The 112954-nt window shown below is 72.7% G+C and carries 109 protein-coding genes and 1 rRNA gene; 69 read left to right on the forward strand and 41 right to left on the reverse strand.

Annotation, left to right across the window (positions count from 1 at the left end):
- A 5S ribosomal RNA gene (gene rrf, locus ACIGO6_RS28875) occupies positions 1–92 on the forward strand; the annotation flags it as partial.
- 120 nt (positions 93–212) lie between these two features.
- Here rrf and ACIGO6_RS28880 read toward each other — a convergent pair.
- Positions 213–1262 (reverse strand): hypothetical protein, encoded by a 1050-nt coding sequence (locus ACIGO6_RS28880; RefSeq protein ID WP_399881898.1) that lies wholly within the window; start codon positions 1260–1262, stop codon positions 213–215.
- Between the two features lie 63 nt (positions 1263–1325).
- Here ACIGO6_RS28880 and ACIGO6_RS28885 point away from each other — a divergent pair, with 63 nt between their 5' ends.
- Entirely contained in the window at positions 1326–2081 is a 756-nt protein-coding gene (locus ACIGO6_RS28885) for a hypothetical protein (protein ID WP_399881863.1), read from the forward strand.
- Positions 2082–2155: 74 nt separating this feature from the next.
- Here ACIGO6_RS28885 and ACIGO6_RS28890 read toward each other — a convergent pair whose 3' ends face one another.
- Positions 2156–3448 (reverse strand): DUF1015 domain-containing protein, encoded by a 1293-nt coding sequence (locus ACIGO6_RS28890; RefSeq protein WP_399881386.1) that lies wholly within the window; start codon positions 3446–3448, stop codon positions 2156–2158.
- A gap of 71 nt (positions 3449–3519) precedes the next feature.
- Between ACIGO6_RS28890 and ACIGO6_RS28895 the strand changes: the two genes are divergently transcribed.
- From ACIGO6_RS28895 to ACIGO6_RS28910, 4 genes are all read left to right on the forward strand, one after another.
- Positions 3520–4551 carry an HAD-IIA family hydrolase gene (locus ACIGO6_RS28895; protein ID WP_399881388.1) on the forward strand — a complete coding sequence of 344 codons (1032 nt, stop codon included), beginning with the start codon at positions 3520–3522 and terminating at the stop codon, positions 4549–4551.
- A gap of 92 nt (positions 4552–4643) precedes the next feature.
- Complete coding sequence (locus ACIGO6_RS28900) at positions 4644–5690, forward strand: FecCD family ABC transporter permease (RefSeq protein ID WP_399881390.1); 1047 nt, start codon at positions 4644–4646, stop codon at positions 5688–5690.
- 26 nt (positions 5691–5716) lie between these two features.
- Entirely contained in the window at positions 5717–6751 is a 1035-nt protein-coding gene (locus ACIGO6_RS28905; RefSeq protein ID WP_399881392.1) for a FecCD family ABC transporter permease, read from the forward strand.
- Complete coding sequence (locus tag ACIGO6_RS28910) at positions 6748–7635, forward strand: ABC transporter ATP-binding protein (RefSeq protein WP_399881394.1); 888 nt, start codon at positions 6748–6750, stop codon at positions 7633–7635. Before ACIGO6_RS28905 ends, ACIGO6_RS28910 begins: the two co-directional genes overlap by 4 nt.
- On the opposite strand, the gene ACIGO6_RS28915 is transcribed toward ACIGO6_RS28910, so the two are convergent.
- Positions 7619–7966: an SCP2 sterol-binding domain-containing protein gene (locus ACIGO6_RS28915; protein WP_399881396.1), complete on the reverse strand. Its 348-nt coding sequence runs from the start codon at positions 7964–7966 to the stop codon at positions 7619–7621. The two genes, ACIGO6_RS28910 and ACIGO6_RS28915, sit on opposite strands and share 17 nt — an antisense overlap.
- 41 nt (positions 7967–8007) lie before the next feature.
- Here ACIGO6_RS28915 and ACIGO6_RS28920 point away from each other — a divergent pair, with 41 nt between their 5' ends.
- From ACIGO6_RS28920 to ACIGO6_RS28945, 6 genes are all read left to right on the forward strand, one after another.
- Positions 8008–8343, forward strand: a complete 336-nt coding sequence (locus tag ACIGO6_RS28920; RefSeq protein ID WP_399881398.1) for a hypothetical protein — start codon at positions 8008–8010, stop codon at positions 8341–8343.
- 7 nt (positions 8344–8350) lie between these two features.
- On the forward strand, positions 8351–9166 hold the full coding sequence (locus ACIGO6_RS28925) for a hemolysin (protein ID WP_399881400.1): 816 nt from the start codon (positions 8351–8353) through the stop codon (positions 9164–9166).
- Positions 9163–10068 (forward strand): NAD kinase, encoded by a 906-nt coding sequence (locus tag ACIGO6_RS28930; RefSeq protein ID WP_311585013.1) that lies wholly within the window; start codon positions 9163–9165, stop codon positions 10066–10068. Before ACIGO6_RS28925 ends, ACIGO6_RS28930 begins: the two co-directional genes overlap by 4 nt.
- 222 nt (positions 10069–10290) lie before the next feature.
- Positions 10291–12009, forward strand: coding sequence for a DNA repair protein RecN (recN, locus tag ACIGO6_RS28935; RefSeq protein WP_399881865.1), 1719 nt, complete (start codon positions 10291–10293; stop codon positions 12007–12009).
- 20 nt (positions 12010–12029) lie between these two features.
- Positions 12030–12791 (forward strand): hypothetical protein, encoded by a 762-nt coding sequence (locus tag ACIGO6_RS28940; protein WP_399881402.1) that lies wholly within the window; start codon positions 12030–12032, stop codon positions 12789–12791.
- Positions 12792–12978: 187 nt separating this feature from the next.
- On the forward strand, positions 12979–14124 hold the full coding sequence (locus ACIGO6_RS28945) for a glycosyltransferase family 4 protein (RefSeq protein WP_399881404.1): 1146 nt from the start codon (positions 12979–12981) through the stop codon (positions 14122–14124).
- A 186-nt stretch (positions 14125–14310) separates the two neighbouring features.
- Here ACIGO6_RS28945 and ACIGO6_RS28950 read toward each other — a convergent pair whose 3' ends face one another.
- Positions 14311–15945 carry a PucR family transcriptional regulator gene (locus ACIGO6_RS28950; RefSeq protein WP_399881406.1) on the reverse strand — a complete coding sequence of 545 codons (1635 nt, stop codon included), beginning with the start codon at positions 15943–15945 and terminating at the stop codon, positions 14311–14313.
- A 272-nt stretch (positions 15946–16217) separates the two neighbouring features.
- Positions 16218–18020, reverse strand: coding sequence for a glycoside hydrolase family 15 protein (locus ACIGO6_RS28955; protein ID WP_399881867.1), 1803 nt, complete (start codon positions 18018–18020; stop codon positions 16218–16220).
- Positions 18021–18577: 557 nt separating this feature from the next.
- Between ACIGO6_RS28955 and ACIGO6_RS28960 the strand changes: the two genes are divergently transcribed.
- From ACIGO6_RS28960 to ACIGO6_RS29015, 12 genes are all read left to right on the forward strand, one after another.
- The gene (locus tag ACIGO6_RS28960; RefSeq protein ID WP_399881869.1) at positions 18578–20254 is read left to right on the forward strand and encodes a CTP synthase; all 1677 of its coding nucleotides are present in this window, start codon (positions 18578–18580) and stop codon (positions 20252–20254) included.
- 86 nt (positions 20255–20340) lie between these two features.
- On the forward strand, positions 20341–20976 hold the full coding sequence (locus tag ACIGO6_RS28965; RefSeq protein ID WP_399881408.1) for an NUDIX domain-containing protein: 636 nt from the start codon (positions 20341–20343) through the stop codon (positions 20974–20976).
- Between the two features lie 180 nt (positions 20977–21156).
- Entirely contained in the window at positions 21157–23184 is a 2028-nt protein-coding gene (locus ACIGO6_RS28970) for a tetratricopeptide repeat protein (protein ID WP_399881410.1), read from the forward strand.
- Positions 23185–23325: 141 nt separating this feature from the next.
- The gene (gene ald, locus ACIGO6_RS28975; RefSeq protein WP_399881412.1) at positions 23326–24450 is read left to right on the forward strand and encodes an alanine dehydrogenase; all 1125 of its coding nucleotides are present in this window, start codon (positions 23326–23328) and stop codon (positions 24448–24450) included.
- 411 nt (positions 24451–24861) lie between these two features.
- Positions 24862–25992, forward strand: a complete 1131-nt coding sequence (locus ACIGO6_RS28980; protein ID WP_399881414.1) for a ParA family protein — start codon at positions 24862–24864, stop codon at positions 25990–25992.
- Positions 25993–26033: 41 nt separating this feature from the next.
- Positions 26034–26549: a hypothetical protein gene (locus ACIGO6_RS28985; RefSeq protein WP_399881871.1), complete on the forward strand. Its 516-nt coding sequence runs from the start codon at positions 26034–26036 to the stop codon at positions 26547–26549.
- A gap of 18 nt (positions 26550–26567) precedes the next feature.
- The gene (locus tag ACIGO6_RS28990) at positions 26568–27608 is read left to right on the forward strand and encodes a segregation and condensation protein A (RefSeq protein WP_399881416.1); all 1041 of its coding nucleotides are present in this window, start codon (positions 26568–26570) and stop codon (positions 27606–27608) included.
- Positions 27605–28264 (forward strand): SMC-Scp complex subunit ScpB, encoded by a 660-nt coding sequence (scpB, locus tag ACIGO6_RS28995; protein ID WP_399881418.1) that lies wholly within the window; start codon positions 27605–27607, stop codon positions 28262–28264. The genes ACIGO6_RS28990 and scpB overlap by 4 nt, the downstream gene beginning before the upstream one ends.
- Positions 28264–29379 carry a pseudouridine synthase gene (locus ACIGO6_RS29000; RefSeq protein ID WP_399881420.1) on the forward strand — a complete coding sequence of 372 codons (1116 nt, stop codon included), beginning with the start codon at positions 28264–28266 and terminating at the stop codon, positions 29377–29379. The genes scpB and ACIGO6_RS29000 overlap by 1 nt, the downstream gene beginning before the upstream one ends.
- Before the next feature lie 94 nt (positions 29380–29473).
- The gene (locus ACIGO6_RS29005) at positions 29474–30193 is read left to right on the forward strand and encodes an NUDIX hydrolase (RefSeq protein ID WP_399881422.1); all 720 of its coding nucleotides are present in this window, start codon (positions 29474–29476) and stop codon (positions 30191–30193) included.
- Positions 30190–31212 carry an ADP-ribosylglycohydrolase family protein gene (locus tag ACIGO6_RS29010; protein WP_399881424.1) on the forward strand — a complete coding sequence of 341 codons (1023 nt, stop codon included), beginning with the start codon at positions 30190–30192 and terminating at the stop codon, positions 31210–31212. The genes ACIGO6_RS29005 and ACIGO6_RS29010 overlap by 4 nt, the downstream gene beginning before the upstream one ends.
- Before the next feature lie 3 nt (positions 31213–31215).
- Entirely contained in the window at positions 31216–31968 is a 753-nt protein-coding gene (locus ACIGO6_RS29015) for a DNA polymerase beta superfamily protein (RefSeq protein WP_399881426.1), read from the forward strand.
- Here ACIGO6_RS29015 and ACIGO6_RS29020 read toward each other — a convergent pair.
- Entirely contained in the window at positions 31894–32637 is a 744-nt protein-coding gene (locus tag ACIGO6_RS29020; protein ID WP_399881428.1) for a DNA polymerase beta superfamily protein, read from the reverse strand. The genes ACIGO6_RS29015 and ACIGO6_RS29020 overlap by 75 nt on opposite strands.
- Positions 32638–32660: 23 nt before the next feature.
- The gene (locus tag ACIGO6_RS29025; RefSeq protein WP_399881430.1) at positions 32661–33059 is read right to left on the reverse strand and encodes a Rieske (2Fe-2S) protein; all 399 of its coding nucleotides are present in this window, start codon (positions 33057–33059) and stop codon (positions 32661–32663) included.
- 153 nt (positions 33060–33212) lie between these two features.
- Here ACIGO6_RS29025 and aroH point away from each other — a divergent pair, with 153 nt between their 5' ends.
- The 5 genes from aroH (at position 33213) to der (ending at position 37663) form a co-directional block, all read left to right on the forward strand.
- On the forward strand, positions 33213–33575 hold the full coding sequence (gene aroH / locus ACIGO6_RS29030) for a chorismate mutase (RefSeq protein WP_399881432.1): 363 nt from the start codon (positions 33213–33215) through the stop codon (positions 33573–33575).
- The gene (locus ACIGO6_RS29035) at positions 33572–34657 is read left to right on the forward strand and encodes a prephenate dehydrogenase (RefSeq protein WP_399881434.1); all 1086 of its coding nucleotides are present in this window, start codon (positions 33572–33574) and stop codon (positions 34655–34657) included. The genes aroH and ACIGO6_RS29035 overlap by 4 nt, the downstream gene beginning before the upstream one ends.
- A gap of 113 nt (positions 34658–34770) precedes the next feature.
- Positions 34771–35466 (forward strand): (d)CMP kinase, encoded by a 696-nt coding sequence (gene cmk, locus ACIGO6_RS29040; protein ID WP_399881436.1) that lies wholly within the window; start codon positions 34771–34773, stop codon positions 35464–35466.
- Entirely contained in the window at positions 35463–36110 is a 648-nt protein-coding gene (locus tag ACIGO6_RS29045) for a lysophospholipid acyltransferase family protein (RefSeq protein ID WP_399881438.1), read from the forward strand. The genes cmk and ACIGO6_RS29045 overlap by 4 nt, the downstream gene beginning before the upstream one ends.
- Positions 36111–36184: 74 nt before the next feature.
- Entirely contained in the window at positions 36185–37663 is a 1479-nt protein-coding gene (gene der, locus ACIGO6_RS29050; protein ID WP_399881440.1) for a ribosome biogenesis GTPase Der, read from the forward strand.
- A 104-nt stretch (positions 37664–37767) separates the two neighbouring features.
- Here the strand turns inward: der and ACIGO6_RS29055 are convergent, their stop codons facing one another.
- Together ACIGO6_RS29055 and ACIGO6_RS29060 are read right to left on the reverse strand one after the other, a co-directional pair.
- A complete protein-coding gene (locus tag ACIGO6_RS29055) occupies positions 37768–38046 on the reverse strand; it encodes a hypothetical protein (RefSeq protein WP_399881442.1) in 279 nt (92 codons plus the stop codon).
- 74 nt (positions 38047–38120) lie between these two features.
- Positions 38121–38918, reverse strand: coding sequence for a hypothetical protein (locus ACIGO6_RS29060; protein ID WP_399881444.1), 798 nt, complete (start codon positions 38916–38918; stop codon positions 38121–38123).
- A gap of 378 nt (positions 38919–39296) precedes the next feature.
- On the opposite strand from ACIGO6_RS29060, the gene ACIGO6_RS29065 reads away from it, so the two are divergent.
- From ACIGO6_RS29065 to ACIGO6_RS29075, 3 genes are all read left to right on the forward strand, one after another.
- Positions 39297–40106 (forward strand): hypothetical protein, encoded by an 810-nt coding sequence (locus ACIGO6_RS29065; protein ID WP_399881446.1) that lies wholly within the window; start codon positions 39297–39299, stop codon positions 40104–40106.
- A 54-nt stretch (positions 40107–40160) separates the two neighbouring features.
- Positions 40161–41156, forward strand: coding sequence for a helix-turn-helix transcriptional regulator (locus ACIGO6_RS29070; RefSeq protein ID WP_399881448.1), 996 nt, complete (start codon positions 40161–40163; stop codon positions 41154–41156).
- A gap of 313 nt (positions 41157–41469) precedes the next feature.
- Entirely contained in the window at positions 41470–41685 is a 216-nt protein-coding gene (locus tag ACIGO6_RS29075; RefSeq protein WP_399881450.1) for an I78 family peptidase inhibitor, read from the forward strand.
- 12 nt (positions 41686–41697) lie between these two features.
- Here the strand turns inward: ACIGO6_RS29075 and ACIGO6_RS29080 are convergent, their stop codons facing one another.
- Entirely contained in the window at positions 41698–42714 is a 1017-nt protein-coding gene (locus tag ACIGO6_RS29080) for a phosphatase PAP2 family protein (protein WP_399881452.1), read from the reverse strand.
- Positions 42715–42976: 262 nt separating this feature from the next.
- A complete protein-coding gene (locus tag ACIGO6_RS29085; RefSeq protein ID WP_399881454.1) occupies positions 42977–44164 on the reverse strand; it encodes a glycosyltransferase family 39 protein in 1188 nt (395 codons plus the stop codon).
- A 259-nt stretch (positions 44165–44423) separates the two neighbouring features.
- On the opposite strand from ACIGO6_RS29085, the gene ACIGO6_RS29090 reads away from it, so the two are divergent.
- On the forward strand, positions 44424–46028 hold the full coding sequence (locus ACIGO6_RS29090) for an MFS transporter (RefSeq protein WP_399881456.1): 1605 nt from the start codon (positions 44424–44426) through the stop codon (positions 46026–46028).
- A 451-nt stretch (positions 46029–46479) separates the two neighbouring features.
- Positions 46480–47673 carry an acyl-CoA dehydrogenase family protein gene (locus ACIGO6_RS29095; protein ID WP_399881458.1) on the forward strand — a complete coding sequence of 398 codons (1194 nt, stop codon included), beginning with the start codon at positions 46480–46482 and terminating at the stop codon, positions 47671–47673.
- Between the two features lie 53 nt (positions 47674–47726).
- Here ACIGO6_RS29095 and ACIGO6_RS29100 read toward each other — a convergent pair whose 3' ends face one another.
- On the reverse strand, positions 47727–48164 hold the full coding sequence (locus tag ACIGO6_RS29100) for a cell division protein SepF (RefSeq protein ID WP_399881460.1): 438 nt from the start codon (positions 48162–48164) through the stop codon (positions 47727–47729).
- A gap of 288 nt (positions 48165–48452) precedes the next feature.
- Between ACIGO6_RS29100 and ACIGO6_RS29105 the strand changes: the two genes are divergently transcribed.
- The 4 genes from ACIGO6_RS29105 to ACIGO6_RS29120 all read left to right on the forward strand — a co-directional run bounded on the left by ACIGO6_RS29105 (position 48453) and on the right by ACIGO6_RS29120 (position 52960).
- Positions 48453–49646, forward strand: a complete 1194-nt coding sequence (locus ACIGO6_RS29105; RefSeq protein WP_399881462.1) for a DUF5685 family protein — start codon at positions 48453–48455, stop codon at positions 49644–49646.
- Positions 49647–49693: 47 nt separating this feature from the next.
- Positions 49694–50479 carry a DUF1684 domain-containing protein gene (locus ACIGO6_RS29110; RefSeq protein ID WP_399881464.1) on the forward strand — a complete coding sequence of 262 codons (786 nt, stop codon included), beginning with the start codon at positions 49694–49696 and terminating at the stop codon, positions 50477–50479.
- A 205-nt stretch (positions 50480–50684) separates the two neighbouring features.
- The gene (locus ACIGO6_RS29115; RefSeq protein WP_399881466.1) at positions 50685–51590 is read left to right on the forward strand and encodes a S1 family peptidase; all 906 of its coding nucleotides are present in this window, start codon (positions 50685–50687) and stop codon (positions 51588–51590) included.
- Positions 51591–51877: 287 nt separating this feature from the next.
- The gene (locus ACIGO6_RS29120; protein WP_399881468.1) at positions 51878–52960 is read left to right on the forward strand and encodes a S1 family peptidase; all 1083 of its coding nucleotides are present in this window, start codon (positions 51878–51880) and stop codon (positions 52958–52960) included.
- A gap of 118 nt (positions 52961–53078) precedes the next feature.
- Here the strand turns inward: ACIGO6_RS29120 and ACIGO6_RS29125 are convergent, their stop codons facing one another.
- Positions 53079–54137: a DUF3533 domain-containing protein gene (locus ACIGO6_RS29125; protein WP_399881470.1), complete on the reverse strand. Its 1059-nt coding sequence runs from the start codon at positions 54135–54137 to the stop codon at positions 53079–53081.
- Positions 54138–54299: 162 nt separating this feature from the next.
- On the opposite strand from ACIGO6_RS29125, the gene ACIGO6_RS29130 reads away from it, so the two are divergent.
- Positions 54300–57830: a DNA polymerase III subunit alpha gene (locus tag ACIGO6_RS29130; RefSeq protein ID WP_399881472.1), complete on the forward strand. Its 3531-nt coding sequence runs from the start codon at positions 54300–54302 to the stop codon at positions 57828–57830.
- Complete coding sequence (locus ACIGO6_RS29135) at positions 57827–58795, forward strand: DNA polymerase thumb domain-containing protein (RefSeq protein WP_399881474.1); 969 nt, start codon at positions 57827–57829, stop codon at positions 58793–58795. Before ACIGO6_RS29130 ends, ACIGO6_RS29135 begins: the two co-directional genes overlap by 4 nt.
- Before the next feature lie 12 nt (positions 58796–58807).
- On the opposite strand, the gene ACIGO6_RS29140 is transcribed toward ACIGO6_RS29135, so the two are convergent.
- On the reverse strand, positions 58808–59182 hold the full coding sequence (locus tag ACIGO6_RS29140) for a cupin domain-containing protein (protein ID WP_399881476.1): 375 nt from the start codon (positions 59180–59182) through the stop codon (positions 58808–58810).
- 97 nt (positions 59183–59279) lie between these two features.
- Here ACIGO6_RS29140 and ACIGO6_RS29145 point away from each other — a divergent pair, with 97 nt between their 5' ends.
- Both ACIGO6_RS29145 and ACIGO6_RS29150 read left to right on the forward strand, forming a co-directional pair.
- Complete coding sequence (locus tag ACIGO6_RS29145; RefSeq protein ID WP_399881478.1) at positions 59280–59726, forward strand: MarR family winged helix-turn-helix transcriptional regulator; 447 nt, start codon at positions 59280–59282, stop codon at positions 59724–59726.
- Positions 59727–59874: 148 nt separating this feature from the next.
- Positions 59875–60738, forward strand: coding sequence for an esterase/lipase family protein (locus ACIGO6_RS29150; RefSeq protein ID WP_399881480.1), 864 nt, complete (start codon positions 59875–59877; stop codon positions 60736–60738).
- An 86-nt stretch (positions 60739–60824) separates the two neighbouring features.
- Here the strand turns inward: ACIGO6_RS29150 and ACIGO6_RS29155 are convergent, their stop codons facing one another.
- A complete protein-coding gene (locus ACIGO6_RS29155; RefSeq protein WP_399881482.1) occupies positions 60825–61877 on the reverse strand; it encodes a lytic polysaccharide monooxygenase in 1053 nt (350 codons plus the stop codon).
- A gap of 181 nt (positions 61878–62058) precedes the next feature.
- On the opposite strand from ACIGO6_RS29155, the gene ACIGO6_RS29160 reads away from it, so the two are divergent.
- On the forward strand, positions 62059–62508 hold the full coding sequence (locus ACIGO6_RS29160) for a GNAT family N-acetyltransferase (protein ID WP_399881484.1): 450 nt from the start codon (positions 62059–62061) through the stop codon (positions 62506–62508).
- Between the two features lie 24 nt (positions 62509–62532).
- Here ACIGO6_RS29160 and ACIGO6_RS29165 read toward each other — a convergent pair whose 3' ends face one another.
- Complete coding sequence (locus ACIGO6_RS29165) at positions 62533–62667, reverse strand: hypothetical protein (RefSeq protein WP_386287304.1); 135 nt, start codon at positions 62665–62667, stop codon at positions 62533–62535.
- Positions 62668–62779: 112 nt separating this feature from the next.
- Between ACIGO6_RS29165 and ACIGO6_RS29170 the strand changes: the two genes are divergently transcribed.
- Positions 62780–63397, forward strand: coding sequence for a class I SAM-dependent methyltransferase (locus ACIGO6_RS29170; RefSeq protein WP_399881486.1), 618 nt, complete (start codon positions 62780–62782; stop codon positions 63395–63397).
- Here ACIGO6_RS29170 and ACIGO6_RS29175 read toward each other — a convergent pair.
- Together ACIGO6_RS29175 and ACIGO6_RS29180 are read right to left on the reverse strand one after the other, a co-directional pair.
- Complete coding sequence (locus tag ACIGO6_RS29175) at positions 63394–63894, reverse strand: DUF402 domain-containing protein (protein WP_399881488.1); 501 nt, start codon at positions 63892–63894, stop codon at positions 63394–63396. The genes ACIGO6_RS29170 and ACIGO6_RS29175 overlap by 4 nt on opposite strands.
- Positions 63875–64801, reverse strand: coding sequence for a GNAT family N-acetyltransferase (locus ACIGO6_RS29180; RefSeq protein WP_399881490.1), 927 nt, complete (start codon positions 64799–64801; stop codon positions 63875–63877). Before ACIGO6_RS29180 ends, ACIGO6_RS29175 begins: the two co-directional genes overlap by 20 nt.
- A 70-nt stretch (positions 64802–64871) precedes the next feature.
- Between ACIGO6_RS29180 and ACIGO6_RS29185 the strand changes: the two genes are divergently transcribed.
- On the forward strand, positions 64872–65240 hold the full coding sequence (locus tag ACIGO6_RS29185; RefSeq protein WP_399881492.1) for a GntR family transcriptional regulator: 369 nt from the start codon (positions 64872–64874) through the stop codon (positions 65238–65240).
- A gap of 81 nt (positions 65241–65321) precedes the next feature.
- On the opposite strand, the gene ACIGO6_RS29190 is transcribed toward ACIGO6_RS29185, so the two are convergent.
- The 5 genes from ACIGO6_RS29190 to ACIGO6_RS29210 all read right to left on the reverse strand — a co-directional run bounded on the left by ACIGO6_RS29190 (position 65322) and on the right by ACIGO6_RS29210 (position 70041).
- Positions 65322–66089, reverse strand: coding sequence for a DUF72 domain-containing protein (locus ACIGO6_RS29190; protein ID WP_399881494.1), 768 nt, complete (start codon positions 66087–66089; stop codon positions 65322–65324).
- A 36-nt stretch (positions 66090–66125) separates the two neighbouring features.
- Entirely contained in the window at positions 66126–67235 is a 1110-nt protein-coding gene (locus tag ACIGO6_RS29195) for a DUF5925 domain-containing protein (RefSeq protein ID WP_399881496.1), read from the reverse strand.
- Between the two features lie 109 nt (positions 67236–67344).
- Positions 67345–68181, reverse strand: coding sequence for a polysaccharide deacetylase family protein (locus ACIGO6_RS29200; protein WP_399881498.1), 837 nt, complete (start codon positions 68179–68181; stop codon positions 67345–67347).
- Positions 68174–69175 (reverse strand): glycosyltransferase family 2 protein, encoded by a 1002-nt coding sequence (locus ACIGO6_RS29205; protein ID WP_399881500.1) that lies wholly within the window; start codon positions 69173–69175, stop codon positions 68174–68176. Before ACIGO6_RS29205 ends, ACIGO6_RS29200 begins: the two co-directional genes overlap by 8 nt.
- On the reverse strand, positions 69172–70041 hold the full coding sequence (locus ACIGO6_RS29210; RefSeq protein ID WP_399881502.1) for a glycosyltransferase family 2 protein: 870 nt from the start codon (positions 70039–70041) through the stop codon (positions 69172–69174). Before ACIGO6_RS29210 ends, ACIGO6_RS29205 begins: the two co-directional genes overlap by 4 nt.
- Before the next feature lie 619 nt (positions 70042–70660).
- On the opposite strand from ACIGO6_RS29210, the gene ACIGO6_RS29215 reads away from it, so the two are divergent.
- Entirely contained in the window at positions 70661–71467 is an 807-nt protein-coding gene (locus ACIGO6_RS29215; RefSeq protein WP_399881504.1) for an SGNH/GDSL hydrolase family protein, read from the forward strand.
- On the opposite strand, the gene ACIGO6_RS29220 is transcribed toward ACIGO6_RS29215, so the two are convergent.
- Positions 71437–73092 carry a protein kinase gene (locus ACIGO6_RS29220; protein ID WP_399881506.1) on the reverse strand — a complete coding sequence of 552 codons (1656 nt, stop codon included), beginning with the start codon at positions 73090–73092 and terminating at the stop codon, positions 71437–71439. The two genes, ACIGO6_RS29215 and ACIGO6_RS29220, sit on opposite strands and share 31 nt — an antisense overlap.
- Positions 73093–73331: 239 nt before the next feature.
- Between ACIGO6_RS29220 and ACIGO6_RS29225 the strand changes: the two genes are divergently transcribed.
- The 3 genes from ACIGO6_RS29225 to ACIGO6_RS29235 all read left to right on the forward strand — a co-directional run bounded on the left by ACIGO6_RS29225 (position 73332) and on the right by ACIGO6_RS29235 (position 75071).
- Positions 73332–73874: a sigma-70 family RNA polymerase sigma factor gene (locus ACIGO6_RS29225; RefSeq protein WP_399881508.1), complete on the forward strand. Its 543-nt coding sequence runs from the start codon at positions 73332–73334 to the stop codon at positions 73872–73874.
- On the forward strand, positions 73871–74686 hold the full coding sequence (locus ACIGO6_RS29230; protein WP_399881510.1) for an anti-sigma factor domain-containing protein: 816 nt from the start codon (positions 73871–73873) through the stop codon (positions 74684–74686). Before ACIGO6_RS29225 ends, ACIGO6_RS29230 begins: the two co-directional genes overlap by 4 nt.
- 115 nt (positions 74687–74801) lie before the next feature.
- Positions 74802–75071, forward strand: coding sequence for a hypothetical protein (locus ACIGO6_RS29235; protein ID WP_055416136.1), 270 nt, complete (start codon positions 74802–74804; stop codon positions 75069–75071).
- Positions 75072–75281: 210 nt separating this feature from the next.
- Here the strand turns inward: ACIGO6_RS29235 and ACIGO6_RS29240 are convergent, their stop codons facing one another.
- A complete protein-coding gene (locus ACIGO6_RS29240; protein WP_399881512.1) occupies positions 75282–76076 on the reverse strand; it encodes an ABC transporter permease in 795 nt (264 codons plus the stop codon).
- Positions 76073–77020, reverse strand: coding sequence for an ATP-binding cassette domain-containing protein (locus ACIGO6_RS29245; protein ID WP_399881514.1), 948 nt, complete (start codon positions 77018–77020; stop codon positions 76073–76075). Before ACIGO6_RS29245 ends, ACIGO6_RS29240 begins: the two co-directional genes overlap by 4 nt.
- 62 nt (positions 77021–77082) lie before the next feature.
- Between ACIGO6_RS29245 and ACIGO6_RS29250 the strand changes: the two genes are divergently transcribed.
- Positions 77083–77787 carry a TetR/AcrR family transcriptional regulator C-terminal domain-containing protein gene (locus ACIGO6_RS29250; protein WP_399881516.1) on the forward strand — a complete coding sequence of 235 codons (705 nt, stop codon included), beginning with the start codon at positions 77083–77085 and terminating at the stop codon, positions 77785–77787.
- 41 nt (positions 77788–77828) lie between these two features.
- On the opposite strand, the gene ACIGO6_RS29255 is transcribed toward ACIGO6_RS29250, so the two are convergent.
- The 3 genes from ACIGO6_RS29255 to hmgA are packed head-to-tail and all read right to left on the reverse strand — an operon-like array spanning position 77829 to position 81114.
- On the reverse strand, positions 77829–78998 hold the full coding sequence (locus ACIGO6_RS29255) for a type ISP restriction/modification enzyme (protein ID WP_399881518.1): 1170 nt from the start codon (positions 78996–78998) through the stop codon (positions 77829–77831).
- Positions 78999–79020: 22 nt separating this feature from the next.
- Positions 79021–79770: a GntR family transcriptional regulator gene (locus ACIGO6_RS29260; protein WP_399881520.1), complete on the reverse strand. Its 750-nt coding sequence runs from the start codon at positions 79768–79770 to the stop codon at positions 79021–79023.
- 27 nt (positions 79771–79797) lie between these two features.
- Positions 79798–81114: a homogentisate 1,2-dioxygenase gene (gene hmgA, locus ACIGO6_RS29265; protein WP_399881522.1), complete on the reverse strand. Its 1317-nt coding sequence runs from the start codon at positions 81112–81114 to the stop codon at positions 79798–79800.
- A 158-nt stretch (positions 81115–81272) separates the two neighbouring features.
- On the opposite strand from hmgA, the gene ACIGO6_RS29270 reads away from it, so the two are divergent.
- The 9 genes from ACIGO6_RS29270 to ACIGO6_RS29310 all read left to right on the forward strand — a co-directional run bounded on the left by ACIGO6_RS29270 (position 81273) and on the right by ACIGO6_RS29310 (position 92287).
- Positions 81273–81833, forward strand: a complete 561-nt coding sequence (locus tag ACIGO6_RS29270; RefSeq protein ID WP_399881524.1) for a hypothetical protein — start codon at positions 81273–81275, stop codon at positions 81831–81833.
- Between the two features lie 109 nt (positions 81834–81942).
- Complete coding sequence (locus ACIGO6_RS29275) at positions 81943–82560, forward strand: TetR family transcriptional regulator (protein WP_399881526.1); 618 nt, start codon at positions 81943–81945, stop codon at positions 82558–82560.
- 129 nt (positions 82561–82689) lie between these two features.
- Positions 82690–84933 carry a molybdopterin oxidoreductase family protein gene (locus ACIGO6_RS29280; protein WP_399881528.1) on the forward strand — a complete coding sequence of 748 codons (2244 nt, stop codon included), beginning with the start codon at positions 82690–82692 and terminating at the stop codon, positions 84931–84933.
- 122 nt (positions 84934–85055) lie between these two features.
- Positions 85056–86513: a CitMHS family transporter gene (locus ACIGO6_RS29285; protein ID WP_399881530.1), complete on the forward strand. Its 1458-nt coding sequence runs from the start codon at positions 85056–85058 to the stop codon at positions 86511–86513.
- A gap of 21 nt (positions 86514–86534) precedes the next feature.
- On the forward strand, positions 86535–87773 hold the full coding sequence (locus ACIGO6_RS29290; protein WP_399881532.1) for an MFS transporter: 1239 nt from the start codon (positions 86535–86537) through the stop codon (positions 87771–87773).
- Between the two features lie 125 nt (positions 87774–87898).
- Positions 87899–88093 carry a hypothetical protein gene (locus tag ACIGO6_RS29295; RefSeq protein WP_399881534.1) on the forward strand — a complete coding sequence of 65 codons (195 nt, stop codon included), beginning with the start codon at positions 87899–87901 and terminating at the stop codon, positions 88091–88093.
- Positions 88094–88310: 217 nt separating this feature from the next.
- On the forward strand, positions 88311–89651 hold the full coding sequence (locus ACIGO6_RS29300) for an ABC transporter ATP-binding protein (RefSeq protein ID WP_399881536.1): 1341 nt from the start codon (positions 88311–88313) through the stop codon (positions 89649–89651).
- A gap of 125 nt (positions 89652–89776) precedes the next feature.
- Positions 89777–91165, forward strand: coding sequence for an aldehyde dehydrogenase family protein (locus ACIGO6_RS29305; RefSeq protein WP_399881538.1), 1389 nt, complete (start codon positions 89777–89779; stop codon positions 91163–91165).
- Between the two features lie 21 nt (positions 91166–91186).
- Positions 91187–92287: a Zn-dependent alcohol dehydrogenase gene (locus ACIGO6_RS29310; protein ID WP_399881540.1), complete on the forward strand. Its 1101-nt coding sequence runs from the start codon at positions 91187–91189 to the stop codon at positions 92285–92287.
- A gap of 8 nt (positions 92288–92295) precedes the next feature.
- Here the strand turns inward: ACIGO6_RS29310 and ACIGO6_RS29315 are convergent, their stop codons facing one another.
- From ACIGO6_RS29315 to ACIGO6_RS29325, 3 genes are all read right to left on the reverse strand, one after another.
- Positions 92296–93285 carry a DMT family transporter gene (locus ACIGO6_RS29315; RefSeq protein ID WP_399881542.1) on the reverse strand — a complete coding sequence of 330 codons (990 nt, stop codon included), beginning with the start codon at positions 93283–93285 and terminating at the stop codon, positions 92296–92298.
- 71 nt (positions 93286–93356) lie between these two features.
- Positions 93357–94070 (reverse strand): ArsR/SmtB family transcription factor, encoded by a 714-nt coding sequence (locus tag ACIGO6_RS29320; RefSeq protein ID WP_399881544.1) that lies wholly within the window; start codon positions 94068–94070, stop codon positions 93357–93359.
- A 61-nt stretch (positions 94071–94131) separates the two neighbouring features.
- Positions 94132–94773, reverse strand: coding sequence for a TetR/AcrR family transcriptional regulator (locus ACIGO6_RS29325; RefSeq protein WP_399881546.1), 642 nt, complete (start codon positions 94771–94773; stop codon positions 94132–94134).
- A 116-nt stretch (positions 94774–94889) separates the two neighbouring features.
- Here ACIGO6_RS29325 and ACIGO6_RS29330 point away from each other — a divergent pair, with 116 nt between their 5' ends.
- The 3 genes from ACIGO6_RS29330 (at position 94890) to ACIGO6_RS29340 (ending at position 97165) form a co-directional block, all read left to right on the forward strand.
- Positions 94890–96041 (forward strand): acyl-CoA dehydrogenase family protein, encoded by a 1152-nt coding sequence (locus ACIGO6_RS29330; RefSeq protein ID WP_399881548.1) that lies wholly within the window; start codon positions 94890–94892, stop codon positions 96039–96041.
- A gap of 82 nt (positions 96042–96123) precedes the next feature.
- Positions 96124–96414, forward strand: a complete 291-nt coding sequence (locus ACIGO6_RS29335) for a YiaA/YiaB family inner membrane protein (protein WP_395576213.1) — start codon at positions 96124–96126, stop codon at positions 96412–96414.
- 85 nt (positions 96415–96499) lie between these two features.
- Positions 96500–97165, forward strand: coding sequence for a TetR/AcrR family transcriptional regulator (locus tag ACIGO6_RS29340; RefSeq protein WP_399881551.1), 666 nt, complete (start codon positions 96500–96502; stop codon positions 97163–97165).
- On the opposite strand, the gene ACIGO6_RS29345 is transcribed toward ACIGO6_RS29340, so the two are convergent.
- Positions 97156–97617 (reverse strand): MaoC family dehydratase, encoded by a 462-nt coding sequence (locus ACIGO6_RS29345; protein WP_399881553.1) that lies wholly within the window; start codon positions 97615–97617, stop codon positions 97156–97158. The two genes, ACIGO6_RS29340 and ACIGO6_RS29345, sit on opposite strands and share 10 nt — an antisense overlap.
- Before the next feature lie 104 nt (positions 97618–97721).
- Here ACIGO6_RS29345 and soxR point away from each other — a divergent pair, with 104 nt between their 5' ends.
- Positions 97722–98234, forward strand: coding sequence for a redox-sensitive transcriptional activator SoxR (gene soxR / locus ACIGO6_RS29350; protein WP_399881555.1), 513 nt, complete (start codon positions 97722–97724; stop codon positions 98232–98234).
- Between the two features lie 130 nt (positions 98235–98364).
- On the opposite strand, the gene ACIGO6_RS29355 is transcribed toward soxR, so the two are convergent.
- Positions 98365–98970, reverse strand: coding sequence for a hypothetical protein (locus ACIGO6_RS29355; RefSeq protein ID WP_399881557.1), 606 nt, complete (start codon positions 98968–98970; stop codon positions 98365–98367).
- 220 nt (positions 98971–99190) lie between these two features.
- Between ACIGO6_RS29355 and ACIGO6_RS29360 the strand changes: the two genes are divergently transcribed.
- Positions 99191–102013 carry a penicillin acylase family protein gene (locus tag ACIGO6_RS29360; RefSeq protein ID WP_399881559.1) on the forward strand — a complete coding sequence of 941 codons (2823 nt, stop codon included), beginning with the start codon at positions 99191–99193 and terminating at the stop codon, positions 102011–102013.
- Between the two features lie 12 nt (positions 102014–102025).
- Here ACIGO6_RS29360 and ACIGO6_RS29365 read toward each other — a convergent pair whose 3' ends face one another.
- Positions 102026–103282, reverse strand: coding sequence for an exo-beta-N-acetylmuramidase NamZ domain-containing protein (locus tag ACIGO6_RS29365; RefSeq protein WP_399881561.1), 1257 nt, complete (start codon positions 103280–103282; stop codon positions 102026–102028).
- A gap of 186 nt (positions 103283–103468) precedes the next feature.
- Here ACIGO6_RS29365 and ACIGO6_RS29370 point away from each other — a divergent pair, with 186 nt between their 5' ends.
- The 4 genes from ACIGO6_RS29370 (at position 103469) to ACIGO6_RS29385 (ending at position 107656) form a co-directional block, all read left to right on the forward strand.
- A complete protein-coding gene (locus tag ACIGO6_RS29370) occupies positions 103469–104239 on the forward strand; it encodes an SDR family oxidoreductase (protein ID WP_399881563.1) in 771 nt (256 codons plus the stop codon).
- On the forward strand, positions 104236–105927 hold the full coding sequence (locus tag ACIGO6_RS29375) for a class I adenylate-forming enzyme family protein (RefSeq protein WP_399881565.1): 1692 nt from the start codon (positions 104236–104238) through the stop codon (positions 105925–105927). Before ACIGO6_RS29370 ends, ACIGO6_RS29375 begins: the two co-directional genes overlap by 4 nt.
- Before the next feature lie 22 nt (positions 105928–105949).
- Entirely contained in the window at positions 105950–106543 is a 594-nt protein-coding gene (locus ACIGO6_RS29380; protein ID WP_311572847.1) for a TetR/AcrR family transcriptional regulator, read from the forward strand.
- Positions 106544–106711: 168 nt separating this feature from the next.
- Complete coding sequence (locus tag ACIGO6_RS29385; protein ID WP_399881567.1) at positions 106712–107656, forward strand: FG-GAP repeat domain-containing protein; 945 nt, start codon at positions 106712–106714, stop codon at positions 107654–107656.
- 80 nt (positions 107657–107736) lie between these two features.
- On the opposite strand, the gene ACIGO6_RS29390 is transcribed toward ACIGO6_RS29385, so the two are convergent.
- The 3 genes from ACIGO6_RS29390 to ACIGO6_RS29400 all read right to left on the reverse strand — a co-directional run bounded on the left by ACIGO6_RS29390 (position 107737) and on the right by ACIGO6_RS29400 (position 110503).
- On the reverse strand, positions 107737–108951 hold the full coding sequence (locus ACIGO6_RS29390; protein ID WP_399881569.1) for an acyl-CoA dehydrogenase: 1215 nt from the start codon (positions 108949–108951) through the stop codon (positions 107737–107739).
- 6 nt (positions 108952–108957) lie between these two features.
- Positions 108958–109983, reverse strand: coding sequence for a phosphotransferase family protein (locus ACIGO6_RS29395; protein WP_399881571.1), 1026 nt, complete (start codon positions 109981–109983; stop codon positions 108958–108960).
- A 223-nt stretch (positions 109984–110206) separates the two neighbouring features.
- On the reverse strand, positions 110207–110503 hold the full coding sequence (locus ACIGO6_RS29400; protein ID WP_399881573.1) for a hypothetical protein: 297 nt from the start codon (positions 110501–110503) through the stop codon (positions 110207–110209).
- 73 nt (positions 110504–110576) lie between these two features.
- Here ACIGO6_RS29400 and ACIGO6_RS29405 point away from each other — a divergent pair, with 73 nt between their 5' ends.
- Positions 110577–111521, forward strand: coding sequence for an NADP-dependent oxidoreductase (locus tag ACIGO6_RS29405; RefSeq protein ID WP_399881575.1), 945 nt, complete (start codon positions 110577–110579; stop codon positions 111519–111521).
- Positions 111522–111527: 6 nt separating this feature from the next.
- Here ACIGO6_RS29405 and ACIGO6_RS29410 read toward each other — a convergent pair whose 3' ends face one another.
- The 3 genes from ACIGO6_RS29410 to ACIGO6_RS29420 form a co-directional block, all read right to left on the reverse strand.
- Positions 111528–111878: a DUF202 domain-containing protein gene (locus ACIGO6_RS29410; RefSeq protein ID WP_399881577.1), complete on the reverse strand. Its 351-nt coding sequence runs from the start codon at positions 111876–111878 to the stop codon at positions 111528–111530.
- Positions 111879–111882: 4 nt separating this feature from the next.
- Positions 111883–112275 (reverse strand): YidH family protein, encoded by a 393-nt coding sequence (locus tag ACIGO6_RS29415; protein ID WP_399881579.1) that lies wholly within the window; start codon positions 112273–112275, stop codon positions 111883–111885.
- 153 nt (positions 112276–112428) lie between these two features.
- Complete coding sequence (locus ACIGO6_RS29420) at positions 112429–112938, reverse strand: NUDIX hydrolase (protein ID WP_399881581.1); 510 nt, start codon at positions 112936–112938, stop codon at positions 112429–112431.
- Positions 112939–112954: the final 16 nt, after the last annotated feature.

Here is a 112954-nt window from a genome sequence, read left to right on the forward strand (position 1 = left end):
CGCCCGGTTACATTCCGAACCCGGAAGCTAAGCCTTTCAGCGCCGATGGTACTGCAGGGGGGACCCTGTGGGAGAGTAGGACGCCGCCGAACAATCTTTGGGAAGGACCCCTGGTCCCCAGCGTTCAGCTGGGACCAGGGGTCCTTTCGTTTTTCCAGGGCGCACCGGGTACCCGGCTGCGCGAGAATGACTTGCGGTACCGAAGACAGGAGTCACCGATGTCCACCAACTCTCCCGACGATCGACCGGAGCGCGACCAGCGGCGACGGGACAGTGGTGACCGCGGTGATCGCGGCGGTCAGCGCGGGGACCGTGGCGGTTTCCGTCGCGACAACGACCGTGACCGTGGCGGCTTCCGCCGTGACGACCGTCGTGGTGATGACCGCGGCGGTCAGCGCGGAGGCTTCCGTAGGGACGACCGTGATCGTGGGCCGCGTCGTGATGACCGTGATCGCGGCGGTGACCGTGGGTTCCGTCGTGATGACCGGGGTGGCGATCGTCCGTCCTTCCGCCGCGACGATCGCGGCGACCGTGGCGATCGTCCGTCCTTCCGTCGTGATGACCGGGGTGACCGCCCCAACTACCGTCGTGACGACCGTGGCGAGCGGGGTGGCTTCGGCCGGCGTGACGACAGCCGTCGCGACGACCGCCGCGATGACCGCGGTGGCCAGCGCGGTGGCTTCCGTCGGGACGACCGGCGTGATGACCGTCGGGACGATCGTCGGGACGACACCCGCGGTGGCGGGTATGGGCGGCGTGACGACCGGGATCGTGGGCCGCGTCGTGATGACCGTGATCGCGGCGGTGACCGTGGGTTCCGTCGTGATGACCGGGGTGGCGATCGTCCGTCCTTCCGCCGCGACGACCGCGACGACCGCGGTGACCGGCCCTCCTACCGTCGTGATGACCGCCGTGATGACCGGCGCGACGACCGCCCGTCCTACCGTCGTGACGACCGCCGTGACGACCGCCCGTCCTTCCGTCGTGATGACCGTCGTGACGACCGCCGTGACGAGCGGGGCGGTGACCGTCCGTCCTACCGCCGCGACGACCGCCGTGATGACCGGGGCGACCGCGGAGACCGTGGTGGCTTCCGTCGGGACGACAACCGCGGGGAGCGCGGTGGGTTCGGTCGGCGTGACGACAGCCGTGGTGGCGACCGCGGTGGGTTCCGTGGCCGGGACGACCGTGGGGGACGTGGACCCCGGCGCGATGACCGGGGTGGGCGGCCCGGCGGTTTCCGCGGGCGGGACGACCGGCACGGCGGCGGTGGCCGTTTCCGCGAGGAGCGGGATCGTGACCGCGACCGTGAGCCGATCAAGCGCCTGCCGATCCCCGAGGACGTCACGGGCGACGAGATCGACAAGGACGTACGGCAGGAACTGCAGAGCCTGCCCAAGACGCTCGCCGAGGACGTCGCCAGGAACCTGGTGATGGTCGCCCGGCTGCTCGACGAGGACCCGGAGGCGGCGTACGGCTACTCCAAGGTGGCCCTGCGCCTGGCGTCCCGCGTCGCCGCCGTACGGGAGGCCGGCGGGTTCGCCGCGTACGCCAACCAGAAGTACGGCGAGGCCCTGGCCGAGTTCCGGGCCGCGCGGCGGATGACCGGGTCCGTGGAGCTGTGGCCGGTCATGGCCGACTGCGAGCGCGGTCTCGGCCGACCCGAGAAGGCGCTCGACATGGCGGGCGCCCCGGAGGTGCACAAGCTGGACAAGGCCGGGCAGGTCGAGATGCGGCTCGTGGCGGCCGGTGCCCGGCGTGACATGGGGCAGCTGGACGCGGCCATCGTGACGCTGCAGAGCCCCGAGCTGGCCTCCAATTCCGTACAGCCCTGGACCGCGCGCCTGCGGTACGCCTACGCCGACGCGCTGCTGGCCGCCGGTCGGGACCGGGAGGCGCGGGAGTGGTTCGCGAAGGCCGTGGAGTCCGACCGGGACGGCAGCACCGACGCCTCCGACCGGCTCGCGGAGCTGGACGGCGTGGAGTTCACGGACGCCCTGGACGAGCGCGAGAGCGACGGAGAGAGCTCCGCCGCAGAGCACGAGGACGAGGACCAGGCCGGGGACGACGAGAAGGCCTGAAGGACGTGGCATGACGACGAAGGGGCGGGACCGGTGTGCGGTCCCGCCCCTTCGTCATGTCGAGTCGTCGTCCGTCACGGGTCCAGCGTGCGCAGCACCAGGCCCGAGGCGGGCTTCGGCCCGAAGGACGTCGACTTGCGGGGCATCGTGACCCCCTGGCGGGCCAGGTCGCGGACGACCTCCTCGCGGACCGGGTGCATGAGGACCGCGGTACCGCCGTCGCGCTCCGCCTTCTCGACCGTGGCCGCCGTGTCGTGGATGTACGAGACATGCGCCGCGGAGTCGTCGGGGACGTGCCAGACCTGGGCGAGCAGCGTGGCGTGCAGGACGGTGGCGTCCAGGGTGCGCCAGGCCTCGGGGCGGTCGGCGGGGACCGTGCGGGCCAGCAGGTCGGGATCCGGACGGTCGACGAGGTGGAAGGAGCCGTCGCCCGCGAGGAGGAAGGCGTTGCCCGCCTCGGCGGCCTTCGCCAGGGCGGCCAGGGACTCCGGCAGGGGCGTTTCCAGGCGGCGGACACGGAAGTGGTTCTCGAGGGCGGCCACGGCGTCGCGCACCGGGAGTCCGTGCAGCAGGCGGTGGATGGCGCGGACCCGGAGCGGGTAGCGGGCCGTGTCGATCAGGAGGACGAGGCCGTGGTCCCAGGGGCTGGGGGAGGGGTGCTCGGCGCGGAGCGTTCGGTAGGTCGCCCAGCGGTGGTGGCCGTCGGCGATGAGGGCCTGGTGCCCGGCCAGTTCGGTCCGGACGCGGGCCAGGTCGTCGGGGTCGGTGACCGACCACAGGCGGTGGCAGAAGCCGTCCTCCGTGGTCGTGGAGAGAAGCGGCGGCTGTTCGGCGGTGCGTTCCACGAGGGTGGTCGTGGCCGTCGTGGGGCCGTCGCCGCGGTAGGTCAGGAGCAGGGGCTCGAGGTTCGCCGAGGTGGCCCGCATGAGTGCCGCCCGGTCGGCGACGATGTGCGGCATGACGTCCTCGTGCGGCAGGACGACCTGCTCGGAGGGGTCCGACACGCGCAGGGCGCCGATGATGCCGCGCTGGAGCATGCCTTCGCCGTCGCGCTGTTCGTAGACGTACAGGCCGGGTTCGGGGTCGGTGGTCAGGATGCCCTCCGCCCTCCAGCGCCGCAGGGTCTGGGCGGCCTGGTCGTTGCGCGCCTCCGGCGTGGCGGCCTGGGGCAGGATCAGGCGGACGATGTTGTGCGGGTCGGCCGACTCGAGGTGGAGCAGGCCGTCGGGGCGGACCACGACGTCGTAGGGCGGGGACGTCACGGCGGCCAGGCTGCCGACCCGGTCGGGGTCGTAGCGGAGGCCTCGGAACGGGGTGAGTTCCAGGCCCCGGCGCGCCGTTGCTTCCGGGTGACCTGCAGGGTTCATCCCGGCATCGTACGTGTGTCAGTGGCATGGGGGATGATCGGGGAAAGGCGTCGAACGAGGAGCGATGTGCAATGAGCCGGAGCGTCAGGACGAGTCCCGAGGGCAGTGGGCGGGGCCTGAGCGAGGCGTACGACACGGCGCTGCTCGATCTGGACGGGGTGGTGTACGCCGGGGGGAACGCGATCGCGCACGCGGTCGAGTCGCTCGCCACGGCCCGTGAGGCAGGCATGCACCTTGCGTACGTCACGAACAACGCGCTGCGGACCCCGGAGGCGGTGGCCGAGCACCTGACCGAGCTGGGGATACCGACGGGGGCGGACGACGTCATCACGTCGGCGCAGGCGGTGGCCCGGCTCATCGCCGAGCAGGTGCCGGCGGGTGCGCGGGTGCTGGTGATCGGCGGCGAGGGGCTGCGGGTGGCGCTGCGCGAGCGCGGTCTCGAGCCGGTGGATTCGGCCGAGGACGATCCGGCGGCCGTGGTGCAGGGGTTCGGGGGGCCAGAGCTGCCCTGGGGGCGGTTCGCGGAGGCCTGTTACGCCATCGCGCGCGGGGTGCCGTGGTTCGCCTCCAACACGGACCTGACGATTCCGGGCGCGCGCGGCATCGCGCCGGGCAACGGCGCGGCGGTGGCGGTGGTGCGGATCGCCACCGGGGCGGAGCCGCAGGTCGCGGGGAAGCCGTTGCCTCCCATGCACCGGGAGACGATCCTGCGGACCGGGGCGCAGCGGCCGTTGGTGGTCGGGGACCGGCTGGACACGGACATCGAGGGCGCGTTCAACGGGGAGGTCGATTCGCTGCTCGTCCTGACCGGTGTGACCGACGGGGCGCAGCTGCTGGCGGCGCCGCCGCAGCATCGGCCGACGTATGTCGACGCCGATCTGCGGGGGCTGCTCACCGGGCAGCCGGATGTCGTCGCGGACGCGGACGGTGGGTTCCGTTGCGGTGGCTGGACGGCGACGGCCGGTGAGGACCGGCTGGAGCTGGAGGGGGACGGTGCGGCGTTGGACGGACTGCGTGCGCTGTGTGCGGCGGCCTGGACCGCGGGCGGGGAGGCGGGGTGCGAGCTGGACCCGGGGAAGGCGTTGGCGCGGCTGGGCTTGTGAGCCGTCGTACGGGGAAGGAGCGCTCTCGAGGGTGCGGCGCGGCCGCGTGACGGGGATCTTGATCGATTGGCAGGGTAGGCTAACCTAACTGCGTGTTGGTCGACAGTCCCCCCGAACAGCGCGCGGAGACCGCCCCCGCGCCGCCCTCCAAACGCCGTGTCCTGCGTGCCGTCGGGCTGCCCGTCGCCGCGGCCGCACTGGTGTTCATCGCCTTGGCGAGTATCGCGGTCGGCGCGAAGGATCTGTCCCTGGCTCAGGTCTGGCACGGTCTGTTCCACGACTCGGGCACGTACGGCGACGTCGTGGTCGGTGAGCGGCTGTCGCGGACCGTGCTCGGTCTGCTGGCCGGCGCCGCCCTCGGGCTCGCCGGAGCGGTGCTGCAGGCGCTGACCCGCAATCCGCTGGCCGATCCGGGGCTGCTCGGCATCAACGCGGGTGCCTCCGCCGCGGTCGTCACGGCCATCACCTTCTTCGGCGTCACCTCGCTGACCGGTTACGTCTGGTTCGCCTTCGCGGGTGCGGCGGGGGTCGGCGCGCTGGTCTGGTTCCTGGGCGGCAGCCGGGGGGCCACGCCGGTGCGGCTGGTGCTGGCCGGCACCGCGATCAGCGCCGCGCTCTTCGGCTACCTCCAGGCCGTGATGATCATGGACGACGCGGCACTGGGCAGGATGCGCTTCTGGACCGTCGGCTCGCTGTCCTCGGCGACGAACGACACCATCCAGGAGGTGCTGCCGTTCTTCGTGGCCGGCACGGTGCTCGCCCTGGCGCTCGCCCGGCCGCTCAACGCCATGGAGATGGGCGACGACACCGCCAAGGCCCTCGGAGCCAACCTGAACCGGACGCGGGCGCTGTCCATGCTCGCCGCGACCGTGCTGTGCGGGGCGGCGACCGCCGCCTGCGGGCCGATCGTGTTCGTCGGGCTGATGGTCCCGCACATCGTGCGCTCCTTCACCGGCCCCGACATGCGCTGGATCCTGCCGTACGCCGCGATCCTGTCGCCCGTGCTGCTGCTCGGCGCGGACGTCCTCGGCCGGATCGTCGCACGGCCCTCGGAGCTCCAGGTCGGCATCGTCACCGCCGTGCTCGGCGGGCCGGTCTTCATCTACCTCGTACGACGGCGGAGGACGGCCCAGCTGTGAAGACCGCGAAGTCCGTGAAATCCGTGATGACCAGTCGCGCCGTGCGGAGCCCGGGCGGGCTCTCCCTCCGCCTCGACGTCCGCGTCGTCGTCGTCGTTGTCCTGCTGCTGGTCGTCGCGCTCGCCGCGAGCGTGGTGCTGATCGGCACCGGCGACTTCGAGATACCGGCCGCCGACGTGCTGAGGACCCTGGTCGGCCAGGGCAACGCGAGCCAGGAGTTCATCGTCAACGAACTGCGGCTGCCGCGGGTCCTGGTCGGACTGCTGGTCGGCGCCGCGCTCGGGCTGGGCGGTGCGCTGTTCCAGGCCATCTCGCGCAACCCGCTGGGCAGTCCGGACGTACTCGGCCTCGGGCAGGGCGCGACGGCCGGTGCCCTCACGATGATCGTCCTGTTCTCCGGCACCTCGGCCCAGGTCACCCTCGGCGCGCTCGTGGGCGGGCTGGTGACCGGCCTCGCCATCTATCTGCTCGCCTGGAAGCGGGGCGTGCACGGCTACCGGCTGGTCCTGGTCGGTATCGGCATGTCCGCGATCGTCACGGCGGTCAACGGCTATCTGCTCACCCGGGCCGACATCGTCGACGCCTCCCGGGCCGTCGTCTGGATGACCGGCTCCCTCAACGGCCGTGACTGGGACCAGGTCTGGCCCCTGCTCGCGCTGTGCGCCGTGCTCGTCCCGCTCGTGCTCACCAACGGACGGGCGCTGCGCATGATGGAGATGGGCGACGACGTCTCGTACGCCCTCGGCGTGCGCGTCGAGCGCGTGCGGGCGCTGCTGATGGTGGCCGCCGTGCTGCTCACCGCGGCCGCCACCGCCGCCGCGGGGCCGGTCAGCTTCGTCGCGCTCACCGCGCCGCAGCTCGCCCGGCGCCTGACCCGTTCGCCGGGCCCCAACCTGCTGCCGTCGCTGTGCATGGGCGCCGCTCTGCTGGTCAGCGCCGACTGGATCTCGCAGCGCGTCTTCGGCGCCGACCAACTGCCCGTGGGTGTGGTCACCGGCGTGCTCGGCGGGGTGTACCTGCTGTGGCTGCTGGTCACCGAGCGCAAGGCGGGCCGGATATGAGCGCCGGCGCCCGTACCCGCAGCGGGCTGAACAACCAAAGGAGCAATGTGAACCGCCTGACCGCCGAGAACGTCACCCTCGCCTACGACCAGCGGGTCATCGCGGAGAAGCTGTCGGTGGAGATACCCGACAACTCCTTCACGGTGATCGTCGGCCCGAACGCGTGCGGCAAGTCCACCCTGCTGCGGGCCCTGTCGCGGATGCTCAAGCCCACCCAGGGCCGGGTGCTCCTCGACGGGTCGGTCATCCAGTCGATGCCCGCCAAGCAGGTGGCGCGCACCCTCGGCCTGCTGCCGCAGTCGTCCATCGCGCCCGACGGCATCACCGTCGGCGACCTCGTCGGCCGGGGCCGCTACCCGCACCAGGGCATCCTGCGCCAGTGGTCGACCGAGGACGAGCGGGTCGTCCAGGAGTCGATGGCCCAGACCGGCATCTCCGAACTCGCCGACCGCTACGTCGACGAGCTCTCCGGCGGCCAGCGCCAGCGGGTGTGGATCGCCATGGCGCTCGCCCAGCAGACCCCGCTGCTGCTGCTCGACGAGCCGACGACGTACCTGGACATCCAGCACCAGATCGACGTCCTCGACCTGTGCGCGGAGCTCCATGAGGAGCAGGGCCGCACGCTCGTGGCCGTCCTGCACGACCTCAACCACGCCGCCCGCTACGCCACCCACCTCATCGCCCTGCGCGGCGGGGAGGTCATCGCCGAGGGCGCGCCGAAGGACATCGTCACGGCCGACCTGGTCGAGCGGGTCTTCGGGCTGCGCTGCCAGGTCATCGACGACCCGGAGACGGGTACGCCGCTGGTGGTGCCGGCCGCGCGCAAGGCCCGCGGCGCCGATGCCCCCAGGCTGGAGAAGGCGGCGGCTACAGAAGCTTCCTGAGCCGGAACAGGTCGCGCAGGCCCGCCTCCAGCTTCACCCGGCCCGAGCCCCAGGCCTTGGCGAAGTTCAGCTCGCCGGAGACCAGGGCGACCAGGTCGTCGCCGGTCATCGCCAGCCTGATCTCGGCCTTCTCGCGCGGCGGCCCCTCAAGGGTCTCGCGCACGTCGATACGGCCGTCCGCCATGCGTCCGGCGAAGGTGACGTCCAGGTCGGTGATGTGGCAGCTCACCGAGCGGTCCAGCTCGGCGGCCGCCCGCACGTTCCCTTCGCTGTTCTGCATGTTGTCCGAGAGCTTGTCGAGTGCGGCGCGGCACTCCTCAGTCGTGGCCATCGGACCGACCGTACCCCAGCGGTTCGCGGTAGCGTCGGGGCATGAGCGACGCAGTACCGGAGCCCCAGGAGGCGCAGGGAGCGCAGGAGGCGTACCCCGCGTACGAGCCCTCCGCGCCCGCCCCCCTGGACGTTCCGCGCGCCCCCACCGGAAACGCCGAGGTGGACGCACGGCTGACGCGGCTGGCCGACGCGGACCACCTGACCACGGACGGCCATGTCGAGGTGTACGAGGATGTACACCGGGGGCTGCGCGACGCGCTCACCGCGCTCGACGCCCGCCCGGGACCTCCGGCTCCCACCCGTCACCCGACCACCACCCCTCAACGGGGCCCTTCGGGCCCCGAGTCCGATTCGCCGTACGACCGCAGGAGCTGAACCGAACGTGGCAGGAGTCGCACGCCGCCGTCTCGACGCGGAGCTGGTCCGCCGCAAGCTGGCGCGCTCGCGCGAGCACGCGAGCCAGCTGATCGCCGCCGGGCGGGTCTCCGTCGGCAAGACCGTCGCGACCAAGCCCGCCACCCAGGTGGAGACCGCTGCCGCGATCGTGGTGACCGCCGACGACAGCGACCCCGACTACGTCTCGCGCGGCGGCCACAAGCTGGCCGGCGCCCTCGCGGCCTTCGTCCCGCAGGGGCTCGTCGTCGAGGGGCGGCGGGCGCTGGACGCCGGCGCGTCCACCGGAGGCTTCACCGACGTCCTGCTGCGGTCGGGCGCCGCGCACGTCGTCGCCGTCGACGTCGGCTACGGACAACTCGCCTGGTCTCTCCAGCAGGATGAACGCGTCACCGTCAAGGACCGTACGAACGTACGCGAGTTGACGCCGGAAGCGATCGATGGGGAGCCCGTGGACCTTGTCGTGGGGGATCTGTCCTTCATCCCGCTCGGACTGGTACTGCCCGCCCTGGTGCGGTGCACCCGGCCGGACGCCGATCTGGTGATGATGGTGAAGCCGCAGTTCGAGGTGGGCAAGGAGCGCCTCGGCAGCGGGGGAGTGGTACGCAGCGCGCAGCTGCGGGCCGAGGCGGTGCGGGGAGTCGCGCAGAAGGCCTGGGAGCTGGGGCTCGGGGTGATGGGGGTCACCGCCAGTCCGCTGCCCGGTCCCTCCGGGAACGTCGAGTACTTTCTGTGGCTGCGGGCCGGTGCCGACGAACTGGACCCGGCCGACGTTGACCGTGCAGTGGCGGAGGGGCCGCGTTGACACAGAACCGAGCGCGTACTGTTTTCCTGCTCGCCCACACCGGGCGTCCCGCGGCCATCCGCAGTGCCGAACTCGTGGTCAAGGGGCTGCTGCGGGCCGGGATCGGGGTGCGGGTCCTGGAGGCCGAGGCGTGCGACCTGCCGCTGCCGGACGAGGTGGAGCTGGTCGGGGAGGCCACCCCGCAGTGCCTCGACGGGTGCGAGCTGCTCATCGTGCTGGGCGGTGACGGGACGCTGCTGCGCGGCGCGGAGTTCGCCCGCGCCTCCGGGGTGCCGATGCTCGGCGTCAACCTCGGCCGGGTCGGCTTCCTCGCCGAGGCCGAGCGGGACGACCTCGACAAGGTCGTCGACCGCGTGGTGAGCCGGGCGTACGAGGTCGAGGAGCGGATGACCGTCGACGTCGTCGTGCACCGCAACGGCGACATCGTGCACACCGACTGGGCGCTGAACGAGGCCGCCGTGCAGAAGGCCGGCGCGGAGAAGCTGCTCGAAGTCGTGCTGGAGATCGACGGGCGGCCGGTGACGGGGTTCGGCTGCGACGGCATCGTGCTGTCCACGCCGACCGGGTCGACGGCGTACGCCTTCTCGGCCGGGGGGCCGGTGGTGTGGCCCGAGGTGGAGGCGCTGCTGATGGTGCCGATCAGTGCGCATGCGCTGTTCGCGAAGCCGTTGGTGACGTCGCCGGACTCCGTGCTCGCGGTGGAGGTGCTGCCTCATATTCCGCCGGGTGTTCTGTGGTGTGACGGGCGGCGGACGGTGGAGTTGCCTCCCGGGGCGCGGGTGGAGGTGCGGCGGGGGGCGGTGCCGGTGCGGTTGGCCCGGTTGCACCATGCTTCGTTCACGGATCGTCTGGTCGCGAAGTTCGCGTTGCCTGTGTCCGGGTGGCGCGGGGCGCCGCACTAGGCCTGACCCGGCGCGGCGCCCGGATCCCCGCGTTTGCGGGGAGCAACGGATCCGGAACTCGTCGAGTACGGATACGACCGGACCATCCCCGCGGCAGCAGGGAGCAATACTCGTGCAACGAGCGACCCGTCCGCAGGTGACGGCCTGCGGCTGCCCCGGTCGGGTGGGGTGGCGTCGCACAGCGCGGGCGAAACCTCGTATGGTCGGTGCGTGCTTGAGGAGATGCGGATACGGTCGCTCGGAGTCATCGATGACGCCGTGGTCGAGCTGTCGCCCGGGTTCACCGCTGTCACCGGTGAGACGGGTGCGGGCAAGACCATGGTGGTCACCAGCCTCGGGCTGCTCCTGGGCGGACGCGCGGACGCGGCGCTGGTGCGGATCGGGGCCAAGAACGCCGTCGTCGAGGGGCGCATCGCCGTGCCCGACGACGCCGCGGCGGCCGTGCGGGCCGAGGAGGCCGGGGCCGAGCTGGACGACGGGGCGCTGCTGATCAGCCGTACCGTTTCCGCCGAGGGCCGCTCACGGGCGCACCTGGGCGGGCGGTCGGTGCCGGTGGGGATGCTCGCCGAGCTGGCCGACGAGCTGGTGGCCGTGCACGGGCAGACCGACCAGCAGGGGCTGCTCAAGCTGTCCCGGCAGCGGCAGGCCCTGGACCGCTACGCGGGCGACGCGGTCGCCGGGCCGCTCGCGAAGTACGCCGAGGCCTACCGGCGGCTGCGGGCCGTCGCCCGTGAGCTGGAGGAGATCACCACGCGCGCGCGTGAGCGTGCCCAGGAGGCCGATCTCCTGCGTTACGGCCTCGAGGAGGTCTCCGCCGTCGAGCCGCGGGCCGGCGAGGACGTGGAGCTGGCCCAGGAGGCGGAGCGGCTGGGGCACGCCGAGGCGCTCGCGTCGGCCGCCACCGTGGCGCACGCCGCGCTGGCCGGCAACCCGGAGGACCCCGAGGGCCTCGACGCGTCCACGCTGGTCGCGGGTGCGCAGCGGGCCCTGGACGCCGTACGGGGGCACGACCCGGCGCTGGCCGCGCTCGCCGAGCGGATCGGCGAGGTCGGGATCCTGCTGCGTGACGTGGCCGGGGAGCTCGCCGGGTACGCCGACGACCTGGACGCCGACCCGCTGCGGCTGGCGGCGGTCGAGGAGCGGCGGGCCGCGCTGACCGCGCTGACCCGGAAGTACGGCGAGGACGTCGCCGCCGTGCTGACCTGGGCCGAGCAGGGCGCCGCGCGGCTGACCGAGCTGGAGGGCGACGACGAGCGGATCGGCGAGCTGACCGCCGAGCGGGACGCGCTGCGAGAGGAGCTGGGCGGGCTGGCGCAGGCGCTGACGGACGCGCGGACGGAGGCCGCCGAGCGGTTCGCCGCCGCGGTGACCGCCGAGCTGGCCTCGCTCGCCATGCCGCACGCGCGCGTGTCGTTCGAGATCCGGCAGACCGAGGACCCCGAGGGCGTGGAGGTCGGCGGGCGCACGGTCGCGTACGGGCCGTCGGGCGCCGACGAGGTCGAGCTGCTGCTCGCCCCGCACCCCGGCGCGCCGCCGCGGCCGATCGCCAAGGGCGCGTCGGGCGGTGAGCTGTCGCGCGTGATGCTGGCCGTGGAGGTCGTCTTCGCGGGCACGGACCCGGTGCCGACGTACCTCTTCGACGAGGTCGACGCCGGTGTCGGCGGCAAGGCGGCGGTGGAGATCGGGCGGCGCCTGGCACGGCTCGCGAAGAGCGCGCAGGTCGTGGTCGTCACGCATCTGCCGCAGGTGGCCGCGTTCGCCGACCGGCAGCTGCTGGTGGAGAAGACCAACGACGGCTCGGTGACCCGGTCCGGCGTGAAGGTGCTGGAAGGTGAGGAGCGCATCCGGGAGCTGTCCCGGATGCTGGCCGGTCAGGAGGACTCGGAGACGGCCCGCGCACACGCCGAGGAACTGCTCGCGACGGCTCGGGCGGACGCGTAGCGGTCCCGTAGGGTGGCCCGGTGATCAACCGCGCTCGCCGGACCGGCTCGTCCTTCGCCCTCGCCGCTGCCCTCACGCGCACCGGTCTGACCGCGCTGCGCGTCACGGCGCCGGGCGGGCGGGAGCGCTGGGAGCGGAAGAACCACGCCGGACGGACCGTGGGCCTGTACGCCGGGCCCACCTGCGCCGTCGCAGCGGCGGTGGGCACCGCGCGGGTGCGGACCGCCGCCGGGCTCGCCGTGCTCGCCGCCGGGGTCTGCGGGGCCTACGACGACGTGGTGGGCGCCCAGGACCCCCGGCGCGGGTTCCGGGCGCATCTGGCGGCGCTGCGGGGCGGCGAGGTCACCAGCGGGGCGGTGAAGCTGCTCGGGGTGTCCGCGGCCGGGCTCGCCGCCGGTGCGGCGATGAAGGAAAGGCCGCTGGACAAGGTGCTCGCGGGTGTCGTCGTCGCCGGGGCCGCGCACTTCGTCAACCTGGTGGACGTACGCCCCGGGCGGGCCGGCGCGGCGGTCCTCGCGCTCGGTGCGCCGGGGCTGGTGCGCAAGGGGCCCGGTGCGCGGACGGCCGCCGTCGCCATGGGAACCGCCGCGGCCGTACTGCCCGACGACCTCGCCGAGCGCACGATGCTCGGCGACACCGGAGCGCACGCGCTGGGCGCGACCCTCGGCATCGCGGTGGTGGCCGGGAACGGCAGGGCGGGGCTCCTCGCGCACGCCGTCGCACTCGTGGCCGCGGCAGTGTGCGGGGAGAAGGTGAGCGAGGCGGCACGTTCACTCGTGTGAGTGAATCGACCCTGTCTCGTTGCCCCGAGGGTCGCCCGCGCACGACGGTCGTCGTTCCCGGAACACCCGTACGGCCTGGCATCCTTGACGGAGCAGGGCCCAGGAAACCGCGGGGTGCACGCTCTCCGCACCATCCTTCTGTACGTTCTTCGTGACCGTCCCCCGCCGAACCAGGAGTCCCGGCCGCGTGACCCCCGTGAGCAGCCCCGCACCGCACGGTCAGTCGCAGCTGCGCACCGTGCAGGTGCTGGGCGGCGGCAACGCCGGCAGCAGCGCGCACGTGCGCTCCCTGGCCGCGGGGCTCGCCGCACGGGGCGTGAAAGTGACGGTGTGCGCCCCCACCGATGCGGAGCACACCTACGACTTCACGGGCGCCGGAGCCGACCACGTGCACGTGCCCCGCAGCAGCGACCCCGTCTCGGTGGCCGCGCTGCGGACGGTGTGCGCGGACGCCGACCTGGTCCACGCGCACGGGCTGCACGCCTCGTTCCGCGCCGCGCTGGCCCTCGGCGGGCGCCGGGTCCGTACTCCGCTCGTCGTCACCTGGCACGACCGGGTCCACGCCGAAGGGGCGCGCGCCCAGCTGCTGCGCGTGCTGGAGCGGCGGGTGATGAAGGCGGCCACCGTGGTCCTCGGCGCCACCTCGGAGCTGGTCGACCGGGCGCGGCGGACGGGCGCGCGGGACGCCCGGCTCGGCCCGGTCGCGCTCCCCGCCCGGGCGTGCCGGCCGGCCGACCCCGAGGACCCCGACCGGCTGCGCCCGAAGGTCCGGGCCGAACTCGGCGCCATCGGCCGCCCGTTGCTGATCGCGGTCGGCTCCCTGGAGCGCCACCGGGGCTACGACGTCCTGCTCGACGCCGCGCGCGTCTGGCGCCGCCTCGACCCCGTGCCGCTGGTCGTCGTCGCCGGAGAGGGCCCGTTGCGTGCGGAGTTGCAGCGTCGGATCGAGGACGAGCGGCTGCCGGTGACGCTCGTCGGCCGCCGCGACGACGTCGGCGACCTGCTGGCGGCGGCCGACCTCGTGCTGCTGCCGAGCCGCCGGGAGGCGCGCTCCCTCCTCGCCCAGGAGGCGCTCCACGCGCGCGTGCCGCTCGTCGCGAGCCGTGTGGGCGGCATCCCCGAACTCGTCGGCGACGCCGCGGAACTGGTCCCGCACGGGGACGCGCAAGCGTTCGCCGACGCCGTCGTCCGGCTGCTCGACGACCCCGCGCGGCGGGAGGTGCTGCGGGACCGGGGCGTACGGCAGGCGGCCACGTGGCCGACCGAGGACGAGACCGTCGCCCAGGTCCTCAGCGTCTACGACGAGTTGACGCAACCCACGCCGCTGCTCTAGGGCCTGTCTGACAATTCCCGCCTGCCCCGCGGCGTCTGGCACGCACGCTCGCCGCGTTGCCGAACCGCCCACGTGGCTCCGCCACGAGGGCGCTCCGGCGCCTTGCGATCGCACGCACCAGACGCCGCGGGGCCCGCCCTCCGGGCGGACGACGGGAATTGTCAGACAGGCCCTAGGGGCCCGGGCCTAGGGCACGTGCCGGCGGGCGCGCAGGGCCAGGCTCAAGGCGAGGACGGTCTGCGGGTCGTCGAGGTCCGTGCCCAGCAACTCGCCGATCCGCGCCAGCCTGTTGTAGAGCGTCTGCCGGTTCAGGTGGAGCTCGCGTGCCGTCTCCGCCTTGCGGCCCGCGTGTGCCAAGTACGTCTGGAGCGTGGGCAGCAGCGGCGGCTTGGAGCGGTTGTCGTGGTCGCGGAGCGGGCCGATCGCCCGGTCCACGAACGCCGCGAGATCCGGATGGTCGCGCAGCCGCCACAGCAGCAGGTCGATGTCCAGGCGCCGGGCGTCGTACCAGGGCCGGTCGATGAGGCCCTGGGCGGCGGTCGCCGTCTCCGCCGCGTGCCTGAGGCCCGCCGACGCCGCCGCCCAGCCGCCGGCCACCCCGACGACCACCACGGGCGGCTGCGACCCCGGCGGCTGCATCCCGGCCCGCTCCACGCCCGCCCGCAGCGCCGCCGCGACCCGGTCCGCGACCGCCGCCCGCTCCGACTCCGAGCGCAGGCCCAGCAGGAGCGGGACCCGGCCCTCCACGGGCCGTACGCCCAGCAGGACCGGCACCCCCACCGACGCCAGCTCCTCGGCGACCGCGCGCGCCAGCACCGCCCAGCCGCCGCCGGCGGGGGACAGGGTGTCGCCGAGCCGCATCACCACCGGGAGCAGCGGGCTGTGGCCCGGCTTGAAGCCCAGGACCCGCGCCTGCGCCGGGGCGTCCGCCGCGGTGATCCGGCCCTCGGCGAGGTCGGTGAGGAAGTCGCCGCGTCCGCGCGCCGCCAGCTCCTCCTCCTGCCGCGCCTGCATCAGCACCACGGCGAGGATGCCGGCCGCCCGCTCCGCCGCCATCCGGTGCACCGGCGCGAGCGGGGACCGTACGGGGAGCAGGACGAGCCGGGCGCGGACCGAACCGGCGCCGGGGCCGCCGCCGGGCACGTCCACCAGGACCGAGCCCGCGGGGGGCGGGGCGTCCTTGTGCGGGCCGCGCAGCCCCTCCCACACCTGGAGCGGGTCGGCGCCCTCGGGGCCGGATCCGGCGGCGTAGAGCAGCCGGCCGTCGGGGGTCTCCAGGAAGACGGGGTTGTCGCCGAAGCCGGCGAGGATGCCGAGCACCTGGGGCACCCCGCCGCCGCCGAGCAGGGCGTCGGTGCAGCGGCGGTGCACCTCCTCGGCCCGCTGGAGCAGCGCGTAGTGGCCGTTGACGATCTCGGTGTGGATCTCCTCGGTGACCGTCACGAACGGCACCTCGCGGTGCAGCTGGACCAGCGGCAGGCCGGCCGTTCGGGCCGTGTCCACGAGGGCGGCGGGGAGTCGCGCGAAGCGCGGGCCGAGTTCCACGACGAGGGCTGCGATGCCGCGTTCGGCGAGGGTGCGGACGAACGCGCGTTGTTCGGCGGGGCGGGTGCCGAGGCCGTAGCCCGTGGTCAGGAGGAGTTCGCCGCCCTTGAGGAGGGAGGCGATGTTGGGGACCTCGCCGGCGTGGACCCAGCGCACGGTGCGGTGCAGGCGGTCGGCGCCGGCGAGGATCTCCGGGAGGCCGCTGCGGAGGCCTGGGAGCTCCAGGGCGCGCTGCACGGTGATCCCCGAGGGTGGGGGTGCGCTGGGGGTGTTCATGCAGCGGACGGTACCTGGGGGTGCCGGGCGGGTACATCTCCGGGCGCCCGGTGCTGCATGGGCGCCCGGGGACGGGGTGGGCCGGAGGTGGGTCGCGCGGCCCGGCGCTGCGGAGTGCCTCCCCCACTCTCGGCTTCGCTCGAGCGGGGAGGACCCCCACTGCCCACCCGTGCCGCCCCTGGGGGTACCTCCCAGGCCGTTCAGGCACTGGGGGAGGCACGACTGCCCGCAGCTGCGCGCGCGACTGCCCGCAGCTGCGGGCAAGGAGTCCGTCAGCCCCCGTAGGCGCCGCTCGCCGTCAGCCTCAGGGCCGTGTCGATCAGGGGGACGTGGCTGAAGGCCTGGGGGAAGTTGCCGACCTGGCGCTGGAGGCGGGGGTCCCACTCCTCGGCCAGGAGACCGAGGTCGTTGCGCAGGGAGAGGAGCTTCTCGAAGAGCTTGCGCGCCTCGTCCACCCGGCCGATCATCGCCAGGTCGTCGGCCATCCAGAACGAGCAGGCCAGGAACGCGCCCTCGTCGCCGGGCAGGCCGTCGACGCCCTCGTCGCCGCCCTCCGTCGGGTAGCGCAGGATGAAGCCGTCCGACGTGGACAGCTCGCGCTGGATCGCCTCGATGGTGCCGATGACCCGCTTGTCGTCCGGCGGCAGGAAGCCCATCTGCGGGATCAGCAGCAGCGAGGCGTCCAGCTCCTGGGAGCCGTAGGACTGCGTGAAGGTGTTGCGTTCCTTGTCGTAGCCCTTCTCGCACACGTCCCGGTGGATGTCGTCGCGCAGCTGCTTCCAGCGCTCCAGCGGGCCGTCGGCGTCGCCGGACTCGATCAGCTTGATGGTGCGGTCGACGGCGACCCAGGCCATCACCTTGGAGTGCACGAAGTGGCGGCGCGGGCCGCGCACCTCCCAGATGCCCTCGTCCGGCTCCTGCCAGTGGTCCTCCAGGTAGCGGATCAGCTTGAGCTGGAGCACGGAGGCGTAGTCGTTGCGGGACAGGCCCGTCATGTGGGCCAGGTGCAGGGCCTCGGTGACCTCGCCGTAGACGTCCAGCTGGAGCTGGTGCGCGGCGCCGTTGCCGACCCGGACCGGCGTCGAGCCCTCGTATCCGGGCAGCCAGTCCAGCTCCGCCTCGCCGAGCTCGCGCTCGCCGGCGATGCCGTACATGATCTGCAGGTTCTCCGGGTCGCCGGCGACCGCGCGCAGCAGCCACTCGCGCCAGGCGCGGGCCTCCTCGCGGTAGCCGGTGCGCAGCAGCGAGGACAGGGTGATCGCCGCGTCGCGCAGCCAGGTGTAGCGGTAGTCCCAGTTGCGGACGCCGCCGATGTCCTCCGGCAGGGAGGTGGTGGGCGCGGCGACGATGCCGCCGGTGGGGGCGTACGTCAGGGCCTTCAGCGTGATCAGGGAGCGGACCACGGCCTCCCGGTACGGGCCGTGGTACGTGCAGTGCTCGACCCACTCGCGCCAGAAGTCCTCCGTCGCCTCCAGCGACTGCTCCGGCTCCGGCAGCCCCGGCGGCTCCTTGTGCGAGGGCTCCCACGAGATGGTGAACGCGATCCGGTCACCCGGAGCGACCGTGAAGTCCGCGTACGTGGTGAGCGCCTTGCCGTAGGTCTCGGCCTCCGTGTCGAACCACACGGAGTCGGGACCGGCGACGGCCACCGTGCGCCCCTCCTGCTTGTGCACCCACGGGACCACCCGGCCGTAGCTGAACCGCATCCGCAGCTCCGAGCGCATCGGCACCCGGCCGGAGACGCCCTCCACGATCCGGATCAGCTGCGGCGCGCCGTCGCGCGGGGGCATGAAGTCGATCACCCGGACCGTGCCGCGCGGGGTGTCCCACTCGGACTCCAGGATCAGCGAGTCGCCGCGATAGGTCCGCCGGGCCGCGGTGGGCGGTTCGGCACCGGGGGCGTAGGCGGGTCCGAGCCGCCAGAAGCCGTGTTCCCCGGTGCCCAGGAGACCGGCGAAGATGGCATGCGAGTCGAAGCGGGGCAGGCACAGCCAGTCGACTGTGCCGTCCCGGCAGACCAGGGCGGCGGTCTGCATGTCTCCGATGAGTGCGTAGTCTTCGATGCGCCCGGCCACGTGCAACTCCAGTCGAACGGCCACGTCACCCCGCGTGGGGGCGGTCGCTAGTGCGGTCAAGGGTGGGATCAGGGATATGTCATGCGTCGTTGAGCCATGAAGCAAAGCAGCCGTCCGGCCGTGAAGCCAAACGCTGTGCCGCAAACGACAATTGTTGCTCAACGAACTGGTGCTCAACGAACTGCCGAGCTCTCGTTGTTCCGGCGGTGACGGACGGGGGGTGGTGCCGTGTCGCCGGGGCCGGCTCGGCAGCGAACGTCCGAGCAGGATACGACGCACGTAGATGATCTGTGTGCTGCTCCGGACAACGCGGGTCCGCCGAACGAGTGAGCGCCGGGTGAGGAAACGGTGAGCCACGCGTCTGCGTGTCCGAACGTGCGCGGAGGGTGGCCGGAAGCCGTCGCCCCGAGGCGCTGATACGCTGGTAGCCCGTGGACCGGTGGGAGGAAAACCCCGGAACCGCAGCGACGGCGCCGCCGCCGACAACCCGGGACGACCGGGTCGGACGACGGACGCACCGCACCCCAGATCGCGACCACGGGAGCCCCCTCTTGGCCATGCCGCCCGCTGCTTTTCGAAACAGCACAGCTTCGACGACCAAGCACATCTTCGTCACCGGGGGTGTCGCCTCCTCGCTGGGCAAGGGGCTGACCGCCTCCAGCCTCGGCATGCTGCTCAAGGCACGGGGTCTGCGCGTCGTGATGCAGAAGCTCGACCCGTACCTCAATGTCGACCCTGGCACGATGAACCCCTTCCAGCACGGTGAGGTCTTCGTCACCAACGACGGCGCCGAGACCGACCTGGACATCGGACACTACGAGCGTTTCCTCGACCGCGACCTGGACGGCTCCGCCAATGTCACTACAGGCCAGGTCTACTCGACGGTGATCGCCAAGGAGCGGCGCGGCGAGTACCTGGGCGACACCGTGCAGGTCATCCCGCACATCACCAACGAGATCAAGCACCGCATCCGCCGCATGGCGACGGACGAGGTGGACGTCGTGATCACCGAGGTCGGCGGCACGGTCGGCGACATCGAGTCGCTGCCGTTCCTGGAGACCGTCCGCCAGGTCCGGCACGAGGTCGGCCGGGACAACGTCTTCGTGGTGCACATCTCGCTCCTGCCGTACATCGGCCCCTCGGGTGAGCTGAAGACGAAGCCGACCCAGCACTCGGTTGCGGCGCTGCGCAACATCGGTATCCAGCCGGACGCGATCGTCCTGCGCTGCGACCGCGAGGTGCCGACCGCGATCAAGCGCAAGATCTCCCTGATGTGCGACGTCGACGAGGCGGCCGTGGTGGCCTGCCCCGACGCCCGCTCGATCTACGACATCCCCAAGGTCGTCCACACCGAGGGCCTGGACGCCTATGTCGTCCGCAAGCTCGACCTGCCCTTCCGCGACGTCGACTGGACGACCTGGGACGACCTGCTCGACCGCGTCCACAACCCCGACCACGAGATCGTCATGGCGCTGGTCGGCAAGTACATCGACCTGCCCGACGCCTACCTGTCGGTCACCGAGGCGCTGCGCGCGGGCGGCTTCGCCAACAAGGCCCGCGTGAAGATCAAGTGGGTCACGTCCGACGACTGCAAGACCCCGGCCGGCGCCAAGGCGCAGCTCGGTGACGTCGACGCCATCTGCATCCCGGGCGGCTTCGGCGACCGTGGTGTGCTCGGCAAGGTCGGCGCGATCAAGTACGCCCGCGAGAACAAGATCCCGCTGCTGGGCCTCTGCCTGGGCCTGCAGTGCATCGTGGTCGAGGCCGCGCGCAACCTGGCCGGCATCACGGACGCCAACTCCACCGAGTTCGACCCGGCCACCGGCCACCCGGTGATCTCCACCATGGCCGAGCAGCTGGACATCGTGGCCGGCGAGGGCGACATGGGCGGCACCATGCGGCTCGGCATGTACCCGGCCAAGCTGGCCGAGGGCTCGATCGTCCGCGAGGTCTACGACGGCAAGGAGTACGTCGAGGAGCGGCACCGCCACCGCTACGAGGTGAACAACGCCTACCGCGCGGAGCTGGAGAAGAAGGCCGGGATCCTCTTCTCGGGCACCTCCCCGGACGGCAAGCTCGTCGAGTACGTCGAATACCCCCGTGACGTCCACCCCTACCTGGTCGCCACGCAGGCGCACCCGGAGCTGCGCTCGCGCCCGACCCGCCCGCACCCGCTCTTCGCCGGGCTGGTCAAGGCCGCGGTCGAGCGGAAGACGGGGAAGACGTCGAAGTAACACACCAGTTGTACGGTGGCCGGGGCGCGCGCATTCAAACGCGCGGGCCCCGGCTTTTCGCGTACGTCTGGAAGGGCAGGTCAGGCATGACGGGCAGCACCATCAAGGACATCCCCGAGGAGTGGGAGGTCCGGGACACCCGGACGCCCTTCCGGGGCAAGAAGACCTCCGTCCGCACGGACGACGTGGTCATGCCCGACGGCTCCGTGGTGACCCGCGACTACCAGGTCCACCCCGGCTCCGTGGCCGTCCTCGCCCTGGACGACGAGGGCCGGGTGCTGGTCATCCGCCAGTACCGGCACCCCGTGCGCGAGAAGCTGTGGGAGATCCCCGCCGGTCTGCTCGACGTCCCCGGCGAGAACCCGCTGCACGCCGCGCAGCGCGAGCTGTACGAGGAGGCGCACGTCAAGGCCGAGGACTGGCGGGTGCTGACCGACGTCTACACCACCCCCGGCGGCTGCGACGAGGCCGTACGGATCTTCCTCGCCCGGGAGCTGTCCGAGGCCGACGGCGACCGCTTCGAGGTCGAGGACGAAGAGGCCGACATGGAGCTCGAGCGGGTGCCCGTCGCCGACCTGGTCCGGGGTGTGCTCGCGGGTGACCTGCACAACAACTGCCTGGTCGTGGGCGTGCTCTCGCTCGTCGCGGCCGAGCAGGGCGACGGGCTCGACGCGCTCCGCCCGGCTCAGGCGCCGTGGCCGGCGCGTCCCTTCGAGGTCTGACACCACTACCTGGCGCCCCTACCTCACGACCCTGTGCGGTGTGACCATCGGCTGATCCGATCGGGGGATGTGCCCGCCGCGCTCCGCCGGGAAGGTCGCAGAGCGTGAACTAGGCTCGGGAAACGCCCGAACCGGGGTTCCGGCGGGCGCCGGCGTGCGGTGGGATCGGGAGTGTGGCCCGTGACGGATCAGGCGGTGGACACGGACGGCGTACGGCTGTCGGACGACCCTGCTGAGAAGAGTCGGTTCCTGGGCCGCACCCGGGAATTGAAAGAGCTGTGCGCCGACATCGAACGGGCGGGTCTGGACACCCTCTCCGGTCGCAAGGCCCCCCGGGCGCGCGTACTGCTCATCGCCGGCCGGCCCGGTTCCGGTCGCACCGCGCTTGCCGAAGAACTGGCCGCCCAGGTCGCCGACCGCTACCCCGACGGCGTGCTGCGGGCCCGGCTGAGCGAGCCGGACGGCACCCGCGTGCCCGTCGCACGCCTGGCCCGGGAGCTGCTCACCGAGCTGGACCGCCCCGCCCCGCCCGGCGCCGACGAGGACGACCTCACCGAGGCCCTGCGCACCGCCCTCGCCGACCGCCGGGTCCTGCTCCTGCTCGACGACGCCGCCGATGCCGAGCAGGTCGACGCGCTGCTGCCGGACACGCCGGGCTGCCTGGTCGTCGCGGTCGCCGAGGGCCCGCTGACCGGCATCGCGGACGTCCGCCCGTGCACACTGGGGGGCCTCGACACCAAGTCGGCCCTGGAACTGCTGTCCCGGCACACGGGCGCGGTCCGCATCACCGTCGACCCCCGGGCCGCCGAGCAGCTGGTCGAGGTCTGCCAGGCCCAGCCCGCCGCCCTGACCCTGGCCGGCGGCTGGCTCGAGGCCCGGCCCCAGTCCGCCGTTGCCGACCTCGCCAAGCACGTGCGCTCCGAGGGTGACGAGGGCACCCCGCTCACCCGGGTCTTCCGCCTCGCCTACGCGTCGCTGCCCGGCACCGCCGCCCGGACACTGCGCCTGCTCTCCCTCGCCCCGGCCGGCCTGGTCGACCCGCACACCGCCTCCGCGCTCGCCGGCTGCTCCGTGACGGGCGCCCGCACCGTCCTGGACGACCTCGTCGCCCTCGGCGTCCTGCACGCGGTCGACTCCCCGCTGCCCGAGTACCAGGTCCCCGGCTGCCTGCACGCCCAGCTGAGGGCCCTCGCCGAGGCCCATGACCGCCCCGCCGAGCTCCAGCTCGCCCGCGCCCGCATGCTGGAGCGGACGGTACGCCTGCTCCAGTCCTGCCGTGCGGTCACCGAGACCGACAGCCCGCAGGCCCGCGAGAAGCTCCTCGCGATGCCGCGCGCCCTGCGCTTCCCCAGCCCGAGGGCCGCCGCCGACTGGCTGCGCGTCCGCCGTCCCGCCCTGCTGGCCGCGGCCCGTCTCGCGGTCGCCGACGGGGAGCTGGACACCCTCGCCCGGAGACTGATGTCCCAGCTGGTCCGGGCCATGGTGGCCCACTTCGGCACCCAGGCGGCGGCGCCCGACCTGTACGGCATCCACCGCCTCGTCCTCGACGTGGCCGAGCGGCGCGAGCTGCCCCGCGAGAAGGCGGCGGCCCTGCTGAACCTGGCCGACCTGGACGCCCGCACCGGCCGTACCGCCGAGGCCCTGGTGCGCTACCGGGCCGCGCTGGACGCCGGACGCGAGGCGAACGACCCGTACGCGACCGCCCGCGCGATGGAATCCGTAGGCGGCGCCCACCTGGAGCTCGGGGACTACGACCGGGCCGCCGACTGGTTCGGCCGGGCCCTCGCCCAGCGGCTCGCCCGGGACGAGCGCGCCGACGCCGCCCGGATCTACGGCCGCGTCGCCACCGCCCACACCTACGCCGGCCGCTACGGCGAGGCGCTGCGCAGCTGGCGCGCGGCGGTCGCCGGGTACCGCAGGACCGGCGATCTCCCGGCCCACGCGCGGGCGTTGAGCGAGCTGGCCCGTGTCCAGGAGTACGCCGGACGCCCCGAGGAGTCGCTGCGCACCTGCCAGGAGGCCGTCGAATGGGCCCGCCGGGCCGAGGACGTCCGGCTCCAGGCGGCGCTGCATCTGCGGCTGGCCGACACCCTCGACCGACTCGGCGACCCCACGGCGGCCGGCCTGCAGCGGAGCGTGGCTGATCAGATGTTGAGGGAAGATCCCGCCGATGCCTGCGAAATCCGCAGCACACTGACTGAAGATTGATGCTTTGAAAGGCTAGACAGCGGGAACACCTTCATTAGACTGGCTCTGCCGCACGTTCTTGCGGTCTCTCCCGGTGTGCCCGCCCCTGGACGGGTATGCCTTGTAATAGCCGTAATAGCCCCATCAACTGAGCCAAGGACCGTGATCCACGTGAAGGTCGGCATTCCCCGCGAGGTCAAGAACAACGAGTTCCGGGTGGCCATCACCCCCGCCGGCGTCCACGAGCTGGTGCGCCACGGTCACCAGGTCGTCGTCGAGCGCGACGCCGGTGTCGGCTCCTCGATCCCCAACGACGAGTACGTGGCCGCCGGCGCGCGGATCCTCGACACCGCCGACGAGGTCTGGGCCGCCGCCGACCTGGTGCTGAAGGTCAAGGAGCCCATCGCGGAGGAGTACCACCGCCTCCGCAAGGACCAGACGCTCTTCACCTACCTGCACCTGGCCGCCTCCAAGGAGTGCACGGACGCGCTCATCGAGTCCGGCACCACCGCGATCGCCTACGAGACGGTCGAGCTGCCGAACCGCGCGCTGCCGCTGCTCGCCCCCATGTCCGAGGTCGCGGGCCGGCTGGCCCCCCAGGTCGGCGCCTACCACCTGATGGCCGCCAACGGTGGCCGCGGTGTGCTGCCGGGCGGCGTCCCCGGCGTGCTGGCCGGCAAGGCCGTCGTCATCGGCGGTGGCGTCTCTGGCTGGAACGCCGCGCAGATCGCCATCGGCATGGGTTTCCACGTGACCCTGCTCGACAAGGACATCAACAAGCTCAAGGAAGCCGACAAGATCTTCGGTACGAAGATCCAGACGGTCGTCTCCAACGCCTTCGAGCTGGAGAAGGCCTGCCTGGAGGCCGACCTCGTGATCGGCGCCGTCCTGATCCCGGGTGCCAAGGCCCCGAAGCTGGTCACCAACGAGCTGGTGTCCCGGATGAAGCCCGGAAGTGTTCTTGTCGACATCGCGATCGACCAGGGCGGCTGCTTCGAGGACTCCCACCCCACCACGCACGCCGAGCCGACCTTCCCGGTCCACAACTCGGTCTTCTACTGCGTCGCCAACATGCCCGGCGCGGTGCCCAACACCTCCACGTACGCGCTGACCAACGCCACGCTGCCGTACATCGTGGAGCTGGCGAACCGCGGCTGGGCCGACGCGCTGCGCCGCGACCCCGCGCTGGCCAAGGGCCTCAACGCGCATGACGGCAAGGTCGTCTACCGCGAGGTCGCCGAGGCGCACGGCCTGGAGCACGTCGAGCTGGACTCGCTGCTCGCCTGAGTCGCTCGCCGGTCACTCGCCCAAGTCATCAAACGGTAAAGGCGATACGTCAACAGACGTCGTCAACGCCACACACCCGGCCGGACCTTGCCCGACAAGGTCCGGCCGGGTGTGTGTATGGTCACTTTGCGATTCTCGGCCAACTCGCCTCGAACGTAACGCTTCAACCGATTCGCGCACCGGTGAAACCTGCTGTGCGACGGCCGTACGCCCTTGACAGGGGGATGTTTCATTGCCGACACATCGGGCCGGGTCCGGCGGATTGTGTTGCTGCGGACGGCCGACACGCCATAGAGTCGCCGAACGTCGGCATGGTGCCACGCTGACCTGTCTAGAAGTTTCCTGGTCACCAAGGAGGTAAGACGACTTGTGAATGAGTCGACATTTACTCCCGGGGGTGGTCAACCAGGAATGCCTGCACGGGCCGAGGGCCCCGGGCGTCTCGAGGCTGTCGGCTCCGTCGCTGTGCGCACCTTCACAGCCGCCCACCAGAGTCCGCAGGCAACTCAGACAGCACACATGAGTATGGATGGCCAACACGTGAACGCCATGGCCGGCGACGGAAGTGGCGCGCCCCGCAACCACTTCGCCGACTACGACGAACTGCCCGAGGGGCACTTCTACGACCCGGACGCGGAGTACGAACCGGATCCCGAGTACGCCGCCACGCTCGCGCCCGACGCGGCCCGCCAGCGCCGTGAGCGCATCGGTCCGACCGGACGCCCGCTGCCGTACTTCCCGATCCCGGGCCCGCTGACCGATCACGGTCCCGCGAAGATCATCGCGATGTGCAACCAGAAGGGCGGCGTGGGCAAGACCACGTCGACCATCAACCTGGGTGCCGCGCTCGCCGAGTACGGGCGCCGGGTGCTGCTCGTCGACTTCGACCCGCAGGGCGCGCTGTCGGTCGGTCTAGGCGTCAACCCGATGGAGCTCGACCTCACCGTCTACAACCTGCTCATGGAGCGGGGCATGGCGGCCGACGAGGTGCTGCTGAAGACCGCGGTCCCCAACATGGACCTGCTGCCCAGCAACATCGACCTGTCGGCGGCCGAGGTCCAGCTGGTGAGCGAGGTCGCGCGCGAGTCCACGCTGCAGCGGGCGCTGAAGCCGCTGATGGACGACTACGACTACATCGTGATCGACTGCCAGCCCTCGCTCGGCCTGCTCACGGTCAACGCGCTGACCGCCGCGCACAAGGTGATCGTGCCGCTGGAGTGCGAGTTCTTCGCGCTGCGCGGTGTGGCGCTGCTGACCGAGACGATCGAGAAGGTCCAGGAGCGGCTCAACCCCGACCTGGAGCTCGACGGCATCCTCGCCACGATGTACGACTCGCGCACGGTGCACAGCCGTGAGGTGCTCGCGCGGGTCGTCGAGGCGTTCGACGACCACGTGTACCACACGGTCATCGGGCGCACGGTCCGCTTCCCGGAGACCACGGTCGCCGGTGAGCCGATCACCACGTACGCGTCCAACTCCGTCGGTGCCGCCGCCTACCGCCAGCTCGCCAGGGAGGTGCTCGCCCGGTGTCACGCCGAGTGAGTCTGCCGGGGGCCGACGAACTCTTCCGTACGACAGGGGGGATGGCGCTCCAGGCGTCCACCCCGCGGCGACCGGCGGGCGGCGAAGCCCGGGTGCCGGCACCGGCGGGGGAGAGCGACCAGGCGGCCGCCGAGGACGCACCGCAGTCCGTGCCCGCGCAGGGCGGTGACGGCGAGGGCGCCGAGCACACCGCGGCGGACGCGGAGCCGGGCTCCGCGGGCGAGCCGCACAGCCGGAGCGCGGAGCGCTCCGCGCGGGGCGCCGGGCCGGGTGCGGGAGCGCAGGAAGGTTCTGCCGCCGCCGGCCAGCCCCGCAAGCGCGGCCGGGCCGCCGCACGCCGCCCCAGCGGCCGTGAGCGCCACGACGAGAAGATCACCGTGTACGTCTCCGCCGAGGAGCTCATGGACCTCGAGCACGCCCGCCTCGTGCTCCGGGGCGAGCACGGGCTGGCCGTCGACCGCGGCCGCATCGTCCGCGAGGCGGTCGCCGTGGTCCTCGCCGACCTGGAGACCCGGGGGGATGCCAGCATCCTCGTACGACGGCTGCGCGGGCGCTAGCGGTAGCCTGCGGGGGCCATGACCTCGAACGACGCCCCCCGCCCCGGCGCCCGCGCCGGCCGTCGGCGTGCGCTGGGGAGAGGGCCGGCAGAGCCGCGGGTGCCCCCACCGGCCCCTCCAGTCCCGCCGGCCCCTCCAGTCCCGCCGGGCTCTCCAGTCCCGTCGGACCCTCCGGTCCCGCCAGTCATCGAGACGCCCGAGGCACGTGAGACGCCCGAGGCGTCCGAGGCGCAGTCCGACGACGGTGGCGGCGGTGTCTTCAAGGTGCGGCTCGCCAACTTCGAGGGGCCCTTCGACCTGCTCCTCCAGTTGATCTCCAAGCACAAGATGGACGTCACCGAGGTCGCCCTGTCCAAGGTGACCGACGAGTTCATGGCGCACATCCGGGCGATGGGGCCGGACTGGGACCTCGACGAGACGACCGAGTTCCTGGTCGTGGCGGCGACCCTGCTCGACCTGAAGGCGGCCCGGTTGCTGCCCGCCGCCGAGATCGAGGACGAGGCCGACCTGGCGCTGCTGGAGGCCCGCGACCTGCTCTTCGCCCGGCTGCTCCAGTACCGCGCGTACAAGCAGATCGCCGAGATCTTCAACGAGCGGCTCGAAGCCGAGGCCCGACGGTACCCCCGTACCGTCGGCCTGGAACCCCACCACGCGGAGCTGCTGCCCGACGTCGTCATCAGCATCGGGCCGGAGGGCTTCGCCAAGCTCGCCGTGAAGGCGATGCAGCCCAGGCCCAAGCCGCAGGTGTACGTCGAGCACATCCACGCGCCCCTGGTCAGCGTGCAGGAGCAGGCGGGCATCGTCGTCGCCCGCCTGAGGGAGCTGGGCGAGGCCAGCTTCCGGGTGCTGGTCGAGGACACCGAGGACACGCTGACCGTCGTGGCCCGCTTCCTCGCCCTGTTGGAGCTGTACCGGGAGAAGGCCGTCGCGCTGGACCAGGAGACCGCGCTGGGTGACCTGCTGGTGCGCTGGACGGGAGGCGACGAGGACACCGAACCGGTGGTGACCGACGAGTTCGACCGGCCGCCCGAGGCGCCGAAGGAGGAGCAGAAGGCGTGAGTGAAGAGACCACGGAGGTTCCGGGCGGGCCCGCTGCCGTCGCCGCCCTCGACCTCAAGCCCGCCCTCGAAGCCGTCCTCATGGTCGTGGACGAGCCCGTGACCGAGGAGCACCTCGCGAAGATACTCCAGCGGCCCCGGCGGCAGATCGCGGACGCCCTGCGCGAGCTGGCCGACGAGTACACCGTCCAGGGCCGCGGCTTCGAGCTGCGCCTGATCGCCGGCGGCTGGCGTTTCTACAGCCGTCCCGAGTACGCCGCCGCCGTCGAGGGCTTCGTCCTGGACGGCCAGCACGCCCGCCTCACCCAGGCCGCGCTGGAGACCCTCGCGGTGGTCGCCTACCGCCAGCCGGTCAGCCGCAGCCGCGTCTCCGCGGTGCGCGGCGTGAACTGCGACGGCGTGATGCGCACCCTCCTGCAGCGGGGTCTGGTGGAGGAGGCGGGCACGGAACCCGAAACAGGTGCGATCCTGTACGTGACGACGAACTACTTCCTGGAGCGGATGGGCCTGCGCGGCCTGGACGAGCTCCCGGAGCTCGCGCCCTTCCTCCCGGAGGCCGCGGCGATCGAGGCCGAGACACTGGAAGCGGTGCCGTCGTTCGATCCGGACGCCCCGGATTCCGATTCCGGGGACGCAGACGACAAGACGGAACTTTGATGCGAAGCAGCAGCGGCAGGAACAGCAGCGGAAACAACGGCGGGAGCCGTGGTGGCAACAGCGGCGGCCGCGGCGGGAGTGGCGGTGGCCGCGGCAACTACCGCGGTGCCGGTAACAACCGCGACGACAAGCAGGGCGGCCGTCCCAAGAAGCCGCGCCCGGAGGAGCGGCGCTACGACGTGGGCCCCGGCGCCACCAAGGACGGTCCGAAGTCGGGCCGCGGCCCCTCGGCCCGCGGCGGCGCGAAGGGCGGTCCGAAGCGGCCCCAGCAGCGCGGGCGCAGCGCCCCGGCCACGTCCCGCGAGTACGAGACGCGGGCCGAGGAGCGCAACCGTGAGCGGTACGCGGGCAAGAAGGACGTCAAGCTGCCCAAGACCTTCCCGGGTGCCGAGCAGGAGGGCGAGCGGCTGCAGAAGGTCCTCGCGCGCGCGGGCTACGGCTCCCGGCGTGCCTGCGAGGAGCTGATCGAGCAGGCCCGGGTCGAGATCAACGGCGAGATCGTGCTGGAGCAGGGCCGCCGCGTCGACCCGGAGAAGGACGAGGTCAAGGTCGACGGCCTGACCGTCGCCACGCAGTCGTACCAGTTCTTCTCGCTCAACAAGCCCGCCGGTGTCGTCTCCACCATGGAGGACCCGGAGGGCCGCCAGTGCCTCGGTGACTACGTCACCAACCGCGAGACCCGCCTCTTCCACGTCGGCCGGCTCGACACCGAGACCGAGGGCGTCATCCTGCTCACCAACCACGGCGAGCTGGCCCACCGCCTGACCCATCCCCGCTACGGCGTGAAGAAGACCTACCTCGCGCACATCGTGGGCCCGATCCCGCGCGACCTCGGCAAGCGCCTCAAGGACGGCATCCAGCTGGAGGACGGGTACGCGCGCGCGGACCACTTCCGGGTCGTGGAGCAGACCGGCAAGAACTACCTGGTCGAGGTGACCCTCCACGAGGGTCGCAAGCACATCGTGCGGCGCATGCTCGCGGAGGCCGGCTTCCCGGTCGACAAGCTGGTGCGCACCGCCTTCGGTCCCATCACCCTGGGCGACCAGAAGTCGGGCTGGTTGCGCCGGCTGTCCAACACGGAGGTCGGGATGCTGATGCAGGAGGTCGAGCTCTAGTCGACCCGTCGTAACGGTTGGCCCCGAGCAAGGGCTTGTTCCGACCGGCCGCCCCCTTTTATAGTCAGAGTGACTATTAAGGGGGTGGCCGGTCGTGCACGGCTACGACAAACACGCCTTCGAGCCCTTCGCCGTCACCGTCGATCTCGCCGTCCTCACGCTCCGCGCGGGCGCGCTGCACGTGCTGCTCGTCGAGCGGGGCCAGGAGCCGTACGCGGGCCGCTGGGCGCTGCCCGGCGGGTTCCTGCTGCCGACCGAGTCGGCGGAGACGGCGGCCCGCAGGGAGCTGGCCGAGGAGACCGGCCTGGCCGATGTGACGGGGCTGCACCTCGAGCAGCTGCGGACCTACAGCGAGCCCGACCGCGACCCCAGGATGCGCGTCGTGTCCGTCGCGTTCGCCGCCCTGCTGCCCGACCCTCCCGAGCCGCACCCGGGCACCGACGCGGCCGAGGCCCGCTGGGTGCCGTACGAGAAGGCCGAAGGCCTCGCCTTCGACCACGACCGGATCCTGGCCGACGCCCGGGACCGCGTCGGCGCCAAGCTGGAGTACACCTGCCTGGCCACCGCCTTCTGCCCGGCCGAGTTCACGCTCGGCGAGCTGCAGCAGGTCTACGAGACGGTGTGGGGCACCGCCCTGGACCGGCCCAACTTCCGCCGCAAGGTCCTCGCCACCCCCGGTTTCGTCGAACCGGTCCCCGGCGCCGCCCGGCTCACCGGCGGCCGCGGCAAACCGGCCGCGCTGTACCGCGCGGGCCCGGCCACCACGCTGCACCCGCCCCTGCTCCGCACCCCTCGGGAAGGACGCCCCGCATGACCACGACCGCCGTCACCAAGCGCGCCGCCACCGGGGCGCTCACCGGACTCGCCCTCGGGGACGCGCTGGGCTTCCCCACCGAGTTCAACGACGTCCCGTCGATCCTCGCCAAGTGCGGCCCGTGGCGGGAGATGGAGCTGCCCCGGCCCGCGATCGTCACCGACGACACGCAGATGACGCTGGCGCTGGGGAAGGGGCTGCGGACGGCCATGGACCGCGGAGTGCTGGCGCCGGAGGGGATGACCGGGCCCGTACGGCAGGAGTTCATTGCCTGGAACCGGTCGCCGGAGAACAACCGGGCCCCGGGCAACACCTGCCTCACGGCCTGCGGCCTCCTGGAGCGACCGGACCGCCGCTGGCAGGACGCCAGCCAGGTCCACTCCAAGGGCTGCGGCGCCAACATGCGCGTCGCGCCCATAGGACTCGTCCCCGGCCTCAGCGACGAACAGCGCGCCGGCGCCGCCCAGTTGCAGTCCGCCCTCACCCACGGGCACCCGACCGCGCTCGCCGCCTCCGACCTCACCGCGCACGCCGTACGGCTGCTCGCCGAGGGCGCCGAGCCGACCGGGCTGGTCGGGCTGCTGCGGTCGTACGCCTACGACAACCGCACCCGCTACCACGAGCGCTGGCTCGGCGACCTGTGGACCCGCGCCCAGGACCCCACACCCGAGCACTTCATCGCGCGCGGCTGGGACGAGTGCCTGGCGATCCTCGAACGGCTCCGGCACGCGGTGCGCACCGTCTCGCCGGAGACCGACCCGTGTCTGGCGGTCGGTGAGGGCTGGATCGCCGAGGAGGCCATGGCGGCCGGGCTGCTCTGCTTCCTGCTCTTCGTCGACGAGCCGCTGACCGCCCTGCGCCGCGGCGCCTGCACCTCGGGCGACTCCGACTCCATCGCCTGCCTTGCCGGTGCCTTCGCGGGCGCGTACCTCGGCGCCGACGCCTGGCCGTCCTCGTGGGCCGACCGCATCGAGTACCGGGCCGACCTGCTGGCCCTCGGGGCGCTCTGGGACGCTTGAGCGATGATCGACGCCCTCGACATCGACCTGGCCCCGGTGGTGGCCGAGCAGCCCTTCCCGGTGCTGTTCGCCACCGTCTCCGGCGCCCACCTCTACGGCTTCCCCTCCCGCGACTCGGACGTCGACCTGCGCGGCGTCCACCTGCTGCCGGCCGCCGACCTGGTCGGGCTGCGCGAGCCGGAGGAGACGCGGTCGCGGATGTGGGACCGGGAGGGCGTCGAGATGGACCTGGTCACGCACGACCTGCGCAAGTTCGTACGGCTGATGCTGCGGCGCAACGGCTATGTGCTGGAGCAGCTGCTGTCGCCGCTGGTCGTGCACACCACCGGGGCGCACCGGGAACTGGCCGCCCTCGCGCCGGGCGTCCTCACCGCCCACCACGCGCACCACTACCGGGGGTTCGCGAACACCCAGTGGCGGCTGTTCGAGAAGAGCGGTGAGCTGAAGCCGCTGCTGTACACCTTCCGGGTGCTGCTCACCGGCATCCACCTGATGCGCGCCGCGGAGCTCCAGCCCCATCTGCCCACGCTCGTCGACGAGGTCGACGCCGCCCCGGGCTACCTGCCCGACCTGATCGCCGCCAAGGCGGAGCGAGAGCACGGGGACGCCGGCGTCGACCACGCGCGCGTGCGTGCCGACGTGGAGGGGCTGCACGGCGTGCTGGACGGGGCGCAGGCGGCGTCAGCCCTGCCCGACGCGCCCACCGCGTACGACGCCCTGCACGACCTCGTCGTACGGACCCGGCTGGAGCGCTGAGGCGCGGCGGGTGCGGATCAGGAAGGCCTCCACCCGGCGCCGGTCCGGCTCCTCGGGGAGCGGGCTGTGCCGGGCCGCCTCCTCGCCCTCCCGGGCCAGGCGCGCCATCCGCGCCTCCACCTCCGGCCACGGCACCTCGCCGCGCTTCACGGCGAGCAGCGACTCCCGCCGGTCGCCGACGTCGATCGTCAGGACTCCGGTGCGCAGCAGGTCGCGGGCGGTCGTCAGCAGCCGCAGCAGGTGCATGGCGTGCTTCCAGCGCGGGGCGCCGTGCGTGCGCACGTCGGCGTCCAGCTTGCGGCGCTGGCCGTACGCGTAGCGGGTGAACGTCTCGTGGACCCGACGGGACAGGAACGCGCCGCGCAGGGCGAGCAGTTCGCGGCCCGTGTCGTCGGCGTACTCCACGAGCGGGGAGTGCAGGCACTCCAGGATGTTCGGGTTCGCGCGCAGCGCCAGCTCGCAGAAGCGCTCCAGCTCCCAGCTGAACTGCTCCTCCGCCGGACCCTCCACGTGCGTCGGCGGCTTCTCGAAGCGCCAGTACAGCTCGGTGGGCGCGAGGAAGACCCCCCGACGGTCCGTGTCGCTGTCCTCCGTCGCCAGACCGAAGGCGCGCGAGCCCATGACACAGGCGTAGACGGTGTGGTCGCGGACCAGGGTCTCGGGTCGCATGCGGGGGAGCGTACGCGGGCGTCTCACGCCAGGCGGACCGAATTTCCCTCCACGGTGATCTGCTTCTCGGGCAGTGGCTCCGTGGCCGGACCCTGCTTCACCGCGCCGTCGGCGACGGTGAACCGGCTGCCGTGGCAGGCGCAGTCGATGGTGCCGTCCCGCACGTCCGACACGATGCAGCCCTGGTGGGTGCAGACCGCCGAGAAGGCCTTGAACTCGCCCTGCTCCGGCTGGGTCACCACGATCTTCTCGGCCGCGAGGATCTTGCCGCCGCCGACCGGGATGTCCTGCGTCGACGCCAGCTCCTGACCGGCGGAGGGCGCGACCTCCGAGGAGCCGTCGTCCCCGCCGCCGCAGCTCACCGCGAGCGCCGCCGCGCCCGTCGTGAGGAGGGCCGTACGGCGCGTCGGGCTGTGGTTCATGGCGTCACTCCGAGAGGGATGAGGGAGGGCAGACATCGGCAACGGCCAGCGTCTCAGGAGGCGGGCGTCGCGCACCGGCCCCGCGCGGGCTGACTACGCTGGACGGACCAAGAGCCGATACGCCGGCACAACACGTCAGCAAGGAGCATCGCCGTGGCGGTACGAGCGGTCCGGGGCGCTGTCCAACTGGAGCGGGACGAGGCCGGACACATGGACGAGCAGGTCGCGGCCCTGCTGACGGCCGTCCTGGAGCGCAACGGTCTCACCAGCGACGACCTCATCAGCATCTGGTTCACGGCCACTCCCGACCTGCACAGCGACTTCCCGGCCGCCGCGGCCCGGGGGCTCGGCATCACCGACGTCCCGCTGATCTGCGCCCAGGAGCTGGACATCGAGGGCGCCATGCCGCGCGTCGTCCGGATCCTCGCCCACATCGAGTCCGACCGGCCCCGCGCCGAGATCGCCCACGTCTACCTCGGCGCCGCCGCGGCCCTGCGCAAGGACATCGCCCAGTGAGAACCGCACTCGTCATCGGCACCGGCCTGATCGGCACCTCCGCCGCCCTCGCCCTCACCCAGCGAGGCGTCACCGTCCACCTCGCCGACCACGACCCCGAGCAGGCCCGCACGGCCGCCGCGCTGGGCGCCGGCACCGACGAGCTCCCGGTGGGGCCGGTCGACCTCGCGATCGTCGCCGCCCCGCCCGCTCTGGTGGCCGACGTGCTCGCCGACGCCATGGGGCGCGGCGTCGCCCGCGGCTACCTCGACGTGGCCAGCGTCAAGGGCGGCCCCCGGCGCGAGCTGGAGGCGCGCGGCCTCGATCTGTCGTCGTACATCGGCACGCACCCCATGTCCGGCCGGGAGAAGTCCGGGCCGCTGGCCGCCACCGGCGACCTCTTCGAGGGCCGCCCCTGGGTGCTGACCCCGACCCGGGACACCGACACCGAGGTGCTGAACCTCGCCCTGGAACTGGTCTCGCACTGCCGCGCGGTGCCGGTGGTGATGGACGCGGACGCCCACGACCGCGCCGTGGCCCTCGTCTCCCACATGCCCCACCTGGTCTCCAGCATGGTCGCCGCGCGCCTGGAGCACGCCGAGGAGGCCGCCGTACGGCTGTGCGGGCAGGGCATCCGCGACGTCACGCGGATCGCCGCCTCCGAACCCCGGATGTGGATCGACATCCTCTCGGCGAACCCGGGACCGGTCGCCGACCTGCTCACCGACGTCGCCGCCGACCTGGAGGAGACGGTGCGGGCCCTGCGCGCCCTGCAGTCCTCCGACGAGGACAAGCGCCGCGAGGGCGGCAACGGCATCGCCGAGGTGCTGCGGCGCGGCAACGCCGGACAGGTGCGGGTCCCGGGCAAGCACGGCTCGGCCCCGCGGGTCTACGAGACCGTGGCCGTCCTCATCGACGACCAGCCCGGGCAGCTGGCCCGCATCTTCGCGGACGCGGGACGGGCCGGGGTCAACGTCGAGGACGTACGGATCGAGCACGCGACCGGGCAGCAGGCCGGTCTGGTGCAGCTCATGGTCGAGCCGAAGGCGGCCGCCGTGCTGACGGCGGCCCTGAAGGAGCGGGGCTGGGCGCTCCGGCAGTGAGGAGCGGTACCCGGGCGACTGTCGGAGGGGTCCCGCGGAGCCAGTAACCTTGTGCGGGACGCCTTCGCGTCCCGCACACCACCCACCGCACCGCACCAGGAAGGTGTCCCCCCGTGGAAAACGGCGCCGCCCCGACCGTCCCGGCCGTGATTGTCGCCATCGACGGCCCCTCCGGCACGGGCAAGTCGAGCACGTCGAAGGCCGTCGCCGCGCAGCTCGGCCTGAGCTACCTGGACACCGGCGCCCAGTACCGGGCGATCACGTGGTGGATGGTGACCAACGGCATCGACATAGCCGACCCGCACGCCGTCGCCGCCGCGGCAGGCAAGCCCGAGATCGTCTCCGGCACCGACCCGGCCGGCCCGACCATCACGGTCGACGGCGTGGACGTGGCCGGCCCGATCCGCACCCAGGAGGTCACCTCCAAGGTCAGCGCGGTCAGCGCCGTCCCCGAGGTGCGGGCCCGGATCACCGAGCTGCAGCGCACCATCGCCGCCTCCGCCCCGCTCGGCATCGTCGTCGAGGGCCGCGACATCGGCACGACCGTGCTGCCGGACGCCGACCTGAAGATCTTCCTCACCGCCTCGGCGGAGGCCCGCGCCGCCCGCCGCAACGGCGAGCTGAAGGGCACCGACGTCAACGCCACCCGAGAGGCCCTGATCAAGCGGGACGCGGCCGACTCCAGCCGCAAGACCTCGCCGCTGGCCAAGGCCGACGACGCGGTCGAGGTGGACACCACCGAGCTCACCCTCCCGCAGGTCATCGAGTGCGTCGTCACCCTCGTCGAGGAGAAGCGGGCGGGGAAGTGACCGACGTCCCGTCGGCGCGGGGCGCCGAGGTCGGACGGCGCATCGGCGTCGGGCTCATGTACGGGCTGTGGAAGCCGCGCGTGCTGGGTGCCTGGCGGGTGCCCGCCACCGGCCCGGTGATCTACGCCGTCAACCACTCGCACAACATCGACGGCCCGATGGTCATGGGCGTGGCGCCCCGGCCGACGCACTTCCTGATCAAGAAGGAGGCGTTCGTCGGCCCGCTCGGACGGTTCCTCACCGGCATCGGACAGCTGAAGGTGGACCGCCACTCCACCGACCGCACCGCCATCGCCCGGGCCCTGGGCGTGCTGACGGACGGTGGCGTGCTGGGCATCTTCCCGGAGGGCACCCGGGGCGAGGGCGACTTCGCCTCGCTGCGCGCCGGGCTCGCCTACTTCGCGGTGCGCAGCGGCGCCCCGATCGTCCCGGTCGCCGTGCTGGGAAGCACGGACCGGCCAGGACGGTTGATAAAGGGGCTGCCGCCGCTGCGCTCCCGCGTGGACGTCGTCTTCGGCGACCCCTTCGACGCGGGCGACGGCAGCGGACGGCGCACCCGCAAGGCCCTGGACGAGGCCACCGAACGTATCCAGAAGCAGCTCACCGCCCACCTGGAAAACGCCAGGCGGCTCACCAACCGCTAGGCGACACTTGAGTAGTGGATCACCCGGTACAGGGGTGTTCCACCGATCACCACGATGAACGAGGTACGGACTTCATGAACGACCACATCCACTCCGAGGGCTCGGGCGAGGAGCACGACCACGGGGCGCTCGGCGACGCCGAGTACGCGCAGTTCATGGAGCTGGCCGCCGAAGAGGGCTTCGACATCGAGGAGGTCGAGGGCGCGATCGAGGAGGCCGGGCACGGCCCGCTGCCCGTCCTCGCCGTCGTCGGCCGCCCCAATGTCGGCAAGTCGACCCTGGTGAACCGGATCATCGGCCGCCGCGAGGCCGTCGTCGAGGACAAGCCCGGCGTCACCCGCGACCGCGTCACCTACGAGGCCGAATGGGCCGGCCGCCGCTTCAAGGTCGTCGACACCGGCGGCTGGGAGCAGGACGTCCTCGGCATCGACGCCTCCGTGGCCGCGCAGGCCGAGTACGCCATCGAGGCCGCCGACGCGGTCGTCTTCGTCGTGGACGCCAAGGTCGGCGCCACCGACACCGACGAGGCCGTCGTACGGCTGCTGCGCAAGGCCGGCAAGCCCGTCGTGCTGTGCGCCAACAAGGTGGACGGTCCCAGCGGCGAGGCCGACGCCGCCTACCTGTGGTCGCTGGGTCTCGGCGAGCCGCACCCGGTCTCCGCGCTGCACGGCCGCGGCACCGGCGACATGCTGGACAAGGTCCTGGAGGCGCTGCCCGAGGCCCCGGCCCAGACCTTCGGCACCGCCGTGGGCGGCCCGCGCCGCATCGCCCTGATCGGCCGCCCGAACGTCGGCAAGTCCTCCCTGCTGAACAAGGTGGCGGGGGAGGAACGCGTCGTCGTCAACGAGCTGGCCGGCACCACCCGTGACCCGGTCGACGAGCTGATCGAACTGGGCGGCGTCACCTGGAAGTTCGTCGACACGGCGGGCATCCGCAAGCGCGTCCACCTCCAGCAGGGCGCCGACTACTACGCCTCGCTGCGCACCGCCGCCGCCGTCGAGAAGGCGGAGGTCGCCGTCATCCTCATCGACGCCTCCGAGTCGATCTCGGTGCAGGACCAGCGGATCGTCACCATGGCCGTCGAGGCGGGCCGCGCGATCGTCGTCGCCTACAACAAGTGGGACACCCTCGACGAGGAGCGCCGCTACTACCTGGAGCGGGAGATCGAGACCGAGCTGGGCCAGGTGGCGTGGGCGCCGCGGGTCAACGTCTCGGCGCAGACCGGCCGCCACATGGAGAAGCTGGTCCCCGCGATCGAGACGGCCCTGGCCGGCTGGGAGACCCGTGTTCCGACGGGCCGGCTGAACGCCTTCCTCGGCGAGCTGGTCGCCGCCCACCCGCACCCGGTGCGGGGCGGCAAGCAGCCGCGCATCCTGTTCGGCACGCAGGCGGGCACCAAGCCCCCGCGGTTCGTGCTCTTCGCCTCGGGCTTCATCGAGGCGGGCTACCGACGCTTCATCGAGCGCCGGCTGCGCGAGGAGTTCGGCTTCGACGGGACGCCGATCCACATCTCGGTCCGGGTGCGCGAGAAGCGCGGCGCGAAGAAGAAGTAGCAGAGGAAGCAGCGGCAACCGCGGCGAGAACGACGTGGGTGATGCGAGAGGGCGACCCCGGCCGGGGTCGCCCTCTCGCATCACCCACGTCGCTCGGGCGACGGTCAGGTACCCGAGCGTGGGGCCGGTGGCAGTGCGGCCGGGACGTGCGTGCCGACGCGCTGCCACACCGACTGCTGGCCGAGACGGGCGCCCGCACTGTACGCGCTGTACGAGCCTCGGCTGCGCGGGATGCTCCGGAAAGCGGTGAACCCCAGCTCCTCCTCGCCGCTGCGATCGCCCGGCAGTGATCGGAAGGACCGGACGTACTCGGCGTAGAGCGCGTCGTAGATCGGCGTGGCCGAGGGGCCGCCATGGCGGTGGAAGGCGTCGTATGCGTGCACGTATGTCCAAACGACCTCGCGCTGGAAGGGATGCGGCCCGGGCAGCCGCCGTTGCGGTCCCGCACCGCCGGCGCTCAGGTGCCCGCGAGCGGGAGCGCCGCCGCGACCAGCTGCCCGTTCGCCGCCGCCATGTCCAGCGCGTCCCGCAGCAGGTCCTCGCGCGGCTGGCGCCCGATGGTCCCGACGGGTGCCGCGTACATCAGTACCTGCTGGTGCTTGTTGGCCGCCGTGCGCCAGCCCTCGGTCACCTGGAGCGGCTGGTGAGCCTGCCACCAGGCGACCGGACGGCCGCCGTCCCCGCCCGGCTGGAGCACCGCGTGCAGCTGCCCCATCGCGAGCAGCACCGACCAGCCGTGCAGCACGGTCGGGGCGGTGGACAGCTCGGTGACCGGCATGAAGCCCTGCTCGATGAGCAGCGGCAGGAAGTCGTCGCCGGCGCCGGCCGTGCCGGGCCGCGCGATGGGGGCGGTCGGTTCCACCACGAGGGCCGGGTGCAGCTCCCCGGCGATCAGGACCAGCCCGCTGGTGACGCCGAGCACGGCCTGCTCGGGCGCGGCCTGCCCCGCGGGGGCCGCCTGGGGCTCCGGGCGGGCGTGGTCGGCGCTGATGGACCGCACGGCGCCCTGGAGCTGTTCCTCGGTGACCTTGACGACCTGCGAGGGCAGGCAGCCGGCGTGGGCGAAGGCGAGGACGGCGGTCTCGTCGCCGATGAAGAGAACGGAGCTGGTGCGCTCCTGCTCGCAGTCGCCCGGCGTGCGGCAGGACGTACAGTCGTAAGTGCCCGGGGCGGACTCCCCGGCGAGCAGGCGGTCGGCTTCTTCGTCGCCGATCTCGGCGCGTACGTCGTCGCTGACGTCGAGCATGCGCGGCACGGGTGGCTCCCTCGGGATGCGGTACGTGGCCGGACCGGGTGGCTCCCGGCCGGTGTCCGGGTGGGTCCCCGGCTCATGAAGAAGACAACGGGCGATCCGCGGCGGGAGTCACGCCCCACGGCCAACCGAATCGAACCGCCCGGCGGGCACGGTCCGCGGTCGGACGCGAACGCCCCGTCACCATCAAGTGGCGTGCAGCACAAGGGTGTTGCCTCGGCGAAGTGACTCACGGATCACTGTGCCGGTAGGTCGACAAATCAGGAAATCGGCGAATGAAATGGGTGGCGTCGTGACCACATCGCAATCGGACACGGACAACCAGAAGACGGGGTTCCGGGTCTAACCGGACGAGAGATGTCCAGGGAGGAACCGCACCGCATGACGCCGCCGACCACATCGGCCGCCCCGCTGCGCGCCGACTGCATCGGTGACTCCGCGGGTGGCCTGACCTTCGACGTCGCCGCGCACGGGGACACCGCGGCGGCCCTGTTGCTACTGCGCCGACGTGACGCGGACGACGAGGTCAGCCTGCCGCTCGCCCCGGCCGCCGAGGGCCGGCTGCGCGCCGCCCTGCCCAGCAGCGTCGCCCTGCCCGAGGGCCGGTGGGACGCCTACGCGCGCGTGTCCGACGGCGAGCCGCGGCGCCTGGTGCCCGGCGTCACCGACCTGCGCTCCCTCGCCACCCGCACCCCCAGTGGCCTGCTCGGCCACGTCGCCGTCCGCATCCCCTACGCCACCCGGCAGGGCAACCTCACTGTCCGCAGCTGGCTGCGTGCCCCGCACGCGGAGACGGGGGAGCTTAGCCTCGGCAAGGACGCGCTGTCCGTGCGCGGGCGGGTGTACGGCACGCAGCTCGCCCCGGAGGCCCACGCGGAGCTGCGCGCCCGGCCCGGCACCGGCGAGGGCGGCGTGCACCGGCTGGACGTCGCGGCCGACCGGGCGGAGTTCGGCTTCACCGTGCCCTACGACCGCCTGGCGCCGGGCGTGTGGGACCTGTGGCTGCGGCCCGCCGGTGAGCCCGGTCCGGCCGTGCGACTGGCGCGGCTGCTGGACGACGTCGCCGACAAGCAGCCCGTCTTCACCTACCCACGCGCGCGCGTGCAGACGCCGTACGGCCCCGTGGAGGCCGGGCCGTACTACACCCGGGACAACGACCTGTCGGTGTCCGTCACCGAGCCGGCCGCCTGACCGGCAGACCGTCGCGGACAGTACCTGTCCGCAACCGCTGGCAGACTCGGCGCCATGCTCGAGACCTCGGCACGACTGCTGCGCCTGCTCTCCCTCCTCCAGGCCCACCGCGAGTGGTCCGGCACCGACCTGGCCGACCGCCTCGGTGTCTCCCCGCGCACCGTGCGCCGGGACGTGGACCGCCTGCGCGAGCTGGGCTACCCGGTCAACGCCAGCCCCGGCACCGGCGGCGGCTACCAGCTGGGCGCGGGTGCCGAGCTGCCCCCGCTGCTGCTGGACGACGACGAGGCGGTCGCCGTCGCCGTCGGGCTGCGCACGGCGGCCGGACAGGGCATCGAGGGCATCGGCGAGACCTCGGTCCGCGCCCTCGCCAAGCTGGAGCAGGTGCTGCCGAACCGGCTGCGGCGCCGCGTGGGCGCCCTCAACGCCTTCACCGTGCCGATGCTGCGCGGCCCGGGGCCCGCCGCCGTCGACCCGGCCGTCCTGACCGAGCTGGCCCACCTGTGCCGGGACGGCGAGCGGCTGCGCTTCGCGTACCGCGGCCATGACGGCACCGAGTCCCGCCGCACCGTCGAGCCGTACCGGCTGGTCTGCTCCGAGCGCCGCTGGTACCTGGTCGCCTACGACCTCGACCGTGCGGACTGGCGCACCTTCCGGGTGGACCGCGTCACGCCCAGGCCGCCGCACGGCCCCCGTTTCGTCCCGCGCGAGCCGCCCGCCGAGGACCTGGCCGCCTATGTCTCCGAGGGCGTCTCCACGCGCGCGTACGCCAGGCACGCGCGTATCCGGCTGCTGGTGCCCCTGGAGGAGGCCGCCGAGCGGATCTCACCCACCGCCGGGGTCCTGGAGGCGGAGGGCCCGAACAGCTGCGTGCTGCGCACCGGCGCCGGGAGCCTGGACGTCATGGTGGTGCACGTGATGCTGCTCGGCTTCGACTTCGAGGTGCTGGAGCCGGCCGAGCTCACGGAGACGATCAGGGTGGCCCGCGACCGGCTCAGCCGCGCCCTGGCCGGAGCCGAGGGGCGGGTTCCGGATGCGGAGAACCTGTGAGTCGAGGATGTGTTTCCTGTGAGGAATGACCGAATCGATTCGGAATCGTTCGAACGTGGAATGAAAGGTTTCCGGGGTGTGCCGTGGGCGGGTCGCAAGCCTTTTCCGTGCGCCTATTCGAGGGGTCGGCGCGACACGCGGTCGTTTACCTCGAATGCCCGCGTAAGGAGTGGGGAACCGCCCATCCGTGTGACGGAGTTCGTTCAAAACGGGGCCCGTGATCCTGTGACAGAAATGTGACCGGAGGGACATCCGGCACTCCTGATACCGGCCTGGGCTTCCACGGTCGTGGGGCAGGGCATAGCGTGGCGGCATGGCACCGATTCCGACACCACCGGCCGAACCGCAGGACAGTCCGGACACGTACGTCGGCCTCGATTCCGACGCGGCCGAACGGCTCGCGCGCGAGCGGGGCTGGACCACGGTGCGGTCGCTCGCCCCGGGGACGGTCATCACCATGGAGTACCGGGTGGGCCGGCTCAACTTCGAGGTCAAGGACGGGCTGGTGGCCCGGGCCTGGAAGGGCTGACGCGCGCGGGGATCAGCCGCCCGACGGATGGCGGGCGGTCGAGGCCGTGTTCCGTGCGTGGCGGTCGGCGTGCGGCGGCCGGCGGCTGCCGGCCGGGGTGACCGGCGTACGGTCCGAGCGGGTCGTGTGCGGACCCGGGGCCAGGTACGCCGGTGCCCGGGTGCGGGTCGTGGCGGCGTGCTCGCAGCTCGGAGCCTCCTCCCGGCCCGCGGTGGGGGGCGTGAGGACCACGGGGGCGCTGACCGGCGTCCTCGTCGGCCGGGGGCGGCTGCGGCGGGCGTACCAACGGTCGCGCAGGTCGAGGATCCAGGCCTCCGCACGGGTGATCAGCGGCTCGAACCAGGGCAGCGCCAGCAGGATCAGCAGCCCCGCGACCCAGCCGAGGAGCACGTCGCTGAGCCAGTGCGTACCGAGGTAGACGGTGGACATGCCCACCCCGAGCGAGGTGACCGCCGACAGGGCCGACAGCCAGCGCCGCGCCCTGGGCGTCGAGGCCAGGTAGGCCAGGATGCCCCAGGTCACGACGGCGTTCGCGGTGTGACCGCTCGGAAATATATCTCCGCCGAGCCACATCTCGTTCGAGCCGATCGTCGTGGCGTAGTGCGGCCCCAGCCGGCCCATGCCGTACTTGGCGGCACCGACCGTGACGTTCAGCAGGAGCAGGGAGACGCCGAGCGCCAGCAGGGGGCGCAGCGTGTGCTGACGCCAGGAGCGCCAGCCCAGCCAGGCCGCGACCATCACGGCGGTGGGGCCGCGCTGGCCGAGCACCACGTAGTAGTCGACGAAGGCGTGGATCTCCGGCCACTGCTGGTAGGGCCGGAAGAACATGACCTGCCAGTCGAGCCGGACCAGCCACGAGGTGATCAGCACGGCCCACACGATCGCGATGTAGAACGCGAGGCTCCCGGCGAACAGCGCGAACCTGTGCCGGCTCATCTCCGGCACGGCCAGGAGGGCCGGTCGTTCCGGCTCCCGGTCCAGTCTCGCGAACACCCGATCCAGCCGGGTGAGCTTCCGTTCGGTACGCACCCAATCGACGTTACAGCGAGTGAGGAGTGATCCCTGCCGAATCAACGGCTTTGTGATGACGATGTGATGTGGGATTCCTCTCAGACGGCGGGCTATTTCGAAGGAATCCCTAAACCGTCGCAACCCCGGGCTTCAATTCCTTTGATCGGCCCGGTCGGCGGTCTTATCGTGCTTATGAATTCGTTCACCGAATGCTGGTACGGAATTACCCGGGCAGCCACCGGGCAGCCACCGGCGGCGGGCCCCGGGCCGGCGCCGCCGGTCAGGGCGGTCCGGAACCGTTCAGCCAGAACGCCCCGTACGCCGCCGACGCCACCGCGACCGAGCCCACCACCAGCGCCGACCTGGACGTTCTCAGCCGGGCCAGGGCCAGGGCGAGGGGCAGCAGCAGCGGGAAGGCGGGCAGCAGCAGCCGCGGCTTCGAGCCGAAGTAGCTCGACGCGCACAGGGCGAGGAGGGCGACCAGCCCCGCGTACACCAGCAGCGCGAGCGGCTGGCGCTGCCGTACGCAGGCGACGTACAGCCGGACGAGCAGGGCGACACCGACGACCAGGCCGACGCCCGCCAGGGCCGACGGGAACGACGTGAACTTCTCGGCGGTGAACCGGGCGAAGGCCAGGCCGCCGTCGAAGCCGTTGCGCCAGCCCGCCTGGACGTCGAGGTAGCCGAGCGGGCCCCGGCCGGTGCGGTGGCCGACCCACAGCACGTAGCCGGCGGCGCCCAGGGGCGCGAGTAGCATGCCGAGTACACGCCGTGCGCCCTCGCCCGGGGCGCGTTCCGGTCCGTGGGCGCCGTCCGGGACGGCCTCGCTCCGGCTTCGTACGCAGGCCGTGATCGCGGCCACCCACACCGCCGCCGCCACGGCGAGCCCCACCGGGCGGGTCAGCCCGGCCAGCGCGGCCAGCGTCCCCGCCGTCACCCAGCGCCCGGTCAGCACCGCGTACAGCGACCAGGCGGCGAGCGCGGTGAAGAGCGACTCGCTGTACGCCATCGACTGCACGATCCCGACCGGCAGCACGGCCCACAGCAGCACCGCGCACACCCCGGCCCGACGGCCGTACACATGCTCCGCCACCGCGAAGATCCCCCACGCCGCGGCGAGCGAGGCGAGCAGCGAGACGACGAAGCCTGCGTCGGCGTACGACAGCGGCGACACCGCCGCGCCGAGCCGCTCCAGCCAGGGCAGCAGCGGGAAGAACGCCAGGTTGGAGTGGACGTCGCCGTTGGGCAGACGCACCTCGTAGCCGTACCCCAGCTCGGCGACCCTGGTGTACCAGAGGGAGTCCCAGCGGGCCGTCAGCAGCGTGTACGCGCTCTTGTCGCGCGCGGCGCTCCACAGGGCCAGGGCGAGCAGCCCCAGGGCGCGCACGGCCGCGTAGCCGAGCAGTGCCGGGGCGGCCCGGCGCAGGGCTCCGTCGCGGCCGGGGGCGCGCGTTTCAAGATCGGTCACGGGCTCGATTATCGGCCGGGCGCCGGGGTGGCCGGTCGGCCGGGGCGGGCACGGGCTGGGGCGCAGTGGCGCATGCCACACAGGACGGGCGGGATGTGTGAGGCCCACCACGTGTGCGGTGCTCGCTCTCGCGTACCCTGACGAGTCACTCGCGTTCCGTTGCCCGGCCCGGAGTCCCCGCTTCTCTCCGGCCGCACCGCAGGGAGTCCCCACCCCGCGCAGCCCGCCGGACGCGAGGGAACATCTTGGAGGTACGTGCATGTCCGGGACGACCACGGCTGCCGCCGCGCCACGCCGTCGGGCGACCGGGGCCGGTGCCAACCGCTGGGTGGTCCTGGTCGTCCTCTGCGTCAGCCTGCTGCTCGTCGCCGTCGACGCGACCGTGCTGCACGTGGCGGTCCCCGCCGTCACCGAGGACCTCAGGCCCGGCGCCATCGAACTGCTCTGGATCGTCGACGTCTATCCGCTCGTCTGCGCCTCGCTGCTGATCCTGTTCGGCACGCTGGGCGACCGCGTGGGCCGCAGACGGATCCTGCTGCTCGGCTACGCGCTCTTCGGCGTCGCCTCCGCGCTCGCGGCGCTCGCCGAGGGCGCCCAGGTGCTGATCGCGGCCCGTGCGCTGCTCGGCGTCGGCGGCGCCATGATCATGCCGGCGACGCTGTCGATCCTGCGGCAGGTCTTTCCGGACCGGCGGGAGCGGGCGCTGGCGATCGGGATCTGGAGCGCCGTGGCCGCGGTGGGCGCGGCGGTCGGGCCGCTGCTCGGCGGTTTCCTGCTGGAGCACTTCTGGTGGGGCTCGGTCTTCCTCGTCAACATCCCGCTGATGCTGGTCAGCCTGCCGGTGGGGCGGCTGCTGCTGCCCGAGTCGAAGGGGGAGGGGCGCGGGCCCTGGGACGTGGTCGGCGCGCTGATGGCGGCGGCCGGTCTGTTCGGGGTCGTCCTCGGCGTGAAACGGCTGGGCGGCGGCGAACCGGTGGCGAGCCTCTTGACCGTGCTGCCGCTGGTGGTGGGCGCGGCCCTGCTGGCGGGCTTCGTACGGCGGCAGCGGCGGCGTACGTATCCGCTGGTGGACCTCGCGATGTTCCGGCGGCCGGCGTTCAGTACGTCGGTGGGGTGCATCGTGCTGGCGATGCTGGCGCTGGTGGGGCTCGAGTTGATCGCCGCGCAGTACCTGCAGCTGGTGCTCGGGCTGTCCCCGCTGGAGACCGGGCTGAGGCTGCTGCCGCTGACCTTCGCGGCGATGGCGGCGGGGCTGGCGGGCGCCCGGATGCTGCGGCGGTTCGGGCCGCGCCGGATGGTCTGCGCCGGGTTCTGTCTGACGGCCGTGGCGGTGGTGCTGCTGACGGCGATGGGCCGGGCCGACAACTGTGCGCTGCTGCTGTCCGGGTTCGTGCTGCTCGGCTTCGGGCTGGAGACGACGCTGTTCGGGGCGTACGAGTCGATGCTGAGCGAGGCGCCGCAGGAGCAGGCCGGTGGGGCGGCGGCGATCGGGGAGACGTCGTACCAGCTGGGCGCCGGGATCGGGATCGCGCTGCTGGGCAGCGTGATGAACGCGGCGTACGCGCCCGGGCTGGCGGGGGGTGTGCCCGGGGTGCCGGCGTCGGCGTCGGTGGCGGCGGGGCATTCGCTGGGGGAGGCGTACGAGGTCGCGGGGGAGTTGGGGGGTTCTGCGGGGGGTGCGTTGCGGCGGGCTGCCGCGGATGCGTTTGTGCATGGGCTGCATGTGACGTTGGTGGTGAGTGCGGGGTTGTTGTTGGTGGGGGCGGTGATGGCGTTGCGGTTGCCGCGGGTGATGCAGTGTGAGGGGGAGGCGGTGCCGGTGCCTGGGCCTCGGGGTGCGGTGGAGTCACGCGTGTCCGTGTGAGGCATGGGTCTCCCACCCACGCACCACCCGTTCACCGTCGGGAGCGGGGTGGACGTCGCCCGTGGGTGGCTGAGGAGCGTTGGCGGCTGCGGCTCGTGGGGCCTGGCGGGCTACGGGCCCGGCCGTGGCTCGTGGCCCGGCAGGGGCAGAGGTCCGGCCGCGGCTCGTGGCCCTGCGGGGCGGTGCCGTCTCGTCGGCCGGGGCACCGTGCACCGTGAGGCGCCGTCGCTTCCCCGCTCTGCCCGCCGCGAGGTGCCCCCGTCTGCCCCACTAGCCGCAAGCCGCCGGCGGTGGGTCACCCCCGCGGGCGACGTTCGCCTCTGTCCCGGCGGTGAACGGGTGATGCGTGGGTGGGAGACGGGCATGGTGGACGTGCGGAGCCCCGCATCGTAACGTCGGCACGAGAGCCGTAACTAGCGCCGCTAGTTTTCATCGTCCCGGAGGGTGTTCCATGGCCGCGTCCCCGAAGCCGCCCGCGTTCGATCCCGTCGACCCCCTCGGCATCGACGACCTCCTGGAACCGGAGGACCTGGCGATCAGGGACACCGTGCGGGACTGGGCCGCCGACCGCGTGCTGCCGTACGTCGCGGACTGGTACGAGAAGGGCGAGCTGCCCGGGATCAGGGAGCTCGCCCGCGAGCTCGGCGGCATCGGGGCGCTCGGCATGTCGCTCAAGGGCTACGGCTGCGCCGGTGCCACCGCCGTGCAGTACGGGCTCGCCTGCCTGGAGCTGGAGGCCGCCGACTCCGGCATCCGCTCCCTGGTCTCCGTGCAGGGCTCCCTCGCCATGTACGCCATCCACCGCTTCGGCAGCGAGGAGCAGAAGCAGGAGTGGCTGCCGCGCATGGCCGGCGGCGAGATCATCGGGTGCTTCGGGCTCACCGAGCCCGATCACGGCTCCGACCCGGCCAACATGCGCACCCGCGCCAAGCGGGACGCCGGTGGGGACTGGGTGCTGGGCGGGCGCAAGATGTGGATCACCAACGGTTCGGTCGCCGGTGTCGCCGTCGTCTGGGCGCAGACCGAGGAGGGGATCCGCGGCTTCGTCGTGCCGACCGACAGCCCCGGTTTCTCCGCGCCCGAGATCAAGCACAAGTGGTCCCTGCGGGCCAGCGTCACCAGCGAGCTGGTGCTCGACGACGTACGGCTGCCCGCCGACGCCGTACTGCCGGAGGTCACCGGGCTGCGCGGACCGCTCAGCTGTCTCACCCACGCCCGCTACGGCATCGTCTGGGGCTCGATGGGCGCGGCCCGCAGCTCCTTCGAGGCGGCCGTGGAGTACGCGAAGTCGCGGGAGCAGTTCGGGCGGCCCATCGGAGGGTTCCAGCTGACCCAGGCCAAGCTCGCCGACATGGCGGTCGAACTGCACAAGGGGATTCTGCTCGCCCACCACCTCGGGCGGCGCATGGACGCCGGCCGCCTGCGTCCCGAGCAGGTCAGCTTCGGCAAGCTCAACAACGTACGCGAGGCCATCGACATCTGCCGTACGGCCCGCACGATCCTCGGCGCCAACGGGATCTCCCTCGAATACCCCGTGATGCGGCACGCGACGAACCTGGAATCGGTGCTCACCTATGAGGGCACCGTCGAGATGCACCAGCTGGTGCTGGGCAAGGCGCTCACCGGACTCGACGCCTTCCGGTGAGGCGAAACCGGTAGTGCACCGGCGGGGGCGGGGCCGTGGTGTGCGGCCCCGCCTCAGCTCTGGTTGAAGAAACCGTCGGAACGGTGGGCGGCGGAGTCGCCGCTGATGACCTGGGTGTCGGCCGGGCTCAGCAGGAACACCCGGGTGGACACCCGCTCGATCGAACCGCGCAGACCGAAGATCAGTCCGGCCGCGAAGTCGACCACGCGCTTGGCGTCGGTGGCCTCCATGGCCGTCAGGTTCATGATGACCGGGACGCCCTCCCGGAACAGCTCGCCGATGGCCCGCGCGTCCCGGAAGCTGTCCGGGGTGACCGTGCCGATGCGGCGGCCCCTCTCCTCGGCCACGTCCGAGGCCACTTTGACCCGAGGGTCCGTGACCCAGGCGTCCCCGGACTCGGTGCCCTCGGAGTAGTCGTCGTCGTAGTAGCGCTCGTCATCGTTGTCGTCGACGAGGCCGAGCCACGCACTCGCCTTGCGTACCGATCCCATGGACGCCTCCTCTCACAGCGGTCTTTCGTGCTTCCGCATCCCTATGGTCATCCATGATGCGGACGTCGCGCCAAGTGGATAGACGCCGCCCGGGGGGTTTGTGACGGTACTGGTGCACAGCGAATCCGTCGAGAGTCCTTGTGTCCCAAGGGCCGTTTCCCAAACGGCCGCTGACTGTGAGTGAAATATGATTCTTCCCGGCGGACGGGTGAGCGGCCGTGCGTACGGGTGAACGCCGCGGCGATACGATGCCGCAGCTCAGCGTCGTACGAACCACGGGGGAGCGTCGTGTTCGGAATCGTCAGGCCATGCAGGCACCGGCTCGGAGAGAGCCTCACGAGCCAGTGGATGGCGCATCTGTGCGGGTTGTGTCTCGCACTGCGCAAGGACCACGGACAGTTCGCGCGGATCGTGACGAACTATGACGGGCTGCTCATATCGGTTTTGACGGAGGCTCAGGCCGACGGCCGCGGCGGCCGGGGTGCCGGCCGGCGTACGGCGGGGCCGTGCCCGCTGCGCGGGATGCGCACCGCGTCCGTCGCGCACGGCGAGGGCGCCCGGCTCGCGGCCGCCGTCTCCCTGGTGCTGGCCTCGGCGAAGGTGCGCGACCATGTCGCCGACGGGGACGGCCTGCTGGCCCGCCGGCCGGTGGCCCTCGCCGCCCGCAAGGTCGCCGCGGGCTGGGACGCGGCAGGTGCCCGCAGCGGCGGTGCCGTCGGGTTCGACACCGCCGTACTGGTCGACGCCGTGGACCGGCAGGGCGGCATCGAGGCGCTCGCCGGGCCCGGCACGCCCCTGCTCACCGTCACCGAGCCGACCGAGACCGCGACCGCAGCCGCGTTCGCCCACACCGCCCACCTCGCCGGACGGCCGCACAACGCCGAGCCGCTCGCCGAGGCCGGGCGCCTCTTCGGTCGGCTCGCCCACCTCCTGGACGCCGTGGAGGACCGGGAGGCCGACGCCGCGTCGGGCGCCTGGAACCCGCTCACCGCCACCGGGACCCCGCTCACGGAGGCCCGGCGGCTGGCCGACGACGCCGTGCACGGAGTGCGGCTCGCGCTGCGCGAGGCCGAGTTCACCGACGGGCGCCTGGTGCACCGGCTGCTCGCGCACGAGCTGGGCAACTCCGTCGACCGCGCCTTCGGCACCGTCTCGTGCGCCCACGGCGGCCACCCGTACGCCCCGCCCGGCACCCCGGGCGCCCCCGGCGGCCCCGGTGGGCCGATGCCCCCGGAGCCGCCCCGCCGCGACCGGCGCGGGCTGCTCGCGGGGTGCGCCGTGTGGGTGGGGCTGGCCTGCACGTGCCAGTTGTGCTGCGGCACGTATCACGACCCGTGGAGCGGGGAGCGCAAGGAGGGGACGTGCGCCAACTGCGACTGCAGCGGGTGCGGTGACTGCTGCAGTTGCTGCGAGTGCTGCGGCAACTGCTGCGGGGACGACGGGTGCGGGTGCGACGGCTGCGACTGCGGCTGCAGCTGCTGAGGCGCCGTCGGCCTGGTGGGGCGACCCGGTGTGGAAGGGTTCGTCCCATGACGACAGACGCATCGGACGAGTGGAAGCGGTGGCACGAGCACCGCGTCGCGGCGGTGTCGGCGCCCTACGGGCCGCTCGCGCTGACCGGCACGTACTGGCTGGGGGACCATCCGGACGGGCGGCTTCCGGACATCCCCGGGCGCTGGACGGCGGACGGCGACGCGGTGTTGCTGACGGCCGCCGGGACGGACGGGCTCACCGTGGACGGGCGGCCCCTCGACGGCGAGGTGCGGCTCACGGCCGACCCGGGACCGGCGAGCGCGGCCCGGGTGGCCCACGGCGAGCGGCGCCTGGTCGTCCTGGTCCGCGAGGGCCTGTGGGGCGTGCGCGACTTCGACCCGGGCGCACCGGCGCGGCGCGCGTTCCGGGGCATCGCGGCCACGCCGTACGACCCCCGCTGGTCGGTGCCGGGGCGCTTCACGCCGTACGTCACCGGGCGGCGCAGTGTGCGGGTGCCGAACGCGGACGGCCGGGAGCGCGGGCTGGGTCTCGGCGGTGAGCTGGCGTTCGAGCTGGGCGGGCAGGAACTCACGCTCCAGGTGAGCGTCGAGGACGACGGCTCGCTGTGGGGCGTCTTCGCCGACGCCACCAGTGGCAGCACCAGTTACCGCTTCCGGTTCCTGCGCCCGGCCGCGCCGGACGCCGAGGGCCGTACGACGGTCGACTTCAACCGTGCGCTGCTGCCGCCGTGCGCGTTCGCCGACCACTTCGTCTGCCCCTTCCCGCCGCCGGGGAACACACTGGCGGCCCGGATCGAGGCGGGAGAGCGCGAACTGCGCTGAGGTCCGGCGGGGGTTGGTAAAAGTCGTTCAAAGGTTGACGGCCGAAAGGCACCCTTGCGCCGACCGGCCGTTCGGCCGAATACTCCAACCTCAGCGCTTGTCAGGGGCACGACCTATCCGGAACCCGGAGGTCCGTCCCTGGCTGCGCCTCACGGGCCCCCACCCCACAAGAGGGCCCCCGACTTCCCCTGTGGAGGAACGAAAAGTGAGGATCAAGCGCACCACCCCCCGCAGCGGCATCACGAGACGGACCCGGCTGATCGCCGTATCCACCGGCCTCGTGGCCGCAGCCGCGATCGCGATCCCCAGCGCGAACGCCGCACCGACCCCGGCCGCCTTCAGCGCCGCCGAGCTCAACAGCGCCAGCGGCGCGGTGCTCGAGGCCGATGTCCCGGGCACCGCCTGGGCCGTCGACAGCAAGTCCGGCCAGGTGCTTGTCACGGTCGACAGCACGGTCTCCCAGGCCGAGATCGCGAAGATCAAGGAGCAGGCCGGCGACAAGGCCGGCGCCCTCAAGATCGAGCGCACCCCCGGCACGTTCAGCAAGCTCATCCAGGGCGGCGACGCCATCTACGCGAGCAGCTGGCGCTGCTCCCTCGGCTTCAACGTCCGCAGCAGCAACGGCACCGAGTACTTCCTGACCGCCGGTCACTGCACCGACGGCGCCGGCACCTGGTACTCCAACTCCGGGCGCACCACGGTCATCGGCTCGACGGCCGGCTCCAGCTTCCCGGGCAACGACTACGGCCTCGTCCGGTACTCGGGCTCCGTCAGCCGTCCCGGCACCGCGAACGGCGTGGACATCACCCGCGCGGCCACCCCGAGCGTGGGCACCACCGTCATCCGCGACGGTTCCACGACCGGCACCCACAGCGGCCGGGTCACCGCCCTGAACGCCACCGTGAACTACGGCGGCGGCGACATCGTCGGCGGGCTGATACAGACCACGGTCTGCGCCGAGCCCGGCGACTCCGGCGGCGCGCTCTACGGCAGCAACGGCACCGCGTACGGTCTGACCTCCGGCGGCAGCGGCAACTGCTCCTCCGGCGGTACGACGTTCTTCCAGCCGGTCACGGAGGCCCTGAGCGCCTACGGCGTCAGCGTCTACTAGTTCGTTTCGGCGGTCCGCTTCGGCGGTCCGGCCGGCAGTTCGTTCACCGGAGCGCAGCCAGCAGCGCACCACGAGCCCCCGTACACCAGCCGGTGTGCGGGGGCTCCTCCTTGAAGGGACATGAATGGTGAAGGTCGTGTGACCGCACTGGAGTTGTCGTGCGCACGTCCTTGAGTCGACCTTGTGTGCACCCTGTGGAATCGGAAAAGTTAACGCTCGTCAACCAGCCTTCCGGCCCATGAGGTCCCCCACGACCCACGGGCCGACCCCCCACAGGAGGACGTGAGTTGAAGCACCGACGCATACCCAGGCGGCGGGCCGCCGTGGTAGGTGCGGGAATCACCGCACTGGTCGCCGCGGGAGTCACCTTCCAGAGCGCGAACGCCAGCGAGGCCCCGAAGGCCTCCGCCCCCGAGACCCTGTCGGTCACGGCGGCCGGAAAGCTCGCCTCCACGCTGCTCGGCGACCTCGGCACCGGCGCCGCGGGCACGTACTACGACGCGCAGGCGAGGAGCCTCGTGGTCAACGTGCTCGACGAGGCCGCCGCGCAGACCGTCGAGGAGGCCGGCGCCAAGGCGAGAATCGTCGAGAACTCGCTCGCCGAGCTGAAGAGCGCGCGCACCACCCTCGCCGAGGACGCCACCATCCCGGGCACCTCCTGGGCGACCGACCCGACCACCAACAAGGTCGTCGTCACCGCCGACCGCACGGTCTCGAAGGCCGAGTGGGCCAAGCTGACCAAGGTGGTCGAGGGGCTCGGCGGCAAGGCCGAGCTCAAGCGGACCCAGGGCGAGTACAAGCCCTTCGTCGCGGGCGGCGACGCCATCACCGGCAACGGCGGGCGCTGCTCCCTCGGCTTCAACGTGACCAAGGGCGGGGAGCCGTACTTCCTCACCGCCGGTCACTGCACCGAGGGCATCACGACCTGGTCGGACTCCTCCGGGAACGTCATCGGCGAGAACGAGGCGTCCAGCTTCCCGGACAACGACTACGGCCTGGTCAAGTACACCGCCGAGGTGGACCACCCGAGCGAGGTGAACCTCTACGACGGCTCCTCCCAGGCGATCTCCGGCGCGACCGAGGCCACCGTCGGCATGGAGGTGACCCGCAGCGGCTCCACCACCCAGGTGCACTCCGGCACGGTCACCGGCCTGGACGCCACCGTGAACTACGGCAACGGCGACATCGTCAACGGCCTGATCCAGACCGACGTCTGCGCCGAGCCCGGCGACAGCGGCGGCTCGCTCTTCTCGGGCGACCAGGCCGTCGGCCTCACCTCCGGCGGCAGCGGCGACTGCACCTCGGGCGGTGAGACCTTCTTCCAGCCGGTGACGGAGGCCCTGTCGGCCACCGGTACGCAGATCGGCTGAGCGCCTCGGTTGAGCACATCGGCTGAGTGCATCGGCTGAGCGCCCGCCCATCGCAGGCAGAAGTCCCGTCCCGCGCGCGAGGGGCGGGACTTCCGCGTGCCCGCGTGCGTACGGCGGGTCAGCCGGCCTGAGTGGGCAGTTCCGCCTCCTGCCGCCGCAGGCGCAGCACGGCCGCCAGCACCGTGATCACCGTCCCCGCGACCGCCCACACCCACAGCACCAGCAGGGAGACGGTCGTGTCGTTGCCCTTGAAGTAGGCGATCGAGCGGGCCGTCCAGGTGCCCGCGCCCGGCGGCAGCCACGGTCCGATCGCCTGCCAGAAGGGCGGCAGCATCGGCAGTGGGAAGGCACCGCCCGCGCTCGGGTTGCCCGCGACGACCACCAGCAGGATCGCCAGCCCGATGCCGACGATCCCGAAGACGCCCTGGAGGGCGAGCGTGGCGGCGCCCACCGCGAAGGTGATCAGCGCGCCCAGTCCCCACAGGTCCACGACGCTGCCGGGCAGGGCGCCCAGGACCGGCCCGACGATCAGCGCGCCGCCCAGCCCGCCGATGATCGACACCAGGATCATCACGATCAGCCGGATCGCCGCGCGGCGCGGGTTGGCCGGCCGGGCGCCGGTACTGATCGCCAGGATCGAGGCGCACAGGTAGCCGCCGACGCACCAGCCCACGACCAGGTAGAAGGACGACAGCCCGTTGAAGTCGTGGGCGGAGGCCGGGGCGACGTCGACGATCCGCAGCGCCCGGCCCTCGGCCTCCTCGACGCGGGTGACGATGCTCTTCAGGGCGGTGGCGAGGGCGGTGCCGCCGCCGGTGGCGACCAGCAGGGTGTCGGTGCGGCCGGAGGGCTCGACGATCAGGGCCCCGTCGATCTCCCGGTCCGTGATCTGCCGCCGGGCGCTCGCCGCGTCGGCCACCGTGCGCGGGTCCAGCGGCGAGCCGGGCAGCCGCTCCAGCCGGTCCACCGTCTGCCCGGCCGTCGCCCCGGGCGCGACCACCCCGAAGGGCACGTCCTTCGGCTTCGGGTCGTGCAGCGCTCCCACGTAGGAGGCGATGAAGAGCAGCTGGAGCGCGAGTACGCCGATCACGAGCAGCGTGGCCCGTGGGGTGACGGCGTCCTTGAACTCGTCGAGGAAGGGGCCGTTTCGCGCGCCGGTGCCCGGGGTGTGCGACATGTCCCCACGGTCCGGGGGTGCGGGCGTTTGCGCAGGTGGGGCGGGGCCGAACGGATGTCGCACACGCATTCGAAATTTGGTCTATGGTGGGGGTGAGGTAGTTGGGAACAGACGTTCGATAAGGCGTAATAGGGCGTCGGTTCATGAGATCGGGAGGTGCGTGTGCCGGGTTTCACGCATCTGCACACCGTCTCCGGCTTCTCCGCCCGCTACGGCGCCTCCCACCCGGAGCGGCTGGCCGAGCGTGCCTTCGAGCGGGGCATGGACGCCCTCGCCCTCACCGACCGGGACACCCTCGCGGGCACGGTCCGCTTCGCCAAGGCCTGCGCGAAGGCGGGCGTCCGTCCGCTGTTCGGCGCGGAGCTGGCGGTGGCCGCCCCCGAGTCCGGGGCCGCCGACCGCACGGAGACCTCCGTACGCCGGGACCGGCACCGCACCCCCGTGCGCGGAGGTGCCTTCGTCGACGAGTCGGCCCCGCGGGTGACCTTCCTCGCCCGGGACGCGGCCCGCGGCTGGGCCGACCTGTGCCGACTGGTGTCCGCCGCCCACACCGCCCCCGACACCCCGCTGCTGCCCTGGGCCGAGAACCACGCCGACGGACTCACCGTTCTGCTCGGCCCCGACTCCGACGTCGGCCGCGCCCTCGCCGCCGGCCGCCCCGACCGTGCGGCGCGGCTCCTCACCCCCTGGCGGGAGACCTACGGCGACGCCCTGCGCCTGGAGGCCGTCTGGCACGGCCGCAAGGGCACCGGCCCCGGCTCCCTGCGCCTGGCCGCCCGCACCGTCGGCCTCGCCGCCGAACAGGGCGTCCGGCCCGTGCTCAGCAACGCCGTCCGCTACGCCGACCCGGGCCAGGGCCAGGTCGCCGACGTGCTGGACGCCGCCCGCCGTCTGGTCCCCATCGACGCCACCAAGGAACTGGACTCCGGCGAGGCCTGGCTCAAGGACGCCGGCGCCATGCGGCACGCCGCCGAGCGGATCGTCGAGTCCGCCGGCTTCCGGCGCGACACGGCCCACCGCCTGCTGGAGCAGACGCAGGCGACGGCCGCCGAGTGCCTGGTCGACCCCGAGGACGACCTCGGCATGGGCACCGTCCACTTCCCCGAACCACACCTGGTCGGCGCCGGCCGCCGCACCGCCCAGCGGGCGCTCGCCTCCCGGGCGGCGGCGGGGATGGTGCGGCGCGGCTACGACCGGCGGCCGGGCCACCGGCAGTACTGGGAGCGGATGCACCACGAGCTGGACATCATCGCCCACCACGGCTTCGCCTCGTACTTCCTCACCGTCGCCCAGGTCGTGGACGACGTACGGGACATGGGCATCCGGGTCGCCGCGCGCGGCTCCGGCGCGGGCTCGCTCGTCAACCACCTCCTCGGCATCGCGCACGCCGACCCGGTCGAGCACGGGCTGCTGATGGAGCGCTTCCTGTCCAAGGAGCGGGTGGTCCTGCCCGACATCGACATCGACGTGGAGTCCGCGCGCCGCCTGGAGGTCTACCGCGCGATCATCGGCCGCTTCGGCACCGAGCGGGTCGCCACGGTCGCGATGCCGGAGACGTACCGGGTGCGCCACGCCATCCGGGACGTGGGCGCCGCCCTGTCCATGGACCCGGCCGAGATCGACCGCGTCGCCAAGTCCTTCCCGCACATCCGCGCCCGCGACGCCCGCGCGGCGCTGGAGGAACTGCCCGAGCTGAAGGAGCTGGCGGGGGAGCAGGAGAGGTACGGAAAGCTCTGGGAGCTGGTCGAGGGACTGGACGCCCTCCCGCGCGGTGTCGCCATGCACCCCTGCGGCGTCCTGCTCTCCGACGCCTCCCTCCTGTCCCGTACGCCGGTCGTGCCGACCAGCGGTGAGGGCCTCCCCATGGCGCAGTTCGACAAGGACGACGTGGAGGACCTCGGGCTGCTCAAGCTGGACGTGCTCGGCGTGCGGATGCAGTCGGCGATGGCGCACGCGGTCGCCGAGGTGAAGCGGGCCACGGGCGCCGAGATCGACCTGGACGCCGTGCCGGAGGGCGATCCGGCGACGTACCGGCTGATCCGCTCCACCGAGACGCTGGGCTGCTTCCAGATCGAGTCGCCGGGTCAGCGGGACCTGGTCGGGCGGCTCCAGCCCGCCACCTTCCACGACCTCGTGGTCGACATCTCGCTCTTCCGGCCGGGGCCGGTCGCCGCCGACATGGTGCGGCCGTTCATCGAGGCCCGGCACGGGCGGGCGCCGGTGCGCCACCCGCACGAGGACCTGGCGGGGCCGCTGGAGGGGACGTACGGGGTCGTCGTCTTCCACGAGCAGATCATCGACATCGTCGCCATCATGACCGGCTGCGGGCGCGGCGAGGCGGACCGGGTGCGGCGCGGTCTTTCCGACCCGGAGTCGCAGGGGCGGATCAAGGTGTGGTTCGCCCAGCACGCGACGGCGAACGGATACGACGCGGAAACGATCCAGCGGACCTGGGAGATCGTCGAGGCCTTCGGGTCGTACGGCTTCTGCAAGGCGCACGCGGTCGCCTTCGCCGTGCCGACCTACCAGTCGGCGTGGCTGAAGGCCCATCACCCGGCCGCCTTCTACGCCGGGTTGCTCACCCATGATCCCGGCATGTACCCGAAGCGGCTGCTGCTGGCGGACGCGCGGCGGCGCGGGGTGCCGATCCTGCCGTTGGACGTGAACAAGTCGGGGGTCGCACACCGTATCGAACTGGTGTCTGAATCAAAGCGCTGGGGGCTGCGTCTCGCCCTCTCCGACGTGCACGGCATCAGCGAGGCCGAGGCGGCACGGATCGCCGAGGGGCAGCCCTACGCCTCCCTGCTCGACTTCTGGGAACGGGCCCGTCCCAGCAGGCCGCTGGCCGGACGGCTCGCCCAGGTCGGCGCGCTGGACGCGTTCGGCGCCAACCGCCGCGACCTGCAACTGCACCTGACCGAACTGCACCGCGGCGCCCGGGGCGGACGCGGCGACCAGCTCCCCCTGTCCGGCGGCCGCAGGACCGCCGCCGCCGGACTGCCCGACCTCACCTCCGCGGAGAAGCTCAGCGCCGAACTGGGCGTGCTCTCCATGGATGCCTCGCGCAACCTGATGGACGACCACCGCACCTTCCTGCGCGAGCTGGGCGTGGTGTCGGCCAAGCGGCTGCGCGAGGCCCGGCACGGGGAGACGGTGCTGGTCGCGGGTGCCAAGGCGGCCACCCAGACGCCGCCGATCCGTTCCGGCCGCCGGGTCATCTTCTCCACCCTCGACGACGGCTCCGGCCTGGTCGACCTGGCCTTCTTCGACGACTCGCACGACGCCTGCGCGCACACCGTCTTCCACTCCTGGCTGCTGCTGGTGCGCGGGGTGGTGCAGCGGCGCGGCCCGCGCAGCCTCAGCGTGGTCGGCTCCGCCGCCTGGAACCTCGCCGACCTGCTGGAGGTGCGCCGGGAGGAGGGCCTGGAGGGCGTCGCGGCCCGGCTGGCCGGAGCGGGCGGAAGCCAGGGAGGCGACGACCCCGGGGGCGGCCCGGCGCGCCGCCGCCTCGCCGGTTCGGACGGGCAGCCCGCGCCGGCCGGCTCCGCGGCCCAGGACCCGATGGAGCAGCAGCGGAAGATCCGCATGCCCACCGGGTACGAGATGCACCCCTGGGTCGATCTGCGCCCCGCGGGCGAAGGGCCCGCGGTTGGAAGGAAGTTGTGGCACCAGAGTCCGGGGAGTGCGGGATGACCATTCTCTGCGTACGTTTCCAGCTGCCGCCGATGTACGAGGCGGCCCTGCCCCAGCTGCTGGGGCTGTTGGAGGAGTTCACACCGGTCGTCGAGGCGCTGCCACCCGACGGCGCGCTGGCCGACCTGCGCGGCGCCGAGCGGTACTTCGGGCGCGACGCCGTGGAACTGGCCTCGGTGATCCGGGTCCGCGCCCTCGCGCTGTACGGCATCGACTGCGTGACCGGCGCCGGTCCGGGTCCGATGCTGGCCCGCATGGCGCTGCGGGACGCCCGGCCGGGGCTGACCCGCGCGGTGCCCGAGGGCGAGGAGCGGGACTTCCTCGCCGGCAAGCCCGTCGTCGCGCTGCCCGGCGTCGGCACCGCGACCGCCCGCACGCTGTGCGAGTACGGCCTCGACACCCTCGGCCGGGTCGCCGCCGCACCCCTGTCCACGCTCCAGCGTCTGGTCGGCGCGAAGGCCGGCCGTGAGCTGCACGAGAAGGCGAACGGCGTCGACCGCGGCCGGGTCGTCCCCAACGGCGTCTCCCGGTCCCTCGCCACCGAACGCCCCTTCACCCGCGACGAACTCGACCCCGGCCGCCACCGCCGCGCCCTGTTGTCGGCCGCCGAGGAACTGGGCGCCCGGCTGCGCGCCGTGGACAAGGTCTGCCGCACCCTGACCCTCACCGTCCGCTACGCCGACCGGTCCGCCACCACCCGCAGCCGCACCCTGCCCGAACCGACCGCGCACTCGGCGGCCCTGACCCGGGCCGCGTACGGCATGTACGAGGCGCTCGGCCTCCAGCGCGCCCGGGTCCGCTCGATCGCCCTGCGCACCGAGGGCCTCGCCCCCGCCGAACAGGCCTCCCACCAGCTCACCTTCGACCCCGTGGACGAGAAGGTCCGCCGCATCGAGGAGGTCGCGGACCGCGCGCGGGCGAAGTTCGGGCCGCGGGCGGTGATGCCGGGGTCGTTGGCGGCGTGAGGCCCCCGCGGGTCAGTTGGCCCACGGGGGAGTGATCCGGGTGCCGTCGGCCAGCTCCGCCGTCAGACCGACCGAGGTGGTGACCCAGGAGGTCGCGGTCCGGTCGGTGGGGTTCTCGACGGCAAAGGCGGCGCCGGCGTTGATGATCACCGTGTCCCCCGCGGTGACGCGCTCGGTGCGGCCGTCGAGGGTGACCAGCAGCTCGCCGGTGAGCAGGTGGAAGATCTCCTCGCGGCTGACGGTGTGCGCGGGGGTCTTCGTCCCCCCGGGGATCTCGCCCCGCCAGGCGCAGAGCTCCCTGCTGCCGGTGCGGGGAGCGGCGTACGAGACGAAACGGGTGCCGTGGATCTCGTGGGTGGTGCCTTCGGACGAGCGGACTACGGGCATGACTGTCCCCCAATACCTATGGTCAAGCAGCTTGACTAAATTCCCGTCCCATGGTCAAGCTGCTTGACCAAAACGTCAAGAGTGTTTCAATGCCACCGTGCAGAACTCCGACGCCATGGCCCTGACGGCCGGCCTCCTCGCTGCGGCCGGCGGTCTCACGCAGCGCATCCACGAGGGTGTCGTCGCCCGAGGCTTCGAGGGGGTACGCCCCGCGCACGGTTTCGCCTTCACCCGGCTCGCCCCGGACGGTGCGACGGTCACCGACCTCGCCGTGCACCTCGGGATGACCAAGCAGGCCGCGAGCCAGTTGGTCGAGGAGCTGGACCGCAAGGGATACGTCGAACGCCGGCCGCATCCCGCCGACGCGCGCGCCCGGCTGGTCGTACTGACCGAGGCGGGGTGGGCCTGTACGCGGGCCGCGGAGGAGGCGGCGGCGGAGGCCGTGGGTGCCTGGGTCGACGTGCTCGGCGAGGACGGGGTGCGTGCGCTGGCCGACGGTCTGCTGCGGGTGGCGCCGGGTGGGCCGATCCGGCCCGCCTGGTGACGTCGGTTAGCGCTGGAAGTTTTTACTGACGCGTAACTTCACACTTGCACTACTCGACCGTAACTTGACGAGTGAACAGCATCCTCGTGATCCGGATCACAGGGCGTCCTGCCATCGCAACTCCCTTGAGCCGCAAGGAGATCACCCGATGCTGCCCTGGAAACGCGTGCTCAGACCGCTGACCGCGCTGCTGCTGACCGCCGCGGTCGCCCTGGCCCCCGCCACCACCGCCCACGCCACCGAGGCTCGGCCAGGGGCCGGCTGGAACGACTACTCCTGCAAGCCCTCCGCCGCCCACCCCCGCCCCGTCGTCCTGGTCCACGGCACCTTCGGGAACTCCGTCGACAACTGGCTGGGCCTCGCGCCCCATCTGAAGAACCGCGGCTACTGCGTCTTCTCCCTCGACTACGGGCAGTTGCCCGGCGTCCCGTTCTTCCACGGCCTCGGCCCGGTCGAGAAGTCGGCGGAAGAACTGGCCGCCCACGTCGACAAGGTGCTCACCGCGACCGGCGCCGCCGAGACCGACATCGTCGGCCACTCGCAGGGCGGCATGATGCCTCGCTACTACCTGAAGTTCCTCGGCGGTGCCGCCAAGGTGAACGCCCTGGTCGGCATCGCACCCAGCAACCACGGCACCACGCTCTTGGGCCTCACGAAGCTGCTGCCGTACTTCCCCGGCGTCGAGGACCTGCTGAACGAGCACACCCCCGCCCTCGCCGACCAGGTCGTCGGCTCCGACGTCCTCACCAAGCTGAACGAGGGTGGCGACACCGTGCCCGGCGTCCGCTACACCGTCCTCGCCACCCGGTACGACGAGGTGGTCACGCCGTACCGCAGCCAGTACCTGAGCGGGCCCGGCGTGCGCAACGTCCTGTTGCAGGACCTGTGCCCGCTCGACCTGTCCGAGCACCTGGCGATCGGGCTCTTCGACCGGATCGCCTTCCACGAGGTGGCGAACGCCCTGGACCCGGCGCACGCCACGCCCACCACCTGCGCCTCGGTCTTCGACTGACCCCCTGGTGTCCGGTCCGGCACGCCACGCGGGGCCCGTCCGGCCTGAGCCGCCGGACGGGCCCCGCGTCCCCCCGTTTCCCGGGGTCAGCCGCTGTGCCGGCCCCCGGTGGCGGCCCGTCGGCGGACCGACGCGAACAGGACGCCCGCGCCGAGCGCCAGGGCGGCGGCGCCACCGACGGCGATGTAGGGCGTGGTGCTGTCCCCGCCGGTCTCGGCGAGGTTCTCGCCCGCGCCGGCGGCCTTGACCTGGTTCGGCTCACCGGCGGCGGCCTCGGCGGCCTCGGCGGCGTCGTCCGGCGCCTCGTCCGGGGCCTCGGCCGGGGCCGCCGGGTCGGTCGGGTCCGTGGTCGTCTCGGCGTCCTGGTCGCCGTGGCCGTGGTGCTCGATCGTCGACTTGTCGGCCGCGGCCGCGATCTGCTCCTCGGTCGGGGCGGAGGCCGAGGGGGCCGGGGCGGCACCGCCCGCCGACTGGCTTTCCACGCCGCCGCTGCCGCCGCCGAAGGAGATGTCCGAGCAGGAGTAGAAGGCCTCCGGGCTGTCCGAGCGCTGCCAGACCGCGTACAGCATGTGCTTGCCCGAGCGCTCGGGCAGCGTGCCGGAGAAGGTGTAGAACCCGCCCGAGGCGGCCGGGTCGGTGACCGTCGCCACCGGGTTGGCCAGGTCGAGGTCGCCCCAGCCCAGCGGTCCCGCCGGGTCGAAGCCGGGCTTGGTGACGTACACCTTGAAGGTGCCCTTGTGCGGGGCCGTCACGCGGTACTTGAAGGTGTACGAGCCGCTGCTCACGCTGGTCGCGGGCCAGTCGGCACGGACCAGGTCCATCCCCGCGAACTGCGGGTCGTTCGCGCTGCACAGCTTGCCGTCCGGGATCAGCTCCTGGTGCTTCCCGGCGGCGTTGCCGATGCGGATGCCGTTCCAGTCGTAGAGCGCCTGCGTGCCGCCGGCCGCGACCGCCGCCTTGCACGCGGCGGACTTCGGACTCTCGGGACCCTCCGCGTAACACTGCGACACCCGGCTGACCGGGTCGCCCATCGACCCGTGCGCGGCGGCGGGCGGGGCGGCCAGCGTGGTCAGGGCGAGCGGGGCGAGGCCTGCGGCGGCGACGACGGCGACCCTGCGGGGCGCGGACAGTGCGGGCATGGGGAACTCCTCGAACGGTCACTGGGAACTGGGCTGGAAACCTGGGCCGGAACCCGTGGGGTTGATCAGCAAGCTAGCCCCAAGAAACCGTGGAATCGCCTGTTGGAGGCGGGTGACGGAGATCCTTATGGTCGCGTTAAGGGAGTGCTCAGGCTGTCCTGAGGTAACTACCGTTCGGGGCATGACGCACGAGGAGATCAGGCCGGCCACCGCCGGCGACGCATCCGCGGTGAGGGCCGTCACGGACGCCGCGTACCGCCCCTACATCGAGCGCATCGGGGTGGTGCCGCAGCCCATGGAGGCGGACCACGCGGCGAACGTGGCCGCGGGCCGGGTGTTCGTGCTGGGTGAGCCCGTCGTGGGGCTCGTGGTCCTGGAGGAGTGCCCGGACCATCTGTTCCTCGACAGCATCGCCGTCCACCCCGACGCGCACGGTACGGGCGTGGGGCGGCGGCTGCTGCGGTTCGTGGACGCACGCGCGCGTGCGCTGGGCCTGCCCGAGGTCAGGCTCTACACGAACGCCAAGATGTGGGAGAACCAGAAGATCTACCCGAAGTACGGGTACGAGGTCGTGGAGCGCCGGGTGGACGGACCCTACGACCGCATCCACTACCGTAAGCGGCTGCTCTGACGCGTCTCATCCCGATCGCCCCGGTCAGCTGTCCGGCCACCACGTGCGGGCGATGTCCTTGCGGACCTCCGGTCGTCCCGAGGGGCGCTCGTCCGCCTCCTCGCGGACTCGACGGGCGTCGGTCTTCTTCAGGGGCTTCTGCACGGTCAGACGGCGCATGGCTGCCTCCTTACGGATCCACCGGGTTCCGCGTTCTCACGGAGGTAGACCCCTTCCCCGAGAGTTACTCATCGATGCGTGGCTGTCAGTGGCGAGTGTCACTCTTGGGAACGTGATGAACGACAGTGACGGAACGACCGCGTTGAGTATCGACTGGGACGTGATGGCCGCCACCTTCGACGACGAGCCGGACCACGGCCTGCGCGACCCTGTTGTCCGCCGGGCCTGGACCGCCCGGTTGCGGTCCTGGCTGCCCGACCGGGCCGGTGACGTCCTCGACCTCGGCTGCGGCACGGGCAGTCTGTCGCTCCTCGCCGCCGAGCAGGGACACCGCGTCACCGGCGTCGACCGGTCCCCGGCCATGGTGGAGCTGGCCCGGGGCAAACTCGCCGGTCGTGACGCGGTGTTCCTCACCGGTGACGCGGCGACGCCGCCCGTCGGCGAGCAGCGCTTCGACACCGTGCTGGCCCGGCACGTGGTGTGGACCCTGCCCGACCCCGGCCGGGCCCTGCGGCACTGGCGGGAGTTGCTGCGCCCGGGCGGCCGACTGGTCCTGGTCGAGGGCGTGTGGGGGAGCGTCACCCCGGTCGGCATACCCGCCGACCGGCTCACCGCCCTCCTCGCCCCGCTCGCCGGGAAGGTGCGGGCGGAGCGTCTGTCGGACGACCCGTCGCTGTGGGGCAAGGAGGTGGACGACGAGCGGTACGTGGTGGTCGCGGTGCCGTCCTAGGCCAGCAGGTTCGTGAAGTCGTTGCCCTGGGCCAGGCGCTCCAGTTCGTCCAGTGCGGCCACGGCGGCGGCCGCGGCTTGCGGGTCCCGCTCCGCCAGACCGCTCTCGGCGAACTCGTCCTCGTCCAGGCGTCGTACGTCCGTGCCGTCCGCGGACCGCCACAGGTCCAGGTCGAGGTCCTCGACGACCAGCTCGCCGCCGGTGAGCACGGCGGGGCGGGTGATGTCGCAGTACCAGCCCTTCAGCGCACCGGCCGCCGTGCGGACCTCCTTCACGGAGTACCAGCGGTCGCGCCAGTAGTACTCGGTGAAGACGTCACCGGCCTCGAAGCGCACGAAGCCGAAGTCGCGGACGCCGTCGCCGGCCCAGGGGGCGCGGACGGCGAGGCGGGTGCCGTCGTCGTGGAGCAGCACGCTCGCGTACCGGATCTTCGTACGTCCCGCCTTGACCAGGACGACCTCCACCCCGGTCGGTGTCTCAGCCGAGTTCGCGGACATGGCGCACCTCCGTCGCGCAGACCTCGTACCCGAGCCACTTGTTGATGGTGAGCATCGGGCCGTTGTCGGTGTCGTTGCCGGTGAAAGCCTCCGTGTACCCGGCGGCGCGGGCCCGGTGCAGGGAGTCGGTCTTGGCGAGTTTGGCCAGGCCCCGGCCGCGCTGGGCGCGGACCGTGCCCGTCATCGCGGTCGAGTACCGGGTGCCGTCGGTGTGGGCGACGCTGAAGGCGGCGGGGCGGCCGTCGACGACCGCGACCGTGGTCAGTTCACGGTTCAGCAGCGGGTGCCGCCAGGTCTCCGCGAGCCAGGCCTCGTAGTCCGTGAACTCGACGTCGACGTCGCTCGGTTCGTCCGCCACCGTCTCCGCGTCCAGCTCGAACATCGGCCGCGGGTCGTCCGCGAAGTCGGCTGCGGTGCGCAGCTCGACACCCGGGGGAAGGGGCCTCAGCGGCGGGAGCATGGCGTGGGCCAGGTCCAGCCGCAGGAAGTGCGCGGCGCGCCGCCGCTCGTAGCCGTGCCGCTCGGCGAAGGCCAGGTTGGCGGGCCCGTCCAGCACCCAGGAGTACAGCTTCGTCGCGCCCTCGCCGGTCAGGTACTCCTCGGCCGTACGCACCAGCAGTCCGCCGGCTCCGCGCCGGAACCTCTCCGGGTGGACGTAGATGTTGAGAAAGGCCTGACCCGGCTCCGGGCTGTCGTGCACCAGCCCGATCTGGGCCGTGCCGATCACCTCCCCGTCCTCCTCCGCGACCAGGGACCGGCTCCGCGCGTCCGGGTGGGTGTGGACGAGCCGGTGCACGACGGCCTCGGGGGTCCACAGGATGAACGGCACGGCGAGATGGCGGACATGGGCGAAGGCCGCGACGTCAGGCGGATCGTCGCGACGCAGGTCGCGTACAAGAACGGTCATGAGGGCGCACGCTACGGCGGAAGGGGGCCGGATGCCTCTTGTTTTCGCGGGGATACGGGACAATCACCGCGTGACCTTGAAGATCCATATCGACGACGGCACGCCGCCCTACGAGCAGGTGCGCGCGCAGATCTCCGAACAGGCGCGGTCGGGCGCGCTGCCGGTCGGCTACCGGCTGCCGACGGTGCGCGGGCTGGCCGAGTCCCTGGGGCTCGCCGCGAACACGGTCGCCAAGGCCTACCGCGCGCTGGAGGGGGACGGGGTGATCGAGACGCGGGGGCGCAACGGCACGTTCGTCGCGGCCGCGGGCTCCGCGGCGGAGCGGGAGTTGGCGTCCGCCGCGCAGGTGTACGCCGAGCGGGCCCGGCGGCTCGGGCTCACGGAGGCCGACGCCCTGAGCGCCGTGCGGGATGCCCTGCGGGCGGCTTACGGGGACTGAGCGCAGTTTTGGCGGGGCCCGGGTCCCGGCTGCGGGTTCGTTGTGGCCGGGCGCGTCCGCGCGGCGAAGCCGCACAACGTCTCAGCCCCGCGCCCCTGACGGCGTTCGGGTGACCGTCAGATGCAACGTGCGCGCCAGTCGGGCGAAGACCTGTGCGTCCCGTACGGCCGCCGCGTTCGGGTCGTTGTTGAAGTACGCGAACACGTCGTGGTCGTCCGGCCAGGTGGCGGCGATGCGGTCGACCCACGTCGCCAGGGAGCGGCGGCCGTACTGCGGCCACGCCGCGGCTCGCCCCTCGTGGAAGCGGACGTACCCCCAGTCCGCGGTGCGCCACAGTGGAGCGACCGGGCGGGCCCGGACGTCCGCCCAGCACAGGGCCGCCCCCCGGGAGGTGAGGACGTCCCGTACCTCGGGCGTCCACCAGGAATCGTGCCGGGGTTCCACCGCGACCCGTGTGCCGGGCGGGAAGCAGGCGAGGCAGGCGTCCAACAGATCCGCGTCGCCGCGCAGCGTGGGCGGCAGTTGGAGCAGGACCGGACCGAGGCGGTCGCCCAGGCCGGCCGCGTGGGTCATCAGGCGGTCGACCGGCTCCTGCGGGTCCCGCAGCCGCTTGATGTGGGTGAGGTAGCGGCTCGCCTTCACCGCGACCACGAAGTCCGCCGGCACCCGCTCCCGCCACGCCGCGAACGTCTCCCGCGTCGGCAGCCGGTAGAAGGCGTTGTTGATCTCGACCGTCGCGAAGTCGGCCGCGTACCGCTCCAGCCAGAGCCGGACGGGCAGACCGGGCGGGTAGAGGGCCTCCCGCCAGTCCCGGTACTGCCAGCCCGACGTGCCGACGAACAGGGTCATATCCCCATCAAAGCAGCTACGAGCAGATCACAGCACCTACAGGTAGAGCCCCGCCTCCGCCCCGTCCCGCGGCTGGGGCAGCGTGGTCGGCGAGGTGCCGCGGCGCAGCGCGTACAGCTCCGCCAGCGTGGCGCCCTCGCGGCCCACGGCTTCCTCCCGGCCCGCGGCGTCGGCGCCGAGCCAGTCCATCGCCTCCCGGCGGGTCAGTGGGCCGACCTCGATACGGGCGAGGCAGCGGCCGGGGCGGACGACGGCGGGGTGGAGACGCTCCAGGTCCTCGTTGGTCGTGACGCCGACCAGCACGTTCCGGCCCTGGCCCAGGAGCCCGTCGGTGAGGTTCAGCAGCCGGGAGAGTGCCTGGCCCGCCGTGTGCTTGGCCTCGCCGCGGATCAGCTCGTCGCAGTCCTCCAGCAGCAGGAGCCGCCAGCGGCCCTTGCCCGTGGCGTCCTCCTCGCCGATGGCGATGTCCATCAGATAGCCGACGTCGGAGAAGAGCCGCTCCGGGTCCAGGACGCAGTCCACCTGGCACCAGTCCCGCCAGGAGCGGGCCAGGGTGCGCAGCGCCGAGGTCTTGCCGGTGCCCGGGGGGCCGTGCAGGAGGAGCAGCCGGCCCGCGATGTCCTCGGGCGTGGTCTTCATCAGGCGGTCCATCGCGTCCGCCACCGGCGCCGTGTAGTTGGCCCGCACCTCGTCCCAGGTGCCCGCCGCGATCTGCCGGGTGGTGCGGTGCGGGCCGCGCCGTGGGGAGACGTACCAGAAGCCCATCGTGACGTTCTCCGGCTGCGGCTCGGGCTCGTCCGCCGCGCCGTCCGTCGCGTCGCCGAGCACCTTCTCGGCGAGGTCGGCGGTGGTCGCCGTGACCGTGACGTCGGCGCCCCGGCTCCAGCGCGAGATCAGCAGCGTCCAGCCCTCGCCCTCCGCCAGCGTCGCACTGCGGTCGTCGTCGCGGGCCACCCGCAGCACGCGCGCGCCGGGCGGCAGCAGCGTGGCACCGGACCGTACGCGGTCGATGTTGGCCGCGTGTGCGAACGGCTGCTCGCCCGTGGCGAAACGGCCGAGGAACAGCGCGTCGACGACATCGGAGGGGGAGTCGCTGTCGTCCACGTTGAGCCGGATCGGCAGGGCGTCGTGCGGGTTCACGGACATGCCGCCATGATCCGGCACCCGCACGCCGTGTGCACCCGGTTTCCCGGGCGCACACGACGCACACGGCGCACCCGACGCAGAGCGCACGGGACGAGGGGCGGCCGGAGATTCAGGCACCGGCCCCCGGCACCCGCCCCCGTGTCCGCACCCGCGCCTGCCGTGTCCTGCGGAGCACGGCGTACCCCTTGGTGAGGGCCCGGTCCCGGACGAAGGTACGGGCGATCGCCCGGCCCTCGACCAGCCGGGCGAACTCGTCCGGCCCCGTGCTGCGGCGCACGGTGACCCGGCGCAGGGCGTACGGCCCCTGGGCGCGGCGCGCCAGGCCGTTGCCGACGGCGAGCGCCTGCGCGTACCCCGTCTCGCGCACCGCCTGCCGCACCCGGCGGTCGGAGTAGCCGTAGGGATACGCGAACGAGGCCGGTACGGTGCCCAGCTGGTCCGCGATGATCTCCTTGCAGTGGATCAGTTCGAACCGCAGGCGCTCCCGGTCGAGCTGGTCGAGCTGTGGATGCGTGTGGCTGTGCCCGCCGATCTCCACGCCGGCGGCGGCCAGTTCGCGGACCTGGTCCCAGTCGAGCATGGTGTCCAGGGCGCCCCCGGTGTCGTACGGGCCGCGCAGCCAGCCGGTCGAGACGAACAGGGTGGCCGGGAAGCCGTGCTTGGCGAGGACGGGCAGGGCGTGCCGGTGCACGCCCTCGTAACCGTCGTCGAAGGTGATGAGGACGGGCCGCTTCGGCAGCGGGCGCCCGCCGCGCCAGGCGGCGGCCAGCTCCGCCGTGCCGATCGGGGTGCGGCCCCGGTCGGCGATCGCCGCCATCTGCTCGGCGAACGCCTCGGGGGACACCGACAGCGCGCGGGTGGCGTCGTTCGGAGCGGCCGCGACCGCGTGGTACATGAGGACCGGCACCCGCGCGTCGTACCCCTCGTGCCCGTGGGCGTCAGCCATGCGCGCCCCCCTCGACGGGCGCCACGGTGAACCTGGTGCCGCCCCGCCGCGCCCGTACGCTGCCCACCACATAGCCGCCCGCCGTCGTCAGCACCCCGGCGACGATCGCGCCCGCCCGGCCCGCGCCGCCCGGCCGGGCCAGCACGGCGTCGCGCAGACCGCGCACCACACCGGCCGGCAGCACGCGGGTGGCGTACCGGCGTTCGGACTCGAGACCCTTGGCGGCGCCGACGCTGCGCGCCACCAGGGCCTTGGACAGACCCTCGGCGTAGGCGCGGGTGCTGAAGTAGCCGAAGTGCTCGCGCGCCTCGGGCACCCGGTGGTGGATCACCGCCCGGTCGTCGATCAGGAGCACCGCGTCGGGCCGGGCGCGGGAGAGCCGGATGCACAGCTCGGTCTCCTCGCAGCCCAGCGGACGCTTGTCGCCGTCGCGTCCGATGCCGGTGGCGAAGCCCCCCGCGGCGTCGAAGGCCTCGCGCCGGAAGGAGGCGTTGCCGCCCAGCACGTTGCGCACCCGGACCCGGCCGGGCGGCAGGCCGCGGTACGTGCAGCCCACCACCCAGTCGAACTCCTCGGGGAACCAGGCCGGCCGACGCCCCGACGCCCAGATGGGCACCGTGCGCCCGCCGACGGCCATGACGCGCGGGTCGGTGTACCCCTCGGCGAAGTGCCGCAGCCAGTCGCGCTCGGCCACGGCGTCGTCGTCGAGGAAGGCGATCACCTCCCCGCGCGAGGCCGCGATGCCGGTGTTGCGGCCGGCGGACAGACCGCGGGGGCCCGCGTTGGCGAGCACCCGCACGTCCTGCTGCTCCTTGTACTCCTTCAACAGCCGGTCTCTCAGCGCCGTGTTGTGGTCGACGACCAGCAGCGTCTCCCGGGCCGGGTGGGACTGTGCCCGCACCGAGGAGACCGCCGCGAGGATGTCCTCCCAGCGGTCCTCGGTGTAGACGCAGATCACGACCGAGATCGTGAGGGAGGCGTCGGAACCGCTCAAGACGCCTTCCTCCGGACCGGGACGACCGGGCTGACCGGGGTCACCGAGGCCAGCGTCGGCGAGTGCGTACGGCTGCGCAGCGCACGCCGGTTGGACCGCTCGTCCAGGATCACTCTGAGCACCCGCAGCCCGTCCCGCACCGCCCGCAGGTTGCTGACGCCGTGGATGCGCAGGTACTCGTGGCTGGGGATCTCCTGCACCTTCAGGCCGGCCTTGACGACCCGGATGTTCATCAGGGTCTCCACCTCGAAGCCGGTGCAGTCGAGGTCGATCTTGTCCAGGCAGTGGCGCCAGAAGGCGTTGTAGCCGTAGCACAGGTCGGTGTAGCGGGCGCCGAACTTCCGGTTGACAACCGCGCACAGGGCGCGGTTGCCGAGCTTGCGGATGAAGGTCATGTCGTCGGTGCCGCCGCCGTTGGCGAAGCGGGAGCCCTTGGCGAAGTCCGCGCCGGACACCAGGGCGGAGACGTACGACACGATCTCCTGGCCGTCGGCCGAACCGTCGGCGTCGACCATCACGATGATGTCCCCGGTGCACGCCTTGAAGCCGGTGATCAGCGCGTCTCCCTTGCCCTTGCCGCGCTGCTCGACGACCTTGACGTCCGGCCACAGCTCCCGGGCGACCTCGACGGTGTTGTCGGTGGAGTTGCCGTCCACGAGGACGACCTCGTGGATCCAGTCGGGCAGCGTCTTGAAGACGTAGGGAAGGTTCTCCGCCTCGTTCATGGCGGGTATCACCACGCTCACCGGCGGCGCTATCGCCAGGTGCGAGGAGACGGGCCGGTACTTCTCGGCCGACGACGGGTCGGATGACGGGTCGGACGACGGATCGCTGCCCGTCGACGCCGGCTGCAGAACTGAGCTCATGAGTCTGGTCCCTCTCGTCCGGCGGACCGCCCGCCCCAGGGGCGGTCCGGCTCTGTATCCGGTTCGAAAGGGGGGTTCTCACCCACGGCGCGACGGGTTGTGTCTCCGTGCGTGCCCGGTGAGCTGGCAAAGCCTGTCGGCGCCGGAAGGAAACGGCAACCGACCGCGCGGCACGGCCCGGTCACCGATGCGGTCACCGAGCACGGCACCCCCCTACCGCGCGTCCCGCCCCGGTCCGCCGCGGCCTCGAGCCCTCCCCTGAGCCGCTTGCCGACGTACCGATGCGGGAGATGTATGACGGTATTGACGATTGAACCCGTATGGCAAGACCTGGAGTCAGGTCTCACGTTTTTGTTGGTTTGCCGTCATCCGTTCTTCTTGAAGGGGCTTGTGCCGCGGTGTCGGTCCCCCGGACCGTTCCGCTTTGCCCCCCGAAGCCCAAGATGCCGGGCCTCAATGTGACGCAGCTCGCCTTGGACCGTCAAGACGGCACTGGTGTTCCCAGCGGTTTTCGTCCGATTTTGAACGACCGTCAGCCAAATCTTGGCATGGACACTTCCTGTCAACACGCGTAGCTGCTACCACGGTTGACGCAGAGATCCTGCTAAAGGGAGGTTCCATGAGACGTTCCCGACTTGTCGGCTTCCTGAGTTCACTCCTCCTCGCCGCCGGCACCGCCCTCACCGGGGCCGCGACCGCACAGGCCGCCCAACCCGTCGCGTCCGGCGGCTACGTGGCGCTCGGCGACTCCTACTCCTCCGGTGTCGGAGCGGGCAGCTACATCGGCTCCAGCGGCGACTGCAAGCGCAGCACGAAGGCCCACCCGTACCTGTGGGCCGCCGCCCATTCACCCTCGACGTTCGACTTCACCGCCTGTTCCGGCGCCCGTACGGGTGATGTTCTCGCCGGACAGCTCGGCCCGCTCAACTCCTCCACCGGCCTGGTCTCGATCAGCGTCGGCGGCAACGACGCGGGCTTCGCCGACGTCATGACGACCTGTGTGCTCCAGTCCGACAGCGCCTGCCTGTCGCGGATCGCCACCGCGAAGGCGTACGTCGACTCGACGCTGCCCGGCAACCTCGACAGCGTCTACTCGGCGATCCGCACCAGGGCGCCGGGCGCCCACGTCGTCGTCATCGGCTACCCGCGCTTCTACCGGCTCGGCACCTCCTGCGTCGGCCTCTCCGAGACCAAGCGGAAGGCGATCAACGACGCGTCCGACCACCTCAACACCGCGATCGCCAAGCGCGCCGCCGACCACGGTTTCACCTTCGGCGACGTGCGTTCCCCCTTCACCGGCCACGAGATCTGCTCCGGCAGCTCCTGGCTGCACAGCGTGAACTGGCTCAACATCGGCGAGTCGTACCACCCGACCGCGGCCGGCCAGTCCGGCGGCTACCTGCCGGTCCTCAACAGCGCAGCCTGACCCGAAGCGGAAGGAGAAGAGGAAGGAGAAGGAGAAGAGGTGTGGGAGGAGGCCCCGCCCGTCGGGGTCTCCGTCCCCGACCCGGCCTCGCAGGACACGGAGAACGCCACCGCGTTGGACGTGGCCTCCACCGGGGCCCGCACCTCCACGCGCACGGTGCCGGCGAACGTGCCGTTGTCGCCGTTCGTCGTCACCACGACGGTGTCCTTCGCCGAGCGGTCACCGTCGGCGGGGAAGGACAGCGTCCGCCAGCCGGGGTCGGAGACCGACCCGTCCTCCGACACCCAGCGGTAGCCGACCTGCGCGGGCAGTCGCCCCACGGTGAACGTCGCGGTGAAGGCGGGCGCCCGGTCGTGCGGCGGGGGACAGGGCCCCGTGTAATCGGTGTGCGAGCCCGCCACGGACACCTTCACCGACTGCGGCGGCGGACTGCTCCCCGGGCTGTGGCCGTCGGAGGAGGCCGACGGGCTCGGTTCCTCACTGCGCCCGGTCCGGCTCGGTGCGGCGGAACTCGCCCCCGGGCCCGCGCTCCCGCCCGAACCCTCCGTGCCGCCACCGCCGTCCGAGCGGTTCAGCAGCGCGTACGTCAGTCCGGCCAGCGCCAGCGCGAGCGCGGCCAGCCCCAGGACCAGCACGGCCCGCGCGCGCCGGTCCCGGGTGCCGGGTGCGGGCCCGGTCGTGACCGTCGTCGCGGGCCCGGGCACCGGGGGTGTCGGCGAGGCCGCCGGCCCGGGGTGGCCCGCGACCGTCGGGGCGTACGCGCCGGCCGCACGGGATGTGTCCCCCGCAGCGGGGCTGCCGCCGGCCCCCACGAGCCGCAGCTCCCGCTCGGCCCGTTCGGCCGGCAGCCGCTCGGCCGGATCCTTGCGCAGCAGACCCTCGATCACGGGCGCGAGCGCACCGGCCCGGTGCGGCGGCGGCAACTCCTCGTCGACGATCGCCCGCAGGGTGCTGAGCGGCGTGTCCTGACGGAACGGCGAGGCGCCCTCGACCGCCGCGTACAGCAGTACGCCCAGGGACCACAGGTCGGACTCGGGGCCGGGCGTGCGGCCCAGCGCCCGTTCCGGGGCGAGGAACTCGGGCGAGCCGACGACCTCGCCGGTCATGGTGAGCGCGGAGCTGCCCTCGACCCTGGCGATCCCGAAGTCGGTGAGCACCACCCGGCCGTCGTTCGCCAGCAGGACGTTGGCCGGCTTCACGTCCCGGTGCAGCACCCCGGCCGCGTGCGCGGCCCGCAGGGCGGCCAGCACTTCGGCGCCGATGTGCGCGGCGCGCCGTGGTGCGAGCGGGCCCTCGGCCTCCAGCAGATCGGCCAGCGACAGTCCCCGGACCAGCTCCATCACGATCCAGGGCCGGTCGCCGTCGGTGGCCACGTCGTACACCGTGACCACGTTGGGGTGGGCGACCCGGGCGGCGGCCCACGCCTCGTGCTCCAGCCGGGCGTACATCCGTTGCACGTCGGCGTCCGGCAGCCCGGCGGGCGCGCGCACCTCCTTGACGGCGACCTCACGGTGCAGCACCTCGTCGCGGGCGCGCCACACCGTGCCCATGCCACCCTCGCCGAGAGGGGACAGCAGACGGTAGCGGCCGGCGAGCACACGCTCATTGCCGGGTTCCTCGAACACCGGCGCCCCCTTTGGGCCTGTCCGACAATTCCCGCCTGCCGGGCGGCGGTCACCTCATTCCTCCCCAAAGTAGCTCAGCCGAGAGCGAATGCCGCCCCCTGAACAGCAATCCGGACCCGAGGAACCGGCCGACCCGCGTTTTCCGCCCGCCGATCCGTAAGTCCTCCCGAGGGCGGGCCGTCGCGCGCGCCCGGCGGTGACGTCGACGGGCCGGGCGCGGCCCGCGGAAGGGGGACCGGGTGGAGGTGGACGAGCTGCTGATGCTCGTGGCGGACGGCGACCAGCAGGCCTTCGAGGAGCTGTACGGGCTGGTGTCCGGCCCGGTGTTCGGACTCGTGCGGCGCGTGGTGCGCGACCCCGCCCAGTCGGAGGAGGTGGCGCAGGAGGTGCTGCTCGAACTCTGGCGGTCCGCCGCCCGGTTCGACCCGCGCCGGGGAAGCGCCCTGTCCTGGATCCTCACCGTCGCCCACCGCCGCGCCGTCGACCGGGTGCGCAGCGCCCGTGCGGCCGGCGAACGCGAGCAGCGCGAGGCCCGGCGCGCCCACCACCCCGCCTTCGACCAGGTCGCGGAGGAGGTCGAGGCCGGTCTCGAACGCGAGTGGGTGCGCCGCTGCCTGGACCGGCTGACCGCCCTGCAGCGCCAGTCGGTCACCCTCGCCTACTACGACGGCTACACCTACCGGGAGGTGGCCGAGCGCCTCTCCCTCCCGCTGGGCACGGTCAAGACACGGATGAGGGACGGACTCAACCGCCTGCGCGACTGCCTGGGAGATGCCGCATGAGCCCCTTCGGCCGGCTGCCGCGCCGCGGCGACCTCCACTCGCTCGCCGCCCCCTACGCCCTGGACGCCCTCGACGGCGCCGAACGGGTCCGCTTCGAGCGGCACCTGGCGCGGTGCGAGGGCTGCGCCGCCGAGGTGCGGGCGCTGTCCGAGGACGCCGTCCGGCTGGCCTGGTCCACGGCCGCCCCGGCGCCGGCCGCCCTGCGCGAGCGCGTCCTGGCCGCCGTACGCACCACACCGCAGGAGCCGGTGCCCGGGCGCGGGCCCGTGCGGCGGCTGCCGGCCCATGTGTGGGGCGGCGTGCAGTCGCCGCCGGAGCGCTCCCGCGCTTCCCGGCCGCGCCCCCTGTACGTGCCGTTCGCCACCGCGACCGCCGCCGCGGCCCTCGTGGTCGCCTCGCTCTTCGCCGTGCAGGCGAACCGGATGCGGGACGAACTGGACACCGCGCGGGACCGGGCACGTGAGATCGCCCACGTTCTCGCCGCTCCGGACGCCCGTGCGACGAGCGGCGAGGACGACCGGGGGCGCGGCATCGGAGTGGTCGCTTCCGTATCCGAGGGGCGCGCGGTCGTCACCCTGAGCGGGTACGGCGAGCCGGCCGGCGACCGCGTGCACCAACTGTGGCTCGTGCGCCCCGGCGCCGGGCCGCGCTCCCTCGGGCTCTTCGACGGCGACACGCCCCTGATCGCCTCCGGTCTGAACCCCTCGGCGGCGTCACTGGCGGTGACGGTCGAGCCCGGCGGGGGATCGGCCCGCCCGACGAGCAGGCCGGTTGTCCAACTCTCCCTGGAATCTGTTGGATTCGGAGAGTAATCGTCAACACCCTTACGGGGAAGGTGAATCCTGTGACCGCGATACACGCATGCCGTACCGGGGCGATAGGGTTACCCTGCCCGGGCCGGGTGGACTCGTACGGGTGGGGAGTGACATGGAACAGATAACAGTGCGCAGCAGGGCAAGGGTTCCTGCGATCACCTGCGGGAGCAGCGCGACCAGCTCTCGTCTCGACCGCCATCTCGCGGTGCTCGGAGGGCCTGCCCTCCCGCAGCGGGAGACGGTGGAGGCGACGTCGCTGATGCGTGAGCTGACCGCGCGTGAGCCCGCGCACAAGCGCAGCAGCAGGGGCGCCAGGGTGCGCCGGGTCTCGCTGTTCGCGCCGCTGCGCCGACTGCGCCGCTCGCTGTTCGGCGGCAACTGAGGCCCGCGCCCCGGCGGTCACACCGTCCCGGCGCGGCGCCGCGCACTCGTCCGTCATCCCCACGGCACGCAGCGGCGCCCCGGTGTGCCCCCGAGCGCGGGTATTCCCCGCACACCGTCTCCGTACGGCCGTCCTCGTACCCCTGTCTACGCGCGTCCCCCCGCGCCCCGTCCCGCCCTCCCCACCCGGCGGTGACGCCTTCGGGCCCGCTCAGCGCTCCCCGTGCGCGTACCGGCGTACCGCGAGCGGGACGAACACCGCCAGCAGTACCGCGCACCAGGCCAGCGACCCCGCGACGGGATGCGCCACCGGCCAGGCGGCCCCTTCCGGCACGGGTGCGTTGCCGAAGAGGTCCCGCAGCGCCGTGGACACCGCGCTGATCGGATTCCACTCGGCGACCGTGCGCAGCCAGCCCGGCATCCCCTCGGTCGGGATGTACGCGTTGGACAGCAGCGGCAGGATGAAGGTCGCGCCGCCCAGTTGACCGGCGGCCTCCTCATTCCGGGTGAGCAGTCCCAGGAAGATGCCGATCCACGTCGTCGCGAACCGGAACAGCAGCAACAGCCCCACGGCACCCACCGCGCCGAGCACGCCACCCTCCACCCGCCAGCCCACCGCGAGCCCGACCAGAAGGAAGGGCACCGTCCCGGCGGCGGTGACGAGCACATCCGCGACCGCCTGTCCGAGCGGCACCGCCGCCCGGCTCACCGGCAGGGTGCGCAGGCGGTCCGTCACGCCCCGGTGTGTGTCCTGCGCGGCCTGGAACATGCCCGTCATCAGGCCGTTCGCGGCCGTCGCCACCAGCAGGCCCGGCACCAGGAACGACCGGTACTCGGCGCCGGGCATCGCCAGCGCGCTGCCGAAGACGTAGCCGAAGAACAGCAGCATGGTGACCGGCATGGTCTGGGTGAGGATCAGCAGCCCCGGGTTGTTCCGCATCCGGCGCAGCTGGCGCCCCAGCATCGCGGTGCCGTCGTGGGCCAGGTCGTAGGCCACCGTGCTCATGCCACAAGCTCCTTGTTGTCACCGGTGAGGCGGAGGAAGACGTCGTCGAGGGTCGGCGGGCGCAGGCTCGCGTCCACCAGGTGCACGCCGGCCGCGTCGAGTTCGCGCACCAGGCGCGGGAGGGTCAGGGTCGGGTCCGTGCTCACCGCGCCGACGGCGCGGCGCTCGTGGTCGAGCGTCGGCTCGGCGCCGGTGAGCCGGTCGAGGACCGCCGCCGCCCGCGCCATGGCGTCCGCGTCCGCGACGACGGCCTCCGCGTGCGCCCCGACCAGCGCCTTGAGCTCGGCCGGCGATCCCGTGTGCGCGACCCGGCCCCGGTCCACCAGGGCGATGTCGTCGGCGAGGCGGTCGGCCTCCTCCAGGTACTGCGTGGTGAGCAGCACGGTGGTGCCGTCCTCCTTCAGGGCGCGCACGGCGTCCCAGATCTGGTTCCGGCTGGCCGGGTCGAGTCCGGTCGTCGGCTCGTCCAGGAACAGCACCTCGGGCCGGCGGATCAGGCTCGCCGCCAGGTCGAGACGCCGCCGCATGCCGCCCGACAGGGTGGACGCGGGCCGGTCGGCGGCGTCGGTCAGCGCGAAGCGGTCGAGCAGCTCGGCGGCGCGCGCCGAGGCGTCCCGCACCCGGTGCAGCCGGGCGAACAGCCGCAGGTTCTGGCGCCCGGTGAGGTCCCCGTCCACCGACGCGTACTGCCCCGTGACACCGATCCGGCGCCGGACGGCGGCGGCCTCGCGGACGAGGTCGTGCCCTGCGACCCGTGCCGAACCCGCGTCCGGCCGCAGCAACGTGGTCAGCAGGCGCACCGCCGTGGTCTTGCCCGCCCCGTTGGGCCCGAGCAGCCCGCACACCGTGCCCTCGGCCACCGCCAGATCCAGCCCGCGCAGCGCGTGCACCTCGCCGAAGCGCTTCTCCAGACCCTCACTAAGTACTGCGTACGTAGTAGTCATGGGTCGACCATAGCGCACTACGTACGCTGTACGTAACTAGGATGGTGGCCGAGGTGATGACGATGGCGGGCCGAGCGGCCGTACCCGAAGTGATCTGGGCGCGCCCCGAGCGCACCGGCCGGGGGCCGAAGCCGGCGTACACCCGCGCCGACATCGCCGCCGCCGCGGTGCGGATCGCGGACGCCGAGGGCCTGGACGCGGTCTCGATGCGCCGCGTCGCCGGCGAGCTGGGCTGCGGGACCATGTCGCTCTACAACTACGTCCCCCGCAAGGAGGACCTGTACGAGCTGATGATGGACGCCGTCAGCGGAGAGCACGAGCTGTGGGAGCCGAGCGGCGACTGGCGCGCCGACATGATCCGGGTCGCCCACCGGACCCGTGCGCTGATGCACCGCCACACCTGGCTGCCCCGTCTGATGTCCCCGGTCTACGGATTCAGCCCCAACGCCCTGCGCTTCCTGGAGCACTGCCTGGCCTGCCTCGACTCCTTCGAGGCGCCCTACGGCACGAAGATGGAGCTGATCGCGATGGTGAACGGGGTCGTCACGACCTACGTCGCCAATGAACTCGCCACCGCCGAACGCACCCGCTCGCTGCCCTGGTCCCAGGAGCAGGAGAACGCGGCGCGGATCGGCTACCTGGGCCGGCAGATCGCGAGCGGCGCCTATCCGCGGCTGGCGGCGTCCTTCGCGGAGGACGCCGGCCCGATCGACCTGGAGGCGGTCTTCGAGCGGGCGCTGACGCGGGTGCTGAACGGATTCGCCTGAGCCGACACGCCCGAGCCGACACGCCTGGGAAGTCCAGGGCCCTACAGCAGCGCCAACTGCCCCTCGGGACCTTCCTCCTGCCCGTCCAGGACGGAGGCCGGTCCCCGGGCCGCCGAAGGCACCGGCAGTACGCCCGCCTCCCGCAGCTCGGTCGCCGTGATCTCAGCCGTCACCGCCGTCCCCGCCGACTCCCTCCACTGCGGCCGGAGTTCGGCGAGCAGGGCGAGGACGGTGATCAGTTCCAGCAGCTCCGACGTCCACGTCTGCGGCCAGCCGGCCGGGCGGATCGCCGCCAGCGTGCCCGGCCCGCCCTCGGAGGTGCGGGCCGCGAACCACTGCTCCAGCACCCGGACCCCGCCCACCTCGAAGTCCCAGGCGCCCGGCGGCACGGGGGAGACGCGCCCCTCGTCGAGGAGGAGCGCCTCCTCGTCCCGGTCGTAGCGCAGGGTCAGCGGGCGCGGCGGCAGCGGGGCGCGGACGTAGGGGCGGCGGCCGCCGGGCAGCTTGGGGCGCTCACCGTCGCGGCGCATCAGCCACAGGGCACGCCGGCCCAGCTCGACGCCGTGCTCCCACTGGGCCGGGTCCGCGGTGAGCGGGACCACGGAGCCGGGCCGCACGGCCGTCACCGCCCAGGCCAGCACGTCCACCGGGTCGGGACGGCGCCCGAGCCGGGCGGCCAGATGATCGAGGAGACCGGGGGCCAGGTTGGGCTCCGCGCCGCCGGGACGCCGGTACAGCGGGCGGACCCGGGCGCCGCCGATGAACGGCAGCCGCGAGGTCGCCAGAAGCAGGGGAGGGCCGGCGGCGTCGGGCGCCTCCACCACGAAGACCTGCCGTTCGTCCGCCACCCGCCACAGCTCCGGACGGGCCGCGTCGATCAGCCGATGGTCGGGAATCAGCCACTGCTCGTCGAAGGGCGCGCGCAGCACGCGGACCGGCTCCGGGCACGGGCCCGAGGTGCGCACCAGCCGCTCCGTGCCGCCGGATCCGCCCGGCAGCTGCCCGACCGCCGTGTGGAGCGTGCGCGAGCGGGTCGGTTCGAACAGGGCCTCGCGATCGGGTCCCTCGGCCTTCACCAGGGTGTCCCAGCGGGTCTTCAGGGATGCCGCGTCGGGGGCCGTCGGCCACCCCCGGCCGAGCCGCGGCGGTGCGACGGACCACGGCATGAGGTCCGCCAGCGGCGGAGCGTCGTCGTGCGTCACGCTGGGCATCGTACGACGGCCCGCCGCGGCCTCAGGTGGCATCCAGGGTGACCGTGAAGGAGAAACGGTCACCCCGGTAGTGGATGACCGCCACGTCCAGCACCCGCCCCGCCGGGTCGTAGGTGATGCCCGTGTAGTGCAGGATCGGGCTGAGCAGCGGGACCTGGAGCAGCCGCGCCGTCTCCGGGTCGGCGAGCCGGGCCTCCACGGTGTCCGTGATCCGGCTGATGTCCATGCCCACCACGTCCCGCAGCACCTTGGTCATCGGCCAGCGGGCCAGGTCGTCCACGTCGATCCGGGCGGCGACCTCGGGACGGACGTAGTTGCGGGCGTGGTTGGTGGGTTCGCCCGTCTTCTCGTCGCAGCGCAGCCGGTGGTACGTCGCCACCTCCGCGAACTCCGGGAAGTACTCGGCGAGTCCGGGCGGCACCGGGCCGGTCCCGTGGTCCAGCAGCTCGGCCTTCATGCCGGACTGCTGGGCCACGATCGCGTCCACCGAGCCCAGCAGCCGCACCGGGGAACCACGCCGGGCGTCCGGCTCGATGAACGTGCCGCGTCGGCGATGGCGGGTGATCAGCCCCTCGTCCTCCAGCTCCTTCAGCGCCTGCCGCATGGTCAGCACGCTCACCCCGTAGTGGCCGGCCAACTGCTCCTCCGTGGGCAGGCGCAGCGGGTCCCTGGGCGAGCGGCCGAGTATCGACGCGCGCAGCGACTGCGACACCTGGTACCAGAGCGGCAGCTTGCGGTTCAGGACGATGGAGTCCGGGGCGAAGGAGGTCACGGGGCCATCCGTACCGGTCGGGAATGCTCAGTGCAAGGGGCGGAAGTGACGCTGCAGGCCCTGCCAGACGTCGTCGTAGCCCTGCTGCAGGTGTTCGGCGCGGGCCGCCTGGGGCGTGAGGGTCACCGGCCACCGCGTCTCGAACATGAAGGCCAGCCCGTCCTCGATCCGCTGGGGCTTCAGCTCGGCGGCGCTCGCCCGGTCGAAGGTCTCCCGGTCCGGGCCGTGCGCCGACATCATGTTGTGCAGCGAGCCGCCGCCGGGCACGAAGCCCTCGGCCTTGGCGTCGTAGGCGCCCTCGATCAGGCCCATGTACTCGCTCATCACGTTCCGGTGGAAGTACGGCGGCCGGAAGGTGTCCTCGCCCACCAGCCAGCGCGGCGCGAAGACCACGAAGTCGACGCCCGCGAGGCCGGGGGTGTCCGACGGGGAGGTCAGCACCGTGAAGATCGACGGGTCCGGGTGGTCGTAGGAGATGGTGCCGAGGACATTGAATCGGCGCAGGTCGTAGAGGTACGGCACATGGTTGCCGTGCCAGGCGACCACGTCGAGCGGGGAGTGGTCGTACACGGCCGTCCAGAGGTTGCCGCAGAACTTGTTGACCACCTCGACCGGGCCCTCGGTGTCCTCGTAGGCCGCGACCGGTGCCAGGAAGTCCCGGGCGTTGGCCAGCCCGTTGGCGCCGATCGGGCCGAGGTCGGGGAGGCGGAAGGGGGCGCCGTAGTTCTCGCAGACGTAGCCGCGGGCGTCCGCGTCGAGGAGTTCGACGCGGAAGCGGACGCCGCGCGGGATCAGCGCCACATGGCCCGGCTCGGCGTGCAGCAGCCCGAACTCCGTGCGCAGCAGCAGGCCGCCGCGCTCCGGGATGATCAGCAACTCGCCGTCGGCGTCGCTGAAGACGCGCTCCATGGAGGCCGTGGCGTGGTACAGGTGCACGGCCATGCCACTGCGCTGGGTGACGTCGCCGTTGCCGCCGAGCGTCCACAGGCCCGCGACGAAGTCCGTCCCGGCCTCGGGCTCGGGCAGCGGGTTCCACCGGAGCCGGTTCGGGTCCGGCACGGCCTGGGTGAAGGGCGCCGTGCGGATCGCGCCGTTGGCCGTGCGGGTGAACGCCGGGTGGGCGGCCGAGGGGCGGATCCGGTACAGCCACGAGCGCCGGTTCTCCGCCCTCGGCTCCGTGAACGCCGTGCCGCTCAGCTGCTCCGCGTACAGGCCCAGCGGCGCCCGCTGCGGCGAGTTGCGGCCCTCGGGCAGTGCGCCCGGAACGGCCTGCGAGCTGTGCTCGTTGCCGAAGCCGGACAGGTAGGCCAGCCCCTCCGCGGTCTTCCGCGCGTCCCCGCTCATTGATCGCTCCCTCGCAACCCGATTCCCACCCGATTCCTATGGGACACCGTAGGATTGCGGTTTCGCGCGCGCAAGAGGTCGGTCATCCCCCGGGAGGATGACCGGAACCAGACCCCCGGGGGATCCGGACTGTCGGACCCGTGTTCTAGTCTCGCGTCATGTCGTGGACGCGGGGAGTGCTCGCCGCGCTCGCGGTCTGTGTCCTGCTGCTGACCGGACCCGCGGGCTGCGGCTCCAGTGACGGGGGTGAACCGGAGGCCGGGGATTCGGCCACGCCGGTGGGAAGGCTGCTCGACGACACCGACGAGGAGGGCCGGCGCTACCGGGAGGTGGACGCCGAGCGGGCGCCCGAGGTCGGGATCGAGGTGCAGCCCGAGGCCGACGACGGCTGGGACGTCCGTCTGACCGTCCGCGACTTCCGCTTCTCGCCGTCCGACGCGGAGGCGAAGGCGGTGGCCGGCCGCGGCGTCGCCCACCTCTTCCTCGACGGCGACCTCGTCACCCGCCTGCACGGCCCGGAGTACCGCCTCCCCGCCGGCCTCGTGCCGCGCGGCACGCACCAGGTCACGGTCCGCCTGTACGCCGACGACGGCACCGTCTGGGCCGTGGACGGCGAGCCCGTCGAGAGCACGGCGGACCTCACGGCGTCCGACCCGGAGCCGACGGGGACCGCGGAGCCGGGGGAGATCGCGCAGCAGGGCGAGGTCGCCGAGCCGTGAGGTGCCGCGAAGGGGCGGGAACCCCGGCCCATGGGCGCCCGGTGAGTCGATCCGCCCCCCGTTCCCGTACTCGAGGTCACAGTTCACCGGACGGCGGCGGGAGGGCATCATGAGCACCGTGTCCCACGCGACCTCGCTCCGCCGTGCCCCCGTGCAGCGGCGCAGTGCCGAACGACTGACCAGGATCCTCGACGCCTGCGCCGACCTCCTCGACGAGGTCGGCTACGACGCCCTGAGCACCCGGGCCGTGGCCCTGCGCGCGGACGTCCCCATCGGGTCGGTGTACCGCTTCTTCGGCAACAAGCGGCAGATGGCCGACGCGCTGGCCCAGCGCAACCTGGAGCGCTACGCGGAGCGCGTGACCGAGCGGCTGACCGAGGCGGGCGACGGGGGCTGGCGCGGGGCGCTGGACGCGGTGCTCGACGAGTACCTGGCCATGAAGCGGACCGCGGCCGGCTTCTCCCTGATCGACTTCGGCAACCAGATCCCGGTCGGCGGCCGTCACGTCGTGCCCAACCACCGCGTCGCCGACCGGCTCACCGAGTTGATCTGCGGCTACCTCGGCCGCCGTCCCGACGACGACCTCCGCCGCGCCTTCCTCGTAGCCGTGGAGACCGCCGACACCCTCGTGCAGCTCGCCTTCCGGGTCGCGCCGGACGGTGACGAAAGGATCATCGAGGAGGCCCGTGAGTTGTTGCGGGCGTATCTGGGGCGGGTGCTGGACTGACGGGGCGGGCCGGTGCGGTCCGCTGCCGTACGGCCCGTCCGCAGGGGCTCCCCAACATGCCTACCGGTCGGTATGCTCGCCGCGAGGTTCCACGTCCGTGCGTCACCGCCGCCGCCTCCGGGAGGACCCGTGTCCCGCACCGCCCTGCGTATCTGCCCCTTGTGCGAGGCCACCTGCGGCCTGACCCTCACCCTCGAGGGCGCCACGGTCACCGCCGCCCGCGGCGATCGCGACGACGTCTTCAGCCGCGGGTTCATCTGCCCCAAGGGCGCCTCCTTCGGTGCCGTCGACTCCGACCCCGACCGGCTGCGCGGCCCCTTGGTGCGCAGGGACGGCGAGCTGCGCGAGGCGACCTGGCAGGAGGCGTTCGACGCGGTCGCCACGGGCATCCGGCCGGTCGTGGAGCAGTACGGGCCACACGCCGTCGGCGTCGTGCTCGGCAACCCCAACGTGCACACCATGGCCGGCGCGCTCTACCCGAACGTCCTGCTCGGCGCCCTCGGCACCCGGAGCCTCTTCACGGCGTCGACGGTCGACCAGATGCCCAAGCACGTCTCCAGCGGACTCCTCTTCGGTGACGCGAACGCCATCCCCGTGCCCGACCTCGACCGCACCGACCACCTGCTCCTCATCGGCGCCAACCCGCTGGAGTCCAACGGCAGCCTGTGCACCGCACCCGACTTCCCCGGCCGCCTCAAGGCCCTCAGGGCCCGCGGCGGCACCCTCACCGTCATCGACCCGCGCCGCACCCGCACGGCCAAGCTCGCCGACCGGCACGTGGCGATCTGCCCCGGCACCGACGCGCTGCTGCTGGCCGCGATGGCCCACGTACTCTTCGAAGAGGACCTGGTGGACCTCGGCGCGCTCGCCCCGCACGTCGAAGGGGTCACGGAACTCGCCGACGCCGTACGCGACTTCACCCCGGAGTCCGTCGCCGCCGCCTGCGACGTGGACGCGGGCGTGACGCGCGCCCTCGCCCGCGAACTCGCCGCCGCTCCCACCGCCGCCGTCTACGGCCGCATCGGCAGCTGCACCGTCCCGCACGGCACCCTCGCCAGCTGGCTCGTGGACGTCCTCAACATCCTCACCGGCAACCTCGACCGCCCCGGCGGTGCTCTCTTCCCCCAGGCGGCCACCGACAGGACGCCCCGCCCCGCCGGGCCCGGCCGCGGCTTCGCGCTGGGCCGCTGGCGCTCCCGGGTGAGCGGGCATCCCGAGGCCAAGGGGGAACTGCCCCTGTCCGCCCTCGCCGAGGAGATCGACACCGCCACCGCCGAGGGGGCGCCGGTGCGCGCGCTGATCACCGTCGCCGCCAACCCCGTCCTGTCCGCGCCCGACGGCGACCGGCTCGACAAGGCGCTGGGCTCGCTCGACTTCATGGTGAGCGTCGACCCGTACCTCAACGAGACCTCGCGCCACGCCCACGTCGTCCTGCCGCCGCCCCCGCCGGCCCAGAGCCCGCACCACGACTTCGCCTTCAACACCCTCGCCGTGCGCAACCAGGTCCGCTACACCCGGCCCGCCGTCCCCCTGGAGCCCGGCCGCATGGCCGAGACCGAGATCCTGGCCCGCCTGACCCTGGCCGCCACCGGCATGCACGGCGCCGACCCGGCCGCGGTCGACGCCATGGTGATCGAGCAGACCCTCGGCAAGGCGGTGCGGGACCCGCACTCACCCGTGCACGGCCGCGACCCGGGCGAACTGACCGCACGGCTCACCGGCGACAACGGCCCCGAGCGACGGCTCGACATGATGCTGCGCCTCGGCCCCTACGGCGACGGCTTCGGCGTACGACCCGACGGGCTGACCCTGGAGCGGTTGCTCGCGCACCCGCACGGCATCGACCTCGGCCCGCTGCGCCCGCGCCTGCCGCAGCCGCTGAGGACCCGCAGCGGAAAGGTGGAGCTGCTGCCGGGGCCGATCGCCGACGACCTGCCGCGCCTGAGGCAGGCCCTGGCCGAGCGCCCCGACGGACTCGTCCTCGTCGGCCGCCGCCACCTGCGGTCCAACAACAGCTGGATGCACAATGTCCCGGCGCTCACCGGCGGCTCCAACCGCTGCACCCTGCACCTCCACCCCGACGACGCCGAACGGCTCGGCGTGCGAAGCGGGGAACCCGTGCGCGTCAAGGGCGCCGGGGGAGAGGTGACCGCCCCCGCCGAGGTCACCGACGCCGTCCGGCCCGGTGTGGTCAGCCTCCCGCACGGCTGGGGCCACGACCGGCCCGGCACCCGCCTCACCCACGCCGCCACCGACCCCGGTGTCAACGTCAACCAGCTGCTGGACGGCACCCTGCTGGACCCGCTCTCGGGCAACGCGGTCCTCAACGGCGTACCCGTAAAGCTCAGGCCTTTGACCGGCGCAAAGCTGTGACCTGGAGTTTTGCGCTTATTGCTCGCGTGTCAACATCTTGTTAACGCTGCTTCGCGGCACCTAACGTCGTCGCACCGCCTGCCCCGGTGGGATGTTCAAGGGCGAACGTTAGGTATCCATACATGCTGACCATCCTCGGCTTCGCCATGATCGCGACCTTCCTGGTCCTGATCATGATGAAGAAGATGTCGCCGATCGCGGCGCTCGTGCTGATTCCCGCGCTGTTCTGCGTGTTCGTCGGCAAGGGCGCCCACCTCGGCGACTACGTCATCGACGGCGTGTCCAGCCTCGCCCCCACCGCGGCGATGCTCATGTTCGCGATCGTCTACTTCGGGGTGATGATCGACGTCGGGCTCTTCGACCCGATCGTCCGGGCCATCCTTAAGTTCTGCAAGGCCGATCCGATGCGGATCGTCGTCGGTACGGCCCTGCTCGCCGCGATCGTCTCGCTGGACGGTGACGGCTCCACCACCTTCATGATCACCGTCTCGGCGATGTACCCGCTGTACAAGCGGCTGAAGATGAGCCTGGTCGTGATGACCGGTGTCGCCGCCATGGCCAACGGCGTGATGAACACCCTGCCCTGGGGCGGCCCCACCGCCCGGGCCGCGACCGCGCTGAAGGTCGACGCCACCGACATCTTCGTCCCGATGATCCCCGCGCTGGCCGTCGGTCTGCTGGCCGTCCTTGTCCTGGCGTACGTGCTCGGTCTGCGCGAGCGCCGGCGGGTGGGCACGCTCACGCTGGACGAGGCGCTGGCGCGGGAGCCGGAGAGCGAGACGGTGCTGGTCGGTGCGGGTGCGGGTGCGGGTGCCGGTTCGGCGTCGGGTGCGGGTTCGGTCTCCGGTGCCGGTGCGGGCAAGGCGTCCGGGGGTGCCGCGGGCACCGGCGGGTCCGGTGACCTCGCCGCCGCCCAGGACGGCGAGTCCGACGAAGAATTCCAGGGCCTCGACCCGAACCGGGACACCCTGCGCCCCAAGCTGTACTGGTTCAACGCGCTGCTCACGGTCGCCCTGCTCACCGCCATGATCATGGAGCTGCTGCCGATCCCGGTGCTGTTCCTGCTCGGCGCCGCACTCGCGCTGACCGTCAACTTCCCGCACATCCCCGACCAGAAGGCCCGGATCGCGGCCCACGCCGACAACGTCCTCAACGTCTCCGGGATGGTCTTCGCCGCCGCCGTCTTCACCGGCGTCCTCACCGGCACCGGCATGGTCGACCACATGGCCAACTGGCTCGTGGACACCATCCCCGACGGCATGGGCCCGCACATGGGCCTGGTCACCGGCCTGCTGAGCCTGCCGCTCACCTACTTCATGTCCAACGACGGCTTCTACTTCGGCGTCCTGCCCGTGCTCGCCGAGGCCGGCCAGGCGCACGGCGTGTCCACGCTGGAGATCGCCCGCGCGTCCATCGTCGGCCAGCCGCTGCACATGTCCAGCCCGCTGGTGCCGGCCGTGTACGTCCTGGTCGGCATGGCCAAGGTCGAGTTCGGCGACCACACGCGGTTCGTGGTGAAGTGGGCCGCCCTCACCTGCCTGGTCGTCCTCGGAGCGGGCATCCTGTTCGGCATCATCTGATCTACCTGGGAGGACACGATCATGGTGCCCGGTGGGAACCGCGGCTGGCTGCTCCGCCTCGTCATCGCCTTCGGCTTCGCGCAGGGGGCGGTGTCGATGGCCCGGCCCGCCGTCTCCTACCGGGCCCTCGCGCTGGGCGCGGACGAACGGGCGATCGGCGTCATCGCCGGGGTGTACGCGCTGCTGCCGCTGTTCGCCGCCGTCCCGCTCGGCCGCCGCACCGACCACGGCCGCTGCGCGCCGCTGCTGCCCGTCGGCGTGGTGCTCATCGCCGGCGGCTGCGCGCTGAGCGGCATCGCCGGGTCCCTGTGGACGATGGCGCTGTGGAGCGGCGTCATGGGCCTCGGCCACCTCTGCTTCGTCATCGGCGCCCAGTCGCTGGTGGCCCGCCAGTCCGCGCCGCACGAACAGGACCGCAACTTCGGCCACTTCACCATCGGCGCCTCGCTCGGCCAGCTGATCGGGCCCATCGCGGCGGGCGCGCTGATCGGCGGCCGGGACATGGCCGGCAGCAGCGCCCTCGCGCTGGTGGTGGCCGGCGCGGGCGCGGCCGTGGCGTTCACCTCGCTGTGGCGCATAGAGCACCCGGCGGCCGCGAAATCCCGTACGGAACGGGGCGCGCGCGTCCCCGTGGGGAGCATCCTGCGCGCCCGGGGCGTGCCCGCGGGCATCCTGATCAGCCTGTCGGTGCTGTCCGCGACCGACATCCTCACCGCCTACCTGCCGGTGGTCGGCGAGCACCGGGGCATCTCCCCGGCCGTGATCGGCGTCCTGCTCAGCCTGCGCGCGGCGGCCACCATCGCCTGCCGGCTGGTGCTCACGCCCCTGCTCCGGCTGCTCGGCCGCACCGCCCTGCTCACCGTCACCTGTCTGCTGGCCGCCCTGCTGTGCGCGGGTGTCGCGCTGCCGGTGCCCGTGTGGGTGCTCGCGCTGATGCTGGTGGTCCTCGGCTTCTGCCTCGGCGTCGGCCAGCCGCTGTCCATGACGACCGTCGTCCAGGCGGCCCCCGACGAGGCCCGCTCCACCGCCCTCGCCCTGCGCCTGACCGGCAACCGCCTCGGCCAGGTCGCCGCGCCCGCCGCGGCGGGCCTGATCGCCGGGGTCGCGGGTGTGGCCGCGCCGTTCGTGATGCTCGGGGTGCTGCTCCTGCTCTCCTCGGGAGTCGCCCTGCGCTCCCCGTCCGCCCGCCCGGCCGACGACTCCCCGCCCACCGAGGACACACCCCGCCGCTCGCGCCCGCTGCGCCGCACGCCGCGATAGCCGCGGCCGGGCGGCCTGTCGGGGGCGGCCCGCTGGGGGCGGGCGGTGCGAGAAGGTGCCTGACGGGCTGGCAGGATGACGCGCACGGCGCCGGCGACAAGGGACCGGGTCGGCAAGCAAGGGGGATGAGCGTGGTCGTGATCGTTCTGGTCGGAGTCCTGGTCCTCGCCGTCGGCGGGTGCGTCTGCGTCGTGTGGGCGGCCCGGGGCGGCCCGCCCTGGACGCGTGCGGTGGCGAAGGCGACCCTGCTGGCCGGCGAACTGGTGCGTGCGTCCGGCCGCTCCGGCGGGAACCGGAACCGCGGCGGCTCGGACGACTGAGGCACGGGTCGCCGATCACCTCGTGAGACGTCCCGCGCCCTGAATCCGGCCGTCCGCTTTCTCGCCATTCGGACGGTTGCACCAGGATTCGGTCCAGTGTCTTCCCCCGGCCGCGCACGGTCCGTTAACTTCCGTGACTCACGCGCCCCGTACGACCCGCACGTGGGCGTCCGACCGCGGAGCACCAGCGCTCAGTGAGCCCCCGGGGGCACCTCCCATGACACGCGCCATCTCCCTGCACGACGTGAGCAAGACCTACGCGCGAGGCGTCCGCGTGGTGGACCGGCTGTCGCTGGACATCGCGCCCGGCGAGTTCCTCGTCCTGCTCGGCCCCTCCGGGTGCGGCAAGTCCACCGTGCTGCGCATGATCGCCGGCCTGGAGGAGATCACCGACGGCCGGCTGCTGCTGGACGGCGCGTACGCCAACGACCTGCTGCCCGCCGAGCGCCGCATGGCGATGGTCTTCCAGAACTTCGCCCTGTATCCCAACATGACGACCCGCGGGAACATCGGCTTCCCGCTGCGCATCGAGGACCCGCAGGCCGACCACCGCCCCCGCGTGGACGCCACCGCCCGCATGCTGGGCATCGAGGACCTCCTCGACCGCTTCCCCGCCCAGCTCTCCGGCGGCGAACGCCAGCGCGTCGCCATGGGCCGGGCCATCGCCCGTCACCCCACCGTCTTCCTGATGGACGAACCGCTGTCCAACCTCGACGCCAAGCTCCGCAACCATCTGCGCGCCGAGATCACCAGGCTGACCCGGGAACTGGGCGTCACCACGGTCTACGTCACCCACGACCAGTCCGAGGCGATGTCCCTGGGCGACCGCGTGGCCGTGCTGCGCGGCGGCGTGCTCCAGCAGGTGGACACCCCGCGCGCCGTGTACGCCCTGCCGCGCAACGTCTTCGTCGCCGCCTTCATCGGCACCCCGCGCATCAACCTGCTGCGCGGCCTCGTCCGTGCGCCGCTCGACGGGGCGATGACCGTCAGCCTGGGCAAGCAGTACCTGCGGCTGCCCGAACCGCTCTCCCTGGACCACCAGTTGCTCCGTGTCCAGCAGGGCCGGGAGGTGATCGTGGGGCTGCGTTCGGAGGCCGTCCGGATCGGGGAGCCCGCCTCCGCCCGTCCGGGCGAGGTGCTGCTCACCGGCCTGGTCGAGCACGTCGAGTTCCAGGGGCACGAGGTCCTCGTCCACTTCAACACCGGTTCGCAGCCGGCCGTCGTGCCCGACCTGGAGGCTCCGCGGCCCGGTGCCCGCCCGGCGAGGCGCCGGCGCCGCGACGGCACCGTCCTGGAGCGCCTGAAGGAGCGGGCGGGTGCCCTGCGCGCCGGGCCGGTGGTGGTCCTGGACGACCCGGAGGAGCCTGCGGGCCCCGCGGTCGCCGCCCCCGACGGCCGCCTGCCCGGCGACCTGATCGTCCGGACCACACCCGACATCCACCTCCGGCACGGCATGCAGGTTCCTCTTCTCGTCGACCTCGCCCACCTGTTCGTCTTCGACCAGCACGGCGACCGCATCTGCCCCGCCCCGGCACGGCTGCCGGACCTGGAGGAGTGATCCCGCCGGGATCCGGCCCTCCGGGAGGGTGAGCCGCGCCACCATGGTGGCCGCCCCTGGTGCCGTAAAACTATCGGCGCTAGTTTGGGGCGCGACGACGAGGCCCGCCCGGAAGAAGGAACCCGATGAAGGCACACGACGGCATGTACATCGACGGGGCCTGGCGGCCCGCCGACGGCCGGGACACGATCGACGTCGTGAACCCGGCCGACGAGCAGGTGATCGGCAAGGTCCCCGCCGGCACCGCCCTGGACGTCGACACCGCCGTACGGGCCGCCCGCGCCGCCCTGCCCGGCTGGGCCGCCACCCCGCCCGCCGAACGCGCCGCGCGCCTGGCCGCCCTGCGGGACGGACTGGCGGCCCGCGCGGACGAGATCGCCGAGACCGTCACGGCCGAGCTGGGCTCGCCGCTGAAGTTCTCCCAGGCCGTGCACGCCGGCGTCCCGATCGCGGTCGCGGGCTCCTACGCCGAGCTGGCGGCGACGTACGCCTTCGAGGAGAAGGTCGGCAACTCGGTCGTCCACAGCGAGCCGGTCGGCGTGGTGGGCGCCATCACGCCCTGGAACTACCCGCTCCACCAGATCGTCGCCAAGGTCGCCCCGGCGCTCGCGGCCGGCTGCACCGTCGTACTGAAGCCCGCCGAGGACACCCCGCTCACCGCCCAGCTCTTCGCCGAGGCGGTGCACGAGGCCGGCGTCCCGGCGGGCGTCTTCAACCTGGTCACCGGCCTCGGCCCGGTCGCCGGCCAGGCGCTCGCCGAGCACCCGGGTGTCGACCTGGTCTCCTTCACCGGTTCCACGGCCGTCGGCCGGCGCATCGGCGCCCTCGCCGGTGCCGCCGTCAAGAAGGTCGCGCTCGAACTCGGCGGCAAGTCGGCCAACGTGATCCTCCCGAGCGCCGACCTGGCCAGGGCCGTGAACGTCGGCGTCGCCAACGTCATGTCCAACTCCGGCCAGACGTGCAGCGCCTGGACCCGGATGCTGGTCCACCGCGACCAGTACGACGAGGCCGTCGGGCTGGCCGCCGAGGCCGCCGCGAAGTACGGCGACCGCATCGGCCCCCTCGTCAACGCCAAGCAGCAGGAGCGGGTGCGCGGCTACATCGACAAGGGCGTCGCCGAGGGCGCGCGCCTCGTCGCGGGCGGTCCCGAATCCCCGCGCGAGCGGGGCTACTTCGTCAGCCCGACGGTCTTCGCCGACGTGACCGAGGAGATGACCGTCGCCCAGGAGGAGATCTTCGGGCCGGTCCTGTCCATCCTGCGCTACGAGGACGAGGAGGACGCCCTGCGGATCGCCAACGGCACGGTGTACGGCCTCGCCGGGGCCGTCTGGGCCGGGGACGAGGCGGAGGCGGTCGCCTTCGCCCGCCGGATGGACACCGGCCAGGTCGACATCAACGGCGGCCGCTTCAACCCGCTGGCGCCCTTCGGCGGCTACAAGCAGTCGGGCGTGGGCCGCGAACTGGGCTCGCACGGGCTCGCCGAGTACCTCCAGACCAAGTCCCTCCAGTTCTAGTCCAGGGGAGTTGCCCACGTCATGGCCGTCCGTACCACTGTCCGTGCCGCCGTCGTACCCGCCGTCGGCGCCCCGCTGGAGGTCACCGGCATAGAGCTGCCCGAGCCCGGCCCCGGCCAGGTCCGGGTCGGGCTCGCCGCCGCCGGGGTCTGCCACTCGGACCTGTCCCTGTCCAACGGCACCATGCGCGTGCCGGTCCCCGCCGTCCTCGGCCACGAGGGCGCCGGCACGGTCCTCTCGGTCGGCGAGGGCGTCACCCACGTCGCCCCCGGCGACCGGGTCGTCCTCAACTGGGCCCCGTCCTGCGGCGCCTGCCACGCCTGTTCGCTCGGCGAGGTGTGGCTGTGCGCGAACGCCCTGGCCGGCGCGGCGAACGTGCACGCCCGCCGCGCCGACGACGGCACCGACCTGCACCCCGGCCTCAACGTCGCCGCGTTCGCCGAGGAGACCGTGGTGGACGCCGGGTGCGTGCTGCCCTGCCCCGACGGCATCCCGCTCACCGACGCCGCGCTGCTCGGCTGCGCCGTCCTCACCGGCTACGGCGCCGTCCACCACTCGGCGAAGGTCCGCGAGGGCGAGACGGTCGCGGTGTTCGGCGTCGGGGGCGTGGGCCTCGCCACCCTCCAGGCGGCCCGGATCGCGGGCGCCTCGAAGATCGTCGCCGTCGACGTGTCCCCCGAGAAGGAGGAGCTGGCCCGTGCCGCCGGCGCCACCGACTATCTCCTCGCCTCCGACACCACCGCCCGCGAGATCCGCGCCCTCACCGGCAAACAGGGCGTCGACGTCGCCGTCGAGTGCGTCGGCCGCGCGGCCACCATCCGCACGGCCTGGGAATCCACCCGGCGCGGCGGACGCACCACGGTCGTCGGCATCGGCGGCAAGGACCAGCAGGTCACCTTCAACGCCCTGGAGATCTTCCACTGGGGCCGCACCCTGTCCGGCTGCGTGTACGGCAACGCGGACCCGGCCCGGGACCTCCCGGTGCTGGCCGAGCACGTCCGGGCCGGCCGCCTCGACCTCGGCTCCCTGGTGACGGAGCGCATCGCCCTGGACGGCATCCCGGCGGCCTTCGAGAACATGCTGGCGGGCAAGGGCGGCCGGGCGCTGGTGGTGTTCCAGTAAGCCCCGGGTCAGACCCTGCCGGCGGCGTCGTCGCGCGGTTCCGGGGCGGGTTCGCCCCGCTCCGGAACCGCCGCCGCGCGCTTCCCGGACCGCGACACCGCCACGCCGGCCAGGCACAGCGCACCGCCCGCCAGGGTGAGCAGCCCCGGCACCTCGCCCAGCGCCAGCCACGACATCAGGACGACGAGCGCGGGCACGGCGTAGGTGGTCGCGCCCATGCGGCCGGCGGTCGTACGGGCCAGGGCGTACGCCCACGTCGTGAACGCCAGCGCGGTCGGGAACACGCCCAGGTACACCATGTTGAGCGTCGCCGAGACGGGCGCGTCGGCCGCCTCGCGCACCAGCTGCCCCGTGAACGGCAGACAGAGCACCGCCCCGACCAGACACCCGAACGTCGTCACCTGGAGCGCGCTCGCGTGTCCCAGGGCCGGCTTCTGGGCGACGACCCCGCCCGCGTAGGCCACGGCGGCCAGCAGACACAGCACCACCCCGAACAGCGACGAACCGCCCTCGCCGGACATCGACAGACCCACGGTCACCGCACCGGCGAACGACACCGCCATCCCCGCCAGCAGCCGCGGCGGCAGCGCGTCGCCCAGCAGCCGGGCGCCGAGCAGCGCGATGAGGATCGGGCCGACGTTGACCACGAGGGCGGCGGTACCGGCGTCCACCTGCTGCTCGCCCCAGTTCAGGACGACCATGTACAGGCCGAACCAGAGCAGCCCCGATATCGCGATGCCCCGCCACGCCGCTCGTGGCGGCAGTCCCTCCCGGCGCAGCAGGCAGAACACCCCGAGGGCCAGGGCACCCGACAGCAGCCGCCCGAGCGCCAGCGCGCCCGGCGAGTAGGCCTCGCCGGCACTGCGGATCGAGACGAAGGCGGAGGCCCACAGGACGACGGTGACCGTGGCCGCGCCCGCCGCGAGGAGGTCCGGGCGGCGCGAGGGGGCGGCAGGGGCGGTGCGGGCGGTACTGGCGGTGCGGGCGGTACTCATCATGCTCCCGAGGCTAGGAAGGAAAGGATGCGGGGACCGGCGGTTTTCGGACCGGGTCCCGGGGCGCCGGCGCCTCAGCGCAGCGCCACCGGGTCGATGCCCAGCAGCTCGGACAGCGCGTCCTCGCCGGCCGGTGTCACCTTCACCGCCCGCTCCGAGCCGATGCGCACGCACCAACCCCGGTCCAGGGCGTGCCGGCACAGGGCCGCGCCGGCGACGCCCGCGAGATGGGGCCGGCGCTCGGTCCAGTCCAGGCAGGCCCGGGCCAGCGGCCGGCGACCGGTGGGCCGCAGGGCGATCCCGGCGTCCTCGAACCAGCCCAGCCCGGCGTCCGTGAGCGCGAACCCGGTGTCCTGGCGCAGCAGCCCGCGCCCGGTCAGCGCGTCGGTGACCGTGATGCCGAGCCGCCCGGCGAGGTGGTCGTAGCAGGTGCGCCCCCGGGCCATCGCCGACCCGGCGCTCGACGCCCGCAGGGTGCGCGGACGCCGTGCCGCCGCATCCGGTGCGACCTGCGCCGCGAGGTCCTCCACCAGCTGCGCGACCCGTTCGTCCGCCAGGCGTACGTACCGGTGCCGCCCCTGCCGCTCCTCGGCGAGCAGACCGCCGGCGACGAGCTTGCCCAGGTGCTCGCTCAGCGTCGAGGCGGCGACCCCGGCGTGCCGGGCCAGCTCACCGGCGGTCCACGCCCGCCCGTCGAGCAGGGCCAGCAGGCAGGAGGCGCGCGTCTCGTCCGCGATCAGCCCGGCCAGCCGTGCGAGCCCGGGTGCTTCGGCGTCCCTCTCGGTCATGCCGTCCAGGATGCGGTACGCACGGTTCGGCCGGCACCGAAGTGTCCTCGGAGGGGTCTCCTCAGACGTTCTCCGCCGCCTGCTCGTACTGCTGCGCCAGCCCGTCCAGCAGCGCCGTCAGCCCGGTCTCGAAGGCGCGCTCGTCGATCTTCTCCTGCTGCTCGGCGAGGAGATGGGCCTGCTGGAGGTGCGGGTAGTCGGCGGGGTCGTAGGCGCCGGCGTCGTCCACGAAGCCCCCGGCGAAGGAACCGAGGGCCGAGCCCATGATGAAGTACCGCATCAGCGCGCCGATGGACGTGGCCTGCGCCGGGGGCCAGCCGGCCGCGACCATCGCGCCGTAGACGGCGTCCGCGAGGTGCAGCGCGGCCGGACGGCGGCCGGGGCCGTGGGCCAGCACCGGGACGATGTTGGGGTGGTCGCGCAGGGCCGCCCGGTAGGAGACGGCCCAGTCGTGCAGCGCGGTCCGCCAGTCGCGGCCGTCCTCGAACATCGACAGGTCGACCTGCGCGCTCACCGAGTCGGCGACCGCCTCCAGGATCTCGTCCTTGGTGCGGAAGTGGTTGTAGAGCGAGGGCCCGCTGACGCCCAGTTCCGCGGCGAGCCGGCGTGTGGAGACGGCCGCGAGACCCTCCGCGTCCACCAGCGCGCGGGCTGTCTCGACGATCCGGTCGGTGCTGAGCAGGGGCTTGCGCGGTCGGGCCATGGCGCTCATAGTAGGGCTGCGGATTTAAACTAGCAGTGCTAATTTAAAAGTCCGCTGTTCGAGGTCCGGCCTGCCGGGCCCTTCTTTCGCGATCGTCTTCTGTGGGGTGACCCGTCATGAACCTGGAGCTCAGCGAGGAGCAGACTGCCGTCCGGCAGCTCGCCCGGGACTTCGTGGAGCGCGAGATCGCCCCCCACGTCGTCGCCTGGGACCGCGCCGAGGAGGTGGACCGGTCCCTCGTCAAGAAGCTCGGCGAGGTCGGCTTCCTCGGCCTGACCGTCGACGAGGAGTACGGCGGCTCGGGCGGCGACCACCTCGCGTACTGCCTGGTGACGGAGGAGCTGGGCCGCGGCGACAGCTCCGTGCGCGGGATCGTCTCCGTCTCCCTCGGCCTGGTCGCCAAGACCATCGCCGCCTGGGGGAACGAGGAGCAGAAGCGGCGCTGGCTGCCGGGACTCACCTCCGGCGCGTACGTGGGCTGCTTCGGCCTGACCGAGCCCGGCACCGGCTCGGACGCCGGGAACCTCTCCACCCGCGCGGTCCGCGACGGCGACGACTACGTCGTCAACGGCACCAAGATGTTCATCACCAACGGCACCTGGGCCGACGTCGTCCTGCTCTTCGCCCGCTCCACCGACGCCCCCGGCCACAAGGGCGTCTCCGCCTTCCTGGTGCCCACCGACACGCCCGGCCTGACCCGCCGCCCCGTCCACGGCAAGCTCGGGCTGCGCGGGCAGGCCACCGCCGAGCTGGTCCTGGAGGACGTCCGCGTCCCCGCCTCCGCGATGCTGGCCCCCGAGGGCAAGGGCTTCTCGGTCGCCATGTCGGCCCTCGCCAAGGGGCGGATGTCGGTCGCGGCCGGCTGCGTCGGCATAGCCCAGGCCGCGCTGGACGCGGCCGTGCGGTACGCGGGCGAGCGCGAGCAGTTCGGGAAGACCATCGCCCACCACCAGCTGGTGCAGGAGCTGATCAGTGACATCGCCCTCGACGTGGACGCGGCCCGGCTGCTGACCTGGCGGGTCGCCGACCTGATCGACCGGGGGCGGCCCTTCACCGTCGAGTCCTCCAAGGCCAAGCTGTTCGCCTCCGAGGCCGCCGTCCGCGCCGCCAACAACGCCCTCCAGGTCTTCGGCGGCTACGGCTACATCGACGAGTACCCGGCCGGCAAGCTGCTGCGCGACGCCCGCGTGATGACCCTCTACGAGGGCACGAGCCAGATCCAGAAGCTGGTCATCGGACGCGCGCTGACCGGGGTCTCGGCCTTCTGAGGGGCTTCGAGCGCGTTCTGAGTACGCGAACTGAGTACGTCGGCGGATGTGGCGGGTGCCACATCCGCCGACCCTTGTCCCCATGAGTGACACACCGGTCAAGCAGCAGAGCACCGCCGCCTTCTACGGGCAGGCCGTCGCGTCCTTCGCGGTCGCCATGATCGCCACCGCCGTCGGCATCTACAACCTCCAGGCCGACGCCTGGGTGCGTGCCTTCCTCGCCATCGCCGTCCTGTACCTGGTCACCTCGGCCTTCACACTGGCCAAGATCATCCGGGACCGCCAGGAGGCCGGGCAGATCGTGAGCCGTGTCGACCAGGCCCGGCTGGAGAAGCTCCTCGCCGAACACGACCCCTTCGAGAAGCTCGGCTGACACGTCCGCCGGACATCACCGCTAAGCGACCGCTCAGCTTCGGCGGTATGGTGGTGCTCCTGTCACCGAGAGGGGCGAACAAGCGATGAGTACGGCGGCCGAGACGGCGTGCGGCGACATCGAGCCGTGGGAAGAGGTCACCCCGGACGCGGCCCGGCGGCTCCTGGTCGCCGCCGTGGAGGCCTTCGCCGAGCGCGGGTACCACGCGACCACGACCCGCGACATCGCCGGGCGCGCCGGCATGAGCCCGGCCGCGCTCTACATCCACTACAAGACCAAGGAAGAGCTGCTCCACCGCATCAGCCGCATCGGCCACGACCGGGCCCTCGGCATCCTGCGGACGGCGGCCCAGGGCGAGGGCGACGCCACGGAGCGGCTCGCCGACGCCGTGAGCTCCTTCGTGCGCTGGCACGCGGGGCGGCGCACCACCGCGCGCGTGGTGCAGTACGAGCTGGACGCGCTCGGGCCCGAGGCCCGCGACGAGATCCTCGCGCTGCGCCGGCAGGTCGACGCCGAGGTGCGCGGGATCATCGAGGAGGGCGTGGCCGCGGGCGAGTTCGACGTGCCGGACGTGCACGGCACGACGCTCGCCGTGCTGTCGCTCTGCATCGACGTGGCCCGCTGGTTCAACGTGAACGGCCCCCGGACGCCCGACGAGGTCGGCGCGCTCTACGCCGACCTCGTGCTGCGGATGGTGGGGGCGCAGCCGCCCGCCGCCGACCGGAGCCGGCCGGCCGGCCCTCAGACGTAGTAGCGCGAGACGGACTCGGCGACGCACACCGGCTTGTCGCCGCCCTCGCGCTCCACGGTGAAGGCGACGGCCACCTGGATCCCTCCCTTGACGTCCTCGACGCCGGTGATCGTCGCCGTGGCGCGCAGCCGCGAGCCGACCGGGACGGGGGAGGGGAAGCGGACCTTGTTGGTGCCGTAGTTGACGCCCATCTTCACGCCCTCGACCTGGATCAGCTGCGGGCCGAAGAGCGGGAGCAGCGACAGGGTGAGATACCCGTGCGCGATGGTGGTGCCGAACGGGCCCGCCGCGGCCTTCTCCGGGTCCACGTGAATCCACTGGTGGTCGCCCGTGGCCTCCGCGAACAGGTCGATCCGCTTCTGGTCGACCTCCAGCCAGTCGGTGTATCCCAGTTGCTCGCCCACCGCCGCCTTCACATCGTCGGCGGATGTGAAGATCCTCGGCTCTGCCATGTCCCGGCCTCCCGCGTCGAAGTCTAAGCGACTGCTTAGCATGGTCGTCGTCGAGGCCCATGTCAACGGACCGGGCGGGTGACGGAGTGGGTAGGCTTCGAGGGGTGCCCCAGATTCCCGAGAAGATCCACGAGCTCACCGTCGGCCAGCTCGCCGCGCGCAGCGGCGCCGCCGTCTCCGCCCTGCACTTCTACGAGTCCAAGGGCCTGATCACCAGTCGTCGCACTTCGGGCAACCAGCGCCGCTACAGCCGTGACGCGCTGCGCCGGGTCGCCTTCGTCCGCGCCGCCCAACGGGTCGGGATTCCCCTGGCCACCATCCGCGAGGCCCTCGCCGAACTGCCGGAGGAGCGCACGCCCACCGAGGAGGACTGGGCCCGGCTCTCCGCGTCCTGGCGCTCCGAACTGGACGAGCGCATCAAGCAGTTGAACCGGCTGCGCGACCACCTGACCGACTGCATCGGCTGCGGCTGTCTGTCGCTGGACACCTGCGTCCTGTCCAACCCCGACGACGTCTTCGGGGAACGCCTCACCGGCTCCCGCCTTCTGGCGGAGCGCCGCGACGCCACCGTCCCCAGGCGCGCGGGCCGGACCCGTGAACGGGCGACGGAGTGCTGAGGCCGACGGCACGCTGACGCACCTGCGGCCACGGTGCGTTCCCTCGCATCCGGCGCCGGCGGCTGCCTGCCGGCCGTGAGCGCGTACGGGCCGTCGGGGGTGCGGCATCCCCTGCACACCCCCGGGCCGGCTACGCCGACATCAGCAGCCGTCGCCCCCGCCTGGCCTCCGCCAGCGCGTCCGGGGTGAGGACGGGCCGCGGGACCAGGATCCCGCAGTCCGTGCAGACGGGGCCCGTCGAAGGTTCGTGGTGGAGGTCGTACTTCCAGACGAGGCGGCCCCCTTCGCACACCGGGCACACCGACCCCGGCTCGCGCTCCAGGGCGGAGATGAGCCGGCGCAGCACTTCCGCCAGCGGCCCGTCGGGATGGATCCGGGGGTCGTCGCACCAGGCGACCCCGAAGCCGCCCCAGGTCAGCCGGTGCCAGTCGTCCACGCTGCCCGGCCTGCGCAGCCCGTCGTGCTTCTCCTTCCTGCGCCGCTCGGCGAACGCGACCTCATAGGCCAGCCACACCGAACGCGCCTCCTCCAGCTCCTCCAGTGCGGCCACGAGCCGCGCCGGGTCGGGGGAGCGGTCCTCGAGGCCGAAACCCGCCCGGGAGCACAGGTGGTCCCAGGTCGCCCGGTGCCCGTAAGGGGCGAACCGTTCAAGGCACTTGCGCAGCGAATAGCGCCGTAGCGCCAGGTCGCACCGTGGATCGCGGACCTGTCTCGCCAGACTCCGGAAACCGGCCATCGCCCTGCACCTCCGTCACACCTGCTGCTGTACTTCGGTCACTTCGGCGTCGTCCAACGGACGTCGCCGAATAGACGTATCGACACGCGATTCGGCTCCATCCGATTTCCGATGCCCCTCATCAGCCGACCCACCCGCTCGAAAAAGTGACGCATGCTCACCTTCCCCCTCGGGGATACCGGCGGTAACGTCCGGCCAACCCCCGTCGGGAGGAGCTGCCATGCCACGGCGCACCCCACGCAACGCCCTCGACAGACCGAGAAGTCCTGGACTGAGAACTCCCCGCGGCTTCCACGGGTTCCTGAAGGGCGCATCCGTATGCGCCCTCATTGCCGGTCTTTTGTCACCGCTTTCCCCGGCGATGGCAGCCGACACGGGCGCCCCCGCCGCACCCACCCCACAGGCGTCGGCCGACGACCACTGCGGCGGCCAGTGCTCCGACATCCTGCCGCCCGGCCAGAACGGCAACGCCACCCTCGCCCAGATCCTCCTCAACCAGGCCTTCGGCACCCAGCCCGCACACGCCGAGGACCAGCTCGGCCCCTACGCGAACCTCGCCACCGGCTACTCCGGCCTCACCAACGACACGATCAACACCTTCTTCAACGACGCCTCCTTCGGCGTCCCCGAGGGCCAGGTCGCCTCCACCGTCCGCCCCGCCGGCCGCGACGACGTCACCATCGTCCGCGACAGGAAGACCGGCGTGCCGCACATCACCGGCACCACCCGCTACGGCACCGAGTTCGGCGCCGGCTACGCGGCCGCGCAGGACCGGCTGTGGCTGATGGACCTCTTCCGGCACGTCGGACGCGGCCAGTTGACCCCCTTCGCCGGCGGTGCCCCCGCCAACCAGGGCCTGGAGCAGCAGTTCTGGCGCAGCGCCCCCTACACCGAGGCCGACCTCGAGGCCCAGATCGTCGGCGCCGCCGCCAAGGCCGGCGAGCGCGGCAAGCTGGCCCTGGCCGACGTGGACGCCTACGTCGCCGGCATCAACGCCTACATCGACGCCTCCGACAAGGGCCGCTACTTCCCCGGCGAGTACGTCCTGACCGGCCACAAGGACGCCCTCACCAACGCCGGTACCATCGAGCACTTCCAGCGCACCGACCTGATCGCCCTGGCCTCCGTCATCGGCTCCCTCTTCGGCTCCGGAGGCGGTGGCGAGGTCACCAACGCGCTCTCCCTGCTCGCCGCCCAGGAGAAGTACGGCGTCGAAGAGGGCACCGAGGTCTGGGAGTCCTTCCGCCAGCGCAACGACCCCGAGGCGGTCCTCACCCAGCAGGACGGCAGCTTCCCGTACCTCACCGCACCGGAGGACCCGCGGGGCCGTGCCCTTCCCGACGCCGGCTCGGTCGAGGCGGAACCGCTGGTGTACGACCGTACGGGCAGCGCCGCCGCCCCGAGCGCCACGGGCGCCTCCGCCACCGCGGCGGACGCGGCCGTCACCTCGGCCCGGCGCGGCATGTCCAATGCCCTCGTCGTCAGCGGCGAGCACACCGCGAGCGGCCACCCGGTCGCCGTCTTCGGCCCGCAGACCGGCTACTTCGCGCCGCAGCTGCTCATGCTCCAGGAGATCCAGGGCCCGGGCATCAGCGCCCGCGGCGCCTCCTTCGCCGGCCTGAGCATGTACGTCGAACTCGGCCGCGGCCAGGACTACGCGTGGAGCGCAACCACCTCCGGCCAGGACATCATCGACACCTACGCGGTCGAGCTGTGCCAGGACGACCACCACTACCTCTACCGCGGCACCTGCACGCCCATGGAGAAGATCGAGCGCAAGAACGCCTGGAAGCCCACCGTCGCCGACGGCACCGCGGCCGGCTCCTACACGATGCGGGTCTGGCGCACCAAGTACGGCCCGGTCGAGTACCGCGCCACGGTCGGCGGCAAGAAGGTCGCCTACACCTCCCTGCGCTCCTCGTACCTGCACGAGGCCGACTCGATCATCGGCTTCCAGATGCTGAACGACCCGGACTACCTGAACAGCCCCGAGCGCTTCCAGAGCGCCGTCCAGCACATCAACTACACCTTCAACTGGTTCTACGCCGACTCCGAGCACACCGCGTACTACAACAGCGGTGACAACCCGGTACGGGCGGACGGCGTCGACGCCGACTTCCCGGTCTGGGCCCGCCCGGCGCACGAGTGGCGGGACTGGGACCCGGCCGCCAACACGGCCCGCTACACCCCGCCCGCCGCACACCCGCAGTCACGGGACCAGGACTACTACGTCTCCTGGAACAACAAGCAGGCCCGGGACTACACCACCGCGCCCTGGGGCAACGGCTCCGTCCACCGCGGCAACCTCCTCGACGACCGCGTGAAGAAGCTGGTCGCCGACGGCGGCGTCACCCGCGCCGCGCTGGTCAAGGTGATGGCCGAGGCGGGCCTCGCCGACCTGCGGGCCGAGGACGTGGTGCCCGACCTGCTGAAGGTCATCGACTCCGCGCCGGTGACCGACCCCGCGACGAAGACGGCCGTGGACCGGCTCCGGGCATGGCTCGCGGCGGGCAGCCTGCGAACGGAGACCTCGGCCGGCGCGAAGCGGTACGCCCACGCCGACGCGATCCGCACCCTGGACGCCTGGTGGCCGCTGCTGGTGAAGGCCGAGTTCGAACCCGGCCTCGGCAGCGACCTGTACACCGCCTTCACCCGCAACCTCCCCGTCGACGAGTCCCCGTCCGCCGCCCACGGCCCGACCGGCGCCCACGCCGGCAGCGCCTTCCAGTACGGCTGGTGGAGTTATGTCGACAAGGACATCCGGGCCGTGCTCGGCGAACCGGTCGAGGGCCCGCTCGCGCGCGCGTACTGCGGTGGCGGCGACCTCGCCGCCTGCCGGGACACCCTGGTCGCCACCCTGAAGGAGGCCGCGGGCCGGACGGCCGCCCAGGTCTATCCCGGCGACGCCACCTGCTCGGCGGGCGACCAGTGGTGCGCCGACTCGGTGATCCACCGCACCCTCGGCGGCATCAGGCACGGCGGCATCGGCTGGCAGAACCGGCCGACCTACCAGCAGGTCGTGGAGTTCACGTCCCACCGGTAGGGGGCGGTGCGCCTACTTGTAGAGCAGGTACTGGCGGCGCGTCCTGCGGAACGCCGCCAGTTCCGCCTCCCATCCGCCCACCACCTCGTCGGTGTCCGCGCCCGCGTCGATCATCGTGCGCACCTGCGTGGAGCCGGTGAGCTTGTCGATCCAGTGGTCCGACCGCCAGGCGAAGCCGCCCCAGCTCCGCCTGGCGGTCACCAGGAGGGCGATTCCGGTGCGCACCGGGTCGAAGGCGGCCCGGTCGTGCACGTGGAGTTGTACGCCGCCGACGGTCTTCCCCTGGAACTTGGAGAAGGTGGGCGCGAAGTACGCCTCCCTGAAGCGCACGCCGGGCAGGTCGAGCTCGTTCGCGGCGGCGGCCCAGCGTCCGTCGATCCCCTCCGCGCCGAGCAGTTCGAAGGGGCGGGTGGTGCCGCGGCCCTCCGACAGGTTCGTGCCCTCGAACAGGCACGTCCCCGAGTACACCAGCGCGCACTCCGGCGTCGGCATGTTCGGGCTCGGCGGCACCCAGGGCAGCCCGGAGGCGTCGTAGAACTCCGACCGCTTCCAGCCCGTCATCGCCACGGTCTCCAGGGGCACCGGCGACGTCAGGAACTCGCCGTTGAAGAGCCGCGCCAGCTCGGCGACGGTCATGCCGTGCGCCTGCGCGACGGGCTTGCGGCCGACGAAGGTCGCGAACTCCTCGTGCAGGACCGGGCCGAGGGCCGCCCGCCCGGTCACCGGGTTCGGCCGGTCCAGGACCACGAACCGCTTGCCCGCGAGCCGCGCCGCCTCCATGCAGTCGAACAGCGTCCAGATGTACGTGTAGAAGCGCGCGCCGACGTCCTGGATGTCGAAGACGACGGTGTCCACGCCGGACGCCGTGAAGATGTCCGCGAGCGGCTGTCCGCTCTTCAGATACGTGTCGTAGACCGGCAGCCCGGTCGCGGGGTCGTCGTAGCGGCCCTCGGAGCCGCCCGCCTGGGCGGTGCCGCGGAAGCCGTGCTCGGGGCCGAAGACGGCGATCAGGTCCACGCGGTCGTCGGCGTGCATGACGTCGACGATGTGGCGTACGTCGCGGGTGATGCCGGTCGGGTTGGTGACGATGCCGACCCGCTGCCCCTCGAGCGGGGCGTAGCCGTCGTCGGCCAGGCACTCGAAGCCGGTGCGCAGCCGGCGGCCGCCCTGGCCGCCGGGCGCCGCCTGTGCCGGGCCGGCGGTGACGGCCGTGGTGCCGGCCGCCACCGCGGCCGTGGTGACGAGCAGGTTGCGTCTGGACAGCGTCATGCGGTGACCTCCGTGATCGCGGCGGGTGTCATGCGCACGCACGCTAACCCGCGTCCTGGGCCGTACGGAATGGAGTAGACCGCGGTTCGCCTCTTCCGTCGCACATACCGACTGGTTAGTCTGGCGCTGCAGCAGGCCCGCGCCTGTCCCACGCATGTGGTGCCGCAGCCGTGTCGAAGGAGACCGATGGTGGAAGCCGTGCAGAATGCCTCAGTCGTCGTCACCGGGGCGGGAGGCGGCATCGGCGCCGCGCTGGCCCGCCGCTTCGCCGCCGGGGGCGCCCGGGTCGTCGTCAACGACCTGGACGCCGACCGGGCGAAGGCCGTCGCCGACGAGATCGGTGGCATCGCGGTTCCGGGCGACGCCTCCGCGATCGTCACCGAGGCCCGCGAGGCGCTGGGCGGCACCGTCGACGTGTACTGCGCCAACGCGGGTGTCGGCTCCGGCGGCACGGAGGCCGCGGAGGAGGCCGTATGGGCGCTCGCCTGGGACGTCAACGTCATGGCCCACGTCCGCGCGGCCCACGAGCTGATCCCCGACTGGCTGGAGCGCGGCAGCGGTCGGTTCGTCTCCACCGTCTCGGCCGCCGGACTGCTCACCATGATCGGCGCCGCCCCCTACAGCGTCACCAAGCACGGCGCGTACGCCTTCGCCGAGTGGCTGTCCCTGACGTACCGCCACCGCGGGATCAAGGTGCACGCCATCTGCCCGCAGGGCGTGCGCACCGACATGCTCACCGCGAGCGGCGGCGCGGGCGACCTGGTGCTCGCGCCGACCGCGATCGAGCCCGAGGACGTGGCGGACGCCCTCTTCGAGGGCATCGAGCAGGACCGCTTCCTGATCCTGCCGCACCCCGAGGTCGCCAAGTACTACGAGGCGCGGGCCGCCGAGCCCGACCGCTGGCTGCGCGGCATGAACCGCCTCCAGCGGCAGTGGGAGGAGGCGACGGCCCGATGACCGGCTCCCGCTACGCGGCCAAGCCCTGGCTGGACCTGCTGACCGACGCCCAGAAGGCCCCGCTCGACCCGGACGCCTCCCTGGTGCACGCCCTGCGCCGGGCCGCCGCCGAGGCCCCCGACCGCGCCTTCCTCGCCTACTTCGACGGCCGCCTCACCTACCGCGAGGTGGACGAGCTGAGCGACTCCGTCGCCGGGCACCTCGCCGCGCGGGGGCTGGAGCGCGGCGACCGGGTCGCGGTCCTGCTGCAGAACTCGCCGCACTTCGTGCTCGCGGTGCTGGGCGCCTGGAAGGCGGGCGCGGTGGTCGTGCCCGTCAACCCGATGTACAAGGCGGGGGAGGTCGGCCACGTCCTGCGGGACGGCGAGGTGGCGGCGCTGATCTGCTCCGACCGCGCCTGGGAGTCGTACCTGCGCGAGACGGCGGCCGACACGCCGGTGCGGATCGTGCTCACCGGGTGCGAGTTGGACTTCCAGACCCGCCAGGACGCGCGCGTGCTGACGTTCGAGCGGCTGCCGGTCGCCACCGACGCCGACGACCTCGCAAAGGCCGCCCGCGCCGGGCGCAAGGCTCCGGAAGGACGTGACCCGGAGCCCGGCGACACCGCGCTCATCAGCTACACCTCGGGAACCAGCGGCACACCCAAGGGCGCCACCAACACGCACCGCAACATCATGTACAACGCCGAGCGCCAGCGCACCGGGCTCGGCCTGCCCGAGGCGCCGGTCTACTTCGCGCTGGCGCCGCTGTTCCACATCACCGGCATGGTCTGCGAGTTCGGGGCCTGCCTGAACAGCACGGGCACGCTCGTGCTGGCCTACCGCTTCGAGGCGGGCGTCGTGCTGGACGCGTTCGCCGAGCACCGCCCGCACTACACGGTCGGCCCGTCCACCGCCTTCATGGCGCTGGCCGCCCACCCGTCCGTCACCCGCGAGCACTTCGCCTCCTTCGCGAACATCTCCTCCGGCGGCGCACCGCTGCCGCCCGCCCTGGTGGAGAAGTTCCGTGCCGGCTTCGGGCCCTACATCCGCAACGGCTACGGACTCACCGAGTGCACCGCCCCGTGCGCCTCGGTCCCGCCGCACCTGGAGGCGCCCGTCGACCCGGTCTCCGGCACCCTCGCCGTCGGGGTGCCCGGCCCGGAGACCGTCGTGCGCATCGTCGACGAGCAGGGCGCCGAAGTGCCCTTCGGGGAGCAGGGCGAGATCGTCGTGAGCGGCCCCCAGATCGTCCCCGGCTACTGGCGGCGCCCCGACGCCACCGCCGAGACCTTCCCCGGCGGCGAGCTGCGCACCGGCGACATCGGCTTCATGGACGACCGGGGCTGGCTCTACGTCGTCGACCGCAAGAAGGACATGATCAACGCGTCCGGGTTCAAGGTCTGGCCGCGCGAGGTCGAGGACGTGCTCTACACCCACCCGGCGGTGCGCGAGGCCGCCGTCGTCGGGGTGCCCGACGGGTACCGCGGGGAGACCGTCAAGGCGTACATCAGCCTCCGTCCGGGCGCCGACACGGACCCGGACGCACTCGCCGCGTACTGCGAGGAGAGACTGGCGGCCTACAAATACCCGCGCCAGGTGGAGATCCTGCCCGACCTGCCGAAGACGGCGAGTGGGAAGATCCTCCGTCGGGAACTGCGTTCCCGTACGCAACAGGGCGAACAGGAACGGCCACGGAACGGCCACTGAAAAGGAAAGGCAGGTGACGGCAGTGCCCAGGACCACGGACGGGGACGGCACTCCGGTGCCGCAGCGGCTCCTGGCCGCCGCCACCCGGCTCTTCGCGGAGCAGGGCTACGACCGCACCTCGGTACAGGAGATCGTCGAGGCGGCCGGCGTCACCAAGGGGGCGCTGTACCACTACTTCGGCTCCAAGGACGACCTCCTGCACGAGGTGTACGCGCGCGTGCTGCGCCTCCAGCAGGAACGACTGGACGCCTTCGCGGACTCCGACGAGCCGGTGGAGAAGCGGGTCCGCGACGCGGCGGCCGACGTCGTCGTCACCACCATCGAGAACCTCGACGACGCGTCGATCTTCTTCCGCTCCATGCACCAGCTGAGCCCGGAGAAGAACAAACAGGTGCGCGCCGAGCGCCGGCGTTACCACGAGCGGTTCCGCGCGCTCATCGAGGAGGGCCAGCAGGCCGGCGTCTTCACCAAGGAGGCCCCGGCCGACCTCGTGGTGGACTACCACTTCGGTTCCGTCCACCACCTGTCCACCTGGTACCGCCCCGACGGCCCGCTCAGCCCCCAGGAGGTCGCCGACCACCTGGCCGACCTGCTGCTGCGGTCCCTGCGCCCGTGAGGTGATCGACGAGGGCCGCCGCCCGTGGTACCGCGTGCCGCGGCGGCCGGGTCTCCAGTGGTTGAAGAGGCGATGAATTACCGGTGAGGTTTATGAGGGTCCTGTGAGAGGCTTGATCAACGCGGCGCGGAAGCCGCGCTGTTGAGCCCATCGCAGGGGGGAACCTCCATGATCAATACCCGACGCCGGTCCGCGCTGCGGGGCACCGTCACCGCCGTCGCGGTCGCCCTGGCCACGACCGCCGGTACGGCCTTCGCCGCCGGTGACCCGGCCGGGCCCGAGCAGGCCCGCACCGAGGCCGTCGCCGAGCAGCAGGCCCGCCAGAAGACCGCGAGCCCCGCGCCGAGCGCCCGCGCCGCTGCCGTCCCGGTGACGACGCCCACGTTCTCGATGACCGCCGTGGACAAGCAGACCGACGAGCTGTACCTGTACTTCGCGGACGAGGCGGGCGGCTTCGAGCCCCGCTACTCCGTGGGCGTCACCTTCGAAGCATTCGCCGACGCGATCGACGTCGACAACGACAGGGACGGGTGGAGCGACGGCACCTGGTACCTCCACAAGGACGGCACGCTGGACTACAGCTGGATCGACGACAACCTCGAGCACCACAGCCACGAGGTCGGCTGGAACTACGACATCTACACCACGCTGCTGTCCCCCGGCGACCTCGGCGGTGCCCAGGAGGCCGATCTCATCGGCATCGACGAAGCCGGTGTCCTGTGGGTCTACCTCGCCTACCCGGACGGCACCGTCACCTCTCGCGTACGCATAGGCCAGGGCTGGGACCAGTACACCCAGATCGCCGGCCAGGGCGACCTGACCGGCGACGGCAGGGCCGACATCGTCGCCCGGGACAAGGCCGGCGTGCTGTGGCTCTACAAGGGCACGGGCGACTACAAGGCCCCCTTCGCGCCCCGTACGGAGATCGGTCGCGGCTGGAACATGTACGACCGTCTGCTGTCGGTCGGTGACCTCGACGCCGACGGCACGTCGGACCTGGTCGCGCGCGAGCCGGACGGCGACCTGTACCGGTACTCCGGCACGGCCTCTCCGGCCGTGTACGAGAAGCCGGTGAAGATCGGCTGGGGCTACGACATCTACAACCTGCTGTAGCGGCGACCGGCAGGCCGGAGCGGGGTCACCGGTACCCGCTCCGGCCTCGCCGGCCCACCTGCCCGCTTCACCGACGGGCGCTACAGGTACTTCTTGATCTCCCGGCGCGCCAGTGAGCGCTGGTGGACCTCGTCCGGGCCGTCGGCGATCATCAGCGTCCGGGCGCCGGCGTAGAGCTCGGCCAGCGGGAAGTCCTGGCTCACGCCGCCCGCGCCGTGCAGCTGGATCGCCCGGTCGATGATGTCGACCACCGCGCGGGGCGTGGCGATCTTGATGGCCTGGATCTCGGTGTGGGCGCCCCGGTTGCCGACGGTGTCCATCAGCCAGGCCGTCTTGAGGACGAGCAGCCGCAGCTGCTCGACGGTGACGCGCGCGTCCGCGATCCAGTTGTGGACGACGCCCTGCTGGGCCAGTGCCTTGCCGAAGGCCTCGCGGGACACCGCGCGCCTGCACATCAGCTCGATCGCCCGCTCGGCCATGCCGATCAGCCGCATGCAGTGGTGGATGCGGCCGGGGCCCAGCCGGGCCTGGGCGATGGCGAAACCGCCGCCCTCCTCGCCGATCAGGTTCGACACCGGCACGCGCGCGTGGTCGAAGGTCACCTCGGCGTGGCCGCCGTGGTAGTGGTCCTCGTACCCGAAGACCTGCATGGCCCGGTCGACGGTGACGCCGGGCGTGTCGCGGGGGACCAGCACCATGGACTGCTGGCGGCGGATGTCCTCGCCCTCCGGGTCCGTCTTGCCCATCACGATGAAGATCCTGCAGTCCGGGTTCATCGCCCCGGAGATGTACCACTTGCGGCCCGTGATGACGTACTCGTCGCCGTCGCGCTCGATGTGCGTCGTGATGTTCGTGGCGTCCGAGGAGGCCACGTCCGGCTCGGTCATCGCGAACGCCGAGCGGATCTCACCGGCCAGCAGGGGCTCGAGCCACTGCTTCTTCTGCCGCTCGTCGGCGAACTGGGCCAGCACCTCCATGTTCCCCGTGTCGGGCGCCGCGCAGTTCGTCGCGGTGGGCGCCAGCTGCGGGCTGCGGCCGGTGATCTCGGCGAGCGGCGCGTACTGGAGGTTGGTGAGCCCCGCGCCGTACTCCGCGTCGGGGAGGAAGAGGTTCCACAGGCCCTGGCGGCGGGCCTCGGCCTTCAGGTCCTCCACGACCTGCGGGGTGTCCCACGGGGAGGCGAGGCGGGCGCGCTGCTCGTGGGCGACCTGCTCGGCCGGGTAGACGTACTCGTCCATGAAGGCGAGCAGCCTGGCGCGGAGTTCCTCGGTGCGTGCGTCGTACGCGAAGTCCATGACGGATCAGCCTTCCTGAAGGGTGGTCAGGCCGTGCTCGATGAAGACGGGGACGAGGTCGCCGATGCGGTCGAAGCCGCGGCCGACCGTCTGGCCCAGCGTGTAGCGGTAGTGGATGCCCTCCAGGATCACGGCGAGCTTGAACCAGGCGAACGCCGTGTACCAGGCGACCGCCGACACGTCGCGCCCCGAGCGGGCGGCGTACCGCTCGACCAGCTCGGCGGGGGAGGGGTGGCCGGGGGCCTGGGCCGTGGTGGAGACGGGAGAGTCGGGCATGCCGAGCGGGCTGCTGTACATCACCAGCAGGCCGAGGTCGGTGAGCGGGTCACCGAGGGTGGACATCTCCCAGTCGAGGATCGCCCTGATCTCGTCGTTCTCCCCGCCGATCAGGACGTTGTCGAGGCGGTAGTCGCCGTGCACGACGGTCGGGGCGGGGGAGCCGGGCAGCTCCCGGCCGAGCGTGGCGTGCAGCTCGTCGATGCCGGCCAGGTCACGGTTGCGGGAGGCGTCCAGCTGCTTGGCCCAGCGCCGCAACTGCCGGTCGAGGAAGCCCTCGGGGCGGCCGAAGTCCGCGAGGCCCACCTCCGCGGGGTCCACCGCGTGCAGCTCGACGAGCGTGTCGACCAGGTTCAGCACCGCGGCCCGGGTGCGCTCGGGGCCGAGCGGGGCGAGCTGGTCGGCGGTGCGGTACGGGGTGCCCTCGACGAACTCCATGACGTAGAACGGCGCCCCGAGGACCTCCTCGTCCTCGCAGAGGAGCACGGGGCGCGGTACCGGTACGTTCGTCGGGTGCAGCGCGCTGATCACCCGGTGCTCGCGCTTCATGTCGTGTGCGGTGGCCAGGACGTGGCCGAGCGGGGGGCGCCGGACCACCCACTTCGCGGTGCCGTCCTCGACCGCGTAGGTGAGGTTCGAGCGTCCGCCCTCGATGAGCCGGCCGGACAGCGGGCCGCTCACCAGGCCGGGCCGCTCGCGGTCGAGCAGGCCGCGCAACCGTTCGAGATCGAGTCCGGGCGGGTGGTCGGGGCTCATCGTCGCTCCTACGGGCAGGGGAACAATACCCGACTCATGATGCCGACCGGTCGGTATGCCGTCCAGAGGGGGAGCGGAACGTGATCGGAGCCACGATAGGCCGACAGCTCCCGGCGCGGGGCGCGAGGAGCTGTGTCAGGCGTGATGGTGGTGTGTTCGGTGTGTTCGGTGTGTTTGACGTGTGTCGTGTGTTCGGCGTGTGCCGGACGGGTGTCGTGTTCGGTCAGTGGTCGTCCCAGTGCCCGTCGTGCGCGGCGTGACGGTGGCCGTCGTGGAGGTAGTCGACGTGGTCGCCGTGCTGCACGCGCGCGTGCCCGCAGTTCTCGTCGTGCCGGTGGTCGTGGCTCTCGTGGGCGGTGTGCCCGGCGGGCTCGCACTCGTCCCAGTGGCCGCTGTGCGCGCGGTGCAGATGCCCGTCGTGCGCGTAGTCCACGTGGTCGCCGTGCGGCACCTCGGTGTGCCCGCAGCCGGGGCCGTGGGTGTGCGTGTGGGTGGTGTGTTCCTGGTGGAGAGTGGTCATGGCGCTCACCTTATCGGTGCATATCCGGATATTCGGCTTGCGCGGAGTTCGGGTACCCCGGAGGGTCGGAGCCATGAAGGCGATCAGCTACGCGCAGTACGGCGGTCCCGAGGTGCTGGAGTACGGAGAGGTCCGTGAGCCGCGGGTCGGTCCCGACTCGGTGCTGGTCAAGGTGCGGGCCGCCGCTGTCAATCCCGTCGACTGGAAGTGCCGCGACGGGCATCTCGACGCCATCCTCCAGCCGGTCTTCCCCGTCGTTCCCGGCTGGGACGTCTCCGGAGTCGTGGTGCAGCCCGGCCCCGCCGTCACGGAGTTCGCCGTCGGGGACGAGGTCATCGGCTACGTCCGCGAGGACGTCCTCTCCAGGGGCACGTTCGCCGAGTACGTGGCGGCGCCCGTCCGCACCCTGGCCCGCAAGCCGCGCAACCTCTCCTACGAGGCGGCGGCCGGGTTGCCGCTGACCGGGCTCACCGCCTACCAGGTCCTGGTGAAGGCGCTGCGGGTGAAGCGCGGCGAGACGGTCCTGGTGCACGCCGCCGCGGGCGGGGTCGGGTCGGTCGCCGTCCAGTTGGGCCGGCATCTGGGGGCGCGGGTCCTCGGCACGGCGAGCGAGGGCAACCACGACTACGTGCGAGGGCTGGGCGGGGAACCGCTGACGTACGGGGAGGGGCTGGCCGAGCGGGTGCGGGGGCTGGCGCCCGAGGGCGTGGACGCGGTGTTCGACACGGTCGGCGGCGAGACCTTGAAGATCTCGGCGAACCTGCTGGCTCCCGGGGGCCGTCTGGTGTCGATCGCCGACGGGGACGTCGTCGACTACGGGGGGCAGTACTGCTTCGTGCGCCCGGACGCCGAGGATCTGCTGCGGCTGACCGAGCTGGCGGAACAGGGCGTGGTGACCGTGCACGTGTCGGAGACGTTCCCCCTGGAGCGGGCGGCGGACGCACACCGGCGGAACCAGGAGGGGCGGACGCGGGGGAAGATCGTGGTGACGGTGGACTGGGAGGAGCGAGGGGCCTGACGGACCTCAGAGGACGAGCGCCGCGCCGCACACGGCCAACGCCACCGTGCACAGGGTCGCCGCCACGGCGTACGGCGGGGAGAGGGCCCCGGGTCTGCTCGCCGAGGCCAGAGCGCGGATGCGGCGGTTGGCGATGTACTGGAACGCCAGCCACAGGGCGCAGCACAGGACGACGGCGACGACCGCGAGGGGCGTCGCGCCGCCGTGCAGGGCGGCTTTCGCGGCGAGTACGGCGACGACGGTGGCCGACAGGGTCGTGCGGCGCCAGGCCAGCCGGGTGCGCTCGGGCTGGAGCCCCGGGTCGCGGTCCGGGCCGCCGGAATCTGCGCGGACGTCGGCGCCGCTGTCGGCGCTCACGGGCTCAGGCCTCCCAGCCGACGAGGACCACGACGACCATGGCTACGGCGACCACCGCCACGACCAGGCTGAGCAGGGCCGGGAAACGGGAGACGGGGAGGTCCTCGCCGCGCCGCATGGCCCGTTCGCAGCGCACCCAGTGGTTCACCGCACGCAGCGAGCAGAGCACGCCGGCGGCGAGCAGCGCGAGGGCGAGCCCCACCCGCCAGCCCCAGCGCAGGTCGGGCAGGAACTGGTCCACCGCGAAACCGCCGCCGATCAGGGCCAGGGCGGTGCGCAGCCAGGCCAGAAAGGTGCGCTCGTTGGCGAGCGAGAACCGGTAGTCGGGGGTACTGCCCTCCTGCCGGACCTCCTCGGGCACGAACCAGAGCCGAACGTTCCGAACGAATTCGATCACTTGCGGACCCTATCGCCCGCAGATGCGGGCACCCGTGCCTCCCCCAGTGCCTGAACGGCCTGGGAGGTACCCCCAGGGTGGCACGGGTGGGCGCAGCGGCACCCCGTAGCGCCGGCCCGCCCCCACGCCGGGTCCGACCGGCCCCGCCCCACCTCACCCCCGCCAAGCCCGCAGCCGCGCATACGCCGCCACCCCGTCCGGCACCCACTCCCACTCGGCGAGCCGCCGCTCGACCTCCCCCTCCGTGAGGAACCCGTGCCACGCCACCTCCTCCACCTGCGGAGCGACCGGCCCCTCGCAGCGCACCTCGTACACCGCAGACCACCAGGTCCGCCCGGCGCCGTCGTCGTACAGGAACTTGAAGAGGTACTCCGGGCGCGGGAGCCCGGTCACGCCCAGCTCCTCCTCCGCCTCCCGCAGCGCCGCGTCGTCGTAGGACTCGCCCGCGCCCACCACCCCGCCGACGAACATGTCGTACAGGGAGGGAAACACGAGCTTCGTCGCCGTGCGGCGGTGCACGAAGACGCGTCCCTCCGCGTCCCGGGCCCACACGAACACGCACCGGTGGCGCAGCCCCCGCGCGTACGCGTCGCCCCGCCGGGCCTGCGCGACCACCTGGTCGTTCTCGTCGACGATGTCGAGGATCTCGTCAGCAGCGCTCATGCCGCCCATCCAAGCA

The sequence above is a fragment of the Streptomyces sp. NPDC053750 genome (assembly GCF_044544295.1).
GTDB lineage: Bacteria > Actinomycetota > Actinomycetes > Streptomycetales > Streptomycetaceae > Streptomyces.

Coding starts and splice junctions, on each gene's coding strand:
- ACIGO6_RS28910 (WP_399881394.1), top strand. CDS start 6,748: ATGAGCGCCGGCGCCCGTACCCGCAGCGGGCTGAACAACCAAAGGAGC.
- ACIGO6_RS28965 (WP_399881408.1), top strand. CDS start 20,341: ATGACGGGCAGCACCATCAAGGACATCCCCGAGGAGTGGGAGGTCCGG.
- ACIGO6_RS29250 (WP_399881516.1), top strand. CDS start 77,083: ATGGCGGGCCGAGCGGCCGTACCCGAAGTGATCTGGGCGCGCCCCGAG.
- ACIGO6_RS29160 (WP_399881484.1), top strand. CDS start 62,059: ATGACGCACGAGGAGATCAGGCCGGCCACCGCCGGCGACGCATCCGCG.
- ACIGO6_RS29400 (WP_399881573.1), bottom strand. CDS start 110,503: ATGACCACTCTCCACCAGGAACACACCACCCACACGCACACCCACGGC.
- ACIGO6_RS29175 (WP_399881488.1), bottom strand. CDS start 63,894: ATGTCCGCGAACTCGGCTGAGACACCGACCGGGGTGGAGGTCGTCCTG.
- ACIGO6_RS29015 (WP_399881426.1), top strand. CDS start 31,216: ATGATCGACGCCCTCGACATCGACCTGGCCCCGGTGGTGGCCGAGCAG.
- ACIGO6_RS29180 (WP_399881490.1), bottom strand. CDS start 64,801: ATGACCGTTCTTGTACGCGACCTGCGTCGCGACGATCCGCCTGACGTC.
- ACIGO6_RS28890 (WP_399881386.1), bottom strand. CDS start 3,448: ATGAACCCTGCAGGTCACCCGGAAGCAACGGCGCGCCGGGGCCTGGAA.
- ACIGO6_RS29230 (WP_399881510.1), top strand. CDS start 73,871: ATGAGCCCCTTCGGCCGGCTGCCGCGCCGCGGCGACCTCCACTCGCTC.
- ACIGO6_RS29335 (WP_395576213.1), top strand. CDS start 96,124: ATGAGTGACACACCGGTCAAGCAGCAGAGCACCGCCGCCTTCTACGGG.
- ACIGO6_RS29330 (WP_399881548.1), top strand. CDS start 94,890: ATGAACCTGGAGCTCAGCGAGGAGCAGACTGCCGTCCGGCAGCTCGCC.
- ACIGO6_RS29140 (WP_399881476.1), bottom strand. CDS start 59,182: ATGCCCGTAGTCCGCTCGTCCGAAGGCACCACCCACGAGATCCACGGC.
- ACIGO6_RS29020 (WP_399881428.1), bottom strand. CDS start 32,637: ATGCGACCCGAGACCCTGGTCCGCGACCACACCGTCTACGCCTGTGTC.
- ACIGO6_RS29255 (WP_399881518.1), bottom strand. CDS start 78,998: ATGCCCAGCGTGACGCACGACGACGCTCCGCCGCTGGCGGACCTCATG.
- ACIGO6_RS29290 (WP_399881532.1), top strand. CDS start 86,535: ATGGTGCCCGGTGGGAACCGCGGCTGGCTGCTCCGCCTCGTCATCGCC.
- ACIGO6_RS29155 (WP_399881482.1), bottom strand. CDS start 61,877: ATGCCCGCACTGTCCGCGCCCCGCAGGGTCGCCGTCGTCGCCGCCGCA.
- ACIGO6_RS29215 (WP_399881504.1), top strand. CDS start 70,661: ATGAGACGTTCCCGACTTGTCGGCTTCCTGAGTTCACTCCTCCTCGCC.
- ACIGO6_RS29275 (WP_399881526.1), top strand. CDS start 81,943: ATGAGCACCGTGTCCCACGCGACCTCGCTCCGCCGTGCCCCCGTGCAG.
- ACIGO6_RS29385 (WP_399881567.1), top strand. CDS start 106,712: ATGATCAATACCCGACGCCGGTCCGCGCTGCGGGGCACCGTCACCGCC.
- ACIGO6_RS28920 (WP_399881398.1), top strand. CDS start 8,008: ATGAGCGACGCAGTACCGGAGCCCCAGGAGGCGCAGGGAGCGCAGGAG.
- ACIGO6_RS29135 (WP_399881474.1), top strand. CDS start 57,827: ATGACCATTCTCTGCGTACGTTTCCAGCTGCCGCCGATGTACGAGGCG.
- ACIGO6_RS29370 (WP_399881563.1), top strand. CDS start 103,469: ATGGTGGAAGCCGTGCAGAATGCCTCAGTCGTCGTCACCGGGGCGGGA.
- ACIGO6_RS29245 (WP_399881514.1), bottom strand. CDS start 77,020: ATGACTACTACGTACGCAGTACTTAGTGAGGGTCTGGAGAAGCGCTTC.
- ACIGO6_RS29315 (WP_399881542.1), bottom strand. CDS start 93,285: ATGATGAGTACCGCCCGCACCGCCAGTACCGCCCGCACCGCCCCTGCC.
- ACIGO6_RS29285 (WP_399881530.1), top strand. CDS start 85,056: ATGCTGACCATCCTCGGCTTCGCCATGATCGCGACCTTCCTGGTCCTG.
- ACIGO6_RS29025 (WP_399881430.1), bottom strand. CDS start 33,059: ATGAACCACAGCCCGACGCGCCGTACGGCCCTCCTCACGACGGGCGCG.
- ACIGO6_RS28895 (WP_399881388.1), top strand. CDS start 3,520: ATGAGCCGGAGCGTCAGGACGAGTCCCGAGGGCAGTGGGCGGGGCCTG.
- ACIGO6_RS29355 (WP_399881557.1), bottom strand. CDS start 98,970: ATGGCCGGTTTCCGGAGTCTGGCGAGACAGGTCCGCGATCCACGGTGC.
- ACIGO6_RS29065 (WP_399881446.1), top strand. CDS start 39,297: ATGACGCCGCCGACCACATCGGCCGCCCCGCTGCGCGCCGACTGCATC.
- ACIGO6_RS29190 (WP_399881494.1), bottom strand. CDS start 66,089: ATGACCCTGTTCGTCGGCACGTCGGGCTGGCAGTACCGGGACTGGCGG.
- ACIGO6_RS29090 (WP_399881456.1), top strand. CDS start 44,424: ATGTCCGGGACGACCACGGCTGCCGCCGCGCCACGCCGTCGGGCGACC.
- ACIGO6_RS29310 (WP_399881540.1), top strand. CDS start 91,187: ATGGCCGTCCGTACCACTGTCCGTGCCGCCGTCGTACCCGCCGTCGGC.
- ACIGO6_RS29305 (WP_399881538.1), top strand. CDS start 89,777: ATGAAGGCACACGACGGCATGTACATCGACGGGGCCTGGCGGCCCGCC.
- ACIGO6_RS29075 (WP_399881450.1), top strand. CDS start 41,470: ATGGCACCGATTCCGACACCACCGGCCGAACCGCAGGACAGTCCGGAC.
- ACIGO6_RS29010 (WP_399881424.1), top strand. CDS start 30,190: ATGACCACGACCGCCGTCACCAAGCGCGCCGCCACCGGGGCGCTCACC.
- ACIGO6_RS29000 (WP_399881420.1), top strand. CDS start 28,264: ATGCGAAGCAGCAGCGGCAGGAACAGCAGCGGAAACAACGGCGGGAGC.
- ACIGO6_RS28985 (WP_399881871.1), top strand. CDS start 26,034: ATGGCGCTCCAGGCGTCCACCCCGCGGCGACCGGCGGGCGGCGAAGCC.
- ACIGO6_RS29420 (WP_399881581.1), bottom strand. CDS start 112,938: ATGAGCGCTGCTGACGAGATCCTCGACATCGTCGACGAGAACGACCAG.
- ACIGO6_RS29340 (WP_399881551.1), top strand. CDS start 96,500: ATGAGTACGGCGGCCGAGACGGCGTGCGGCGACATCGAGCCGTGGGAA.
- ACIGO6_RS29295 (WP_399881534.1), top strand. CDS start 87,899: ATGAGCGTGGTCGTGATCGTTCTGGTCGGAGTCCTGGTCCTCGCCGTC.
- ACIGO6_RS29235 (WP_055416136.1), top strand. CDS start 74,802: ATGGAACAGATAACAGTGCGCAGCAGGGCAAGGGTTCCTGCGATCACC.
- ACIGO6_RS29395 (WP_399881571.1), bottom strand. CDS start 109,983: ATGAGCCCCGACCACCCGCCCGGACTCGATCTCGAACGGTTGCGCGGC.
- ACIGO6_RS28950 (WP_399881406.1), bottom strand. CDS start 15,945: ATGAACACCCCCAGCGCACCCCCACCCTCGGGGATCACCGTGCAGCGC.
- ACIGO6_RS29365 (WP_399881561.1), bottom strand. CDS start 103,282: ATGACGCTGTCCAGACGCAACCTGCTCGTCACCACGGCCGCGGTGGCG.
- ACIGO6_RS29095 (WP_399881458.1), top strand. CDS start 46,480: ATGGCCGCGTCCCCGAAGCCGCCCGCGTTCGATCCCGTCGACCCCCTC.
- ACIGO6_RS29210 (WP_399881502.1), bottom strand. CDS start 70,041: ATGAGCTCAGTTCTGCAGCCGGCGTCGACGGGCAGCGATCCGTCGTCC.
- ACIGO6_RS29325 (WP_399881546.1), bottom strand. CDS start 94,773: ATGGCCCGACCGCGCAAGCCCCTGCTCAGCACCGACCGGATCGTCGAG.
- ACIGO6_RS29195 (WP_399881496.1), bottom strand. CDS start 67,235: ATGTCCGTGAACCCGCACGACGCCCTGCCGATCCGGCTCAACGTGGAC.
- ACIGO6_RS29150 (WP_399881480.1), top strand. CDS start 59,875: ATGCTGCCCTGGAAACGCGTGCTCAGACCGCTGACCGCGCTGCTGCTG.
- recN (WP_399881865.1), top strand. CDS start 10,291: ATGCGGATACGGTCGCTCGGAGTCATCGATGACGCCGTGGTCGAGCTG.
- ACIGO6_RS29345 (WP_399881553.1), bottom strand. CDS start 97,617: ATGGCAGAGCCGAGGATCTTCACATCCGCCGACGATGTGAAGGCGGCG.
- hmgA (WP_399881522.1), bottom strand. CDS start 81,114: ATGAGCGGGGACGCGCGGAAGACCGCGGAGGGGCTGGCCTACCTGTCC.
- ACIGO6_RS29270 (WP_399881524.1), top strand. CDS start 81,273: ATGTCGTGGACGCGGGGAGTGCTCGCCGCGCTCGCGGTCTGTGTCCTG.
- ACIGO6_RS29300 (WP_399881536.1), top strand. CDS start 88,311: ATGACACGCGCCATCTCCCTGCACGACGTGAGCAAGACCTACGCGCGA.
- ACIGO6_RS29200 (WP_399881498.1), bottom strand. CDS start 68,181: ATGGCTGACGCCCACGGGCACGAGGGGTACGACGCGCGGGTGCCGGTC.
- ACIGO6_RS29375 (WP_399881565.1), top strand. CDS start 104,236: ATGACCGGCTCCCGCTACGCGGCCAAGCCCTGGCTGGACCTGCTGACC.
- ACIGO6_RS29320 (WP_399881544.1), bottom strand. CDS start 94,070: ATGACCGAGAGGGACGCCGAAGCACCCGGGCTCGCACGGCTGGCCGGG.
- ACIGO6_RS28905 (WP_399881392.1), top strand. CDS start 5,717: ATGACCAGTCGCGCCGTGCGGAGCCCGGGCGGGCTCTCCCTCCGCCTC.
- ACIGO6_RS28960 (WP_399881869.1), top strand. CDS start 18,578: ATGCCGCCCGCTGCTTTTCGAAACAGCACAGCTTCGACGACCAAGCAC.
- ACIGO6_RS29125 (WP_399881470.1), bottom strand. CDS start 54,137: ATGTCGCACACCCCGGGCACCGGCGCGCGAAACGGCCCCTTCCTCGAC.
- der (WP_399881440.1), top strand. CDS start 36,185: ATGAACGACCACATCCACTCCGAGGGCTCGGGCGAGGAGCACGACCAC.
- ACIGO6_RS28990 (WP_399881416.1), top strand. CDS start 26,568: ATGACCTCGAACGACGCCCCCCGCCCCGGCGCCCGCGCCGGCCGTCGG.
- ACIGO6_RS29360 (WP_399881559.1), top strand. CDS start 99,191: ATGCCACGGCGCACCCCACGCAACGCCCTCGACAGACCGAGAAGTCCT.
- ACIGO6_RS29240 (WP_399881512.1), bottom strand. CDS start 76,076: ATGAGCACGGTGGCCTACGACCTGGCCCACGACGGCACCGCGATGCTG.
- ACIGO6_RS29165 (WP_386287304.1), bottom strand. CDS start 62,667: ATGCGCCGTCTGACCGTGCAGAAGCCCCTGAAGAAGACCGACGCCCGT.
- ACIGO6_RS29070 (WP_399881448.1), top strand. CDS start 40,161: ATGCTCGAGACCTCGGCACGACTGCTGCGCCTGCTCTCCCTCCTCCAG.
- ACIGO6_RS29100 (WP_399881460.1), bottom strand. CDS start 48,164: ATGGGATCGGTACGCAAGGCGAGTGCGTGGCTCGGCCTCGTCGACGAC.
- ACIGO6_RS29405 (WP_399881575.1), top strand. CDS start 110,577: ATGAAGGCGATCAGCTACGCGCAGTACGGCGGTCCCGAGGTGCTGGAG.
- ACIGO6_RS29110 (WP_399881464.1), top strand. CDS start 49,694: ATGACGACAGACGCATCGGACGAGTGGAAGCGGTGGCACGAGCACCGC.
- ACIGO6_RS28980 (WP_399881414.1), top strand. CDS start 24,862: ATGCCTGCACGGGCCGAGGGCCCCGGGCGTCTCGAGGCTGTCGGCTCC.
- ACIGO6_RS28915 (WP_399881396.1), bottom strand. CDS start 7,966: ATGGCCACGACTGAGGAGTGCCGCGCCGCACTCGACAAGCTCTCGGAC.
- ACIGO6_RS29390 (WP_399881569.1), bottom strand. CDS start 108,951: ATGGACTTCGCGTACGACGCACGCACCGAGGAACTCCGCGCCAGGCTG.